Origin of the sequence: Methanocaldococcus villosus KIN24-T80, from assembly GCF_000371805.1 — an archaeon.
In the GTDB taxonomy this organism is placed as follows: domain Archaea; phylum AGJL01; class Methanococci; order Methanococcales; family Methanocaldococcaceae; genus Methanocaldococcus; species Methanocaldococcus villosus.
The window spans coordinates 56,844-172,186 of the sequence record NZ_AQUK01000001.1 but is presented as its reverse complement, the minus strand read 5'-3'; the positions used below and the strand labels follow the sequence as shown (position 1 = coordinate 172,186).

Genomic DNA, 115,343 nt, shown 5'->3' with positions numbered 1-115,343 from the left:
CATCATTACTTTTTTCATCTAATCACCTATAAACCTAATAGTTTGCATTTTTCATCAATATATTTTTGTAATCTCTCAATATCTTCATCAGTTAAATGCCTATATCTCTTTTGGGCTCTTATATATTCTTTAACTGGTTTTCTTTTAGCTGGTCTATATGTTAATCTAAACTCTCCATACTCTATTTCATACAATGGAAACACTCCAGTTTCTACAGCTAATCTACCTATTTCAATAGTTTTTTCTGGAGGAAAACCCCAACCAGTTGTACATGGTTGAAGTACATGAATAAACTTTGGACCTTCTATAGATAGTGCTTTTTTTACTTTTCTCATAAGATCATCTGGATAAGAAACACAAGCTGTGGCGACATAAGGAACTCCATGAGCTGCCATTATCATAGCCATATCTTTTTTAGGTCTATCTTCTCCTTTACTAATTTTTCCTGCAGGAGTTGTTGTTGTTGAAGCATATAGTGGAGTAGCAGAACTTCTCTGAATTCCTGTGTTCATATATGCTTCATTATCATACATAATATATAATATATTATGCCCTCTTTCCATAGCTCCACTCAAAGACTGAAAACCTATATCTGCTGTCCCTCCATCCCCACCTATTGCTATAACATTTATTTTTCTATCTTTAAATTTTCCTCTTTTTCTTTTCAGAACTTTTATAGCAGATTCTATCCCACTAGCTACAGCTCCTGCACATTCAAATGCAACATGTATCCAAGGCACTTTCCAAGAAGTTTCTGGGTATGGTGTGGAAAAAACTTCTAAACATCCAGTAGGAGTAGTTACTATTGTATCTTTTCCTGCCACTTTTAATATCTGTCTAACAATTATAGCTGCCCCACATCCTGCACAGCCTCTATGTCCAGGAGCAAATAATTCAATTCTAGGATATTGCATTATTTCACCTTTTTTCACTCTTTACAGTTAACCCAAACAGTTTCATCATCATCTGCCTTTCTTACATGGTCTATAATAAATTTAATATCTTCTATTCTAACATCTCTTCCCCCTAAACCTGCAATATAATTACAAATCTTTTTATTTTTTAATACTGAGGATATCTCAATACCCAAAGCTCCTTTATTAAATCCTAAAGAAATATTTTTATCAATAACAGCTATATTTTCAGCATTTTCTAAGAATTTTCTAATGTCTTCTTTAGGAAATGGTCTAAAGCATCTAACTCTCAATAATCCAACATTTTCCATTTTATCAATAACATCTTTTATTGTACCACAGACAGACCCCATAGCGACTAATACTGTATCAGCATTTTCTAAATTATAGGCTTCAACTAATCCATTTCCATATTTTCTGCCAAATATGTTGTAATATTCTTCATTCACATCTTTTATAACCTTTTTAGCATTTTCCATAGCCTTTTCAATCTGTTTTCTAGTTTCCATATAACACTCTGGTACACCTACAGGCCCTTGAGTTATTGGTCTATCAGGATCAAGATAGGCATGTTTTGGTTCATAAACACCTAGATATTCCCTAACTTTTTTCTCATCTGGAATTTCAACAGGTTCAACAGTGTGAGTTAAAATAAACCCATCAATACAAACCATAACTGGAAGTAGAACATTTTCATTCTCTGCTATTTTATAAGCTTGAATCACACTATCTAAAGTTTCTTGATTACTCTCAGCATATATCTGTATCCATCCTGTATCTCTTTGAGATATTGAATCTTGATGATCACACCAAATGTTTATTGGAGCTGAAAGAGCCCTATTTGCTACAAGCATTACAATTGGTAACCTCATACCTGCAGCAATAAAGAGTAGTTCATGCATCAAAGCCAAACCTTGTGATGCAGTGGCTGTAAATGTTCTAACCCCAGTAGCAGCAGCCCCAATACATGCTGCCATTGCTGAATGTTCACTTTCAACTTTTATATATTCAGCATCAAGTTCTCCATTAGCAATAAATTCAGCTAATTTTTCAACACATGTAGTTTGAGGGGTTATAGGATAAGCAGCTATAACATCAACATCAGCTAATCTAACAGCTTCAGCAGCAGCTGAAGTACCAGTTATAACTTTTTTCATTATTCCACCTTTTTTATTTCTCTTCTCTGACTCTTGTTATTGCCTTAACTGGACATTCATGCTCACAGATTAAACAGCCTTTACAATAATCATAATCTATTATAAAGTTTCCATCAATATCTTCTTGTATTGCTCCTTCTGGGCAGAAAATATAACATTTTTCGCATTTTATACATTTTTTTATATCTAATATTGGTCTAAAAGTTCTCCATCCTCCTGTTTTGTTTCTAACTGAATTACCTGGTTCATATATAATAGCAGCTATATTAACCATAGTTACTCACCATACTTCTTTATTATTTCATTATATGCTTTTTCAGCAGCTAATGCATTTTTTTCCCCTAACTTTCCACTAAATGTTTCTAAAATAGCTTTTTTTATAGATTCTAAGCTTACTAATTTTGTAGCTCCTGCAAAAGCCCCAACCATAGCTGTATTAACAATTGGTACCCCTAAAACTTCTAAAGCTATACCTGTTGCATCTATGCAATAAGTTTTATAATCAAATTCCATATCTTTAACAGTGTTTATAATAACAGCACCATCTTTCTTTAAACCTTCAAAAACATTAACAACATCTAATAATGTGGAATCTTGAACAACTATATAGTCAGGTTCATATATTTGGCATCTCAACCTTATAGGTTTATCATCAATCCTTGTAAAAGCCTTTACAGGAGCTCCTCTTCTCTCCACACCAAAAAAAGGAAAAGCTTGACAATATTTTCCATCATAAAAAGCAGCTTTAGCTAATATTCTTGCAGCAGTAACAGCTCCTTGTCCTCCTCTACCATGAAATCTAATTTCTATCATACAACCACCAAATCTATCATTATAAATCATTAACAATTATTAAAAAAAGCCATATATAAACTTTTGGAAAATTTAGCAATTGACGAAATTTGGTGAGAGTATGAGGGAAATCACTGATGAAAAATTAGAAAAATATTTTAAAATGACAGAAGAAGCTATAAAAATAATAAAAAATGGCATGCCTCCAAAAAGAAGTCTTTTATATGATGTGGCTAAAGACTTTCTTTTAATGATAGAAAGTTATTATAAAGATGCAAAATCTTTTAAAGAAAAAGGAGATTATGTTAATGCATTTGCTTCATTAAATTATGCTTATGGATGGATAGATGCAGGTGTTAGATTAGGATTGTTTAATGTTGGGGATGATGACAAAAGATTTACATTAGCTAAGTGATATTATGATAAGGGCTTTTAAATTAATGCTATCATTCTTTACGAGATTTCCAATAAATGTTGAAGATTTCAACTTTGATACAATAGCTGAACACTTTTATTTAGTTGTAATTATTGGATATATATATGGGGCCATCTCTTATTTTCTCTCTTTCTTACCTTTGCCTCCTTTACTTCTTTCATGTATAATCCTGTTTACTATTGAATTTATAAATGGTTTTCATCATTTTGATGGTTTATTAGACTTTGGAGAAGGGTTGATGGTTATAGCTGATAGAAAAACAAAATTAAAGATTATGAAAGATCCTTATGTTGGCACTTTTGGATTATCTTTTGGAGTATTTTACATAATAACCACTGTAGTTTCAATATATTATATATTAAAAATAAATCCTCTATATCTATTAGCAGTAGAGGTGCTTTCTAAACTTTCTCTTTTAAGCTGTGCATCTTTTGGCAATCCATTAAAGGAAGGAACTGGAAAATATTTTGTTAAAAGAGCTGATGAAAAGTTCTTAGCTCTAGCTCTTATTCTATCACTTCCCTTATTGTTAATATTTGATAGCACAGGTAGAAAAGCTGTTTCATTAGCTATAATCATATCTGTGTTATTGGGATTATTTATGGCAAAATTAGCTAAAGGACAGTTTGGAGGGGTTAATGGGGATGTATTAGGGGCAACAAATGAAGTTAGTAGGGTTATCAATTTAATAGCTATCCTCTTTTTCTTATTAACTCTAGAACATAATCTTTCTTCTTTATAGCTTCATCACATGCTGATCTTATCATTTCTTTCATTTTTTCAAAGTTTTTAGGTTTTTTCTCTCCAACAACCTTTTTTACAGGAGTGTATGCAGACTCTCTAAACATAGGTTTTAATGGTTTCTTTTTATTATCTTCAATAATATAACTTTCATTACCTTTCTCAACATAACCCACTTCTATAGCATTTATCAATTTTTTCACTTCATCAGCAATGTCTTCATTGCATATTACCATTAATGAATCAGTAGAAACTCCTAAGGGATCAATGTCTAATTCTAAAAGCATGTTTAATACCTTCTCATTTATTGTATTATATAATCTATCTTTATAAAATACTAATGAAACATTTGAGCTTTTAGATATCTCATAAGCATCTCCCCTAACTCCTCCATTAGTTACATCTGTCATAGCATCAATCTCTTTTATCAAGCCAGTTTCAATTAACTTCTCACAAGCTTTTATAAAATCAACATTAAGAGTTTCATAAATTACATCATAATATCCATAAAATATAGCGGTTGTTGTTATTGTTCCTCCTCCACTACCTTTTGTCATTAAAATAACATCCCCTTCTTTTGCCCTCTTTCTAACTGTAGGCTCATAATCATCAATCACCCCTATAGCTGTAACAGAAGAAACCATCCTATCTCCTATAACCATATCCCCTCCAACCCTAAGAGTAGAGCCTCCTATTAGGGGAATATTTAAAGCTTCAGAAACACAGCAAACCCCAGCTGTGAAATCAAATATCTTTCCAATATCTCCATCATCAGCTAAATGAATATCACTTAATAAGGCAATTCCTCTAGCCCCTTTTACATAAACATCTCTTAATGCTGCTCTTGCTACATGAAAGCCTGCTAAGAAAGGAAATTCACTAAGCCTTGAATGTGTTCCATCTACAGCTGCAACAATGTATTTAGCTTTATCAACTTTAACAATCCCTGCATCATCCTGATCTTTGGCTGAAGTGTAAGAAACTGTATTTGTACTTTCTATTATTCTTGCAATCTCTCTATGAACAAAGAAATCTCCTTCTCCTCTACTACCTACACCAAATTCACCCATTTTAACATTAGCTTTTGGATAGTTTAATATAATTTTTAAATTTTTATCCTCAACATTCAAAGCTTTTTCTGAAATTTTTACTTCTTCCAATACAGCTTTTATTAATTTTTTAGCAAATTCTTCATCTTCTTTTATTTCAACTATTCTCTTAAAACCATCTTCAATAATCTTCTCTTCTGGAATATTCTTTCTTAAACATCTTCTAACATATCCTTCAATATCCAAGTTACCACCTAAATGGTTTTATATCTATGATATCAATAAAATCTTTTAGGTTGAGATCATGCAGTTTGTACATATAGCAGATAATCATTTAGGTTATAGGCATTATAACTTAGATGAGAGAGAGATGGATATATATGAAAATTTTAATGAATGTATAGATAAAATTATTGAAATAAAACCTGACTTTGTTATTCACTCTGGTGATCTTTTTAATGATTTGAGACCACAAATAGAAGCTTTAAGGATTGCTATAGAAGGGTTTAGGAAGTTAAAAGATATGGGAATAAGGGTTTATATTGTTGCTGGAAATCATGAAATGCCAAGAAGGAGAAATAGGAAAAGTCCTATTATTTTATTAAAGGATTATGTTAAGATCTTAAATGGATATGTTTTAGAGGGGGATATATTTATAGCTGGCACCTATTACCATAATCTCAATAAAAAGGAAGAGTTGAGGAATAAGATAAAAGAATTTGAAATAAAAGGAGCAGGATATAAGAAAAAAATACTTGCACTACATCAGGGTATTAATAAATATTTACCTTATGATTATGAGTTAGAAATTAATGAGTTGCCCTCTTTTTCCTACTACGCATTAGGCCATGTTCATAATAGAGTTTTAGAAAGGTTTAATGATGGCATATTAGCTTATGCAGGATCTACAGAGATTATAAGGATAGATGAGTATGAAAGTTATAAAAAGGATGGTAAAGGATTCTATTTAGTAGATTTCAGTAAAGGAGATATAGACATTAGTGATGTAGATAAGATAAATTTAGAGTGTAGGGATATTATAAAAGCTGAGATAAAAACTGAAAAAGATTTATTAGAAGTTATTAAAGAGATTAATAATGCAAAGAAAAAGCCAATATTAATAGGAAAGATAAAAGAGGAGTTAAGGCATAGGTTAGATATAATAAAAGATAAAATATTAATAAATAAACTTATACCAGTAGAAGAGAAAATTTTTGATGAAATTGATACTGTAGAAACATTGGATATTAAAGAGCTTTTAATTAAATATGCAAATAATAACAAGTTAAATGGAGAATTTGTGTATCTCTTATATAGAAAATTAATTAATAATGAAGATTGGAGAGATATTGTAGATAATTTCTATAAAAATTTTATGTGAGATAGATGAAAGTTGTAATTGGTATAGGTAATGAGCTTAGAGGAGATGATGCTGTAGGGTGTTATATAGCTAAAAGGTTGATAGAGTACTTTAATGGGGAAGGAGATATATTTAAAAAAGATAATTTATGTATAATAAATGCAAGAACCTCATTAGAGGCTTATACTGATATTATTAAAGAGTTAAAGCCAAAACATATTATTATAGTAGATTGTGCATTAATAAATGAGGATTATAGAATTATAAAGTTAGATGAAATAGATAATCTCTTATTATCATCACATAACCTTCCAATATCTTTCATAATAAAATATTTAAAAAATTTTATAGATTTTGATCTGACCATTATTGGAATAAGGCCAAGAGTTATTGATTTTTGTGATATGAGTAATGAAACAAAAAAAATAGCAGAAAAGGTTTTAAAGGAGATAATAAAGATGGTGAAATAATGAATTTAAAGGAAATTGAAAGAAAATGGCAGAAAAAATGGGAGGAAGCTAAGATATTTAATGCTGATCCTGATAACAGAGAGAAGTTTTTTATAACTGCTGCTTTTCCATACTTAAATGGTGTTTTACATGCAGGACATTTAAGAACATTTACAATCCCTGAAGTTATAGCAAGATATCAGAGAATGAAAGGAAAAAATGTTCTTTGGACATTTGGTTATCATGTAACTGGAACACCAATATTAGGTTTAGCAGAATTGATAAAGAATAGGGATGAAAAAACATTAGAAGCTTATAACAAACTTCATGGCATACCTATGGAAACACTTCTAACTTTAACTACCCCAGAAAAGATAGTTGAATATTTTTCAAAAAAGGCTGAAGAAGCTTTTAAAAAGATGGGTTTTAGTTTAGACTGGAGAAGAAACTTTAAAACTGATGATGAAGCATTTAAAAGATTTATTGTTTGGCAATTTCATAAGTTAAAAGAAAAAGGGTATATTGTTAAAGGCTCACACCCTGTTAGATACTGTCCAAAATGTGACAACCCTGTTGAAGATCATGATCTATTACATGGGGAGAATGCCACATTGGTAGAATATGTATTAATTAAGTTCAAGTTGGGAGACATTATTTTACCAGCAGCCACTTTAAGGCCAGAAACAGTATTTGGAGTTTCTAATATATGGGTAAATCCTAATGAGACATATGTTAAAGCCAAAGTTTTAAATGAAGATAGTGGTAAAGAGGAGATTTGGATAGTATCAAAAGAGTGTGCTGAAAAATTAAAACATCAAAATAGGAAGGTTGAAATATTAGAAGAATTTAAAGGAGAAGAGTTGTTAGGAAAAGAGGTTTTAAATCCAATAACTAATAAGAAAGTTAAAATATATCCTGCTAAGTTTGTTAAAACAGGTGTAGGGACAGGAGTGGTTATGTCTGTTCCTGCCCACGCCCCTTATGACTATATAGCATTAAAAGACTTAAATTTATTAGATAAAGTTGAAATTATCCCATTGATTAAGGTTCCCAACTACAGTGAAATTCCAGCAAAGGATATTATTGATAAATTAAAAATAGAGAGTCAAGAGGATAGAGATAAATTAGATGAGGCTACAAAGAGGTTATATAAGGATGAATATCACAAGGGAATTTTGAATGAAAATTGTCTTGAATACAGTGGATTAGCTGTTAAAGATATAAAGGATAAGCTAACAAAAGATTTTATTGAAAAAGGATTGGCTGAAACATTTTATGAGTTTAGTGAAGAAAATGTTGTTTGTAGGTGTGGAACAAAATGTATAGTTAAAATGGTTAAAGGTCAATGGTTTATAAAATATTCTGATGAGCATTGGAAAGAACTAGCACACAAATGTGTAGATAAAATGGAGTTTATCCCAGATTATCTAAGAGAAGTATTCCATGAAATGATTGATTGGATGAAAGATAAGGCTTGTGTAAGAAGAAGGGGGTTAGGGACAGAGTTTCCATTTGAAGAGGGTTGGATAATTGAAAGTTTATCAGATTCTACAATATACCCCGCTTACTATACTATAGCAAAATATATAAATGAACTAAATATAAAACCAGAACAGCTAACTTTAGAGCTTTTTGATTATGTGTTTTTGGGTAAAGGAGATTTAAATAAGATATCTGAAGAAACAAAGATAGATAAAGAAACTATTAAAAAGATGAGGGAAGAGTTCCTCTATTATTATCCAGTAGATTGGAGATGTTCAGCTAAAGATTTAATACCAAATCATCTAACTTTCTACATATTCAATCATGTAGCTATATTCCCTGAGGATCTTTGGCCAAGAGGGATTGTTGTTAATGGTTATGTAACAATAGAAGGGAAAAAGTTATCAAAGTCCAAAGGACCATTACTACCAGTTTTAGAGGTTGCTGAAAAGTTTGGAGCAGATGTAGGAAGATTTTATATAGCAACATGTGCTGAGCTACCACAAGATGCTGATATTAAATATCATGAATTGGAAAAGACTAAAAGGATTTTAGAAAGGCTTTATATATTTGCTAAAGAAGTTTTAGAAAAAAAGGAAAGTAATGAAAGTTATATAGATAAATGGTTATTATCTAAGCTATACAGATCTGTTAGAGAATATTATAAATTAATGGATAAATTTGAATTAAGAAAGGCTGGATTGTTATTATACCAACTATTAGATGATGATATCAAATGGTATAAAAAGAGAGGAGGAGATAATAGGGAGGTTTTATTGGAATATTTAGATGTTGTTGTTAGATTAATGGCTCCATTCACTCCTCATATATGTGAGGAGATTTGGGAAATGATGGGTAGAGAAGGATTTGTTTCTCTAACTAAATTGCCAGAAGTTAAAGAGGAGTTGATAAATGATGAGATAGAATTGGGAGAGGAGTATATAAAGCAGTTGATTGAGGATATAAAAGAAATTATAAATGTGGCAAAAATAAAACCAAGGAGGATTTATATATATACTGCAGATGATTGGAAATATGAAGTTTTAAGAATAATTAAAGAAAATGAAGGAAAGACTGTAAAAGAAATCATGCCAATAATAATGAAAGATGAAAGGTTTAGAAAGCTTGGAAAAGAAGTTGCTAAGCTTGTAAATCAATTGATAAAAATGAAAGCTGAAGTTATAGATGAGGTTAAAGTATTAAATGAGGCAAAAGAGTTCTTAGAAAAAGAATTTAACACTGAAATAATAATAAATGGAGAGGATAAGGCTAATAAAAAGAGATTTGCAATCCCATTTAAACCTGCTATATATGTGGAAGAATGAAAATGAAACATTTAGAGATGATTTTAGATAGTTTAAAAACTCATACAAAAAAACCAGAGTTGGAACAATATACTATCCCAGGAAAGCTTGCTTCTGAAATTCTATTTTTTGCTAAAGATGATTTTTATAATAATATTGCTTTAGACTTTGGTTGTGGTAGTGGAAGATTGGCTATAGGTTGTAAGCTTTTAGGGGCTAAGAGGGTTATAGGTATTGATATTGACAAAGAGGCTATAGAGGTTGCTAAAAAAAATGCTGAATATCTTAATTTAGATATTGATTTTTACTGTATGGATATTAGAGAAGTTGATGAAGAGTTTTTAAATGCTATTCTTAAGGAAGATAAAGATTTAAAAAGAGTAGTAATTCAAAATCCACCATTTGGTGCCCAAAAGAGACATGCTGATAGAATTTTTATAGATAAGGCATTAGAGTTAGGGGATGTTATTTACACTATTCACAACTACCCTACAAAAGATTTTATTATAAATTATGTTAAAGGTAGGGGAAGAATAACACACATATATGAAACAAATTTTAAAATACCTGCTATATACAAATTTCATAAAAAGAGACTTGTTGAAATCCCAGTAGTTATTTTTAGAATTGAAAGGGTTTGAATATGAATATTGAAAAGGCTATTGAATTATATAATACTCTATCAACTATTGATCTTTTATACTTAGCTTATAAAAAGAAAACTAAAAAAGATATAGACCTTTGTGCTATAATAAATGCAAAAAGTGGAAAATGCAAAGAAAATTGTATATTCTGCTCTCAATCTATCTATCATAATACATCCATCCCTATTTACAAGCTTAAGAGTAAAGATGAGATCTTAGAATATGCCCTTAAATATGATGGGATTGTGAATAGATTTAGTATAGTGGTTAGTGGGAAGAAAGTTAATGATGAAGAATTTAATAAAATAGTTGAAACTATTGAACTGTTAAAAGATGAAACAAGCTTAAAAATTTGTTGTTCTTTAGGGTTAATAGATAAAGAAAAATTAAGAATATTAAAAGATTTAGATGTTAGAATACATAATAACTTAGAAACAAACAAAGATTATTTTAAAAATATATGCACAACCCACAGTTATATGGATAAGGTAAGAGTTATTAAGGATGCTAAATCTTTAAATTTAGAAGTTTGTAGTGGAGGAATTATTGGTTTAGGAGAGAGTTATTTAGATAGAATAAAATTAGCTTTTGAGCTAAAAGATTTAGGTGTTGATAGTGTTCCAATAAACATTCTACACCCAATTAAAGGAACTAAAGCTTATGATTTATTAAAGAGAGGGGTAATTAAACCTCTAAGTGTAAATGAAATATTAAAAACTATAGCCATTTTTAAGCTAATTTTAAAAGATTGTGAAATTAGATTGGCAGGAGGTAGGTTATTTTTAGGAGATTATCAAAGCTATGCCTTATTAGCTTTAGATGGATTAATGGTAGGGGATTATTTAACTACTAAAGGGAGAAACTTAAAAGATGATTTAAAAATGATTAAAGATTGGGAGTTATTATGATAAGGATTATTGTAAAAGGTATTGTTCAAGGAGTAGGTTTTAGACCTTTTGTCTACAGATTAGCTAAAAAGTATAATCTAAAAGGATATGTTAAAAACTGTGGAAATTATGTAGAAATTGTTGTCAAAGGGAACAATATAGAGAGATTTATTAATGATCTAATAACAAAAAAACCAGAAATTGCTAAAATAGATGAAATTGAAACTGAAGAAATTGAAGATTTGGATATTGATGATTTTTACATTTTAAAAAGTTCTAATGGTAAAGAAGATATAGGAATTATTCCTGCTGATTTAAGTATTTGTGAAGATTGTTTAAGAGAGATGTTTAATAAAAAAGATAGAAGGTTTAGATATCCATTTACTGCCTGCCTAAACTGTGGACCAAAATTTACAATTATAGAAAAGTTACCCTATGATAGGGAGAATACATCAATGAGAGAATTTCCATTATGTGAAGAATGTCTAAAAGAGTATGAAAATCCATTGGATAGAAGATTCCATGCACAAGCCACATGCTGTCCAAATTGTGGGCCTCATGTTTATCTCACTGATGGTCATGAAACTCTTTATGAAAGAGATGAAGCTATAAGAGAAACTGTGAAACTTTTAGAGGAGGGTTATATAGTAGCTGTAAAAGGAATTGGTGGATGTCACTTATGTTGTATAACTGAAGATGAACCTGTATTAACACTTAGAGAGAGACTAAATAGAAAATCTCAGCCATTTGCTATTATGAGTATGTTAGAAAATGTAGAAAAATTTGCATACATATCTAAATTAGAGAGAGAAGTTTTAATTTCAAATAGACGGCCAATAGTTGTTTTAAAGAAAAGAAAGGGGTATGATAAATATATATCAAAATATGTTTCAAATTTAGATACAATTGGAGTTATGCTTCCATATTCTGGATTACACTATCTACTTTTCAATAAAGCTATAGCCTATGTTTTCACTTCTGCCAACCTTCCAGGATTGCCTATGGTTAAGGATAATGAGGATATATTAAATAAAATGAATGGAATAGCTGACTATTTTTTACTACACAATAGAAGGATTGTAAATAGATGTGATGACAGTGTTGTTAAAAAAGTAGCTGATAGAATTGTGTTTTTAAGAAGATCTAGAGGTTATGCTCCAGAACCTGTTAAAGTTAAGTTAGATAATAATAAAACTATCCTTTGTCTTGGTGCAGAGTTGAATAGCTGTGTTTGTTTAGCTAAAAGAGATAATTTTTATCTTTCACAGTATATAGGAAACACAGCTAAATATGAAACATTTCTCTACTTAAAAGAGGCTATATTTAGGCTTTTAGAATTAACAAATACAAAAAAAGTTGATGTTATTGCCTGTGATTTACATCCAACATATAATTCAACAAAGCTTGCTCAAGAATTACAGGAAATTTTTGACTGTGATTTAATAAGAGTTCAGCATCATTTTGCTCATGCTTATTCCCTCTTAGGGGATAATAACTATTTTGAGGATGCAATAATTTTAGCTTTAGATGGGATGGGTTATGGGTTAGATGGAAATGTATGGGGAGGAGAAGTGTTACTATATAGAGATGGAGAGATAAAGAGAGTTTCTCATTTGGAAGAACAGTATCAGCTTGGCGGGGATTTAGCTGTAAAATATCCGGCAAGAATGCTATTCTCTATTCTATATAAAGCCATTAAAGAAGAGGCTTTAGAGTTCATGTCCAAATATTTCCCTGAAAATATGTTAAGAATATTAGAGTTTCAACTCAAGAAAAAGATAAATTGTCCAATAACCACTTCTACAGGAAGAGTGTTAGATGCTGTATCAGCACTTTTAGAAATATGTTTAGAGAAAACATATGATGGAGAACCAGCTATTAGGTTAGAGGCAGAAGTAAAAAAAGATGATGTAGAGGTTGAACCTAGGATTAAAAATAATATATTAATTACAACAGATATGATAAAGCAGTGTTATGAAATGTTAATAAATGGTGAGAGTAAAGGAAAGATAGCATATTATGCTCATCTTTATATAGCAGATGGTTTATTTGAAATATTTAAAAAGTTATCTGAAAAATATGGAATTAATACAATTGGGTTAACAGGAGGGGTGTCTTATAATAGAGTAATCACTGAAAGGATATATGAAAGGGCTAATGAAGAGGGGTATAATTTTATCTATCATAGAAATGTACCTAATGGTGATGGAGGAGTCAGTTTTGGACAGGCTATATATTACATAAAAGAGAGGGGAAAAAATGGATAGGGAGATATTGAGTTTAATAGATGAAGAATTAAAAAAATATGTAAATAAGAACAATAAACTTTACAGTGCTGCCAATCACTTACTTTTATCTGGAGGAAAGAGATTAAGACCTTATCTCTGTGTGTTAGTATATAAATTAAAGAAAGATAATTTGTCAGAGGTTTTACCAGCAGCTGTTTCAGTAGAGCTTATACATAACTATACTCTAATACATGATGATATAATGGATAATGATGATTTAAGAAGGGGAAAACCAACTGTTCATAAGGTTTATGGTAATGCTATGGCTATATTAGCTGGAGATTTACTTTATGCTAAAGCTTTTGAAGCAGTTGCCAATATAAAAGATAATAGGAAAGCTCATGAAGTTTTAAAAATATTAGCTGACGCATGTGTTTATGTTTGTGAAGGCCAAGCTATGGATATGGAATTTGAAGAGAAGGATAGTGTTAGTTTGGAGGAGTATTTAGATATGATCAGAAAAAAAACTGGAGCTTTAATAGAAGCAGCTGCTAAAATAGGAGCTGTAATGGGAGATTTTAATGATGAAGAGATGAAAGCTATAGAAAAATATGCTGAAAATATTGGTCTGACCTTTCAAATACAGGATGATGTTTTAGATTTGATAGCTGATGAAGAAAAGTTAGGAAAACCTGTAGGAAGTGACATAAGAGAAGGTAAGAAGACAATTATTATTATTCATGCCTTATCAACATTAGAGGAAGATAAAAAAAATAGGTTAAAATCATTGTTAGGAAAAAAAGATATAACAAAAGAGGAAATTGGTGAGGCTATTGAAATATTAAGACCATCTATAGAGTATGCTAAAAATTTAATGGAGAATAAAACAATAGAGGCAATAGATGCTTTAAAAATCTTTGATAAAGATAGAAGAAAACCTTTAGAAGATTTAGCAAAATTCATAATATCAAGGTGCTACTGATGAGATTTCCTAAATTATTTGTAGAGAATCCAAAAAAACCTGAAAAGGATAGAGTGGTAGTTGAGAGAGATGGGAAAGTTATAAAGTTTTTAGAGGAAGGAGAAGAATACAGTGGAGATGGAAAGGTGTTATATGAGGTTATATATGATGATTTTGATGAATATGTATTAATGGGAACTGTTGTTTGTGATATGTTAATGTATTATGAGGTTGGGGAAGTTAAGCAGATAACATATATTAAAAAGGGAACAAAACTTTTAGAAATTCCTGCTGAGGGTTATAAAGTTTATCCAATAGTAGATTTTGGTTGTAGGGTTTTAGAAGGGCATAGATTAGCAGCTTTGCAAAGCAGAAAAGGAGATATTAGATTTGTAAATACTCCAGAAACTGGAATTGTTCTATTTTTAAAAGAAGTTCCTTCAAAAAGAGAAAATTATATATTCTATATATTACCAGAAGGTAAAAAGTGGGATTAATATGTTTGTAGCTAAATTAATAGCTATATTATCAGTTAAAGAGGCCATAAATTCAGGATATGGAGATTTTGTTAAGGTTAGAGCAGCTATTGAGAATAGAGAGATGAAGGATGATGATATTGTAGCTATTTTTAATATAGATAATACTACATGCTATCATGTTGAATTCTTGGAAAGCTTAGAAAAAATAAAAGAAAATCTTTCAAAAATAAATGTTACTTTAAATTATGACAGTGAGCTTATAATTAAAAGATATTTAGAGGGCAGGAAATGAAAGATGCTAGAAATTTAGAAAAAATATGGGTAGTTTTATCAGAAATGTCAGCTGAACTAGTTAATAAAAATATCCCTGTACCTGAAGATGTATTTGATAAACTAAGGTTGGCTAATTCAATGATATCCTATTACCTACTTGATCCACATGTAGATGCTAAGCTATTGATTGAAATTGAAAAAGTTTTAAATAATATTCAATCTAAGCTATTCACACTTTGTGATGAAGAATTAATGAATATTTATTTAAATAAACTTAATAAAGCCATTAGAGGGGAGTTAGAAGTAAGTTTTCCAATATCAAAGTCAAATTATAATAAAGAGGTTCTAAGAAAAGGAAATGTTGAAAGAGTTAGGATAAAGTTGCAGAAAGATATAGCTATTGAGAGATTAGGAGAGTTAGGAGAGTGGTATGGAGTAATATTTGAATATAGTGAAGAGAAGGATAAAATATTAATAGAAGGAGAAATAAATAGGATTAAAACTCTTTTAAAAGATTTTTCAGTAATTTGGAAATCTGATTAAGTTTATAATATTACAGTTCTGTTAGCTACAAATAAACAGTATGGATCTCCAACAGCTAAACATTTTTTTTCAACAACATCAACAATATATTTTCTATTAACAATATTCTCTAAACAGCCAGCAATAAACCCTGCAGTAACATAACAAACTGGTTCTGGAGAAGTACAATTTTTACACTCTTTATTATCTCTAACAATTATTGTCAATGGTTCAGGTTTTTCTATTTCCATTTCTCCAAATTCAGTATCTATAAACTTTTTCATTTCATCATAATTATTAATATTTAATAAAATAGCATAATCTTTTCCAATCTGATAAAAAACCTTTTTTGTGTTTGCTCTTAAATAATATTTTCTCATATATTCTCTTATATATGCCAATAAGGAAACTTTCCCTACAAAACCATAATCTTCTAATTTTAATGGTTTTTCTTCTTCTGCACTAATTTTTATTCTTGCTTCTTCAGCTTTTATTTCTTTATCTAAATCTCTCAAATAGGGACACGCTTCTAAAATAAGATCATGTAATTTTGTCCCTTCAGTTTCTTTTAAAACTTCCTTCAGTAGTTCTTTATTATCTTTATATTTTTCTAGTAAATTTTTAATCATTGTTAATTTAATACCCATAAATTTTGCTCTGTTATCAATAATCCTCAACATTTCCACTATAGCTGTTGCATTAGCCATTTAAATCACACATTCTATTAAGTTTAAATAGTTAATGTTACTTCCAACTTTTTACGGTTAAATATGAAGATAATTTCCTAATATATATGAAGGTTATTTAATAAAATTTAAAATTACTTTTCAAGCTACTTTAAAACTTTTATACAAAAAATAATTATAAATAATTTATGGTTTATAGTTTCGGTGATCTCATGAATAAAGATGAGCTAATCCAATTACACCAACTTTTAGTATATTTAAAAAAATACATAGAAAAAAATTATGGTTACTTTGAGGAATTTAAAGAGTATGATGAGTTAAGCATATATCCACATCATATACATAGAACAAAAGCTGAGCATATATATGCTATATTTTTACTTTCAAGTATTATAGCTAAAATCTTAGCAGAAAATGGTAAAATTCCAAGAAGTGTTCATAATCTATTAAAGAACAGTGGAGAAAAGATTAAAAAAGATATTATAAGGAAAAGAAACAAAATTCAAAATGTGATAAAATGAAAATAATGTTTGCTTTGCCAAATAAAGGGAGGATATATGAACCTGTAATGAAGTTATTAGAAAGAGCTGGATTAAAAATAACAGCTAAAAGTAGGAGTTTATTTGCTAATACTGTTGATGAAAATATAAAAGTTATGTTTGCAAGGGCAAGAGATATTCCTGAGTTTGTTGCAGATGGAATCGCTGATATTGGAATAACAGGTTATGATCTCATATTAGAGAGAGGTGTTGAGGATAGGGTAGAGTTTTTATTAGATTTAAATTTTGGATATGCAAAACTTGTTATAGCTGCCCCAGAAGATTCAGGAATAGAGAAGGTAGATGATATAAAAGATGGGATGAAAATAGCTACAGAATTTCCAAATATAACTAGAAAGTTTTTTGAGAAATTAAATAAAAAAGTTGAAATTATAGAACTTACTGGAGCTACAGAAATTGCTCCTTTTATAGGAGTGGCAGATTTAATCTCAGATTTAACATCTACAGGAACTACATTAAGATTAAACAGATTAAAGGTTATAGAAGAAATATTAACATCTACAACAAGATTAATAGCTAATAAAAATAGTTTAAATAATAAATATAAAAAAGAAAAGATAAATAAAATTGTTTTAGCTATAAAAAGTGCTTTATATGCTGAGAAAAAGAGACTTATAATGATGAATGCCCCTAAAGACAAAATAGATGAGATAAAGAAAATTATTCCTGGTTTAGCTGGGCCTACAGTATCAGAAGTTTTATCAGATGATAATATTGTTGCTGTTCATGCTGTTGTTGATGAGGATGAAATATTCAACTTAGTCCCAAAACTACATGCATTAGGTGCAAGAGATATATTAATTGTGCCAATAGAAAGAATATTATAAATTTAGGGGGAATTTAAATGAGAATATTAACTATTTTTCTAATTCTTTTTTTAACATTATCAGGTTGTATAACTTATAATGAATATTCTTGTTATTATGGAAGGGTAGTTAAAGTTGTTGATGGAGATACAGTTTATGTTTTAGTAAATGGAGAACTTTGGAAAATCAGACTTTTAGGAGTAGATACTCCTGAAATAAGTAAGGAGAATAATCCTTATGAATATATTTTATACAATGGAACACCAATAACTAATCTAACATATTTAAAATTCTGGGGAGAGCGAGCTAAAGAATTTGCCTATAAAAAACTTTATGGAAAAGAAGTAAAGATTGTTTTTGATCCATTAGCTCCAAGAAAAGATAGGTATGGAAGATATTTAGCTTACATTTATTATAAAAAGGGAGATAAGTGGGTAAATTTTAATGAGGAATTAATAAAGTATGGTTATGCAAGAGTATATAGAACTAGGTTTAAAATGTTACATGAGTTTTTAATGCTTGAAGAAGAGGCTAAAAAAAATAGAGTGGGATTATGGAAGGGTCAGCTTATGCCTTAGCTTCTGGGACAATAATTAATGCTATATCTATAGGTAAAGGTTCAGCTTTTGGAGTAGATTTAAAGGTTTATGCTAAAGTAAGGTTAATAGATGATGGAAAAAATATAGTTAAGGGTAAAGTTTTAGATGCTAATATAAAACCAAATTTAATAGAGAGGTGTGTAAAGAATGTATTAGAATACTTTGGGTTGGACTATTCAGCATATGTAGAAACAAAAACAGAAATTCCTATAAAATCTGGTTTAAGTAGTAGTTCTGCAGTTTCTAATGCTACTGTATTAGCTACTTTTGATGCCTTAGGAGAGAAAATAGATGATGAACTTGTTTTAAATCTTGCTATAAAATCATGTTTTGATGAAAATTTAACTGTAACTGGAGCTTATGATGATGCTACAGCCTCTTATTATGGAGGAATAACAGTGACAGATAATTTAAAGAGGTTGATAATAAAAAGAGATAAGTTAAAAGAGGATTTGGACATTATTATTCTTCTACCAAACTATAAAAAAAATGTTGATGTTGACAGAATGAAGTTAATAAAAGATTATGTAAAAATAGCTTTTAACTATGCACTTAAAGGAGATTATTTCAAGGCCTTATTTTTAAATGGAATATTGTATGCCTCTGCATTAAATTTCCCTACAAATATTATTATTGATGCCCTATCAGCTGGAGCTATAACAGCTGGTTTATCAGGTACAGGGCCAAGTTATGTAGCAATAGCTGAAAATGGAGAAAAGGTCAAAGAAGTTTGGAAAAAATATGGTAAAGTTATTATAACAAAACCAAATAATGAAGGGGCTAAAATATGTTAGAAGAGATTTTAAAAAGAATTAGACCTACAGAAGAAGAAATAAAAGAAATTAGTAATCTTGCTGAAAATGTTATAAAAAATATCTATGATGTAGCAAATGAGAAGGGTTATAATATTTTAGAAGCTCTTTGGTTAGGATCATCTGCAAGAAATACTCATTTAAAAGGAGACCATGATATAGATATATTTATATTATTTGACAAATCAGTTTCTATAGATGAGTTGGAAGTTATAGCTTTAGATATAGGAAAAGAAGTTATAAAGAGGTTAAATGGAAAATGTCAAATAAACTATGCTTCACACCCATATATTCAAGGAATTGTTGGAAAATATAAGGTTGATATAGTTCCATGTTATAAAATAAATTTTGGAGAAAAAATAATTTCTGCTGTTGATAGGACTCCCTTGCATCATAAATTTTTAATTGAAAGATTGGATGAGAAGTTATGTGATGAAGTAAGATTATTAAAAGCATTTTTGAAATCTTTAAATTTGTATGGTTCAGATGTAAAAACAAAAGGTTTTTCTGGATACCTGTGTGAATTGTTAATTTTACATTATAAAAGTTTTTTAAATCTTTTAAATGATGCAAAGGATTGGGGTGAGAGAAAGAAGATTATTTTAAATGATATATTTGAGCTATATAAAAATCCAAAATTTAGGGAATTTGATGAGCCTTTGATAGTTTATGATCCTGTAGATTTAAATAGAAATGTTGCAGCTCCTTTAAGTAGAGAAAATTATTGTAAATTTATCTTTTTTGCAAGAGAGTTTTTAAAAAATATGAATGAAGAGTTTTTTAATGATTATTATAAAAAATTAGAAGAAAAGTTAGAAAATAGAGATAAAGGATTTATTTTAACTTTGAAATTTCCTAAGACAGAAGTTGATGATATCATATATCCTCAGTTAGAGAAATTTCAAAAGAGCTTAAATAAATTAATAGAACAAAATGAGTTCAAAATTTTAAACTGTAAATGTTATACTGACAGTGATTATGCATATATAGAGTGGGAGTTTTTAGTTTATCAATTACCTAAAATTAAGTTGAGAGATGGCCCTGAAGTGTTTGAAAAGGAGAGGGTGGAGAAGTTTATAAAGAAGTATGATAAAGTATTTATTAAAGGTTGTAAATTATATGCATTTACTGAAAGAAAATACTGCCACATATTAGAGCTGTTTAAGGATATCATTGAAGGAAAAATAAAAAATATTTCAAAACCAAAACATATTGATATTAAAAGTGGTGTTATTCTTTGGAAACAAGCAACTTAATAAAAGAGGCTAATGAATTTTTAGATAATATTAAAATAGATTTTGAAAAAAATAACTTAGATGATATTATAAAAAAGTTAAAGGATAATATAAAAATTTTGCAGGAATTAAAATCAAAAATGGAGTTTTTAGAGTTTGACAATCCATATAAAAATGTTGGAAAAGTAAAGTTAGTTGATAGTGAGAGTTTACAGGAACTGGCAACATATAGCTCTTATCTTAGAAGAATAGCTGGAGAAAAAAAAGGAGTATTAGAAAGAGTAAAACATGCTTTAACTGCCCATAAAATAGCTTTAGCTCATCTTGTAGATGAGATTGGTAATAAAAGACTACCACCAAATTTACCTTTAGATGGGGCTTATAAGGAACATCTTTTTGAATTACCTCCATATTTAATTTCAATATATAAAGAATTCTTAGATATGTTAGAACCTAAGGGTAAGGGGGTTTTAACATCATATACAGTATCACTTATAATTTTCAAAAATGGGAAAAGAGAGTTTAAGAGAGTTAGAGTAGAAGATAAGAATTATGAGAAATATATAAAAGAAAAGTATGGAAATGCTATAATTACATCAATAAAAAGAAATTACTCTAAAAATAAAATTATAGATGATCAATATGTTAGAAGAGTTTTAGCTATTGGATATATAAAAGCTTATAAAACTGAAGTTGAGAGAGAAATTGAGAAGAGATTAAAGAAACTATTATCTAAAGAGGAAAGAAATTATTTAGAGAAATATTATATGATATTGAATAAATTTAAAGATGAAAAGGAAGAAGTGTGTGGAGGAATTTTAGACATAAGACAGTTGGAAGAAAAGAAACTTAAAGAGCTTGAATTAAAAAGAATTTTAGAAAATGAGGGATTAATAGAAGATGAAGAGCTTATTATTCCATTAAAAAGAGCTATTGAAATAAGAAATAAAGTATCTAAAGAGGTAGCTAAAGAGATAATTTTTAGGGAATTTTCAGAAGATGTTTTTAAATTTTATCTATATAAAACTCCAGATGAAAGGGCAAGAAGTTTTCTTTTCCCATCAATTATGGTATCACCAAATAAAGGTTATCTCTTTTGGATGGATAAGAAAAAAGCTGATTTGTTAGATACAAAGTTTAAATTAGAAGAGTTATTACCTAAGTTTAATATTGGTTTAAAAAATATTGGAGGGGTTCTTCTATATCTCTTCTATGATTGGGACATGGTTGAGAAATATAAATTTAAAAAAGAAGAGATTGAAGATTTGCTAAAAAAGATAGCATTAATTGAGCCAATAAAAGAAATTTTAAAAGATAAAATAGATATTAAAAAGTTAGAAAAATTTGGAAAAGTTAAGAAGGAGAAAACTAAGAAATTTTTAAGCTTATTAAAGGAAATATAGGTGAGAACATAATAAAAAAATTATTAAATTATTTAAAACAAGCTACTGATGAAGATTTAAAGATATTAAGAATTATAGAGATCTCTATGAGACATCATGAGTGGGTGCCAATTGATGAAATTGTAAAAAAAGCAAAAATGCCAGAAAAAGATGTTTTATATAGGTTAAAAAGACTTAATAAATTTGAATTTGTAGTTAGATCTATCTATGGTTATGCTGTGTCATTTGGAGGTTATGATGCATTAGCTATAGATGCACTATATAAAAAAGGGATATTAAAAGCTATAGGAAATAAATTAGGTGTTGGAAAAGAGGGGGATGTTTATAATGTTCTATTATCAGATGATAGGGAAGCTGTTTTAAAGTTTCATAAACATGGCAGAACATGTTTTACAAGAGGTAAGAGGTATAGAGAATTTGTTTCAAATAAGCATCATATCAGCTGGCTTTATATGTCAAGACTTACTGCTGAAAGAGAGTTTGAGATATTAAATGAACTCTTTCCAACAGTAAAAGTTCCAGAACCAATAGCCCAGAATAGGCATGCTATAATTATGGGTAAAATTACTGGAGAGGAGTTAAAGGTTTTGGATTTAGAAAAGTTAATGAGTAAGGAAGAGATAGAAGAATTGTTTAACAAAATTATTGAAGAAATTAAAAAGGCTTATAAAATTGGCTATATTCATGGAGATCTTTCAGAGTTTAACATTTTATTAGATGAGAACTTAGATTTTGTTATTATTGACTGGCCACAGGCAATTACAAAAGGTCATCCAGATGCAGAATTTTATTTAAAAAGAGATATAAATAATATAGTGAGGTATTTTAAAAAGTATAAAATAAAAGCAGATCCTGATGAGATATATAAATATGTTGTAGGTGAATAGATTATGGATTTCCTTTTTGAAAATGATTGGAAAGCTCCATGTCCATATAATCCAAAGTTATGTCTTAAAGATATTATTATTTACGACACTACATTAAGAGATGGAGAGCAAACTCCAGGAGTTTGTTTTACTAAAGATCAAAAATTAGAAATAGCTATAAAATTAGATGAGCTTGGTGTAGATCAAATTGAAGCTGGATTTCCAAGAGTTTCAGAAAAAGAAAAAGAGGCTGTAAAGGCTATAGCCAATCAAGGATTAAAGGCAGATATTTTAGCACTTTGTAGGACAAGGAAAGAGGATATTGATGCAGCTATTGACTGTGATGTTGATGGAATTATAACATTTGTAGCAACATCTCCATTACATTTAAAATATAAATTTGGTGGAAAGAGTTTAGATGAGATTATTAAAATGGCTACAGAGGCTATAGAGTATGCAAAAGATCATGGGCTTTTTGTAGCTTTCTCTGCTGAAGATGGGACAAGAACAAGAATAGAGGATTTAATAAAAATACATAAAAAAGCTGAAGAGTATAAAGCTGATAGAGTTCATATAGCTGATACAACAGGATCATCCACACCACAGGCAATGTATTTTATGGTTAATATGTTAAAAAAATACTTAAATATTGATATTGGAGTTCATTGTCATAATGACTTTGGATTTGCTGTTATTAACTCTATTTATGGTCTTATGGCAGGAGCAAAAGCTGTTTCTACAACAGTAAATGGTATTGGAGAAAGAGCTGGAAATACAGCTTTAGAAGAGCTTATTATGAGCTTGATTGTTTTATATGATGTTAAATTAGATCTAAATTTAGAAGTTTTACCAGAACTCTGTAGACTTGTTGAGAAGTATTCAGGAATATCTTTACCAAAAAATAAGCCTATTATTGGAGAGCTGGTTTTCTCTCATGAAAGTGGAATACATGTTGATGCTGTTATAAACAACCCACTAACTTATGAACCATTTTTACCAGAAAAAATTGGTTTAAAGAGAAATATTATATTAGGTAAGCACTCTGGTAGGAGAGCTGTTGAATATAAATTAAAATTAATGGGTATTAATGCTACAGAAGAACAAATTTGTGAAATTGTTAAAAGGGTTAAGGAAACTAGAGAGAGAGGGATAGAAGTAAGTGATGAAGTATTTAAAAAAATAGTTGAAGAGGTTATAAGGTGAAGTTTTATTCAACACTATCTCCAGGATTGGAGGATATTGCTGCTAATGAATTAGAAAGTTTAGGAGCAAAGATATTAGAAAAAAGGGAGGGAAAGGGAAGAATATTTTTAGAAGGGAATTTGGAGCTTATAGCAAAGATAAACTATTTTTCAAGAACTATTGAGAGGTTAAATATTCTATTGCATAGAGAAGTGTTGGAAGATATTTCTTTAGATGAAATATATAAAAGAGTTTATGAAATAAATTGGGAAGATTGGATAAAAGAAGAACAGAGCTTTGCTGTCCGACCATTAAGGGTTGGAGAACATAATTTTACATCAATAGATATTGGTAGAGTAGCTGGAGAAGCAGTTATAAAGAGGTATCTATCAGAAAAAGGTGTTAGATTAAAGGTCAATTTAGATGAACCAGACATTATTGTGAGAGTTGAACTTATTTTCAATGAGTTATTGGTAGCTATAGATACTACAGGAGATGAAGGGTTGCATAAGAGAGGATACAGAGTTTATAACCATCCTGCACATCTAAATGCTACAATAGCAGCATCTTTAATATATTTAAGTGGTTGGAAAGATGAAGAATTTCTTTTAGATCCAATGTGTGGTAGTGGAACAATTCCAATAGAAGGAGCATTAATAAAGAGAAACATTCCCATTGGAAAATTTAGAGAGAGAAGATATGGTTTTTCATTTGTTAAGATATTTGGACATGAATTGTTAGATAAAATTAAAAACTGTTATAATGAAAATTATAGAAGTTATAAAATTGTAGGTATGGATATAAACAGTGAGTATTTGGAGGGTGCTAAGAAAAATGCTATAAATGCAAATGTTATTGATACAGTAAAATTTTTAAATGGAAGTGCAGAAGAGTTAGATAAGTTCTTTAACAGCTTAGATGTTATTGTTACAAATCCACCATATGGTATAAGAATGGGAAAGAAGAGATTAATAGGGAAGTTATATAACAACTTTTTATCTTCTGCTAAAAACTTAATGCACGGTGATTCAAGGATTGTTGTGATAACTGCTGAAAGTAAATTATTTAAAGATGCAGTAATAAAAAATAACTTTAATATTATAAAACATTTTGATGTAATGTTTGGTGGATTATTAACAAAAGTATATTATATTAAATTATAGTGATATTATGGAAAATCAAAAGATATTGCTACAGTATTATTATTTATGTAAAGCTTGGGAGTTGTTTTTGGAAAATAATTACTTAGAAGCTTTATATTATGTAAATAAATCTTTAGAGATAAATGAAGATCCATTAGCATTATTATTAAAAGGGATAATATTATTCTGTGAAGGGAAATTAAAAGAAGCTAAAGAAATTTTTGAAAGTTCTGAGAAGTTAAAAAATAATGCCCTAATCTTATCACTTATAGCAATGATATTTGGTGCTGAAGAAGGAAAATGCAGAATGTGTATTAAAATATTAGAAGAGAATGAAGATAAAGTAAGAAATTTAATTATATCCCTATTAATAAAATCAAGATGCTTAGAAGCTTTAGGAGATTATTATAAGCTTTTAGAAGTTTGTGATGAAATTTTAAAGAGATACCCTAATTTTAATGCTATTAAAATTAAAAAGGCTGATGTTTTAAGAAAGTTTGGAAAATACGATGAGGCATTAAGGTATGTAGATGAAGTTTTAGAGAATAACCCAAATAATGTTAATGCATTATATTTAAAAGGTGTTATATTAAAAAGGAAAGGGGATTATAAGTCATCATTAGAATGTTTTAGTAGGATTATAGATGATCTTAAAATGGAATTTTTAGATGCTGTAAGACATGCAGCTTCAGTAAGTTTAATTCTAGGAGATCTTGAAAAGGCTGAGAGATATATTAACATAGGTTTGAAGATAAGAAGTGATGATATTGCCTTATGGTACTTTAAAGGTCAGTTATTGGAAAGATTGGGAGATGAAGATGGGGCAATAAGATGTTATAGTAAGGTTATTGAGCTATATCCTAATCATGTTAAAGCATATATATGCTTAGCAAGAATTTATGAAAGGAAAGGTCAGTTAGATAAAGCTATAAACCATTATGAGAAAGCATTTGAAAGTAAGAAAAAAGACTTTGTGGAATAATGTTAGATAAGGTGTATGAATTTATATATAAATATTATATAGAACCTGCAGAGATTGGAAGTGGGTATAACATTATACAAGAGATAACTTATGGAGCTATTTTAGCAATTTCTCTCTATCTATTTTATAAAGCATTAATAAGATTAAATGTAAAAATAGATGAAAAATTTGCTATACCCTCAATAGTATTTTCTATATTAATAGCATTAATAAGAGCTTTAGTAGATCTTGGCTATATAGAAAGAAGCTTTCTAACTATTACCCCTGGAATTGTTTTTGTTATTGGAGGATTGTTTATTATAACAATTTTAACAACAGCATATGTCTTTAAGGAGAAGTATTATAAGGTTTCAGCTGTTATTGGTTTTGTTATTTTTTTATATTTTTTCAGTATATTTCTCACTCATATACATCACTTAGATGCATTAATCTATGTTGCTATGTTAGTGGCTGTTATTTACATATCTATATTCTATATAGATAGAATATTAAAATTGAATATTCTCCAAAATAAAATAGATAGTTATGCCATTATTGGCCAAGCTATTGATGCCTCTGCAACAGCTGTTGGATTAGCTTTTTATGGATATTGGGAACAACATCCAATACCTAGGTTTTTCATGGAACACTTTGGAGCTTTTTCTTTTATCCCAATAAAAATATTGGCTGTATTGTTAGCTTTGTATGTAGTGAATAGAGAAGTGGAAGATGAGAATATTAAAAATATAATAAAACTCTGTATTATGGCACTTGGCATGGCTCCAGGAATGAGAGATTTATTTAGAATGATTATGGGTGTATAGCTTTCATAAATCTATATTTTATAACAACAGGTGGGATGTTTATATCTTCACACGGTTCATTGTATGGAATAGTTTTTGCTATTATTACAAATGTTTCATCTCTTTTTAAAGCACATTTAAACACTTCTTCAAAGTTATCAATATTATCCACTTCAACAGCACAAAGACCACAAGCTTCTGCAACTCTCTTTAAATTTGTGTTTTTTGCTGTATGTGTTTTTTGATTTCCAGTAGATCCATATGAGGAATTGTCAATAATAACTAAAATTAAATTTTTTGGTTTGAGATAACCAATAGTGGAGAGTGAGCCCAGATTCATCAATATTGATCCATCTCCATCAATAACAACAACCTTTTCTTTAATATTTAAAGCTAACCCCAATCCAATAGACGATGCTAACCCCATAGAACCAAGCATATAAAAATTTCTCTCTCTATCTTTTACACTGTATAACTCCTTAGAAGGGATGCCTATATTACACACTATAAGCTCTTTATCAACATTATCAACTATCTTTTTTATAACATCAATCCTCTTCATAATCTTCACCTTTATATTATTTATTAATATAAATTATAATTTGGTGATATTTTGGCTGAATTTATTATGGTTGTTGGTACATCTTCAAATGCTGGAAAATCCGTATTAACAGCAGGCATTTGTAGATTATTAGCTAATAAGGGTTATAAAGTAGCTCCTTTTAAATCTCAAAATATGAGCTTAAATTCAAGGGTAGCTAAAGAAGACGGAGAAATAGCTGTAGCCCAATATACACAGAGTATAGCTGCAAGGGTAGAACCTTCAGTTCATTTTAACCCTATATTGCTAAAACCAAAGGGTAATTATACCTCACAAGTTATAGTCCATGGAAGGCCATATGGTGATATGAGTTATGATGAATATAGGAATAATAAAAATTTCTTCTTTAAAAAGATAAAGGAAAGTTTGGAGATATTAAATGAAAATTATGAATATGTTGTTATGGAAGGAGCAGGTAGTTGTTGTGAGATAAATCTACTTAAGGATGATATAGCTAATTTAAGAGTTGCTGAAGCTGTCAATGCTAAAGCTATTTTGGTTGCTGATATTGATAGAGGAGGAGTTTTTGCTTCTATTTATGGAACTATTAAGCTACTTCCAAAAAATTGGAGAAGATTAATAAAAGGGATTGTGATAAATAAATTTAGAGGTAATAAAGAGGTTTTAAAGGAGGGAATAGATAAAATAGAGGAACTAACAGGTGTGCCAGTTATTGGAATCTTACCATATGATGAACATTTTTATTTACCAGAAGAAGACAGTTTAGCTCTTCAAAGGCTTAAATCTTTTGGAAATAAAAAGAGTGGAGTGGAAGTTAATGTTATTAGATTTAAGAAGATATCTAACTTTACAGATATTGATCCTTTAAAATATGATAGTTTTATAAGACTAATAGATTTCTGTGAGGAAATAACAGGAGACATTCTCATTCTCCCAGGTAGTAGAGGAGTTACAACAGAAGTTAAAATATTAAAAGAATATAATTTTGATGAGAAGATAAGAGAATTTTTAAAAGATGGTGGAATAGTTATTGGGATATGTGGGGGATATCAGACATTAGGTAGGAAATTATTAGATAAGAATTTAAAAGAGGGAGATGTTAAAGATATAAATGGATTGAATTTATTAGATATAAAAACTATCTTTGGTAATGAAAAGATAACTAAAAACTCATCAGGTTATTATAAAGATTTTTTAATAAAAGGTTATGAGATACATGAGGGTTATACATATTCAAAAGAGAAACCATTTATTAAAATTGTTAGAGGGTTTGGTAACTGTGGAGATGGGTATGATGGTGCTATAAAAAAAGATAGAGGTTTAATTGTTGGAACATATTTTCATGGAATATTTGAAAATTCAGATTTTAGAAATTATATATTAAATATTATTAGAGAAAGAAAGGGATTAGAGAGAATTGAAGGAGATAAGTATAAAGATGAGATTGAGAGAAATTTAAACTACTTAGCTAAAACTATAGATAAACATGTAAATTTAAGGATAATATGGTGACTTTAGACCTTTCAAAGTATAGAATGATAACTAACATAAAGTCAAAAGGGAATAGGTTAATTTTGGAAATAAATAAGATTTATGAAGTTTCTATAGATATTCCTTATGAAGAAGTTGAAATAGAAGAGAGTGTAATAAAGATAAATACCCACCCAAAGAGAGCTGAGAATTTAAAAATGGGGATATTAAATTTAATCTCTTACCATATTGCAAATAATTTAAGGAGCAAAATAACAAAAAGAAGGGTTATTTATATAAATGAACCATTTCCATTAATTGGACATACAGCTTTTGGGTTGATAGAGAGAGGGAGAAATATTATTCAAGTAAGGGGACACTGTGGTTGTAATTTAAACTGTATATTCTGTTCAGTTGATGAGGGAGAATTTTCAAAAACTAGGAAAAATGACTATTATGTAGATATTGACTATTTAATAAAAGAGTATAAAAAATTAGCTGAATATAAAGGAATTAAAAAATTAGAAGCTCATTTAGATGGACAAGGAGAGCCCTCTCTTTATTATCCTTTAGTAGATCTAGTTCAAGCTTTATCTGATATAAATGTAGAGGGAATAGTTAGTATGCAGAGTAATGGGACTGTACTTGATTATAAACTAATAGATGAGTTAGAAGAAGCAGGATTACACAGAATTAATTTATCTATTAATGCTATAGATGAAAAGATGGCTAAGATGTTAGCTGGTAGGAAGGATTATAATATTAATAAAATATTGGATATAGCTGAATATATAAAAAACTCAAAAATTCATTTATTAATAGCTCCAATACTATTACCTAATATAAATGATACAGAGTTTAAAAGGGTTATAGATTTTGCAGTTGATCTTGATTTAAGGGTTAAGCAAAATATAATAAACCCATTAACTAATAAAAGAGATCCTATTTTAGGTTGTCAGCTATGTAGAGTTTATCAGTTTGGAAGAAAACCTAAAAAAATGAAAGTTTGGAATTTTGAGAAGTTTTATGAGTTATTGAAAAAATATGAAATAGAGTATAAAAAGAGAGGATTAGATGTTAAACTCATTCTAAGACCTGAAGATTTTGGAATCCATAGAAGAAAAAGATTACCATATCCTTTTAAAGTTGGGGAGGTTATAAGAACTAAAGCTATTTTAGATGGGAGAATAAAGGGAGAAGTTTTAGCTGCTGAGAGAGGAAGAGTAATTCAAATAATTAATACAAATGAGGATATTATTGGAAAGAGAGTTAAGGTTAGAATTTTAAGAAATAAGGATAATATAATTGTTGGAGAAGTTGTTAAGTGATGAATATGATAATAGAGAAGATTAAGATAAATAATTTTAAAAGTCATAAGAATACTGAAATAGAGTTTAAAGAGGGATTAACAGCTATTATAGGAGATAATGGTAGTGGAAAAACATCAATATTTGAAGCTATGGTTTATGCACTGTTTGGTCCTAATGTTGTTGGTGGGTATGATAGGATAGTAACAATAGGAAAGAGACATGTTAGAGTTGAGCTAACTTTTAGAGTTAGGGGAAATAGGGTTAAGGTTGTAAGAGAGTATGAGAATGGGAGAGGGGGAGCATATCTTTACATAAATAATTCATTATATGCTAGAGGAGTTAATGAAGTTAATAACAAAATTAAGGAAATTTTGGGTGTAGATCAAGATATATTTTTAAACTCTATTTATATAAAACAGGGTGAAATAGCTAAATTAATTAATAATCTAAGAAATTCTGAAAGATTAAAAATTATTGGGAAGCTTTTAGGCATAGAGGATTTTGAAACATGTTATGAAAAAATGAAAGAGGTTATTAATGAATATAATAACAGGTTAAGGGAGATAGAAGGTGAATTGAAGAGTAAAATTTTATTAGAAAATGATTTGGAAAAGAATAAAAAAATTTTAGAAGAAAAATATAGAGAAAAATTGAAATTAAAAGAAAAATTGGAAAAATTAGAAGAAGAGTTTAAGGTTATAGATGAGAAATATAGGGAATATTTAGATAGAAAAGAAAAATTCATGAATTTAACTAATAAATTAGAATTAAGAAAGAAAGAGTTAAAAATCTTAAATGAAAAGTTAGAGAGATTAGAGAGAGATTTTGAAGAATTTAATAAATATGAAAATTTGTTAAAAGAGAATGAGAGTAGTTATTATGAATATATAAATATAGAAAAAGAAATTAATGATTTAGAAAAAGAGAGGAATGAGTTAGAAGGGAAATATAAGGAATATAACAGTTTATTGGGTAAAAAGGAGATTTTAGAAAGAAATATTGAAAAATTAAAAAATGAGATTAAAGAAAATTTAGAAGATATTAAGGAAAGATTAAATTATTATGAAAATGAAATAAATAAATTAGAAAGGATCAGAAGTTATATTATGGAATTAGAGTCATTAGAGAAAGAGTTAAATGAAATTGAGAATCAAGAAATTATAAGAAATAAATATAAGATCTATTTTGATGAGTATATTAAATTATCAAATGAATTAGAAGAATTAAAAAATAAGCAGATTGAATACTACAAATTATTAGAAAAAAAGAATAGTTTAATTAGACAGAGGAATGAATTAATAGAGGAAATAGAAAAATTAGAAAGAAAAATTGGAAATATTGAAGAATTAAAAAGGAAATTAGAAAAAATAGAAGAAGTAAAAAAGATATTAGAGGAATTAAATGAGAAAAAGAATAAGTTAAATGAAAAATTAGGAGAATTAAATAATGAGATTAAGAGATTAAAAAAAATGTTAGATGAGCTTAAAAATGTTAAAGGTAAATGTCCATTATGTAAATCTGAGATTAGTGAAGAGAAAAAAGCTGAACTTATAAGAATAAATGAAATGGAAATTAAGAGTAAGAAAAATGAAAAAGAATGTATTGAGAAAGAGCTTATGGATATTGATAATAAAATTAAAAATTTAAGAAATATAATAAAAGAAGAACCAAGGGTTATTGAAGAACTAAAGAGACATGAGATTTTGGAAAAAGAAATTGTTAGAAAAAAAGAACTAATTAAAGAGTTGGAAAAGGAAATAAATAGTATAGATCTGGATAAATATATAATTAATAATAAACCTATTGATATAATAATTAATGAAAAAAAGAAAAGATTAGAGGAAATAGAGAGTTTTTATAATAGCTACAGATTAGCTGAAGAGTTTTTGAAGAATAAAAATAAAGAAGAATTAATAAAAAAGATTAATGAGTTAAGGAAAGAGGTTGGTAATAGGAGATTAGATGATGTTGAAATAGAGATAAAAAATTTAATGAAACAAAGAGACATTTTTAAAGAGAAATTGAGTAAGTATAATCAACTTTTATCTCTTAAAGAAGAATTAAAAAAGATTTGTAATAATTTAAAAATATTAAAATTAGATTTTGATAGATACAATGAAGTGATAAATAAATTAAAAATATATAGAGAGAAAGAGAGGGAGTTAAGAGAGGGTTATAATAAATATTCAATTGCTAAGGATAGGATTGATAAGTTTAAAAATGTTTATGGAGATAAGGATAAGATTATTGATGAAATAGAAGAAACTAAAAAAAGGATAAATGAAATAGTTGATAAAATTAATTACATAAAAAACAGGCTTGATGAAATCAATTATTCTGAAGAAGAGTTTAGAAAAATAGAAAATGAGAGGAATGATAAAGAGGAGAAGTTAAATAGTCTAAAAATAAGATTAGTAGAGATTGAAAGAGATATTGATAATTTAGAAAATAATATTAAACAAATAGAGGAGAGATTAAATAAATTAAAAGAGAAGGAGGCTGAAAGAGAAAAGTTATTAAGATTTATTGATTATCTTAAGAGAGTTAGAGATATTTATAGTAGAGGGGGATTTCAGAGATATTTAAGGAAGAAATTCATTCCAATAATTAGGAATAACTTAAATAAAGCTTTTTCAGAGTTTGAGTTACCTTACAGTTTTGTTGATATAACTGATAATTTTGATATTATAGTAAAATCTCCTAATGGGGATTTAACAATAGAAAATTTAAGTGGTGGGGAGCAGATAGCTTTAGCTCTGTCCTTAAGATTAGCTATAGCAAACTCTTTAGTTGGATCTTTAGAGTGTTTAATACTTGATGAACCCACAATACATTTAGATGAAAATAGAGTGGCAAAATTGATAGAGATATTTAGAAAAATTAGAAATATTCCTCAGATGATAGTTATTACACATCATAAAGAGATAGAGGAAGTGGCTGATAATATAATAAGAGTTTATAAAGAAGATTATTCTAAGGTTTCGGTTGAATAATTTCACAACCTCCTGGTGGTAAGGCCATTAGAATGTCTTCATCATCTATTCCATAATCTTCAAATATCTTCTTTAATTCCTTAACAACTTTACCTTTATCTTTATTACTCGGTTTTAATAGCACATATTTTATAAAACTCTTCTCTAATGTTTTTGGTGGAGCAGTTGTTATTTTTATTTCTCCATCATATTCAATAACACCTATTCCTAACTCTAAAGGAACAGATCTTATATAATTTCTTTTACCTCTAATTACAAATGCTCCTCTTTTTAAATATTCTCCACTCTCTGGGGTTTTTGATATCTGCTCTGGCTTAACCCAGTATGTATCAATGGCTCCATAACCTAACTTCCAAGCTTTTGAATGAGATACTGAGAATTTGGCAACCTCTAAAAGAGTGTCTTCATCAACCTCCCTACCTTCTGTCTTTATGACTGTAAATGGAGCTCCTTGAATGTCTGCATGAAAAACAATGTCATCTTTATCAGTGTATTTCTTTATTAATATCTCATTAGTTATAGCATCTTTTCCAGCTAAAACTAAGAAACCATTAATAACTGTCCATTTGAATTTTTCATACCATTTTCTCTCTTTTCTTTTCTTTTTTTTCATTTTCTTTTCTTCAATTTCTTTTATTTCTTCTTCACTTTTCTTTTTAAGGTCTTCAATTTTCTTTTTTGTTAGTTCAATAGCATTTTCTATTCCCTCTAATTTACTTTTTAATTTTTTAGCCTTTTCATAATAAACTTCTGCATTTTCAAAAGCATTTTTTCTTATGTCTAAAGCCACCCTCTCCTCCATATCTTCTGATTTTAATCTTACTACAATCTTTCCAGAATTCTCATCTATATTTTCTATAAGACCTAAAATAGGGTGATTTTTATTCTCTCTAATAATTTTTTTAATCTCTTCCCAAGATTTTCTCTCCCTTGCAAATCTTATTGCATTTAATAACTCTTCAACTAACTGATAGTTAGCATATATTAAATCCCCTTTTAAGCTGTTTTCTTCACTCTCTTCTTTATATTTTTTTAATGTTTCAAGCTGTCTTCTAAGTATTGCCTCATGCTTTTCAATTTCCTCTTCTAACTTAGATTTCTCTTTCTTAACTTCTTTTAAAGCTAAGAATTTTGCAAAATAGTCATCAATGGCTTCTAAAAAACTATTATAATATTTCTTTTCATAATCACTATATTTCTTTAACTCTATTGGTTGAACATCTATATATTCACCATCTTTTATAATTATCTGTGGTTTTCTATTATTATAAACTTCATTGAAGAGTTCTTTGGCCTTTTCAAAAAGCTGTTTTATCTCTTCTTTATTCAAATTTTTCTTTTTCTTATCTATATTTGCTCTCTCACATATCTCTTCAGCATATATTCCTGCAATTCCTAAGATCCTTGAGAGTAATCTTACACACTCCACATCACTATTTTTAATGAAATATTCCTCAAACAACTCATAAGCTAAAGAGTATTCTAAATTTTTTGGAGAGAGTGGTTTTTGTGGAGGGAATTTGTAATTTTCTTTTGGAGCTATTCTTCTATCTTTCCACTCTTCTATTCTCAGTGGGGCAATGATTGTGTTATTTTCATCTAAGAAGATGATATTTCCATCTTTAAAAAGTTCAGCAATAAGTTTATATTTATTTTGAAATTCTATAAGTAAGATTCTATCAAAATTTATTTGTTCTATTTTTGTTATTTTAGAATTTTTTAGATGTTTTCTTAGTAGCATAGCAAAGGATGGAGGAAGTTTGGGTTTTTCTCTTTCATAATTTGTTAATGTGACATATTTATACTTCCCAACACTTATAACTAACTCTCTACTCCCTTTTTCAGGAACATGTACTTTTAATATTAGCTCTTTATTTTGTTCATTGTTTATTAAAAAAGCTTTATCCACTCTACCATTTATTAGCATTTGTAATTCTTCAACTACTGCAGCTAAATCAATATTTGTTATTTCATTTTTCATAATATCACCACTTTACTTTTTTAAAATATTTTTATATAAAAATACAGTTAAATTTATATATCATAATTTAGAAGGTATTAAACAACATTTTCTAAACTTTTTATAGTATTAAATAACATTTATTTAGATATTGCATTTTCTAATAGGACACACATAATTACATACACAAATAGTTTAAATATGAGAGGATGTAATTATAATTAACCGTGATATTTATGAAGAAGGTAGAGGAAGTTATTCGGGATATTCATCTCATTAATAGAAGAGCTAGATTTGAAGGTATTAAAATATTCATGACCAAAAATATATTGAAAAAATGTAAAGAAAAAGGGATTTTAGATGAGGTTTTAATATCAACAAAAAATACTGAAATAGAAGATTTAGTTAGAAAATCTTATCTATTTATGGATGAAAATTCAGTTTGTAAAAAAACCTTTTAATGTCATTAGGGTTTATAATATGGAATTTATGCACTATTTTAATAATGGTAAATATGATAAAGTTGCTAAAGAAATTAAAAGAAATCCTGAACTTTTACAAGAATTAAAGAAGGAGTTGGATAAAGGAGATAAAGAGAGTTTAAGGAGAGGATTATTAGTTTTAAAGAGGCTTGATAATGAGATAGTGAAGAATTTTTTATATTATGTGTTTTTAGGTTTAGATAGTGGTAACAGATTTATCTCAAAGGAAGCTGAATTTATTATTAAAAAATTGGTAGGTAAAGAGGTAGTGGAAGAAGCTATAGTTGAAAGTTATAAATATATAGATGATAGAGTTTTATATTACCTTATTGAGCATATTGATAATCCACTCTATAAAAAAATTATATTAAAATACACTAATTGTGATAGCTTAGATAAAGCTATATTAAAGATTATTGATAGAAAAGTTTTAGAGATTTTATCAGAGAATATCTATAAAAATAAATGTATTGTAGATATTTTATTAAAAATTGTTGATAAATTAGGGGATGAAGAAAAAAAGATATTAAAAGAGCATTTATCACCAATTATTCTTGGTAAATGGGATAAAAATACATATAAAAAAACAAAAAAACTATTTTATAAACTTAATGTGAATTATAACCTTTCAGAAGATTGTATTATTAACCTTTTAAAAAATTATAAAAGAGAAGCTTTAAATTTGATAGTTAGGGAGAATATAAGACTGTCTGATGAGTGTTATAGCAAGATATTAAAAACTCTTTTGTATTCTGATGAAGAGCTTCAGTTTATAGGAGTCAAACTAATATCATTAATGGATGATTCTAAAAAGAAAGTAGATTTTTTATTTAAATTTTTAAGTCATGGAAATGGGAAAGCTAAAACAGCAGCTATAAATGAATTAAAAAAGATTATTAAGACAAATAAGGAATTGGCAGATTATATAGAAAATAAAGCAATTTGTAATATAAAGATAATGAACATGAGTGTAAAAATATCATCACTTAGACTCTTAAAAGAATATTCAAAAAAAGAATATTTAGATTTTTTAATAAATGAACATAAAAAGATTAAAAATAAAATTTATCAATTGGATAGGGAAAAATTTAAAGGAGGGTTTAGGCACCTATTATTTATTGAAGAAGAAATAAGGAAATGTAAGATAGCTTTAAATATTATTGAAAGTATAATAGCTGAAATCTGTTTAAAAAACAGAATACACTATAAAGATTTGAAAATAGCTGAAAAATTAGGTTATGAATTTTATAAAACTATAGAAATTATAGGATCAAAAGATTTAAGCTTAATAGATTTTGATGAATTCTTAGAAGATGTTAAAAAATACTGTCTAATTACTCATTTAACTGAAATAATTAAAAACAAATATAAAAATTTAGATGAAGAAAAAGCAAAAAAAGTAATAGAGATTGTTGAAAATTTAAATATACATGGAGATATTTATGATGCTAATAAAATTATTATCTATGCATTACTTGGAAAGAAAGATAAATTAGGGGAAATACTGAAGTTAGCCAATAACTATCAAACTTATCTTGCCTTTATTTTTGCTGTGAAACATTTTTTAAAAAACAAGCTGTTAAGTGATGAAGAGATAAAACTTTTGATTCCTAAAATAGCTGAAATGTTATATAATAAAAGGCTAAGAAAAGAAGCATTAAAATTTTTTGAAGAATTTCCAAGTAAAATAGCATTCCCAATATTAATTAGTGAGAATATTGATGATGCTGTAGATGTTATAACAAAGATAATATTAACTTATCCTGAACTTATATACTCCCTAAAAGAGAGGTTGTATAGTAATAGAAGGATGGTGTTAAAAGTTTTATATAACTTAAGTAAATATAAAAGAGAGATGTTAGAAGATTTTATATATATATTAATTATTTTATATAATTCTTCAACATATGAAGAGAGAAAATTAATAAAAGATATAATTAAAAATGTTAAACCAGAGTATATAAAATTTTTATAATGGATCTAATATGAGAAGGGATGAATATTTTGAAAGACTTTTGGATATTATAGAAGAGTTAAAGATAGAGGCTGAAGACAAGCCAATAATTGTTGAAGGAAAAAAAGATGTTGAAAGTTTAGAGAAATTAGGTGTAGAGGCAACATATATAATAATTGGGAAAACTCCTGTATATTTAATAGCTGATGAGCTTGTTAGAAGAAGAATAAAAGAAGTTATTTTATTAACAGATTATGATAGAAGAGGAAAATTGTTAGCAAAAGCAATTTTAGAGGAATTTAGGCATAGAGGAATAAAGGTTAATACATTTTATAGAAAGATGATCTTCATATATACAAATAGTGGGATAAGAGATATAGAAAGTTTATTCTCTTATATTAATAAAAGATTAATGTGATAAAATGAAAGCAGTATCTATTTTAAGTGGTGGTTTAGACTCAACTGTTGCTACTATGATAGCTAAAGAGGAATATGATGAGGTAACAGCTATAACTTTTAACTATGGTCAAAAAGCATTTAAGAGAGAGGTATCTGCTGCTAAAAAGATATGTGAAATTTTAGGAATAAAACATGTTATTATTAACTTAGAATTTGTAAAATTATTCAACAAAGGTTCATTAATAACAGATGAGGAATTACCTAAAATAAAAATAGAAGAGTTAAATACAGAAAAGGCTTTTGAAACTATGAAAGCTGTTTGGGTTCCTGCAAGGAATTTGATATTTTTGAGTATAGCTTCTGGTTTTGCTGAAGCTTATGAGATGGATAGGGTAATAATAGGAATAAATAAAGAAGAAGGTCAAACATTCCCAGATAATAGGATAGAATTTATTGAAGCTTTTAACAATGCTTTAAAATACGGAACACTTAAGGATATTAAAGTTGAGGCTCCTTTATATGATAAGAGTAAAGAGGAAATTGTAAAGATAGGCCATGAATTGGAGAAGAAATATGGAGAAGTATTAAGATATACATATTCATGTTATAAGGACAATGGTAAAGATTTTCTACATTGTGGAGAATGTGAAAGTTGTATGAGAAGAAAAAGAGCATTTATGTTAGCTAAGGTTGAAGATAAAACAGAATATTTAACCAATTAACTTATAATATGCTTTTTCAAACTTTTCATAAACTTTCTCTTCATCTAATGTTAATATTTTATTATCTCTCATAACTATTTTTCCATCTATTATAACATCATCTACAGTTCCATTAAATGCATAAACTAAGTGAGAATAGATATTTTCTTTAGGATATAAGAATGGTTTGTTAAGCTTAATTAATACTATGTCAGCTAAATATCCTTTCTCAATTCTTCCAGCTTTTATATTTAATGCCTTGGCTCCATTTTCAGTAGCAAATTTAAAAGCTTCTTCAGCTTTTACTAACCTAGGATTTAAATTAACTCCTTTATGTAAAATGGCTACTGTTTTTATTTCTTCAAAAAGATTTAAATTATTATTACTTCCACAGCCATCAGTCCCTAATGTGATATTAACACCTTTCTTTAGAAGCTTTTCTATTGGGGCTATACCTGATGCTAATTTCAGATTACTTATTGGGTTGTGGGATATAGAGATATTGTTCCTTTTTATTATCTCTATTTCTTCTTCAGTTAAATGGACACAGTGTGCAGCTACAACATTATTATTATCAAAAAATCCAAATGAATCTAAATACTTAAATGGTTCCATACCAGTTTTTTCTTTCACTATCTTTATCTCATCTAAAGTTTCATTCATATGTATATGTATCAATAAATTCTGCTCTTTAGCTAATTTACTAACCTCTTCCAAAAGCTCTTTTGAGCAAGTGTATGCAGAGTGTGGTCCAAGAGCAGGTATTATTCTGGAGTTATTTAAATCTTTAATATATTTAATATATTTTTTAGCATTTTTTATTTCTCTCTCTCTTCTTTCTTCATCAAAAAGATCTATCATGCCATAAGCCAAAACCGCCCTTATTCCAGACTCATTAACAGCTTTTGCTATACCTTCTAAATAAAAATACATATCATTAAATGTAGTAGTTCCAGTTTTTATCATTTCAATACATCCTAATAGAGTTCCATAATAAACAATCTCTTCATTTAACTTAGCTTCCATTGGCCAAATATAATTATTAAGCCATTCCATAAGAGGAAGATCATCAGCAACTCCTCTAAATAATGTCATTGGGATGTGTGTATGAGTATTTATAAGCCCAGGTATAGCTATTTTATCACTCCCATCTATAACCTCCATCTCTTCCTCTTTTTTCACTTCCCCAATCTCTTTAATTTTATTCCCCTCTATTAGTATATCTTGTCTCTTTCCATTAACATAAACATTTTTTATTAACAACATTATTTCACCTTAAGAATAAGTTTTATAAGTTTAAGAATTAATCATTAAATATAAAAATAATTTTGTGATGTTTATGGAAAGAACATTAGTAATTATAAAACCAGATGCTGTTAGAAGAAAATTAATAGGTAGGATAATACAGAGGATAGAAGATAAAGGTTTAGAAATAATAGCTATGAAAATGTTAAAACTCAGTAGAGAGGAAGCTGAAGAGTTTTACAAAGAGCATATAGGAAAAGAGTTTTATGAAAGTTTAGTAAATTTTATGAGTTCAGGAAGAATAGTGGCTATGGTTGTTGAAGGAGAAAATGCAATATCAGTTATAAGAAAATTAATAGGGAAAACAGATCCTTATGAAGCTGATCCAGGAACCATAAGAGGGGATTTTGCTTTAAAATTACCAGAAAATGTAATCCACGCATCAGACTCTAAAGCTTCTGCTGAAAGAGAGATAAAATTTTTCTTTAAAGAACTTTAAAAGTGATAAGAATGAATGAGAAAGATTTAAAATACATCATTTCAAAATTAGGAAGAGAGCCAAATATTATTGAGAAATCAATGTTTGAAAATCTATGGAGTGAGCACTGTGCTTATAGGAGTTCAAAAAAGTTATTGAAAATGTTCTCAAAGACATTAAATAAAGATTATGTCATTATAGGGCCTGGAGATGATGCAGCTGTTATTAGATTAAAAGGTAATATTTGCTTAGCACTGGCTATGGAAAGCCATAATCATCCATCTTATATAGATCCATATAACGGTGCTGCTACTGGTGTTGGTGGAATAGTTAGAGATGTTCTTTCAATGGGAGCAAAACCAATAGCCCTATTAGACCCATTAAGATTTGGAGATCCATTTGGTAAGGAGAAAGATAAAGTTAGATGGCTAATAGATGGAGTTGTTAGAGGTATAGGGGATTATGGAAACAGAATAGGAGTCCCGACAGTTGGAGGAGAATGTGAGTTTGACAGTTCTTTTGACTATAATAATCTTGTAAATGTGGTTTGTATAGGGTTAGTGAGAGAAGAAAATATCATAAGAGGAAAAGCAAAGGATGTAGGTCTGTCTTTAATTTTAGTAGGTTCTACTGGCAGAGATGGAATAGGAGGAGCTTCTTTTGCATCTAAAGATTTAAGTGAAGAGAGTGAAGAAGATAGGCCTAGTGTTCAAATAGGGGATGCGTTTGCTGAGAAGTGTTTAATAGATGCTGTATTAGAAGCAGTTGAGACAGGAAAAGTTAAAGCAATGAAAGATCTTGGAGCAGCAGGATTAGCAGGAGCAGCATCAGAGATGTGTCATCCTTATGTAGGGTGTTTATTATATTTAGATAAAGTTATTTTAAGAGAACCATTAACACCTTATGAAATAATGATATCTGAAAGTCAAGAGAGGATGTTGTTAGCAGTAGAAAAAGGCTCTGAAGAAGAGATTATAAATATATTTAAAAAGTATGATCTTCCAGCTTCAGTAATTGGAGAGACTATTGAAAATAAGAGAATAATAGCTAAATATAATGGAAAAGTTGTTGTCGATTTACCTTTAAATTTACTTTGTGAAGCTCCAATTTATGATAGAGAAGAGAAAGAAGACTTAAAAGAGAGATTAGATAAAAAACCTGAAATGCCTAATTTGGAAAAAACTATATTAAAATTACTTTCCTCACCAAATATATGCTCAAAAAAATGGATATATGAGCAGTATGACTATGATGTTCAGCTAAGGACTGTTGTTAAACCTGGTAGAGAAGCTGCTGTTTTAAAAATAGATGAGTTATACCCTATAGGGATAGCTTTAACCACTGACTGTAATTCAAGATACTGTAAGCTTAATCCATATGTTGGGGCAATGAATGCAGTTGCTGAAGCTTATAGAAATATTGCCTGTGTGGGCGGAAAACCTTTAGCACTTTTAGATAATCTAAACTTTGCTAATCCTGAAAAACCAGAGAGGTTTTGGCAACTAAAAGAGTGTGTTAGAGGGTTAAGTGATGCATGTTATCATTTTGGAATTCCTGTAGTTGGAGGTAATGTAAGTTTATACAATGAGACAGTTATTGGTAATGAAGAGTATCCAATAAATCCTACACCATCAATAGCCTTAATAGGGATAGTTAAGAATGTTGAAAACTCAATAAGTAAAATAGATGGAGATGAAATATTAATAATTACAAATGATACTAAAGATGAAATGGGAGGAAGTGAGTATTATAAAGTTATACATAATATGGAAGATGGATTAGTACCAAGGGTAGATATAGAAAAGGAGAAGGTTATATATGATGCAGTAGCTGAATTAAAGAATGAAGGAATTATAAGAGAGGCTATAGATTGCTCTAGAGGGGGGTTAGCTATAGCATTAGCTAAATTTTGTATATTGAATAATGTAGGTTTAGAAGTGGATTTGAATGGATATAATAAGTACAATTTAAGAGAAGATATCCTTCTATTTTCTGAAACTTCTGGTAGAATAATATTAGCTGTTAAAGAGAAAGATGTAGATACTGTGATGGAGAGAGTTGGAGGATACATTATTGGAAAAATTAGAGGAGAAGAATTGAAGATAAAGATTAGAGATAAAAAAATAATATTATCATTAGATGATATGAAAAAGGCTTATTATGAAGCATTTCCAAAAATTATGGGGGAGATTTAATAAATAATATAAGCCTCATTTTCTAATCTTCTAATTAATTCATAATCAAAATTTTTAACAAAGAAAACTCTTCCTCCTGGTTCATTTTTATTTTTTAAATTAGTTATCCTAAAGTAACCATTTTTTGTAGCTACATATCCTGTTGTATAACTTCTATTGTCTGATGTACATAACTCAGCTATTATCCCAAGATGAATAACTTTTGTAGCTATAGCTATAGCATCTGCTGTTCTTTCTGTATATTTCCTTATTATTTCTTCTCTAAGCTTATCAGTAACATCTATATTTTTAACCCTAACACCTCTCTCTTTGTCAGGATCTAATCTATTTCCTTCAAAATCCAATATTGCTGCTCCTCTCATGCCTCCTTTATCAATAATATTAAATGCTTTATCTATCACATGTTCAGGGATTTTTTCTTTTAATAATATCTCCTTAGCTCTACTTCTTGCCTCAATTTTATTTTTACATTCAATTGTTACAATGGGAAGATGTTTTATATATCTAACTTCTTTAAGCTTCTCAATTTTTATATTAATAAAATCTGGCTCTCCATTTTCATGATTCAATGCTCTATTAATCAATTCTAATGAAACTTCTTTTATTTTATTTTTTTTAACAATTCTTTCTGCCCCAGAAATGTGTTTATTATTTAAAGAAGCCCTCATCTTTATACTAAACATATTAAATCCCTAACACATCAAAAGTGTTATAAACTCCTTTATCTTTATTGGCTATAAATCTTATAGCTAATATAACTCCATTAACAAAAGCTCTCCTACTTGATGCCCTATGAACTATCTCTACCCTCTCCCCATCTCCTGCAAATATAACAATATGATCTCCTACAACATCTCCTCCCCTTAAAGCATGGACTCCAACTTCATTCTCTTTTCTTTCACACTTTCCATATCTTCCAAATACTAATTCAACATCTCTATTACTCTTAATAATTTCAGCAATCTTTAAAGCAGTGCCTGATGGGGCATCTTTTTTATATCTATGATGCATTTCAATTATTTCAATATCATAATCTTTTAAATATTTTGTTAAAAATTCAACAACTTTAAAAAATATATTTACTCCAATTGCAAAGTTTTCAGAAATAACTGCAGCAACATTGTTTTTTTCAATAGTTTCTAAAATTTCTTTTTTTTGCTCTTCTGTAAATCCTGTAGTTCCAATGACTAAATTAACCTTATTTTCAGCAGCTATTTTTACATTATTAACACATGCATCAGCTATAGTAAAATCAACAAATACATCAGGTTTTGTTTCTTTTAACACATTGTCCATTTCATCTGCTGTAGAGAGTTTTACACCTAATGTTCCTAAACCAATTAACTCACCAATATCTTTTCCTCTATCTTCATGTCCCTTTCTTTCAAATCCTGCAACCAATTTCATATCTTCTTGCTCACATATAGCTTTTATTATTTCCCTACCCATTCTTCCTAAAGCTCCTGCTACTGCTACCTTTATCATAACAATCTCCTTATAAACTTTTCAACACTTAATAAAAAATTATCTTCTTCTTCATTTAATTTAATTTCTATTTCTGGTATCTCAATATTTATATTTAACTTAGAGGCATTTAAACAGAAACTTTCATAGTCTATCTCAATTTCAGGAATATTCTTTTCATCAACTTTTTCAACAGCATACAACTTTACCCCATAATTTTCAGCTAAATTCTTTAGTTTCTCAAATAAATTAAAATCATAGACTCTATTTAAAATAATACCTTTAACATCTAAGATATCTTTTAATATAAAATAGTAAGATAGAGCCTCAACAAATGCCCCTTCTATTCCAGACAAATTGCAAGTAGCAACTATATAAACAGGAAAGTTCAATTTTCTAGCTATCTGATATGAACTTATCCCTTTCATAGCCCCAGTAAAAGCTCCCATAACCCCTTCAATAATTATATAGTCATAATTAGAGTTTTTTATAAAATCAACAAACTCTTCTACTGAAACCCAGCCACTTTTTCCTATCCTTATGCTATTATATTTTGTCATAGGTTCTCTTATAAGATAAAGAGAGGGAACAATATCTCTAACATCCCCTCCTATCTTAGCTACAAATACCTTACCACACAACTTTGAAACAATAGCTGTAGTTAAAAAAGTCTTTCCACTATTTGATGATGTAGATAAAATTAAAATGCCTCTTTTCTTTTTAACACCATTATTTTCATATTTTTTATTTATTTTATATATCAGTGCTCTCTTTTTTAGCTCCTCCTTAATTAATTTATTCTTTTCAAATATTTCTTCCCTCTCTTCATCAGTTATATTTAAATAGTTAAGAAAATTATCCCTAATAAATAAATTATCTAAAAAATTATGCACCATTGTTCCAAACACCTTTCCTTTAAAAGCTCCAGATATTATCTCTTTTTTATTAATTTTATAATTCAACTTTTCTACTTCTGATACTGTTAAAACCTCTGTTTTTTTATCTAATATCTTTATATTTCCATAAGTGTGACAGTGAAAACCTTCACCAATGCCTGAACCAAAGACTTTATTATTTATTTTAAACTTAACCCTATCAGTACAAACCAGTGGTGAGAATTCTACATCCAATAACCCTAAGCATTCTATTATTTTTGGATGGCTCTTCCTTCCAACATCAACCCTCTTCCCTAAAATTTGAAAACCACTACAAATTCCAATAATGTATCCATCAAAATCAATAATCTCTCTCTTTATTTCCTCAGGAAAACTTCTACTTTCTACTAAACTTCCACCAGGAATGATTAATGCTAATAAATCTCTGATCTCTTTATAGTTTTTTTCATCAATGATCTTTGTTGGTAAGTTTCCAAAATCTTCAAATAATGGTAAAGCCCCTTTAATATCTAAGATCCCTATGTCCATAATACCACAGTGAGAATATGATAATAACAGATAATCATATTCATGTAGATAATGAAAAAGGTTATGGTGCTGAAAAAGTAGCAAAAATTTTTTACAATGCTGGAGGAAAGGTTATGATTGTATTGAATAAACCTACATTTGATGGGGATTTAACGAGATCTATGGATCAGTTAGTTAGAGATGTTGAAAGAATAAATAAAAATACTGAAGTTAAAGCCTTTGGATTAGTGGGAGTTCATCCAGCTGAACTAACATATCTAATAAAGTTTATGTCATTAGAAGAAGCTAAAGAGAGAATTATTAAAGCTATGGATTATGCTAAGTCTTTAGTGGAAAATTATGACTTTATTGTAGGTTTAGGAGAAGTTGGGAGACCACATTATAAGGTTAGTAAAGAGGTTTGGGATGCTTCAAATGATATATTAAAGTATTGCATGACTTTAGCTAAAGATTTAAGTTGTCCAATACAGGTGCATGCAGAATCTTCTGAAAGAGTATTTGATGATTTATATAATATGGCAAAAGAGGTAGGTTTAGATACAGATAAAGTGATAAAACACTTTTGCACTGATATAAATGATAAAATCTTTCCATCAATATTAGCTAATAAGGTTAATGAAAATATAATAAAAAAATCCCTTAGATTTGTTATGGAAACTGATTATATTGATGACTTATCTCGACCTGGAGCAGTTTTGGGAATAAAAACTGTCCCAAGAATAACAAAAAAATTATTAGAAAAAGGAATATTAGATGAGGAGAAAGTCTATAAAATACATAAAGAGAATATAGAAAAGTTGTATGATATTAATTTATAATCTCTTCTTTATAGCTTCTATTAATGCTTCTTTTGTAGGAGCCCCAATAAATTCAATCTCTCCATTTATAACAATTGTAGGAACAGCCATTATTCCATATTTCATAGCTCTATCTGGATTTTCCATAACATTTATATATTCAACTTCAACTTCAGGAAACTCTTTAACCACTTCTTCAACAACCCTTTTAGCAGCAGGACAGTGAGGACACATTGGAGATGTAAATAGTTCTATCTTAACAGCCATAATACCACCAAAAATATTTTAAAAGTTAATTATATAAAAATTTATCCCCAAACTTCTTTAAAGTGTTCTAAAGCTTCAACTATCTTTTCCAATTCATCTACAGGGAAAGCAAATACCAATTCTTCATCTTTTATTCCTGCATACTTTCTTGATCCATTACAACCCAATGTCATATTTGAAACTCCTCTAACTTTTACAGCTGCAACAGCATCCGCACAAACTGACTGAATTCCTGAGAAATCTGCTGAAAATCTTCCACCATCCCTATATAGAGAAGCTTGAACTAATCTTAAAGCTTTCTTAGGTTTGACTATAGCTATTATAGAATCAGGTATAAAGTCAATATCATCTAATGGAGCATAAACTGTGGCATAAACCTCATCTTTAACTTTTGGTATAGCATCAACTGTCTTTCTAGCAGCATTTTCATCCTTAAAGTTTCCTAACTTGACATATAACTTTCCTGTTGCTAATGGTTCAGGAGGATTCTTTAATAAACCTATAGCATATGCTCCTCCTTTACATAGATGTTTATTTAATGTAGCATAGAACTTTTTTCTTTCTAATCTTGCTAACTGAACCATTTCACAGTGTCTCTTTTCAGATTCTATCTCACTGTATCCTTCTGGAATTTCTTCTTTTGATTTAGCAAGTTTTACTCCTACAAATGGCTTATCTTCTCCTAATAATTCATATATCTTTTTAGCATATTCTCTTATTTTTTCTATTTCCATATTATCACCTACATGTCTGTGTATAACTGTGGTTTCATTATACACTAATATAATTGATTGAAAAACTATATATAGTTTTCGGAATAATTTATATTAGATAATTATGGAACTTAAGGTTAGGAAAATAAAGGATGGTACTGTTATCGACCATATAGATGCAGGAAAAGCATTAATAGTTTATAAAATATTGAATATCCCTAACCATATACCCATAACTTTGGCTATAAATGTTCCATCTAAGAAAAAAGAGAAGAAAGATATATTAAAAATAGAAGGATTTGAATTAAAAGAAAAGGATATTAATAAGATCTCTTTAATTTCTCCAGATGTTACAATAAACATTATAAAAGATTGGCAAGTAGTTAAAAAATTAAAACCAAAAATACCAGACCTTATAGAAGGAATATTAAAATGCACAAATCCAAATTGTATAACTCATTTTGAGCCTGTTGAAGGAAAATTTATTGTTGAAAGTAAAAATCCATTAAAAATTAGATGTTATTATTGTGAAAGACTTTTAGAAAAAATAATATTTAAATAAATTTTAGGGCCCGTGGTCTAGAGGCCATGACGCCGCCCTCACAAGGCGGAGGTCGCGGGTTCGAATCCCGCCGGGCCCACTATATATTTTTATCACTATTTTTAATTGTGGTAATCATGAAGCTAAGAATGAAGCCTGAAGATTTTATTGTTGAAGAAATATTAGATTTTAATAAGATTAAAGGAGATAAGTGTTATTTATATAAATTAACAAAAAGAAATATAGAAAGCTTTAAAGCTTTTTCATATATAGCTAAGAAATTTAAAATCCCCCTCAAAGATATTGGATATTGTGGATTGAAGGACAGACATGCAGTAACTACACAGTATATATCAATACCAAAAGAATATGGTATATTAAGGTTGGATGAGCCAAATTTAAAATTAAAATTAGTAGGTGAATCTAAGTTTTTACTTTTAGGAGATCAAGAAGGAAATAAATTTACAATAACAGTTAGGGATTTAAAGGAAAAGGATATTGGAATAGTAAAAGAAAATTTAAAATATCTCCATTTTGGTGCCCCTAACTATTTTGATAGTCAGAGGTTTGGAAGTGTTTTTGATGGAAAGTTTATTGCTAAAGAGATAATTAAAGGAAATTATGAAGAGGCTGCTAAAATAATATTAACAAAATATAAAAAGTCTGAAAAAAAGATAATTAAGGATTTAAAGAGGTTTATAGGAAGACATTGGGGAGATTGGGATAAGATTATTAAATATATTGAAGAAAAAAATATAAAGGCTAAGTTATATGTAAATATGATTAATGAGCTTAATAAATCAAATGATTTTAAAAAGGCTCTTAATTATGTTGATGAGAGATTAAAGAAAATATTCTTTGCTGCTTATCAAAGTTTTTTGTGGAATGAGTGTATTAAAGAGTATCTTTCTAAATACATTCCTAAAGAGGATAGGGTTTATTATAATTATGAATGTGGCACAATACTATTTTATAAAAAGTTAGATGATGAAATATTTGAAATATTAAAAAATAAAACCTTCCCTACTATAGCTCCAGATGTTCATTATGAAGGAGAAGAAAAAAAGATAATAGATAAAATTTTAAAAAGAGAGGGGTTAAAATTAGATGAACTTTATAGTGATTTTGGTAAATTTATTTATCATGAAAGGGAAGTGTTAAATATTCCTAAGAATTTAAAGGTTAGTGAGTTTGAAAAGGATGAGTTGAATAAAGGAAAGTATAAAATAACTCTATCATATGAGTTAAATAAAGGAAGTTATGCAACAATTATTATAAAAAGGGCTTTCTTAGGAATAAAAACAAGAAAAAGGAGAAGATAAATGAAAAAAGTTAAAATTTTTAATGGAGAAAATGAATGTGAAATTTACTTAATTGGGACAGCTCATGTTTCTAAGGATAGTGTAGAAGAAGTTGAAAGAGTAGTAGAAGAAATTAAACCAGATGCAATAGCTGTTGAATTGGATTACAGAAGGTTCATATCATTAATGTCTGAGGAAAAGAAAATTGATATAAAAGAAGTATTGAAAAAAGGAGATTTTTTAAAATTCTTTGTTTATATGATATTGTATAATTTTCAACAACACATAGGTAAGAATTTTGGAATAAAACCGGGAGCAGAGATGAAGAGAGCTATTGAATTGGCTAATATTTATAATATTCCTATATTTTTAATAGATAGGGATGTAGAGATAACTTTTAGTAGATTGTTAAATAATATGCCACTGAAAGAAAAATTCAAATTACTTTATGAGTTAATTAAAAATGATGATTCATTAGAAGTTAGTGATAAAACATTAAATGACATGATAAATGATCCTAAAAAATATATAGAGCTATTAAAACAGTTATCTCCTACTATATATAATGTTTTAGTAGATGAGAGAGATAAATTTATGGCAAAAAATCTATTTGAGATCTCAAAAGGAAGAAGTAAAATTGTTGCTGTTGTTGGGGCAGGACATGTTGAGGGGATTATTAAATATTTAAAAGAATTAGAAAATGGAAAAGAGATTAATTTAGAAGAATTAACAAAGGTAAAAAATAAGAATTATAAAAAAATAATTGGTGTGATAATAACAGCATTAATTTTTGCTATGTTCTTTTATGCTATCTACTACTCTCTAAACAACCCTGAAATTTTAAAAGCTATTACACTAAGATGGATTTTATTTACTGGAGGGTTTTCAGCTTTAGGAGTTTTGTTAGCAAGAGGGAAATTAATTACAGCTATTGTAGCTTTTCTATCAGCCCCTATAACCACCCTTATACCATTACCATTTGTAGCTGTTGGGACAATAACAGGCCTATTGGAGTTAAAATTTAGGGATATTAGGGAAGAAGATTTTGTTAATATCTTAAGTTCTGATTTTAAAGATTTATTTAATAATAATTTATTTAGAGTTTTACTGGTTGCCACATTATCTAACTTGGGAGCTATGGTTGGTGTTTTATATTGTTTAGGAAAATTCTTATTCTAAAAGCTCTAAAGCTTTATTATATAACTTAACAGCTTCTTCTACTTTACCTAATTTTTCTAAAGCTAAAGCTTTTCCTTCTAAAGCTTCAACTAATGTAGGGTTAATAGATAAGGCTTTATCAAAGTATTTTATTGCCTCATCATATTTTTTCATCTTATTTAATATAATCCCATATTTAACATAAACTAATGGATCATCTGGTGTTAATTCTATTATTCTCTTTAATATTTCTAAAGCTTTTTTATATTTTCCAAATAATATGTAGATGTTTACTAACTTTTCGAGGGATCTAATATCATAGGGGCATGATTTTATACATTTATTTAAATATTTTAAAGCTTTATCAAACTCTCCCATTCTATAGTAGATATCTCCTAAATAATAAGTAACTTCACAATCTTCAGGATTTCTCTTTAAAGCTTTTTCAAAATTAATTATAGCCTCTTTATACCTTCCCAAGAGGTAATACATTTGTCCTTTGATAACATGTGCCATGTAAAAATCTTTACTAATCTCTAATACCAAATCACATAATTTTATAACCTTATCATACTCTCCAAGTTTATAATACACCCAACCCAAGTGTGAAAAGATTATCATAACATAAAAGAAGTGTTTTTTACAAACTTTTTTAAGACAATCTCTAGCTTCTTTTAATCTACCTAAATTATATAATATACTCCCTTTAAAAAGCATTATAATTGGTAATTCTCCATAATAGTTTATAATTCCATCTAAGCATTGTATAGCCTCTTCAAACCTTTTAAGTCCTAATAGAATCATAAATTTTTTAAATAATAAATCATAATTTTTAGGATTCTTTTTTAATTTCTCCTCAATATCTTCTAAAGCTTTTAATAATTTATTTCCATTAGTACACATTTCAATTAAGAACTCCATATTATGCACCTTAATAATAAAGTTAATAATATTATTATTATTGCTTTACCTAAATAAATTTAACTTATTGTTCATTTTTTTGTGATCATTGTTCCTATACCCTCTTCAGTAAATATTTCCACTAATAAAGCATGGGGTATTTTTCCATTAATAATATGGACACTTTTTACTCCACCACTTTCTAAAGCTTTTATAGCACATTCTACTTTTGGTATCATCCCTCCCTTAATTTTCCCCTCCTTTAACAATCTTTTAACATCTGATACTGTTAATTTTTTATAAACTGTTGAAGGATCATTAATATCTTCCATAATTCCATCAACATCAGTTATTAATATAAGCTTTTCAGCTTTTAATGCTGAAGCTATATCTCCAGCAACAGTGTCAGCATTTAAATTATATGCATCCCCTTTTTCATCAATACCTATTGGGGATATAACAGGGATATAGTTATTATTTATTAGTATATCTAAAAGTTCAGTGTTTATTTCAACAGTTTCTCCAACTCTTCCAAGATCTACTTCTACCTTTTTTCCATCTTTTTCAATGAATTTTCTCTTTTTCTTAGCTAATATTATCCTTCCAGATTTTCCTGATAAACCTACTGCTTTACCTCCAAACTTAAATATTCTTGAAACAATCTCTCCATTGATTTTCCCAGTTAAAACCATCTCAACTATATTTAATGTTTCCTCATCAGTCACTCTTAATCCATGTATAAACTCAGGTTTCTTTCCAAACTTCTCCATGGCTCTATTTATCTCTGGCCCTCCTCCATGGACAATAACAGGTTTTATGCCTACATATTTTAGCAACACTATATCTTGAGCTGTGTAGTTTTTAGCATTTTCATCAATCATTGCATGTCCACCATATTTTATAACAAAAATCTTATTGTGAAATTTCTGTATATATGGTAATGCCTCTAAAAGCACTTTTGCTTTATTCATACTCTCACAGCTTTTAATATTCTATTTACATCTTTCTCTTTAGCCCTAAATGTAATAATATGTTTATTATCTTCTAATACATCCTCTAAAATTTCAGTGTTCTCATATAAATATGATATCAATTTTGGATTGTCTGTTTCTACAGTGCCTATTGATAAGTTAAGATTTTCTAATATCATTTCTTTAAGTTTATCTAAGTTTATATTATACTTTGCTGAGACAAATATTGGGTTGACTATATATCTTTTTAAACTTTTTAAAATTTCTTCTCTTTTTTCATAAGTTATTTTATCTACTTTATTAAATACAGTTATTATTGGAGATTTACAGTTGATTTTATCTAATACCTCATAATTTACTTTTAATTTTCTTTCTATCTCTTCCAAACTGTCAGAAGCATCTACAACAAGTAGTATTAAATCAGAATTAGCACTCTCTTCAATAGTTGATAGGAAAGCTTCTATCATAAATGGTGGGAGATCATCCATAAATCCAACAGTGTCTGTTATTAAAATCCTTCTCTTAATTCCTCTTATTCTTCTTGTAGTTGTTGATAGTGTTGTAAAAACCTGATTTTTTACTTCTTTCCTATCTCCAGATAAGGCATTTAATAGAGAAGTTTTCCCTGCATTTGTATATCCAATTAATCCAACAGTGTCAAAATTTCCCCTTCTCTTCCTTAAATTTTCTCTATGTTTCTTTAATTTTTCTAATTTTGATTTTATAATATTTATTTCCCTTTTAACTTTCTGATAGTATTTTTCAACTTCATAATCCCCATATCCTCCAAAACCAGGCTGTTCTCCTTGTTTAGCCAATCTAACTTTTTCTTTAGCCCTTGGAAGTTCATATTTTAGCTCTGCCAATCTCACCTGTAGCAGAGCCTCTCTACTCTTAGCATGTTTATAGAAAATTCTTAAAACAAGTTCAATCTTATCAATAACCTCTACTTTAAAGTTTTTTGCTAAATTATATTTTTGAGAAGGTGATAACTGATTACCAAAAACTACTATATCTATCTCATTTTCTTTAATCTCTTTAGCTATCCTCTCAACCAAACCAGATCCTATCTGATACTTAGGATCAGGTTTTCTTATTTGCACAAAAGTTTTTACTGGTTCATATAACACTTTAGTTAACTCCTTTAGCTCTTCTATACTTTTATTATCCCATTTGTTATCTTTTCTTAAAACTAATATTGCTCTTATTTTATCCCCTCCATAAAATTTTTAATGAATTAATGCCTAAGAAGTTTACCTAAATTTAATGATAAGATCTTACTTAATCTCTCTAACTGTTCCTCAGATATCTCTAATTTCTTTTTTAAAATCTTTGATAAATCTACTTCTACATACTCTCCAACATCTCTTGGATGTATAGGGGATATTTCATTAAATATTGAAAATACTGGACAAAAATCATGACAATATAGACAATAAACACATTTTTTTGGATCTATTTTTGGGACTTTATCTTTTATAATATACTCAGATATTTTCACTGGCTCAATCTTTTCCATAGTTATAGCTTTTGTAGGACAAACATTGTAGCATCCTTCACAACCAATACATAACTCTTTAATAACTGTATTTGGTAGCTTTATCTTTCCCTCTAATATTGCTTTTCTTAACTCAAGATCAGTAACTCTATCACTGGCAAATAATATTCTCTCTAAGTTTTTATAAATTCCTAATAAAAATATTCTAGCTAAGCTTTTTATTTCCATATTCTCCCACTATTTTTTTATAAACTCTCTCTGATAACCATTTTTCACTTATATATTTATCATAAACTGGTAATCTCATTTTTAATTTTAATCCCAACTCTTCTGTCATTTCCCTAAGTTTTTTAATCTCCGGCCATTCAGCTTCTGGATTTACATAATCTTTTGTTATTGGAGAAACTCCTCCCCAATCATCCACTCCTGCCAATAAAAATAGTTGTCCCGTTTCCCTATTTAAATTTGGTGGAATTTGTATAGATGTATTATCCAATATCAACCTAGCAACAATTATAACTTTTAACATTTTAATTGGTGAAGGTTCTTTATAATTCTCCATTGGAGTTCCTTTCTTAGGCTTAAAGTTTTGAATAATTACTTCTTGTATATGTCCATATTTATCATGAAGCTCTTTAATCTTTAATAATGAATCTACAATTTCTTCTTCAGTTTCTCCAATTCCTATTAATAAACCTGTTGTAAAAGGTATCTTTAGCTTTCCAGCATTTTCTATCATTTCTATTCTCTTTTTTGGATCTTTTCCAGGGCTATTTTTATGTGCAACAGTTTTCATTAATCTTTCTGAAACATTCTCTAACATCAATCCCATTGAAGCATTAACCTCTCTTAGCATTTTCATTTCATCATAGCTTAACAAACCACAGTTTGTATGTGGTAGAAGAGATGTATTAGATAAGCACCACTGTTCTAGATCATAAAGATATTCTAAAACATTATTATACCCTAAACTGTTTAACACTTTCTTAATTTCCTTATTTTCATCTACTTTTTCTCCAAAAGTAAATAAAGCTTCTCTACAACCTAATTTATCTCCTTTTAGTAATATCTCTTTTACTTCACTTGGTTTCATTAAATGAGGGATATCTTCCCTAAAAATACAATATCCACATCTATTTCTACACCATTTTGATAGAGGGATAAAAACATTTTTTGAGTATGTTATATATTCCCTCTCAAACTTCTCATTAATTATGTTTATATAGTATACAATATCTTTATAATCACCATATTTCAAAAACTCTATAGCCTCATCCCTTTTCAAATTCTCACCATATATATGTATATAAAATAATTATTAAATATTTAGGGGATAAAAATGATAGATGCTCACACACACTTAGATGTTAGAAGTTTTGAAGATTTGGAAAAAATGGCATTAAGTGGAATTGAGGTAATTATAACTTGCTCTCACAATCCATATAAAATGAGTACTCCAGAAGTTTATTTAGATCATTGGGATAGATTAATTAATTTAGAAGTAAAAAGAGGAGAGATGGCTGGAGTAGAGGTTAAAGTAGCATTGGGAATTCATCCCATGGGATATCCAAAAAACTGGAAAATCTTAATAAAAGAGCTTCCTAAATTTTTAGACAATGAAAATGTTGTTGCTATTGGAGAGGCAGGATTACATTATCTAACAGAAGATGAGAAAAACCTTTTAAGGGAACAGTTAATTTTAGCTAAAGATTATGATATGCCAATAATACTCCATACACCAGAAAAGAATAAGAGAGAAGCATTATTAGAAATTCTAAAAATTTTAGATGAGATTAAGATAAAGGATAATTTAGTTATGATTGATCATATAAATAAAGAAACAGTAAATTTAATTGATAAAAATATTTATATTGGTCTAACTGTTCAACCATCAATGAAAATAACCCATAAAGAGGCTGCAGAGATTATAAAGGATTATAATAAAAATTTTATTTTAAGTAGTGATTTGGGAAGTTTAAAGTCAGATATTTATGCATTACCAAGGACTAAGTTATATATGAAGAAGATAGATGTTGAGGAGAAAAAGATAGTTGATGCAACATATAGAAATGCAAAGAAATTTTACAGATTATAATCTTTAATTAAGAGAAGGTTAATATATTATATTAACAACAATTAATAATATAAAGATTTAAATTTAAAACTTTGGAGGTGATTAATTTGGAAGAACAACAGATTAGAGTTAGAATTCCCAATAAAGAAGAAAATGAGATATTAGCTATAGTAGAACAAATGTTGGGAGCTAGTAGAATGAGAGTTAGATGTATGGATGGAAAGGTTAGATTAGCAAGAATTCCTGGTAGGTTAAAGAGAAAAATTTGGGTTAAAGAAGGAGATATTGTTATAATTAAACCTTGGGAAGTTCAAGGAGATGAGAAGTGTGATATTATCTGGAGATATACAAAGACTCAAGTTGAGTGGTTGAAGAGAAAAGGGTATTTAGATGAGCTGTTATAAAAAAGGTGAGAGTATAGATTATGAGAAATATCTATCAAATAAGGAAGAATTTGAGTTGGATAAAGAATATCAAAAGGAAATATTAGAAAGAGAAAGAAAATTCTTAGAAGAATTAAAAACGGCTAATGAGGTTTTTGATAAAAGAACACTTATGATATTATTTAGTATATTAGCTGGAAAACACTTAAGTGAATATATAGGGGTTATAAACTCTGGAAAAGAAGCTGTTGTTTTAAAGGCTAGAAAAGGACATTTGTATAGAGCTGTTAAAATCTATAGAGTAGCCACTTGTGATTTTAAAACTATGTTAAAATATCTTCAAGGAGATCCAAGATTACATATTAAGAGAAGTAGTAGAAGGGCTATAGTTAATGCATGGGTTGAAAAAGAGTTTAGAAATTTAAAGAGGGCCTCATCTATAATAAATGCTCCAAAAGCCAGATTAAGAAGAGAAAATGTTTTAGTTATGGATTTTATTGGTGTTAGGGGAGATCCTGCACCAAAGCTAAAAGAAGTAGAAATTGATTGGGAAAATGCTTTTAAAACAGTAAAAGATTTTATGATAAAGTTGTATGAAGAAGAGCTTGTCCATGGAGATCTGAGTGAATACAATATACTTGTTAAAGAAGATGAGATCTATTTTATAGATTTCTCACAGAGTGTTATTACACAACATCCCTTAGCTAATGCACTTTTAATAAGGGATTGTATAAATATATGCAACTTTTTTAAAAAGAAAGGAATAAATTGTAATTATAAAGATTTATATAAAGAGATAACTGGAAAAGAAATAAATCCTATTGATGAAGCAATGATAAAAACTCTATAATTTTTTAGCTACAACACCTAAAGCCTTTTCAACTTTCTTAACCTCTTTAAATCCTACCTTTCTTAATCTTTCCATGACTCCTTTTTGTAAATCCTTTCCTCTATATTTCTTTCCAGGATTTCCTACATAGTGAAATAATCTTCCACCAGGTTTTAATACCCTATACAACTCTCTATAAAATTCTTCACTGTATAGATGTCCTGCTAAGCTGAATCTTGGGGGATCATGAATAATAGCTGTAAAACTATTATCTACAAAACTCTTTAATACATCAAAAGCATCTCCTAAAATAACTTTAATATTTCCTTTAAATAATTCTTCACTGTATGGATTTAATTTAGCCAATTCTAAAACATTTTTATTTTTTTCAATTGTTATTACTTTAGCTCCTCTCCTATATGCCTCTATTGCAGTATACCCCAACCCCATACAAGTATCAAGAACCACATCTCCTTTCTTAATATTTATAGAATTTACTTTATTTAATGTATCTTCATAAGGGTTAATTCCCTTAGTTCTATGCATCCTAATACCATTAATTTCAATTGTTGGGGGTATGGTAGGAACTAGCTTATAATATCCACTCTCATCAGCTATAGCTAATTTATAAAGTCTATTATTATCCAATAAATAAACTGCATTATCTTTAGCTATTTTCTTTAAAATTTTAATTTCAATTTCCCCACTAGGAAATATTGCCTTATCTTCATTCACAATTACTTTAAATTTCTTATTTGTTTTGTTTAAATCTAAATTTAAATAGATCTCTCCTTTAGAATTTAAAATTTTCTTAGCTAATTCTGGTGTTATATAGTTCATAATCTATACCTCTTCTAAATCTAAAATCTTTTGCTCACCAGTTTTCATATCTTTTAATGTTATTTTACCTTCTTTCACCTCTCTTTCACCTATTATAACTACATATCTTATATTTCTATTGTTAGCGTATTCTAAAGCCTTTTTAAGCTTTCTACCCATAATTTCAAATTCAACAGTTTTTCCTTTATCTCTTAGCTTTTTTGCAACTATCAGAGCCTTTTTAATTAACTCTTTATCTCCCCTCACTGGAACAATTAGATATTTCTCTTCATCTAATTTAATATCTACATTTAACATAATCCTATCAAAACCATAAGCAAATCCTACAGCAGGGGTCTTTTCTCCGCCAAAAGTTTCTATTAAATTGTCATATCTCCCTCCACCACATATTTGTTTGCCATTACAGTATATTTCAAAAACCATACCAGTATAATAGTCCAAACCTCTAGCTATTCCTAAGTTAATGGTATAATTATCATAAATAACATAATCTAAAATTTCTTCTAAATTTATTATAGCATCAATAGATTTTGGAAAATCTTTCAGCATCTCTTTTAGTTCATCTAACACATCTCCTTTTAAGTTTAATATATCAAATATAAACTCTTTTTTTTCATCATCTAAGATACTTGTTAAAAGATTGTCTAAACCTTCAAAATCTTGTTTATCAATTAATCTCCTTATTTTTACCTCATCATCTTCTTTAATATTAAATTTCTCAAATATCCCTTTTAATATTCCTAAATGACTTATATGTGTCTCAAATCTTAAATTAATATTTTTTAACCCTTCAATAGCTAAATTTATAACTTCAGCATCTGCTAAAGCTTTATCTGAACCTATCAATTCACAACCCATCTGCCAAAATTCCCTATATCTTCCAAACTGTGGTCTCTCATATCTAAAACAGTTAGCAAAGTAATAAAGCCTTAAAGGTTTCTGTAAAATTTTAAGCTCATTTATATAAAATCTTGCTACAGAAGATGTCATTTCAGGTCTTAAAGCTAACTCTCTACCACTATAATCTTTAAAAACATATAGCTGTTTTCTAATTTCTTCACCAGTTTTTTTAGCTATTAATTCAAAGCTTTCAAATGTTGGAGTTAGTATTTCTTCATAACCATACCTTTCAAATACTTCTCTTAATTTTTTTTCTATATATCTTCTCTTTTTCATTTCTTCTGGTGTAAAATCTCTAGTCCCTCTTGGTTTTTGGAACATCTTTACACCTATTTATATTTATATATGCCATTATATAAATTTTTAATATATTCTCCTCTAATAAAAACAATCTGTCCAATTCTTGCAAATTTATAAATTTTTATGGGATTTAGAACATGTAATAAATACTCTGGCCTACCTTCATATCCAGGATCATGAACAGCTGAATATATAGTAGCTCCCATCCTTAATAAAGAACTTCTTGGCAAGGTAATTGCTGCTACATTTTCAGGGATTTTTATATAGTCATAAACCTTTAATAAATAAACCCCTCTATCTAACAAAATAAACTCATCATTTTCAGAGTTAAATATTTCTCTATAATTTGGTAGTTTTCTTTTTTCATTACTAAAATCTATCTCCCCTACTCCTTCCATTTCATATATTTTCCAAACCCTTAAGTCAATTCCACACTGTTGTATTTGCTCATCTTTTATATCTTTTAAAAATTTTTTACTTTCTTCCGGTCCAATAATCATAGTATATCCCCAATAACATTAATAAATTTCAAATAACTCCCCAAGAGTTACTTTTTTGTTAGTTTTTATTAACTCAGGTATCTTTCCTTTTACCCCTACTAAATCTTTTATAACTATAAATACCCCATCAATTCTTTCAATATCATCAGCCCTCTCCAATGCATTGTTTATCTGCTCCTCTTTATCTTTTCCAACAGTTGCATTACATATAGCTGTAGCTGCTGCATCGGCAATTGCTGAACTTTTAGCAAAAACAGTTACAGAATCAGCATTACCAAAGCTAATTGAATGTCCAACAGTAGCTGAAGATGTGGCTATCCCATAAATATTTTTTATCATTTCTTTTTTTAATTTAAATCCTATTTCACCAGATAACTTTGAGAGACCAGAATATAAACCAACATTAATATCTCTCCTTGCCCTTAAACAAATATCTCCTCCATTATCAGCTATAATGTCTCCAAATGTATTTTTAACTACCATCTCAGCTATAGCCCCCGCAACACTTGCCATAGGCCCAACATTAGCTATTTTTCCAGCTATGCTCATTAATTTTATAATCCCTTTTCCCTCAACATCTATAGGTTCTAATGAATAAAGAAATTCTGGATGAGTTTTAATATAATTTTCTAACTCAAATCTACACTTTCTTATAATAAATTCAGCTAACTTAATATTTAAATAGTTCTCTGTTTTTATTAACATATTTGTTTCTTTAAATATTATTCTTCTGCTTATCATAGAGCTCCTCTACAGTTATTAATGGTATGAGCTCAACCCCCTCTTTTTTCAAATTTTCTTTTGCTCCCTCATTTCTATCAACAACAACAAAAACTTTCTCAACAATAGCTCCTGCATTTCTTAACTCCTTAACAGCTTTTAAAACACTATTTCCTGTTGTTGTTACATCTTCAACAATAACAACCTTATCTCCCTTCTCTACATGACCCTCTATCTTACTCTTAGTTCCATAATCTTTAGGTTTTTTTCTAATGATAATAAGGGGTTTTTCTGCATACAATGAAACTGCTGTAGCTATTGGTACAGAACCAAGCTCAATACCAGCAACTTTTTCATCCTCTATTTTTTCAGCAATCATTTTCCCTATAATCTTTAATATTTTTGGATTAGAGATTGCTTTTTTTATGTCAACATAATAATTACTTCTCTTACCAGAGGATAAAATAAAATCACCAAATTTAATACATCCTTCACTTTTTAATAATCTAATAAGTTCTTCCTTCAAATTTTCACCTTTTTAAGTTTATAAATATATTTTCCATTCAATAGCTCTATCTTTAACCCTAATTCAGCAGGTATAACATCTATTCCAGTATTTTCAGATATATATTCAGCTTCTTTTTTTGGATTTTTCATATTCAAACCCATATGGTTCATTATTAATAATTCAGGTTTTTTGCTCATAGAGTTTATTAAATCTATTGCATTATTGGAATTTAAATGTCCTCTTACTTTTTTATTTTTTTCTCTAACTATATTTGCTATTAATATTCTAACCCCATCAAAATCCTCTATTAACTTAGGAAAAAATTCAGTATCTGATGTATATCCAATCTCTCCAAATACAGTTTCTAATCTAAATCCTATACCAAAAGGATCTCCATGTTTAGTGTGTGTAGCTTTTATTTTACAATCATAAATTTTTATCTCTTCTCCAGGATATAGTGGTTTAGCAAGCTCTAACTTTGATTTATGATAGTTAGAAATTACTCTCTCATACTCTCCAAAACCTTCAACAGCTGTTAGACTTCCAATAAATACACCCCTCTTCTTTGTCATCCCATATGTTATAGCTTCAACAATTATTTCCCCATCTGTATAATGATCAGGATGACAGTGAGAAATAAATAGGGTATTTGTATTCCAAGGATTTATTTTTATTTGACTCATCCTAACCACTGCTCCAGGCCCAGGATCTATGTGCATTTTTAATTTTTCAGTGTGTATTCTAAAACCACCCGTGGCTTTTTTCTGAGTTATTGTTGCCCATCTACCTCCTCCAGAAGATAGGAAAATAATTTCTACTCTCAAACTCTCCCCTCTTTTTTATTAAAATTTATATATCTTAAAATTAATAATAATTATTAGGTGGATTTATGGAGAACTGGAAATTAACATATAAGGTCAAGTGTTTTAATTGTGGTAAAGAGGTAGATCAGATTATTGAAATATTCCCTAACCAAGCATTTATAACTTGTTCAAATTGTGGAGCTAAAAGATATTACATTATAAGGAGAGTTGGAATAGAAGATGAAAAAATAATTAATGAAGAAAGAGAAAAAGAGCATAAATATGAACCTTGGTTCTTAGAAAAAAAGGCTGTATGTTTCAACTGTAAAAATGAAGCTATACAAGATATAGTGGTTACAGAAAGTAAACTAATAGTTAGATGTAGACATTGTGGATTTACAAGAGTTTATCTCTTCCACATATTAGAATTGTGAATATAATTATCACAAAACCATAAATTATATATAGAACTTCAAAGACATAAATTTTACAAAAAATAAATATATGGTGAATTACATGGAGTTAAAGGTTGCTGAAGCTTATCAAGGAGATGTCGGAAGAGGAATTGCTAGAATTGATCCATACACAATGGAAGAGCTTGGATTAAAACCAGGAGATGTTATAGAAATAGAAGGTCCAAAAGGAAAAGCTTATGCTATTGTATATAGAGGATTTTTAGAAGATGCTGGAAAAAAAGTAATTAGAATTGATGGTTACTTAAGACAGAATGCTGGAGTAGCTATTGGAGATAAGGTTAAGGTTAAGAAAGTTGAAATAAAAGAAGCTAAGAAAATTGTTTTAGCTCCGACACAACCAATTAGATTTGGTCCTGGATTTGAGGATTTTATCAAAAGAAAAATATTGGGTCAAGTATTAAACAAAGGTTCTAAAGTAACTATTGGGGTATTAGGAACAGCTTTATCATTTGTTGTTGTAAGCACCATCCCTAAAGGGCCTGTTAGAATAACAGAATTTACAGATGTTGAGCTAAAAGAAGAGCCAGTTAAAGAAATAGCTGAATCAAAAATACCTGATGTTACATATGAAGATATTGGAGGGTTGAAAGAAGAGATCAGAAAAGTTAGAGAAATGATAGAACTACCAATGAGACATCCAGAGTTATTTGAAAAATTGGGTATAGAGCCTCCAAAAGGAGTACTCCTTATTGGTCCACCAGGGACAGGGAAGACATTATTAGCTAAAGCAGTAGCTAATGAAGCTGGAGCTAACTTCTATGTTATCAATGGACCAGAAATTATGAGTAAATATGTTGGAGAGACTGAAGAGAATTTAAGAAAGATATTTGAAGAAGCTGAAGAAAATGCACCATCTATAATATTCATTGATGAGATAGATGCTATTGCTCCAAAAAGAGATGAAGTTACTGGAGAAGTTGAGAGAAGGTTGGTTGCTCAGTTATTAACCTTAATGGATGGATTAAAAGGAAGAGGACAAGTTATTGTTATTGGGGCTACAAATAGACCAGATGCTATAGATCCAGCTTTAAGAAGACCTGGAAGGTTTGATAGAGAGATATATATAGGAGTCCCTGATAGGGAAGGTAGAAAAGAGATATTACAAATACACACTAGAAACATGCCATTAGCTGAAGATGTAGATCTTGATTATTTAGCTGATGTTACACATGGATTTGTTGGAGCTGACCTTGCTGCACTATGTAAAGAAGCTGCAATGAGGGCTTTAAGAAGAGTTCTACCAGATATAGATTTAGAGGCTGAAGAAATTCCAAAAGAAATATTGGATAATTTAAAAGTTACAATGGATGATTTCAAAGAGGCTCTAAAAGATATAGAACCATCAGCAATGAGAGAAGTTTTAGTTGATATTCCAAATGTTAAGTGGGAAGACATTGGAGGACTTGAAGAAGTTAAACAGGAATTAAGAGAAGCTGTAGAGTGGCCAATTAAAGCTAAAGAAGTATTTGATAAAATTGGAGTAAGGCCTCCAAAAGGTGTTTTACTATTTGGTCCACCAGGGACAGGGAAGACATTATTAGCTAAAGCAGTAGCTAATGAAGCTGGAGCTAACTTTATATCTGTTAAAGGTCCAGAGATCTTCAGTAAATGGGTAGGAGAAAGTGAAAAGGCTATAAGAGAGATATTCAAAAAAGCAAGACAAAATGCTCCATGTATCATATTCTTTGATGAGATAGATGCTATTGCTCCAAAAAGAGGTAGAGATATAAGTACTGGGGTTACTGATAAAGTAGTTAATCAATTATTAACAGAGTTAGATGGAATGGAAGAGCCTAAGGATGTTGTAGTCATAGCAGCAACAAATAGGCCAGATATTATTGATCCTGCATTATTAAGACCTGGAAGATTGGATAGAGTGATTCTTGTTCCACCTCCAGATGAAAAAGCAAGATTTGAGATATTTAAAATACACACTAAGAACTTGAATTTAGCTGAAGATGTAGATTTAGAAGAATTGGCCAAAAAAACAGATGGGTATACAGGAGCTGATATAGAGGCTATTTGTAGAGAAGCAGCAATGCTTGCAGTAAGAGAGAAATTAGGAGAACCTTGGGAAATAGAGAAAGCTTTAAAAGATTTAATATTGTATATGCAATCTATTTCAGGAATATTTAGAATTACAGCAGTTGAGTTAAACAGTGTTATAAAATCTACAAAAGAGAAAGAAAAAGTAGATAAAGAAGAGTTTAGAGAATTAAAAGCATCAGTAACAAAAATTGTTAGTGTATTAAAACCATTAAAGGAGAAATTAGATAAGGTTGAGAATGAGATAGAAGGATTCATAAAAATAATTGAAAACTCTGAGCTAAAACCATCTGAAAAAGATGAAGCTAAAAAGTTATCCAACTACTTAAGAGATATGATAAATAAATTAAAAGAGACAATTGATAATATTTATAAGTTAGAAAATACTCTATTAGAATTAAACAAAGAAGTGTCATCTGAGAAAGTTGATGAAATTATTAAAGAAACACAGAATATCTTACAAAGATTTAGCACAACATTAGAAGAGTTTAAGAATATACTAAAAGATATTGAGAGTATAAGATTAAGACTAACTTCAAAAGATGTTAAAGTTAGAAAAGAACATTTCTTAAAGGCTATTGAAAAAATAAAACCATCTGTAAGTAAGGAGGATATGAAATTATATGAGAGATTAGCTGAAGAGTATGGAAGATCTACAACAAATAAAAAAGAAAAAAAGGAAGAAAGTAGAGAAGTTGTATAAAACTTTATAATCTTTTTTTATTTTTAGGTAAAATTATGATATATAGAAATTTAAAAAAGAAGGAATTAGAGTTAATTAAAGAGGAGTTGGAAAGATACTGTAGTAAAGAATTTGTAGAGAAATTTAATTTTAATAATTTAATAGCTTTAGAAGGAAAGTGGGTAACTGTTTGTTATACAAATACTGATGTTTTAAAGAACTTAAAACTTTTTAATGAAGTATTTTTTATTGGAAATAATTTTGGAGAAATTAAAAGGAAATTTAGACTTTCATTAGAAGGATTTACATTAATAGCTGATAATATTATAAATAATTATTGTATTGTCAATGAGAAAGGGGAAACTCTATTTTTATATGGAAGAGATATTTTTAAAAGCTCTATTTTAAAGATTAAAGGTTATGGGAGAATAGCTGTTTTTAATAAAAATAGAGAATTTTTAGGAATAGGTTATTATAGTGGAGAAATAGTTAAAAATATAAAGGATAAGGGATGGTATTTAAGAGAAGGTGGTTAATTATGAAAGCTAAGGAACTAGCTAAGAAATTATTATTTGATATATATAAAAATTTAGATGAATTTTCAAAGGACATAATTAGATGTGATCTAGCTGATATAGAATTTAAAGGATTTTATTTAAAAGGTAAAAATGGAGAAAAGGTTTATATAAGAACATTAGAAGATTTTGAGAATTTGGAAGACTTTGAAGTAGAAGAAAGAAAATACAAATTAAAAAATATTAATCTAAAACACTTTGAAGATGGATTAATGATAATAAACTTATCATCAAAAAAATCAAAAAATTATAAGTTTGAAGCTGACTATACAATAACATACCCTTCTTATGATGTAACTGCTGAATTTAGAGAAAGAATGATAAAATGGAAAGAAATGGATGAGGAAGAGATGGATAAAGCTATTGCAGAATTTGATAATAAAGTTAATGATATCCTATCAGATATATTAGATGAGGTTAAAATAGGTAAAAGGGTTTCAGCACATTTAGATGTATTTGTAGATTCACATAAATTAGAGAACTTTGTAGATGAGGGTGAAGATATTATTATCATATGGATTCATCCAGCATTTTTATATTCTGATGACAAGATATTAAAGGGATTATTAGCTTATGAACTTTCAAAGTTTAATAAAAAGTTTTTAGAAAAATATTATAAAGATATATTATTATATTGTAAAGAGATAAAAAATCTGACAAATAAAACTCCAAAAATTATAGAGAAAATTAGAAATATTGCATTAAAATATAATGACACATTAACACTAAATTTAATTAATGAGATGGAGAAGTAAATAAAAACTTAAATAATCCCTTTTGGACATGTAGTCTATTTTCAGCTTGATCATAAATAACTGATCTTTCACTATCTGCTACATCATCAGTCATTTCATACCCTCTATTTATAGGCATACAGTGCATAACAATAGCATTATCTTTAGCATAACTTAGCAGTTTTTTGTTTATTTGATATTTTGGAAAAATTTTTAACACATCTTCCATACTTTTATTATCACCCATACTTACCCAAACATCAGTATAGAGCACATCTGCATCTTTTACAGCTTCTATAGGATCATTAGTTAATGTTATTGATCCTTCTCCATACTCTTTTATAATCTCCAATGCTTTTAATACAGCATAAGCATTTGGTTCATAACCTCTTGGTGTGGCTACACAAATATCAATTCCCATTAAAGCAGAACCTATTATTAATGAGTTACAAACATTATTACCATCTCCTAAGTATGCTAATTTAATATTAAAATCCTTATATTCCCTAATTGTCATTAAATCTGCTAAAACTTGACATGGGTGTGCAAGATCACTTAAAGCATTTATTACAGGCACTGAAGAGTGTTTTGAAAACTCTACCAAATCACTGTGTTTATAAACTCTTGCTATTATGCAATCAACATATCTACTCATCACTTTAGCTGTATCCTTTATACTCTCTTTCTTTCTTAGATGAATTTCATTGCTATGCATAACTATAGCATTCCCACCCAATTCATTAATTGCTATTTCAAAGCTCATTCTTGTTCTTGTAGAAGGTTTTTCAAATATCATTGCTATATTTTTATCTTTTAATAATTTTTCATGACTCTTTCTGTGTTTTTTAAAGTAAAATCCATAATCTATTATTTTTATTATATCTTCCCTATTAAATACATCCAAATCTAAAATATGCATCATTTCACCTTTTTTATCTAATTAATATTTTTTTCCAAGGTTTTTCTTTTGGGTTTAGATAACAATTTATATCTTTTTTAATAACTTTTAAGAATTTGTGATAATCATCTAAATATTTCCCTAAACTTTCATTACCTTTAGCTAACACAGCTTGGCAAAGCATAGAATTAAAATTCTCATAACTAACTTTAACTCTTATTTTCTTTAGCATCTTTTCTAATAATTTTATTTTTTTCTTACTATCTATATCAAATATAAAATCTTCAAACTCTGTATGGGGTTTTGGAACAAATGGGTTTATGGAAACTTCAACTCTCTTAATCTCTCTTTTTATTTTTTCAGTTAAACTTGCTATAGCTTTTATATCTTCTTCTTTTTCACCTGGTAAGCCTATTAGATAGTAGAGTTTCACTTTCTCTATACCAAACTTTTTAGCCAATTCAACAGCATTAAATATATCTTCATTAGATATATCTTTGTTAATAAACTTTCTCAATTCTTCACTTCCTGCTTCTGGAGCTATAGTGAGGGTTTTTATATCTAAGAGCTTTAAGAGTTCTTCTGTAATAGTATCAGCTCTTAAAGAAGATGGGGAAATCTTTACACCTTTCTCATTTAAAAAATTACATAGTTCAACAATATATTTATAATCACCTACTGAAGGGGCTATTAAAGCTATTTTTTCCACTTTATTTACTTTAATACCTTCTTCAGCTAAATATATAAGATCATCCAATTTTCTAAATCTTGGTGGATAATATATAACCCTAGCTAGACAGAATTTACATCTTCTTGGGCATCCTCTCCCTATCTCTAATAAAAATGCCTTTCCATATGCTCCCTTTTCAGATGTAGGTTGATAGATAGGATAATCTTCTAAATCTAATTTCTTTGGATAAACTCTTCTAACTTTATCTTTACCCTTATAAAATACTCCATCTAAATCAAAGTTATGATAAATAATGTTATACATTATATCTGTTTTCTCAATTTCTCCAATAATAAATACATCAAAATAATTTAAGAGAGGGAAAGGGTTTTCCATAACACAAGGACCCCCTGCAGCAAATACAGCTTTTGGGTTGGTTTTCCTTAAGTCATTAATAATCCTTATAGCGTTAAAATAATCCATCTCATACTGTAAGGTTATAAAAATAGCATCATAATTTTTTATCATCTTATAATTTTCTAAGAAGAAAACTTTTACATCTAAATCATTATATTTTGAAAGATGTTTAGCTAATACATGAATTGCCAAACATGAAATACCAGCTTTAAACTTATTTGGATATATTATAGCTACACGCTTTTTCATGAGTAAAAGATAATAACTATTTAATAAATATTTTACTCATAAAATTTTATAAAAATTTATGAGAGAGAAAATCCTCTAATATATTATTATGATCAAAAGCTAATTTTGGTAGATTGTTTAATTCAAAAAACTTAACATCTTTAGCATCATCTCCAGCTTTTAACTTTCCACCTACTATCTCTAAGATGAATACTATTGATATTACATGTCCCCTTGGGTCTCTATTTGGAGAAGAATATACCCCAAATAATCTTTTTACTTCAACCTCCAATCCAGTTTCTTCCCTAACCTCTCTAATAATAGCATTTTCTACAGTTTCCCCACACTCAACAAATCCACCAGGTAAAGCATAGTAACCTTTAAATGGGTCATTTTTTCTTTTTATTAATAATATTTTATTATCTTTAACAACAATTCCATCAACAGCTATAGCAGGAGTTGTGTATAATTTATATCTTTTCAAATCTCTTTTTCTAATTATCTTTTTACAATATCTTTTTCCAAAAAGATTTAAAGCTATCAATTTCCCTGAAATGGATAGACATTTCATATTTAACACACACTTCTATTTGTTATTGGTAATAAAAGGGTTTTTTTACAATTTGGACATACTATCTTAGCTTTACCATTATTATAATAAGCTTTAAAAGGTTCTTTACAATAAGGACATAAATAAATCCTATTAAAAGTCTTTTTACATTCTCCTATTTCTCCAGCAGGAGGGTATTTTTTAACAAGTTCATTATCACTTTGAAATTTAAAGAACATCTCTACAGATTTTAAATAAAGATTAACCATATCCTTATCTATACAATCTCCACCACAGTATGGGCATTTCATAAAAATCACCAAATTTTTTATAATTAAAATTATAACATAAAAAAGTATAATTAATTTTCTATTCTTTTTTAGGTGGTGATATGTGGAAAAAGTTAGAGAGTTTAACAAATAAACTTTATGAAAAAGCTAGGAGAAAAAGGGGTCATCATAAAATAGCTTTGTTAATAGATGGACCAAATATGTTAAGAAAGGAGTTTAATATAGATTTAGATAAAATAAGAGAATTATTAAGTGAATTTGGAGATATTATTATTGGTAGGGTTTATTTAAATCAGTATGCATCTGATAAGTTGATAGAGGCAGTTATAAATCAAGGATTTGAGCCAAAAATATCTGCTGGGGATGTTGATGTAGAGATGGCCGTCGATGCTACAGAACTAGTTTTTAATCCAAATATTGACACTATTGCTTATGTTACAAGAGATGCTGATTTTTTACCAGCTATAAGAAAAGCTAAAGAGAGAGGAAAAAAAGTTATAGTTATAGGAGCTGAACCAGGATTCTCTACAGCTTTACAGAATATAGCTGATATAGTTATCAAAATAAATGAAGAATTCCAATTAGATAAGGAGAAAATAAAAAAGAAAAAAGAGGAAGAGAAATGATATATTTAATAGGTATTGGCCCAGGAGATAAAGAATTTATAACATTAAAGGCATTAAAGATTATTAAAAAAGCTGATGTGTTAATTGGAAGTAAGAGAGCTTTATCTATTTTTGAACATAATAATAAAGTAATATTAGGGAAAAATATAAAAGATGATTTAAAAAATGCTATAGAGAGATATAAAAATAAAGAAATAGCCATATTATCTACAGGGGATCCCTGTTTTAGTGGATTATTAAAAACTCTAAAATCTATTGGTATTAACAACATTACTATTATTCCAGGAATATCTTCCATCCAGATAGCTGCAGCTAAATTAAAAATATCTTGGGAAGATTATCATATTTTAACATTACATGGAAAACCAAAGAATAGAGATAAACTTTTAAAATATTTAAAAAATAATGAGAATGTTATCTTCTTACCAAACAATTTAAAAGATGATATAAAATATTTAATAAGCAATGGTGTTAATGAAGAGTTAGAGATATATATTTTAGAAAATTTGACATATGAGAATGAGAGGATAAGAAAAATGAAATTAAAAGATATACTAAATGATGAATTTTCTTATTTAACTGTTTGTGTATATAAGGGAGAAGATGATTAGGGAAATTTTGTTAATTGGGATTGGAGGATTTATTGGAGCTGTTTTAAGATATTTAATTTCTGGATTAATACCCTATGATTTCTTACCTTTAGGGACATTAATAGTAAATATGATAGGTAGTTTTATTATAGGATTTCTAATGTTTTCTTCTTTATTTTTAGATATACCAATGGAATATAAGTTGCTAATAGGCACAGGTTTTTGTGGAGCATTAACAACTTTTTCAACATTTTCATATGAAACATTTTATATGATTGATGAGGGATTATTTCTTAAAGCTTTTATAAATATTATCTTAAATGTATCTCTCTGTTTAATAATGGTGTTCTTAGGAAGAACCTTAGCTATTCTCTTAATAAGGTGAAGTTATGTTAAGAGCTAAGATATTGAGAATCTATTTAAAAGAAGGAGATAAATATAATGATGAACCTGCTTATAAATATATCTTAAAGCTATTAAAAAAAGAAGGAATTAGTGGAGCAACTGTTTTTAGAGGAGTGGCAGGGTATGGAGTTAGGGGGATAAGTCAGATGGATATATTTAGATTATCTATAAATCTTCCAATAGTTATAGAGTGTGTAGATTTGGAAGAAAATATAAATAGAGTGTTACCAAAGATACATAAGGTTATAAATAACAATGGATTGATTGTAGTAATGAAATGTAAAGTATATTTGGGTGAAAAAGAATGATTGAAAATATATCAAAATTTTTCAATGAGAAGTCTTGGATTAAAGTGTTATTTATTCTAATAGTGTTAATGCTCTTAAGCTTTCAACTTAGAGCACAGACAGCTGATATGAAATTTGCTGGAGATAATGAGTTTTTAAAAAAGTTATTTTCTGATGAACATGGAAGAATGTATCTTTTAGCATTAGATCCTTATTATTATTTAAGATTAACAGAAAATTTATATAACCATGGTCATTGTGGAGAAACACTAAAAGAGATTAATGGTAAATTATTACCTTATGACACTTGCCAATATGCCCCACCAGGACATCCAGTAAGTTGGGAGCCACCAATAATTTGTTTGACTAATTTAGCTCTTTATTATATTTGGCACTCTATTGATAACACTGTTTCTATAATGAATGCTGCCTTTTGGGTTCCAGCAGTTTTATCTATGTTATTACCTATCCCCATATTTTTCATAATCAGAAGAGTAACTAATAGCTATATAGGATCAGCTGTGGGAGCTATAGCATTAATAACAGCTCCATCTTTATTATATAAAACATGTGCAGGATTCGCCGACACTCCAATATTTGAAGTTCTACCAATATTATATATAGTATGGTTTATATTAGAAGCTCTTCATTATCAGGATAAAACAGAGATATTTAATAGAAACTTTAAAAATATATTTTCATTATTTGTAATAGTGTCATTAATTGTTGAAGCTATTTTAGGGGCTTATCTTAATATATCTGAAGGAGAAATTACTGTTTTTGCTACAGAGATTTTCTATATGTTGTCTTTTATGCTCTTACTATTTGGAATAGTTATAATAATTATTAAAAAAATAAGAAATGAGACAATTCCTTTTGAAATATTCTTAACTTTAGCTATAATAACAACAGCTTTAGCTCCGAAGATGTGGGGAGGTTGGTGGTATGGATTTGATGTTATTATGATATTTTTCATAATCTATTTAATAGCCATAAAAATATTTGAAAGATATGATTTCAGATTTATTTTAACTGGTAATTTTAAAAATGTTTTATATATGACAGCTTTCTATATTTTTGGGTCATTAATTTTGTTAGGAATAATATATGGAGCAAATATGATCCTCTCACCTTTCCTAAGTCCTGTAGGTTATCAACAAGTTTTATCAACTTATCAACTTTCTACAGGTTGGCCAAACGTCTATACAACGGTAGCAGAGTTAGAAAAACCAGAATCTTGGGAAGAGATATTTACTGCTTCAGTAGGTTCTCCATTATTAGCAATTTTTGGAATATTGGGAATTATCTTCTCATTTATATCATTAAGATATGGATCTTTGAAAATAGATATAAAATACTCTCTACTATTATCTCTTTGGCTAGTTGTTACTCTCTATGCATCAACTAAAGGGATAAGATTTGCATCTTTATCAACACCACCATTAGTCATTGGATTTGGGATATTTGTAGGGCAATTGATAAGAGTCTTGGAAAGGAAAGATATTCTTATCCTCTACACCCTAGGATCTCTTTCAATAATAATAGGAATTATAGGGATAATAAAGAATTACAATAAAATTTATGAAATAGTAGTCCCATCCTTATATGTTCCTATAGCAGAATACACCTTATTAATTGGATTATTGGTTTTATTTATTTATAAACTTTCAGACATTTACAATTCAATTAGGGAGAATAGAGAGCTTATATATAAGATAGCTTCAATCTTATTATGTCTTGGAATAGTTATCCCACAACTTTCTGCAGTTATTCCATTTTCAGAACCTCCAACATTTAACAATGGGTGGAAAGAAAGCTTAGATTGGATTAAAAACAACACTCCAGAGAATGCTGTTATAACTTGTTGGTGGGATAATGGGCATATTTACACTTGGGCTACAAGGAAGATGGTTACGTTTGATGGAGGTAGTCAAAATTCTCCAAGGGCTTATTGGGTTGGTAGGGCCTTTGCTACATCAAATGAAGAACTTGCAGTTGGGATATTAAGAATGCTCGCCACAAGTGGAGATGAGGCATTTAAAAAAGGATCAGTATTGATGAATAAAACACACAACAATGTTTCAAAGACAGTAGAAATATTAAATGAAATCCTTCCTTTAAATAGAAGTGCTGCATATAAGATTCTAACAGAAAAATATGGTTTAACTGATAAAGAGGCAAAAGAGGTTTTAAATGCAACACATCCAGAACATCCTAACCCAGATTATTTAATAACTTACAATAGAATGACTGATATTGCTTCAGTATGGAGTATGTTTGGCTTTTGGAATTTTTCTTTACCACCAAATACATCCAATGATGTAAGAGAAAAAGGATGGTTTTTAAAATTAAGAGCTAAAGGAATAAAAATAAATAATAGTTTAGATATTGTAGTAATTTTAAAGAAAACTGTAAAATACAGCATAGCTAATATAATTGAAATAAAAGGAGAGAATATATCAACTAATAATGTTTTGGTAGATTCTACAGGAAGAATATTAAAAATTGAAAAACCATTAATACACAGATTGATTATCTATGACAAAAATAATAAAAAATATTACAATAAGGTTATTAATGAGTCAGCAAACACTAGTTTAATAGTTAGAATAGATAATAATATGGTATATGCATGGTTATCAAGTAAAAATCTTGAAGATAGTATATATGCAAAATTACATTTCCTTGATGGATATGGCTTAAAGCATATAAAATTGGTCAAAGCTTCAATAGACCCTACAAGCTATGGAGTTCAACCAGGATTTAAGGTTTATAAGGTAGATTATGGAAACTATTTAAACTGAGAATATGTTGGGAATACATGATGGACATAATGCTGGGGCAGCTTTAATAGATAAAGAGATACATGCTAACAGTGAAGAAAGATTTGTAAGGGTAAAGAATTATAGAGGATTTCCTTATAAATCTATAGAATACATTTTAAGAAATAAAGATTTTGATTATGTAACTGTAGCTGGAGTATTTAGAAAACAAAAAAGGTTAAAAGAATTAAGAAATTTTCAAGAAAAAGTTAATAAAAGATTTATTTATATTTATCACCATTTTGCTCATTCTTATTTATATAAACTTTCCAATTTTAAAGAAGCATTAGTTATATCAATAGATGGGGCAGGAGATGGATTATCTTTTTTAGCATCCATAGCCAATAAAGATCTTGAGATAATAGCACAATCAACATACTTAGACTCTGTTGGAGATTTTTATGCCTCAATAACTGAACTTTTAGGATTTAAGCCAATGGAAGATGAAGGAAAAGTTATGTGTTTATCAGCTTTTGATGCTGAAGATAATATTGACTTAAAGATTATTGATTACTTAGAAAATATAAGAAGTTTTAAAAATTATCTTAACTGTGTTGGTTCAGAAGCTACAAAAGAGCTAAAAAAGATTCTAAAGTTTTATAATTTTAAAGATATGGTAAGAATTGCTAAATATGCACAGGGAGAATTAGAAAGAGTAGTTTTAAAAGCTATTGATCATTTGAGTAATGAGTATGGAGTAGAGAATATAGTGTTCACTGGAGGAGTAGCTCAGAATGTTAAATTAAACTCAAAAATAGCTGAAAAATATAATCTGTTTGTTCCTCCATTTATGGGTGATGAAGGGCTATGTTTAGGAGCTTGCTTATCTGATAAAAGAATAAATAGATTAGAAATAAATAATACTTATTTTGGCTATGAGATTAAAAATAATAATGTAGAACCTTTGTTAAAAAATATGAAATATGAATATATAGAAGATAAAGATATCCCTGAAGTTATTGGAGAGTTAATAATAGATAATAAAGTTGTATGTATTGCTAGAGGAAAAATGGAATTTGGTCCAAGAGCTTTAGGGAATAGAAGTATAATAGCCTTACCAACAAAAGAGAATAAAGAGAGAATTAATAAAAACTTAAAGAGAAACTGGTTTATGCCTTTTGCCCCAACTATTTTATATGAGTATGTTGAAGACTATCTTATAAATCCTACATACTCCCCTTTTATGACCCTACTTTTTAAAGTTAAAGATGATAAAATTAAAGAGATTGAAGGAGTAGTTCATGTAGATAAAACAACAAGACCACAGATGTTAAAAAGAGAGAGTAACAGGATTTATTATGATATAATAAAATACATATATGACTCTATTAACTTACCAGTAGTTTTAAACACATCATTTAATTTACATGGAGAACCAATTGTTTGTACAGAGAAAGATGCAATTAATAGCTTTTCAAGGACTGACTTTGATGCATTATTATTAGGGAATTATTTGATAAAGAGGTGAAATTTTGAAATATATATTCATAACTGGAGGAGTCATATCGTCATTAGGAAAAGGAATAACTGCTGCCTCTTTAGGAAGATTATTAAAAGCGAGAGGTTTTAAAGTTAATATGATCAAAGTTGATCCATATTTACAAATAGATGCTGGTACTATGTCACCATATGAACATGGTGAAGTGTTTGTAACTGAAGATGGTGGAGAAACTGATTTAGATTTAGGGCATTATGAAAGATTTATTGATGAAAATTTAACAAAAGATAATAATATAACTGCAGGAAAGATATATTGGAATGTATTGATAAAAGAGAGGAGAGGGGATTATTTAGGAAAAACTGTTCAAGTAATACCCCACATAACTGATGAGATAAAGAATTGGATTAAAAGATTATCTAAAGGTTATGATATCACTATTGTTGAAATAGGAGGAACTGTTGGAGATATTGAGAGTTTACCTTTTTTAGAGGCAATAAGACAGTTTAAAAAAGATGTTGGGAAAGACAATGTTTTATATATTCATGTTTCCCTTCTCCCTTATATAAAAACTGCTGGAGAGGTCAAAACTAAACCTACACAACATAGTGTTAAAGAGCTTAGAAGTATTGGAATACAACCTGATATATTAATATGTAGAACTGAAAAACCAATAAATGAAAAAATAAAAGAAAAATTATCATTATTTTGTGATGTTGATAAAGAAGCTGTTATTGAGGCAAGAGATGCTAAAAGTATATATGAAGTGCCATTAAATCTAGAAAAAGAAGGGTTAGGAAAGTTAGTTATCAAAAAACTAAAACTTCCAGATAGAAATCCAGATTTAAAAGATTGGAGAGCATTTGTTGATAGGGTAATAAATCCATTAAATGAAATTACTATTGCAATTGTGGGAAAATATGTTGAGCTAAAAGATGCTTATCTCAGTATTGTAGAAGCTCTTATCCATGCTGGAGCTAAAAATGATACAAAAGTAAATATCAACTGGTTACATGCTGAAAGGGTAGAAAATGATTTAGAAATATTGGATAAAGAAAGAGATGAAAATAGATTAGATGGCATACTTGTCCCTGGAGGTTTTGGTAAAAGAGGAGTAGAGGGTAAGATAAATGCTATAAAATATGCAAGAGAAAATAATATTCCATTTTTGGGTATATGTTTGGGAATGCAGTGTGCTGTTATTGAATTTGCAAGAAATGTTTGTGGATTAAATGCAGATTCTACAGAATTTAACCCAGAAACAGAGCATCCTGTGATTGATCTTCTACCTGAACAAAAAAATATAAAAGAAAAAGGAGGAACAATGAGATTAGGAAGTTATAAAGCTATTTTAAAAGAGGGAACATTAACATATAAACTTTATGGAAAAAAGGAAGTTTATGAGAGACATAGACATAGATATGAAGTTAATCCAAAATATCATGATATTTTGGAAAAACATGGTTTAATAATTTCAGGAAAATCTCCTGATGGTAAGTTAGCAGAATTTATAGAGTTAAAACATAAATTCTTTATAGCTACTCAAGCCCATCCTGAATTTAAATCTAGACCCAATACTCCACATCCACTATTTGATGGACTAGTGAAAGCAAGTTTAGGGCTCATTTAGCATTTCATTTATTTCTTTTTCCATAAAATGACCTTCTACTTTTACATCTACTTTTTTAACACCTTCTAACTCTTCTACAACTTTTTTAGCTTGCATAGCCATTCCTAAAACACTCATACATGCAGGATTTGTTGGAGTTATAATAAATTTGACATTTCCATTATCATCTATTTCTATATCTCTTACCAATCCCATATCCACTATACTTATCCCCATATGAGGATCTTGCACTTTTCTTAGAGCTTTTATAACATCTTCTTTACTTACCATAATACCTTTCACCTGCTTTTTTATAAATATAGAGAGAAGCTAAGTAACCAAATATAGTAGGTAGTATATAAGATATAAATCTATCTAACAAAGTTATTACTGTAGCCACTGATGGATTAGTATTGAGAAGAGAAAAAGCTCCAATCATAACTATATCAGAAGTACCAAAACCTGATGGAGTTGGGGAGAAAATACCAGAGAGTAGTGTTACCAAATAAACTGATGCTACATTGATTATAGATATATAATAAGGGATTGCTAAAAAAAGTATCCAAAGTTTTAATATATCTAAAATATACCATAAAAAGGAAAGAATAATAGCTATTATAACATTACCATCCTTTTTAGATTTTTTAAACATTTTTAAGCTACTATAAAATTCTTCTATAGAGTTTAATATCTTATCTTCATTATATTTGTTCTTTTTAAATTTCTCTATAAATTTATTAACCTTCAAAGCCATTTTAATTAGCAAGTTTTTGTTTAATATTATATAAAAGAGGAAGAATGAAGTAATGAAAATAAATATCCAAGAAAAAATAAGATAATTTGTATATTCAAACCCACAAGTTATAAAGTGAGCAATAACAGTTATTGTCATAAATAAAAATATGATTGTATCTAAGACCCTCTCAACGAGAACGGATGAAAAGGCTACACCTTTTGGAATATTCTCTAATTTGTATAAATAATAAGCTCTAAATGGTTCCCCACCTCCTCTCATTGAAGGGGTTATGTTATTAATAAACTGTCCCAATAGCACTAAAAGGAAAAGGTTCTTTATTGATGGAGAATAATCTAAAACCTTTAATACATATTTCCATCTGAGAGTCATAATTAGAATAACCACTAATTCCATTAAGATAGCAATAAAAACAAAAGTTAGATTAACCTTCAATAGTACATTAATAACTTTTTTTACACCTATAATATATAGTATAATAAGTAAGATTACAATACTTAAGATGAAACCTACAATTTTTTTCATTTAGATCATCTCTTTTATATATTTAATAACTTCATCTCCAACCTCTTTAGTTTTTAAATTTCCTCCCAAATCAGGAGTAGTTTTTCCATTTATTAAACAATACTTTATAGCTTCTCTAATTAAATTAGCTTTTTTATTTTCATTTATATAATCAAAAATCATTGAGACACATAAAATAGCTGCCATGGGGTTAGCTATTCCTTTTCCAGCAATATCTGGAGCTGAACCATGAACTGGCTCAAATAAAGCTTTATTTTCTCCAATATTTGCAGATGGAACTAACCCAAGACCACCAATTAGAGCTGAAGCTTCATCAGATAAAATATCTCCAAACATGTTTGTTGTTACTATAACATCAAATATGTTTGGATTTTTTATTAAATGCATTGCTGTAGCATCAACTAGATAATCATTAGCCTCTATATTATAATTTTTACTAATTTTATAAAAAGTTTCTAAAAATAGACCATCTGTTATCTTTAAAACATTTGCTTTATGTATGCAAGAAACTTTCTTTCTATTGTTATCTTTAGCATACTCAAATGCAAATCTTACTATTCTTTCAGCACCTTTCTTTGTTATTATTCTCTCTGCCACAGCTTTGTCAGCATTTTCTTTTTCCCTCCCAACATATAAATCTTCTGTATTTTCTCTTATAATAACTATATCAATACTTTTAATATCTAAAAATTTATATCCTGCTATTTTCCCAACAATTTCTCCTAAACCAAAATTGTTTATTGGCCTAACATTAGCATATAGATCAAAAAGTTTCCTTAATGTTATTATTGGACTTTTATAATTTTTATCTTTTGGATTTGATGTTACAGCTCCAAACAATATAATATCTGCCTCTTTAGCTTTTTCTATAGTCTCTTTTGGTAAATAGTATCCATATTTTTTATAACACTCTAAACCAGCCTCTGCTTTGATTATTTCAAAATTACCTAGCAAATTTAAAACTTTCAAAGCTTCAGGAATTACCTCTTTTCCTATTCCATCTCCTTCAATGACACATATCTTCATAGCACACACCAATAAGGTTTTTAAATGGTTAATTAAATATTGAGAATATAATAAAAGTTTTGGTGAGTTTATGGAGAAACCATGGGTTGAAAAATACCGACCAAAGAGATTAGATGAAATAGTAGGGCAGGAAGAGATTGTTAAGAGACTTAAAAAATATGTTGAGAAAAGATCCATGCCACATTTATTATTCAGTGGTCCTCCTGGAGTTGGGAAGACTACAGCAGCTCTTTGTTTAGCAAGAGAATTGTATGGTGAAAATTGGAGAGAGAACTTTTTAGAGTTGAATGCATCAGTGGCAAAAGATACACCAATATTAGTTAAAATTAATGGGGTTATAAAAAGAACAACATTTGAAGAGTTAGATAAATTATACTTCAACAGTGAAAATATTGAAAAACTGTTTGATGGGGAATATGTAGAAACCAAGAACTTAGAAGTTTTAACAGTGGAAAATAATAAAGTTGTTTGGAAACCAGTTAAATATTTAATAAGACACAAAGTGAATAAAATCTTAGAGGTTAGGTTTGAAGGAGGAAAAATAAAACTAACTGGAAACCATTCAGTGATGGTGTTTAATGAAAATGGAGAATTAACAACAAAGCATGCAAAAGATCTTAAGGTTGGGGATTGTATTATATCATTTGTAAGTTCATTGAAAGATAAAAGATATGAACTAACTTCTATGTTATATGCTGCTAAAGGATTTAAAAATAAAATTAGATATCCTAATATTATAAAACTAGTATACTTAAAAGGTTTAGCAGATGTAAATAGCTGTGAAAATTGGGATGGAGTTGTTAGACTCTCATCTAAAGATTTATCAGTGGATATAGTTTGGCTATCAAGGATATTAGGTATAGAAAGTTCAATATTTAAAGGTGAAGTTAGATTAATGTGGAAGAAACATAAAAACTCTGACTTATTGCCAGCCAAGATGTTTATTAAATTCTTTGAGAAAATAAGTGATAAAATAAAAATAAATTGGAGATGTATATTAAGGCATCAACTCTATGGAAATAAAAATATGGTATCAAAAAATAAAGTTATAGCTATTCTAAATAACATAAAAGTTGATGAACTAACAGAAGATGAAAGAAAAATTTATAAAAACTTAAGAAATATTGCATTATCAGATTTACATGTTGTTAAAATAAAAGAAATAAAATTGTTAGATTATAATGATTATGTCTATGACGTTTCAGTTCCAAACAATGAAATGTTCTTTGCTGGAGAAGTACCAATATTACTACACAACTCTGATGAAAGAGGAATTGATGTTATTAGAACAAAAGTTAAAGAGTTTGCAAGAACTAAACCAATAGCAGATGCTCCATTTAAAATAGTTTTCTTAGATGAAAGTGATGCATTAACAGCAGATGCTCAAAATGCCTTAAGGAGAACTATGGAAAAATATTCAGATGTTTGTAGGTTTATATTATCATGTAACTACCCTTCAAAAATAATTCCCCCTATACAATCAAGATGTGCTGTTTTTAGATTCTCCCCATTAAAAAAAGAAGAAATAGCTAAAAAATTAAAAGAAATTGCTGAAAAAGAAGGTTTAAAATTAGAACCATCTGGATTAGAGGCTATAATATATGTTTCAGAAGGAGATATGAGAAAAGCTATAAATATATTACAAACTGCTGCTGCTTTAGATAATGTGATAACTGATGAACTTGTTTATAAAGTCTCATCAAGGGCAAGACCTGAAGAAGTTAAGGAAATGATGAATTTAGCATTAGAAGGGAATTTTGAAAAAGCTAGGGATTTATTATATAAGCTTATGGTTGAGTGGGGTATGAGTGGAGAAGATATATTAAATCAAATGTTTAGAGAGATTAACAACTTAAACATACCTGAAAAAAAGAAAGTTGAATTAGCTGAAGCTATTGGTGAAACTGATTTCAGAATAGTTGAGGGGGCTAATGAGAGAATTCAATTATCTGCATTATTAGCCAAAATGGCACTTTTAGGAAAGAGACTATGAATATTATAGATTTATTTTCTGGCTGTGGTGGATTTTCTAAAGGTTTTTTAGATGAGGGTTTTAAAATAGTTGGAGCTATAGAGAATTTTAAACCTGTTGCAAAAACATATATATACAATATTTCAGATAAGGTTTGGGTAGATGATATTAAAAATATTCCCCCAAAGGCTTTTGAAAGTTTTATTAATAGTAATGTAGATATAATAATTGGTTCTCCACCATGTGAGCCATTTACAAAGGCAAACATTATGGTTAAAGATAATCCATTAGATAGGCTATATAAAGATAAAAGAGGAAGGTTAGTTTTATATTTTATTGATTATGTGAGATATTTTTCAGAAAAAAATGATAATATAATTTTTATAATGGAAAATGTTCCACAAATAAAAGAAATTAAAGATGAGCTAGAGAGATTGTTTGGAGAATTAGGGTTTGATATATATTTAAATATTTTAAGAGCAGAGGATTATGGAAATCCTTCTATAAGAGCAAGAGCATTTATCTCAAATATAAAATTAAAACCAAAAAAATTAAATAAATTTGTTGTAGTGGAAGAAGCTTTAAAAAATATCCCCAAAAATGCTAAAAATCATGAGATTAAAAAATTATCAAAAGATAAATTAGAAAAAATAAAAAATTTAAAATTTGGAGAAGCATTATATAAATATAGAGGAAAATCAAAACTCATGCATAATTGGATAAGATTAAATCCAAAAAAATTAGCTCCTACAGTAAAAGGAAAAACAAGATTTATTCATCCATATGAGGATAGATTATTAACTGTCAGAGAACAGGCAAGATTGATGAGTTATCCTGATGATTTTGTTTTCTTTGGAGGTAGGGAAGTGCAGTATAATCAGATTGGAGAGAGTGTCCCACCTGTTTTAAGTAGAGCTATTGCTAAATATATAAAGGAGAGATTATGAGAATTATTAAATTATATAACATGAATCCCAACAGAGCTAAAACAATATTAGAATTTTTAAAAAAAGAAATATTAAATGGGAAAATTATAATATGTGGAACAGACACACTTTATGGTATATCAGCAAATGCCTTAGATGAAAATGCTGTTAAAAAGATTTATAAAATTAAAAAAAGAGATTATAATAAACCAATTTCCATCTGTTTAAAGGATACTAATGAGATAGAAAAGTATGCATATGTTAATGACATTTCAAAAAAGATTATTAACAATTTTCTTCCTGGTCCATTAACAATTATTTTAAAGAAAAAAGCAATAATTCCAAATATTGTATCAAAAGAGTATATAGGAATTAGAATTCCCGATCATGAGATTATAAGAGAACTTTCAATAGTTCCTTTAACCACAACATCAGCAAATGTCTCTGGAAAAAAAAGTCCTACATGTGTAGAAGAGATAGATGATGAGATAATAAAAAGAGTAGATTATGTTGTAGATGTTGGAAAGTGTAAATACTCAAAACCTTCAACAGTTATAAAAATTATTAATAATAAAATAGAATTGATTAGGGAAGGAGTTATTCCATTTTCTGAGATTTGTAAGGTGGCAGGTTATGAAAGATGATTGGATTGAAAATTTGTTAAAAGATTTAAATAAATCAAAATCTAATGATATTTTAATAGATGAAATTATTAACAAATTAGATTCTTTAATTTCTGAAATAAATTCATATATAGCAGAGATACAGTATGGTTTAAGTATAACAAATGAAAAAATAAACTCCTCTATATTAGAATTAAATAAATTAGAAAATAATTTAAAAAATTATATGGCTGTAGCTGAAGACATTAGAGAATCTTTTGAGAACACCTATAATACATTGATAGATATTAAAGGAGAAATTGACAATATTAGAGCTTCTATAGAGAATTCATCAAATCAGATGACAAGAAAATATAAAAATATTGAAAATATTATTTCTGGTTATAATAAAAGGATTGAAATGCTGGACAAATATATTAAAGAGATCATAAAGACACAAAAAAATATTATTAATAATTTAAATACTACAAGATCCTTAGTTTATGCTACAATTCTATTAACAATTATAAACATGCTTATCTTACTTAAAATTACAATTTTTGGATAGAATATTTAATATGGTTTTTCTCAAATATTTCTTTTACTTTTTTTATAATTTCATCCCAACTATATTTTTTGCTAAAATCTAAATTATTTTCTATTATTTCTCCTGCTATATCATCTCTAACATTCTTTATATAAAATATAATAGAACCTTTAGTAAATTTTGGATCTTTTAAAATCCCATCAATATCTCCATCAACTACTCCTATAACCCTTATTCCAAATCTTGCTAAAATATCTCCACATATTGTTGTTGTGTCATCTCCAATAGTTATTATAGCCAATAGCTCATTATTTATATATTTTAAAACATCCTCTCCACAGTGGTTTATTATTTTTACATAACCTTCATTTATTTTATTATCTTTAACCTTAATTTTTTTGGGATTTCTTCTTAATATTCCAGTTTTTATAATAGCCTTTTCCAAATCTATTTCTTTTAATCTTTCTAATCCTTCTAATTTTAATTCTCCACCAATAATATCAACTATTCTTCCCCCCTCAGCAACTAATATTACATCCCTACTTTTAGCTTTTCCTATAACAATACCATTAACCATTATAGCTTCTCCTACATCAACACCATGAACTTTCCTATATACTCTACCTTTATCTATCCAACATGATAACCCATTTGATATACATTTCTCTATCATTAATTTTAATTTTTCAGCTAAATATTTAGCAATCTTTTCAGCATAATCTGAATTTCTCCAAATTATTATTGTTCCATCTTTTTCTCCAGGTCTTTCTATTTGAATTATGGGTTTTTCTACATTAGCTCTTTCAATTACAATCTTCCCAAATGTATGTCCTGTTATTTTTGATTTTCCATAGTTCATTAATATTAATATATCACAATCTTTAGCCAATTTTTTCAAAGCTTCAGAGGGCAACAGCTTTTCTGAAATATCTATAATATCAGTTAGATCATTATCAATAACAGCAACTCTACCCATAGTGCCTCCTAATTTTGCCTTAACTTCTCCAAAATTTTTTAATAAATTTATAATTTTCAATGCATATCCACTATCTACAATCTCTGGTCCATGAACTACTACTCCTATTTTCATACTTCCACAAAATTTAAATTTTTTATTTAAAATACTTTTAATTAGGTGAAATTTATGGAGATATTATTGCCAGAGATAAAGAATATTAAGCTAAATCAACTTCTTATAAAGAGAAGATCTATAAGAAGTTTTAGGGATGATCCTTTGACTTTAGAGGATTTATCCAATCTTTTATTTGCTGCTTATGGAATAACTAATAATTTTGGATTTAGAACAGTCCCATCTGCAGGAGCTACATTTCCACTAGAGATTTATGTAAATATCAAAAATGTTATTGATGTTGATGAAGGAGTTTATAAATATATTCCTGAGAGGCATTCTATAGTGCTACATCTGAGTAGGGATGTTAGCTATGACTTAGCTATAGCTTCATTAAATCAGATGTTTATAGCAGAGGCCCCTGTTGTTATAATAATTACAGCTGATTTCTATAGAACTGTGAAGGTTTATGGAAATAGAGGTTATAGGTATGTTTATATGGAGGCAGGAAGTTCTTATCAAAATGTTTATCTAATGGCAACAGCATTAAATCTTGGTACTGTTGCTGTTGGAGCATTTTATGATGATAAAGTTAAAGAAATTTTGATGATAGATGAAGATCCTCTCATTCTCCTTCCTGTTGGTAAGCCATTTAAAACTGTTTAATTTTTCATTGTTCACACAGACCCTTTGTAAATCTTAGCTAATCTTTTTATAAATTTAATATCATCTTCATTTAGATTTAATTTATTTCTAACAACTTTTCCTACTTTATTCTCTCCAAATAATAAAGCTATAGCTGATGTAAAATTTTTTGTAGTTTTTTTCTTTTTAGCTTTATCAAAGTCAATGATATAAACTTTTTCACCTACTAAAAAATGCCTTCCTCCTTTTATTTCTTTATGCTCTATATTCAAACTATCCAATCTTAAAGCTATTTTTAAAACTTCTTCAATAACTTCTATTAAATTCTTTTTATCTAACTTTTCTACTACTGATTTTAACTCTTCTCCTTCAATATACTCCATGATTAGGTAATCTTTAGAATAATCATAAACTTTTGGAGAGATATTATAAGGTTCTAACAATTTTAAAATATTAACTTCATTTAATATTGTATTCTTCCCATCAGTTCTTGGAATTTTTACAGCTACAGTTTTATTGTTATATATTCCTTTGAAAACTACTCCTCTATGTCCTTTACCAATAGCATCAACTAATTTTACTTTCTTTTTTAACTTTTCTAATACCTTTTCATCAACAATTTCATTAGGTATTTTTTTGAAAAGCATGATACTATCTATGTAATAACTAATCATATCTACTTTTTGGTTCTAATAAATCCCTTAACCCCTCTCCAATTAAGTTAAAACCAAGGACTATAATCATAATCATCAATCCAGAAAAACCTGTTATCCATGGAGCTACAGTTAAATAATTCTTCCCAGAATTTAATATTGTTCCCAATTCAGGAGTAGGAGGTTGAATCCCCAATCCTAAGAATCCCAATGTAGATATAGTTAATATAACATTTCCTATGTTCAATGTAGCCAATACAATTAGGGGATTTATCATATTAGGAATTATGTGTTTAAACAATATCCATACATCACTAGCTCCACATGCTTTAGATAATATAACAAACTCTTTCTCTTTTAATGATAAACATAAACCTCTTGCAATCCTTGCATAGCTTACCCAGTTAGTTATTGTAATGGCTAAAATAACAATCCAAATTGATGATGTAATATCTAATGTAACTAAAAATATTCCAACCATAGCTATATTTAGAACAATGTCAGGTATTGACATGAAAGTGTCAATTATTCTTCCAATAATATCATCTAATACCCCACCAACATATCCAGAAATAGCTCCAATTAAACAACCTATAGCTAATGAGAGTAAGGTTATAGCAAAAGCTACAAATAATGATACTCTAGCTCCATAAAGTACTTGTGCAAATAGATCTCTACCTAATTGATCTGTCCCAAAAGGATGTTCTAATGATGGAGGGGACAATCTATTTAGCATATCTGTCTTATAAGGATTTTCAGTTATATAAGGAGCTAATAAACTTAATAAAGCTACTGTTCCAATAATAAATAATCCTAACTTCAAAGTTTTCATATCATCCCTCATATCTTATCCTTGGGTCGATTATTGCATATAAAATATCAATAATCAAATTTACTGTAATCATTAATATCCCACTTAAAAACACTAAAGCCTGAACTACAGGAAAATCTCTTGATATTACTGATTCCACTAAGTATCTCCCTAAACCTGGCCATGAGAAAACAGATTCTACTATAACTGAACCAATAATCAAATGATGAAAGCTTAAACCTAAATATGTTATTATTGGAATTAATGCATTTCTTAATGCATGTTTTAATAATATAACCCTTTCTGGTAAACCTTTTGCTCTAGCAGTTAAAATATAATCTTCATTTAAAACTTCCAATATTGAGGACCTAATAAACCTTGTTTTTATAGCCATAAATGAAAAACTCCATGTTATGACTGGTAAGATTAGATGTTTAATACTTCCATAACCAAATGCAGGTAATATTCTTAATTTTACAGAAAATATCCATATTAAAATTAAACCTAACCAAAAACTAGGAATACTTATTCCCAAGAGTGTGAATAACCTTGATATATTATCTATAAATTTATCTTTATAAATAGCTGATAAAGTCCCTAAAATAAAAGCAAATTCTAATGATATTATAAAGGTTAATGAAAACAGCTCCAATGATGGTTTTAATCTTTTTATAATTTCATCCATAACAGGTTCTCCACTTTTCCAAGATTTTCCAAAATCTCCTCTTATAGCATGTGATAACCAATTTATATATTGGATATAAATTGGCTTGTCTAAACCAGATTCTTTTCTAAATTTTTCTATCATTTCTTTTGAAGGTTCAGTTCCAGAGGTTATAGAAACTATTAACTCTGCAGGATCTCCTGGAAAAACATAAAGAAGTGAAAAAGATATTAAAGATATACCAATCAAAACAGGAAAAGCATATGATATTCTTTTTAAAATATATTTTATCATAATTTCCCCTCAAAAAATAAAAATTATTCTAATTTAACCCCTATAGAATAAAACTGTGGTTCAGCATATTTAAAGAAGTCTGATTCATTAACTTCTACATTGGGTCTTAATACTACAGTCATAATATCATGGTATAACGGTACAACTCCCATTTCATCATATAATGCCTTATAAAATTCTATTAACTTCTGTTTTCTCTTTTCTTTGTCAAAGTTCTCTGGATTTTCTAAGATGTCTTTACATAATGAACAAACTTTTTCACTTTCATAAGCATCCCATTTTCCTCCAGGATAAAATCTCCAATATAATCTTAAATAAAATCTTCTGTCAGTACCTCCTATGTAATATATTCTCATATCATAATCTCCGGAATTCCTCTTCTGTCTATAGGCACCAGGTTCTAATATTTCTAAATTAACATTAAATCCAGCTTTATTTAACTGAGATTGTATTAATTGTCCAACTAATATTTGATCACTTTGACTTTTATCTACAATTAAATTTACTTTTGCACCCAATAGCCCTTTCTTCTTTAATATCTCTCTCGCCTTTTCTGGATTGTATTCATATGTTATATTAGCCTCTTTCATTCCTGGAGCTTCTGGAGGAAACATGCCATGCCATGCAGGTCTTACTTGATTACCAAAGATTTTTACTATATCATCTCTATTTATTGCTAAACTTACAGCTTTTCTTACTTCAGGATCATTAAATGGAGGTTTTTTATAGTTGAAAGCTATAACCCATGTTAATGGTATGTTTCTTTTATAGACTTTAAATCCTTCTTTTTCTAATATTGGTAACTGGTTTCTTGGTGTGTAAGCAGAACCTCCATGAACATAATCACAGATTCCATCAACATCTCCACTTCTTAAAGCCATTATTCTTGTATTTTCATCAGGAATAACTTTTAAAACAAATTCTTTGAATTTTGGTTTAATTTTTTTTCTTTCATACCAGTAAATGTTTGGAGTATAGGTGGAATATTGATCTTCAACATAATTTTTAACAGCCAATGGTCCGGTACCTATAGGTTTTATTAATGTTCCATTAGGATCCCCAATAGGCTTAACTGATGTAGGGGACATTATTGATAGGTGATATTCTGCCATCTTAGCTAGATTAAAGAATCCTGGTTTGTCAAAATATATTGCTACTGTGTATTTGTCGATAACCTTAACATCTTTTGGAGCTAAACTATGCCCTTTAACAATTAATCTCTTCATTGTAAAAGCTACAGCATTAGCATCTAATTCTGTACCATCAGAAAACTTTACACCTTTCTTTAAATGGAAAATTATTTCTTTACCACCATCTTTAATTTCCCAACTTTCTGCCAAGTTTGGAAGAATTTCATCATTTTTTAAATTATATTCAACTAATTTTTCTAAAACTTCAGATTTGGGGAAGAAACCAACTCCCCATTTTCCTCCTTTTAATCTAGGGTCCTTACCATATCCTATAATCACAGTATCCTTATATTTTACCTCTTTTATAGACTCTACACTCTTTCCTACATTTTCACTTTTTTCTGTACAGCCTAAAAATAAACAAGAAAATCCTATTAATAAAAAAAGTACCAATATCTTCCTCAACATCCCACCTCATAAGTTAATTGTTATTGTTGATACTAGATGTCTTTTATCAACATTATTTGAGAGAGTATCAACATACCTCGCTGATAAAACATTTATACCTTCAGCTAATTTAATCTCATTATTAGAATTAAATTTAAATTCCCCATTTTTGTTTCTTAATGTGATTTCAGCTGGAACTTGTTTTCCTCTAAAAATAACATCAACTTTAATTTTTTTATCAATCTTATCAGGTATAATTTCTAATTCAAAACCTAAAGGTTCTATTTTTTTATTTAAATAAACTTTTGAATATCCAATAATTTCCCTAGTCTCTTTTATTTTGTATTTATCTGGTATATTTTTTCCAAATATCCACTTATTATCTTCAGTTAAAGAATAAATTCCCTTATTATATTCAATACCTAAAGCATCAGCTTCATCAAATTCTAAAAATAGAGCTTCTTTAGAAGAAGAAATTTTATCCTTACCAACTACTAAAGGATAATATTTCCCATCTTTTACATAAAAAGCTCTTGTAATTGCTAATGGATCCAACTTTCCATCAGTTTTTGGATAATGTCCCCATTTAAGATATCCTCTATCTTCAATTTCTATCCAAACTTCATGATTTATTAATCGTATTAATTTTTCCATTATTACCACCTAATTATACATGACATAAATTATATTAACTATTATTAAAATTTTTCTATTTAAGATGATTAAATATTATAATTTTACACATAGGTGAGATATTGTTAGATATCAGGAATCTCTCAGTTGAATTTAAATTAGGAAAAAAATCTGTTAAAGCAGTTAATAATGTTTCTCTAAAGATTAATGAAAATGAGACAGTTTGTTTAATTGGAGAAAGTGGTTCTGGAAAATCTGTTTTAGGTTTATCCATATTAAAACTTCTTCCTGAAAATGTGAAGATCTCTGGGGAGGTTTATTATAAAAATAAAAACCTTCTCTCTTTACCAGAAAAAGAATTAAAAAATATAAGAGGAAAAATAATTGCTTGGATTCCACAGACTTCATCAGCTTTAAACCCTGTTATTACTGTTGGAGAGCAGATAGCCGAGCCATTAATTTATCACCTAAAGTTAGACAAGAAAAGGGCTTGGAGAAGAGTTATTGATCTATTAAATTTTTTTTCTATTATCCCTGCCGAAAAAAGGGCTAAACAATATCCACATCAATACAGTGGAGGTATGAAGCAGAGAGCTTTAGTAGCTATGGGTATATCAGCAGAACCAGAATTTATAATAGCTGATGAACCAACAAAGGGATTAGATATAGTAAAAAAGTTTAATGTCATTGAAGCTTTTAAAAAAATAAAAAAGAAGAAACTTTCACAGTTAATAATAACTCATGATCTTCATCTTGCTGAGGTTATTGGTGATAAAATAAGTGTTATGTACTGCGGGCAAGTCTTAGAAGTTTGTAATAAAAATAGATTTTTTAATGAACCTTTGCACCCATATTCAAAAGCTCTTTTAGAAGCCCTCCCAGATAGAGGATTAAAACCTATAAGAGGTTTTCCCCCTAGTATGGTTAATCCACCAAGTGGATGTAAATTTCATCCTAGATGTGATTACTGTTTAGACATTTGTAAAAGGAAAGAACCTCCATTTTTTAAAGTTGAGGATTCATTAGTGAGGTGTTGGAGATATGATAATTGGAAAGAATCTAACTAAAATATTTTATCATGGATACATTAGAAAAACAAAAATTGTAGCAGTTAATAATGTTTCTCTAAAGATTAATGAAAATGAGACAGTTTGTTTAATTGGAGAAAGTGGTTCTGGAAAATCTACATTAGGGCATTTGTTATTAAGATTAATAAAGCCTGATAAAGGAGATATTTACTTTTATAATTCCAATATAACAAAAATGAAAGAAAAAGAAATTAGAAAAATTAGAAAATATTTACAACTAATTCCTCAACATCCCGACCTTTCTTTAAATCCCAGATGGAAAATAAAAAAAAGTTTACTAGAGCCGTTAATATTAAATAAAATTGAAAATAAAGATGAAGTACTAAGAAGGGTATTATATGATGTTGGAATAAAAGAGGAATTATTAGATAGATATCCTCATGAAGTTAGTGGAGGGGAATTACAAAGGGTGATTATAGCTAGAGCAATTTCATTAAAACCTAAATTTATTGTATGTGATGAACCTACATCTATGTTAGACATATCAACTCAAGCATCCATATTAAATTTATTAAAAAAAATAAAAGAGGAATATAAACTTTCTTATCTTTTTATAACTCATGACTTAGATGTAGCTAAAATTATGGGAGATAAATTTTTAGTAATGTACAGAGGGGAGATAATAGAAGAAAATGATAATTTAGAAAAACCTTTACATCCATATACAGAAATGTTATTAAATAGGAAAAGGTTATTGGAAAATAATGGGAATGTTAATAATGGGTGTAAATTTTTTTATCACTGTCCATATGCTGAAGAGATCTGTTTTAAAGAAGAACCTCCAACAGTTGAAGTTAATGGTAAAAAAGTCAAATGTTTTAAATATTTAAAATAATAAACATTTGGGGATTTGATATGATATGTATAGGTTTAGAAGGGACTGCTGAAAAGACAGGAGTGGGAATAGTTGATGATAAAGGCAATATTTTATTTAATAAAACTATTCTTTATAAACCAGAAAGGACGGGTATTAATCCTAGAGAAGCTGCTGATCATCATGCTGAAACATTCCCAAAATTGATAGAGGAAGCTTTCAATGTTGTTGATAAGGAAGAAATTGATTTAGTAGCCTTTTCTCAAGGACCAGGATTACCTCCAAGTTTGAGAGTTACTGCTACAGTGGCAAGAACATTAGCTTTAACATTAAATAAGCCCATTATAGGGGTTAATCATTGTATAGCCCATATAGAAATAGGAAAACTTACAACAAAAGCCGAAGATCCTTTAACACTTTACGTAAGTGGAGGAAATACTCAGGTTATAGCTTATGTTTCTAATAGATATAGGGTTTTTGGGGAAACATTAGATATAGCTATAGGAAACTGTTTAGATCAGTTAGCAAGATATTTAAATCTCCCACATCCTGGAGGAGCTTATATAGAAAAGTTAGCTAAAGATGGAAAAAAATTGTTAGATTTTCCATATACTGTTAAAGGTATGGATATAGCTTTTTCTGGTTTATTAACAGCAGCTATAAGAGCTTATGATTCTGGAGAGAGGGCAGAGGATGTATGCTTTTCTATACAAGAGTATGCATTTGCCATGCTAACAGAGATTACTGAAAGGGCACTCGCACACACTAACAAAGGAGAAGTGTTATTAGTTGGAGGAGTAGCTGTTAATGAGAGATTAAGGGAGATGTTGGGGAATATGTGTAAAGATCAAAATGTTGATTTTTATGTCCCTCCAAAAGAGGTTTGTGGAGATAATGGAGCTATGATAGCATGGCTTGGTCTTCTAATGTATAAAAATGGAAAAAGAATGAAATTAGAAGAAACAAAGATCATTCCAAACTATAGAACTGATATGGTTGAAGTCAATTGGATTAAAGAAATAAAAGGGAAAAAAAGAACAATTCCTAAAAATCTGATTGGAAAAGGAGCAGAAGCAAATATATGGAGAGAGAAATATTTGGATTATGAAGTAATTATAAAAGAAAGAATAAAAAAAAGTTATAGGGATGAGAGGTTAGATGAAAAAATTAGAAAGAATAGAACTGTAAGAGAGGCTAGATATTTATCTATGATAAAAGATTTTGGAATAGCATCACCATACGTTTTTGATGTGGATTTAGAGAAAAAAAGAATAATGATGAGTTATCTTGCAGGCGAGCTATTAAAAGATGTAATAGAAAAGAATACTGAGTTAGCTTATAAAGTAGGAGAGATTGTAGGAAAGTTGCATGGTAATAATATAGTTCATAATGATTTAACAACATCAAACTTTATATTATTTAATAATAATATATATATTATAGATTTTGGATTAGCAAAAATTTCTAATTTGGATGAAGATAAAGCTGTAGATTTAATTGTTTTTAAAAAAGCTTTATTATCAACACATTATAAAAAATTTAATGAAATTTGGGAGAAGTTTTTAGAAGGTTATAAAGTTTATAAAAGATATAAAGAAATATTAAAGGTTATGAATGATGTGGAAAGGAGAGGTAGATATAAATGAAATTTCTTTTTATATCTTCTAACTTAGATCCTGCAAGTAAAAATATTGCTAGTTTTTTAAATGAATATTTTGAAGTATTTAAAGTTGAAAAAGAATTATTAAATGTTAAAAAAGAAGATCTCCCTAAAGCTAGTTACTATATATTTTTATCAAAGCACAGGAGTTCATCCAATCAACCCTCTCTCACTGTTCATGTTCCTGGATTGTTAGATAGGGATGTCTGTTCAGCTTCAGCAGTTTTAAACTCTCTTTTATTAAATAATATCTACAATTTTTATAGAAAATCTAACTTAAATGGCTTTAATGTCTGTTTTGAAGTGGTTCATCACACACCAACAGATATAGATAAACCCACATGCTTTGTAGAGATTGGTAGTACTGAGAAGGAGTGGAAGGATGAGAGATTAGGAAAGATAATGGCTGATGCAATAGTAAAAACTGTTGAGCAGATAGAAAGTGGAGATTACGATGAAAAAATTAAAGCTGTAGGATATGGAGGAAACCATTATGCTCCAAAATTCACAAAGCTATGTTTAGAAGGAAAATACTATTTTAGTTATTTAATTCCAAAATATGCTAATGTTAGTGAAAATGTTCTAAAAAAGATTGTAAAAAGTGATGTGGAAAGATTATTAATAGATTGGAAAGGTAGTAAATCTGAAGGAAGAAAAAAGATGATAGAGTTCTTTAAAAGTTATAATATTGATTATGAGAGGGTTTAAATGGATTTAAAAAAAATTTTATTAATGTTTAAAGAAGGAAAAATTAGTTTAGAAGAAGCTGAAAAATTTATTAAATTGAATTATTATGAAAATTTGGAAGGAATATTAAGATTAGATGTTAACAGAAAATTTAGGACAGGTATTCCTGAAGTTGTTTTTGGTAGAGGGAAGGAGTTAGAGGATATCATAAAAGCTACTTTAAAATTAGCAGAGAGAAATAATATAGCATTAGCAACAAAGATTGATAATATAAATGAATTAGAGAAGAAGATTAAGGAATATGACTTAAAAGGATACATAGTTAAAATTAATAAGAAGGCAAAAACATTAACAATAATAAAAGAAGGATATAAAGTAAAGAAAATTGGAAAAGTAGCTATATTAACTGGAGGTACTGCTGATATACCAATAGCTGAAGAGGCTAAAGAAACTCTAAATATTTTAGGTGTAGAAGCGATAACATTTTATGATGTAGGTGTTGCAGGAATTCATAGGTTATTTCCAGCATTAAAAATAATATTAGAAGAAAAAATACCTTGTGCTATTGTTATAGCAGGGATGGAAGGGGCTTTACCTTCAGTTGTAGCATCTCTTATAGATATTCCCATTATAGCTGTTCCTACATCAGTAAATTATGGAGTGAAAATAACTCCTCTACTAGCTATGCTTCACTCATGTTCTCCAGGTGTAGCAGTTGTTAACATTGATAATGGATTTGGAGCTGCAACATTTGCTTATTTAATAGTAAGTGTAATGAACAGGTGGAAGCATGATAAAAATCCTTGAAGGAGAATTTCTAAAATCATTGAAAGATATTAAATTGGAAGATGCTACTAGAGAAGTTAATACTGGGTATATTCAGATATACACTACTGAAGATGATAAAATAATATATGGATACATTTTTGTTGAAAATGGAGAAGTTGTTGGATATTATTACACAGATAATAAATCTGTAGAAGATATGGGAAATCCTGAAAAAGTTTTAGAGCTTTTTAAAAAAGAAAATAAAGAGATTGAGTTATATAAATATGAAAAAGATAAATTAAATCTTTTAGAATGGCTTTATCCAGAAATATTTAACATTAAGAAGAAGGCTAAGGCTAAAGAAGAAATTATAATAGAGGAAAAAGAGGAAGATTATATTAATATTAAATTAGGTATTCCACTACCCATTCCAGCATTTACAAATGTAAAGGATTTTAAGAAATATTTAAATATGTTTGAGTATAGTATAGTTAATGTTTATAGAAAATCAAAAGATGATTTAGAAAATGGTTATATTGTTTATAAAAAAGATATTCCTATAGCAGCAGCTTATGAGTGCAAAAAAGGAGTGTTATTTGGAAATAAAGCTTATAAAAAAATAAAAGAGATGTTGGATGATAAAAACTCTATAATTGATATATATCCATATGATAATAAAAAACTTAATATACTTTTAGAAGTTTACCCACAAATGGAAATGGGTTATGAAGAAAAAGTTGAAGAAGAGAAAAAAATATCTGAATTCTTAAAAAAAGATTTAGAAAATCTATCAAGAGATGAATTATTAAAGAAGTTAGGAATAAAAGAACCTGATGAAGATTGGGTAGATGGAATAATTAAAGATTTTTTAAAACCTAGTATGGAAGACCTTTTAGATTTAAAAACTCTAATAGAAAATGAAATTAAGAAAAGTTTAAAAGAGTTAGATATTGTTGAGGATGTTCTGGTTAGTATTAATATAAATTGGGAAAATGGCAATTATATTGTTGTTGGGCATGTAAATGTTATTAGAAAAAAATTATTTGGTTTAATAAAGAAAACTTTAAAAAAAGAAACTGTTGAAGAAATTATTGAAAAATGTGTCAGAAAGTATTTATCAAATTACATAATAAAAGTAGATATAAGCATAAATTAAAGGTGTAAAAGAAATGTTATCTACAATAGTATTTCTACTCTCATTTTGTATTGGAACTGTTTTAGGTATTTATGTAAAAATAAAGAGGGAAAAGAATATAGAAAAAAATCATAAAGAACTAGAAAATAAAGTTATTGAAAATCTAAAGGAATTAAAAAAATATGTTGCCCCATTAGATGATAGGGAATATTCTAAAGAGTATGATCTTGTTGAAATAGCTTTAGATTATGGTTTAGAAGATATTGTTGTTGTTAATGATGAGGGATTAGTAATAGCATCTACATTAAAAGATGGAGAAATGTTAGGAGCTAGTGGTTTAGATATTTATGAGAGAATTAAAAAATATCATGATGACACTAAGAAAGTTATTATCTATAAGGATAATCTTTATACATATATATATAGAGGGAAACTAAATAATGAGAGGATATATATAATTATAGATTCAAAGACACAGATAGATAAGTTTAATGAAATAGAAATATTGGGAAAAATAGCAAAGATTTTAAGGAAACAATATATGGCTCCATTAGAAAATATAGAAAGTATTTCTGGAGAGATTATAAAGGTATAACTGTTCCTTCAACAGGAACATAAGCAGGAATTTTTAATGTCTTCCATATGGTCATTGCAAATGACAGGGATTGGTATCTTTCACCATGCATAACTATAGCTTTTTCAGGTTTTGGAATTTTTTTAATATATCTAACTAAAGAATTATAATCACTATGAGCTGAAAATTCTAATTTTATAACTTTCCCTCTAATTTTTATAGTGTTTTTAAATGGCTTTATTTCTCTAATTCCTTCTTCTAAAGCTTTTCCTAATGTACCCTCTGCTTGATGACCAGTGAGAATTAGTTTATTTTTTTCATCTTTTAATAGTTTTAAATATTTTAAAACAGGCCCTCCTTGAAGCATACCTGAAGTAGATACTATTATACATGGTTCATTAGAAAACACTTTTTTTTCATCGGCTTTTTTAATATCTCCAAATGGATTTATTCCTGATTCTATCGTATTTTTTAATTTTGGATTTAACCAATCTTTATATGATAAATATATCCCAGTTGCATGAATTAATGAACCATCAGTGTAAATTTTAGCATCTAATTGTCCACTTCTTATATAGTTATTAAGAACCACTAATATCTCTTGTGCCCTTCCTACAGAAAAAACTGGGATTATAACTTTTCCACCACCTTCAATAGTTTCAGAAACCTCTTCTATCAACTGTTTTTCCAAAACCTTTCTTGAGGGTTTAATGTCTAATGGAGAACCATAAGTGGATTCAATTATTAAAACATCAATTTCATCAATATCTGTGTCAGCAGATCTTACTGTTCTTGAAGGCCCTTCATTAATATCTCCAGTATATAATATCTTTTTTCCATCAATTTCTAAATATATAGATGAGCTACCTAATATATGACCTGCATTATAAAGCTTAAACTTTAAACTACCCAAATCTTTTTCTTCATAATAATTTAAGGTTTCAACACTCTTTAAAGATCTATATATATCCTCTTCCTTATAGGCTTTACTTATATTTAAGGTTTCTTTCCATGTTATATACATCAAATCAGCTGTTGGATGTGTACAATAGATTTTTTTAAATTTATAAAATGGAATAGCCCCACAGTGATCATAATGAGCATGGCTGACAATAACTTCTAAATTATTTTCTATATTTGGGATTTCTCCACTATTTGGAGATGCTCCACAGTCTAATAATATCCTTTTCTCTTTTCCAATAACTTCTACACAACTTTTTCCTACTTCTTGACAACCTCCATGAAATTTTAATAAGACCATAAATATGACCTTAATTTTATTTTTATTTCATTACACAGTATACTAAAATTGGAAATATAATTGTAGCTTCTCCCCATATTTCCACATAATTGGCCTCAGCAGAAATTTTTCCCCAAGATATACCTTCTTCTGGTGGAGCTCCACTTAAAGAACCATCCCAAGGTAGAGCTGTTGTTATATAGATGGCATAATCAGTACCTTCCCTAAAGAGGTTTGCATTAATAATAGCATGTTTTGGTAATGATCCACCTAAGATAATACATGCAGTTTCCTTTGCATTTATGGCTATATCATTTAACTTTACAATATCATTTGCAATATCTATCTTTAATTCACTATCTTTCTTAAACTTTTTAAAGAAATAAAGCATATCCCCTATAGATCCATCAGTTATTGCTGGGCAAAATATGGGAATATTATTTTTATATGCCCAATATAAAATAGACTTCTCCTTCTCTTTTCCTAATTTTTTATCCATGAATTCTCCAAGTTTATAACAAAATTCACTAGCAGTAACTATTTTATTATCTCTATTTAATAGCTCTTCAAAAAATTCCATCATATATTTTTCAAACTCAATATATCTATCATTTGGAACAAAGATATTTCCAATCCTATTTATACCTTTTTCTCTTAACTCTTTTCCATTTACAAACCAATCTCCCAATATAAATGGTTTTAGACATTTGATAAAATCTTCTTCCACACCTCCAGCAGTGGTGACTATAACATCAACTTTTTTATGTTTTGCTAAATATGCAATAATTTCTCTTAAACCTGATGAAACAATGTTTGATGTATATCCAAAAAATACTTTTATATCTTCTCCTCTCTTTCTCTTCTCCTCTATCTTTTTCCATATCTCAATAGCTTTCCCTAGATGACTTGCTTGAAAACCTATTTTTTTATAATAGTTTTTTATAATATCCTCTAAGCTAATATCCTCATCTAACCAAGGACCTTCAATCTCTATCCCACTAATATCTTCACTCTGTTTTAAAACAATGTCTTTTGGATCCATGATCCCCCTCCCAAATTTTAATAAAATTTTAATAGAAAGTTTTATATATAATAAAATTTAATTTTTAATAGTGTATAGATGTAACACAAATATAAACAGGTGATTATTGTGATAAGAGAAATTTCAGTTAAAGGAATAAAGATACCTGAGCTGTTAGTTGAAAGAGTTTTAAATAAGATGAAAGAGGGGATGTTAATTATAGAAGCTGAAGATTGGCAAATAGATAAGATAAAAGATGTGGCTAAAAAATATAATTATAAAGTTAATGTTGAAGGTAATAAAATAATAATTCACATTGGTAAAATTGCAGCTAATAGAACAATAAATGTTGTTGGTGCAACTTGCCCAGGACCAATTATGATGGTTTCTGATGTTTTAGAGAAGATGAATGTTGGAGAAGTCTTAGAGATAATTGCTGGAAAAAATGCATTAACTGATTTAACAGAAGGATTAAAAGGAGCTGGACATGAGGTTTTATCTATAGAAGAATTAGAAGATGGAAATTATAGAATATTGATTAAAAAAGGGGAGAAGAAAGTTGAAGGTGTAACAACAATAACTATTGATGAATTATTTATTATAAATACAACTGGTACTGGAAATGCTGAAAAGGCTTATGCTACATTTTTAATGGCAGATGTGGCTAAAAAAATGAATTTGAAGCCAACAATATTCTTAATGATGGATGGAGCAAGTTTAGCATTGAAGGGAGAGTGTGATAAAGTTAAACATCCTGATTTCCCAAAATTAGGGGATTTAGTTAGAAAAGCTATAAAAGAAGGAGTAAAAGTTTATGTTTGTGAATTAAGTGCTAAGTTCAGAGGTATCAATGAAGAAAATCTTGAAGAAGGTTTTGAAATTGCTGGAGCTCCGACATTCTTAAACTATCTGTCAAAACCAAATGTTAGACCAGTATGGCTTTGAAGAATATTAAGGTGAGTGGTTATGAACACAGTTTTAATGATCATGTCCCTATCAGTTATTTTTGGAGCTATGTTATCAGGATTTGCTACATTTAGAATGACAGGAATGAGGTTTATGCCACACTTTGTATCTTTAATATTAGCTTTCATATTAACATTAGCCTCATTGTTCATAAACAATATATTATTATTCTACTTAGCAATTGCATTTCAAATAATTACCCCAATTACAATCTGTGGAACAATATGTAATATCTTAAAAACCCAATTCCAAAATACAGGTATTTATTCATCTCACTTAGCATTAATGGGTATGCTCTTTATTTTAGCAATTGGAAATCTATTATATATTTAACTCTTTCAATAATTTTAAAAGCAATAATTTATTGATTTTAATATCTTTCAATAAAAGCCCTCCTTTAGCTTTATAACCAATAACAATAACGTCTTCATTTTTATATCTTAAAATAAATGTTTTTTTCTCATTTATTAAAATATTAGATAGTTTTTTTAAGCTATCTAATAAATTTTTAAAATTTTCTATTTTCTTGAGAAATGAGTCTTCTTTTTTATCATTTTTAATAGTTTTTATAATTCTTTCAACAATAATAAATATTTCCTTAAAAGTTTTAGGATTCTCTAAATTTAAAATAATTTCATCTTTATTTATCTCTAATAAAAAAATATTAGTTAATAATATTTTTAAAGAACCTTTTTTTACAAAATTTTGAAAAAATATAATATATTTTAGCATAATTTATTCCTTTTTCTCTCTTTTTAATGGAATGATTTTTAATCCCACTTCACCATCAATAGAGAAAGTTAGATCTTCAAAAACTAATTTAACTTCACTACCACTTCCTTCTATAATATCTAATATTTTCTCAATATCTATTTTTATCTCTGGTAGTTTATTTTTAATTTCATCAATAATCTTTATCATTTCTTCAATTTTCTCTTTAGATAATTCTACTTTTTTTTCTTTTAAAGATGTTAAAAACTCTGATACTTTCTTTATTTTTTCTATTAACTCAGAAGGAACTTCTATTTTTATTTCTTTAACATCCTTTTCACTCATAATTATCACCTATTAAAATTTATTTTAAATTGTTATATAAAGTTTTACATTTTAACCATATAATTAAATTTATTAATGTTAGAAAAATTTATATAGAACTTCAAAGACAGATATTAAATAGAAAAAAAATAAGGTGATGATGTATGTTTGGAAGAGACCCATTTGACTCATTATTTGAAAGAATGTTTAGAGAATTTTTCTCAATGCCTATGGGTAGTTCTACAACAATAATGCAAACTTCTAGAGGAATACAAATAAGTGGTAGTGGATTTATGCCAATATCAATAATTGAAGGAGATGACCATTTAAAAGTTATTGCATGGTTACCAGGAGTTAATAAGGAGGACATAGTTTTAAATGCTGTTGGGGATTCATTAGAGATAAGAGCTAAAAGAAGCCCATTAATGATAACTGAAAGTGAAAGAATAATTTACTCAGAAATTCCAGAGGAAGAAGAGATATATAGAAATATTAAATTACCTGCTGTTGTTAAAGAAGATAAAGCATCTGCTAAATTTGAAAATGGAGTATTAACAGTAATTCTACCAAAAGCAGAATCTTCAAGAAGAAAAGGTATTAGAATAGACTAAATTTGAAATGGCTCATCATTTATTTCTATACTATTTTCTTTAAACCATTTTCCATATTTTTTATCTACATTAATTATATGCATTGAAATCCATCCTATAAGAAATGAAACAGCACTTCTAAAATCATTATCAGATCCATTTTCTATTTTAGGAATTAACTTTTCTATTAAAGTTTTTACAAATAGTTCATGAGTTTTCTTATGTTTTTCATATTCCGGATATTTATATCTCTCCATAATCTTCTCTTCATGCTTAAAGTGTTTAGTAGCATATTCAATAACTCTCTCTTTTAATAGGAGTTTAGCTTTTTCTTTTTCACCTTTTTTGATAAGTTCAAATATATCATTTAAAGTTTTAACTAGATATTTATGTTCTTCATCAAAAGTTTTTATACCAGTTTCTAAATCTTTAGACCATTTAATTATCTCCATAATTTCACCACTTAACTTAAATATATTTAAAAATATATATAACATTTATTCTAAGTGGGAAAATGGATCTATATATAGTAGCAAAAGAGATAATTTTGAATTATGGATATTTTGGAATTTTCTTCTTATCTATGATAGAAGCAATATTTTTCCCAATACCTCCAGATGTATTTTTATTAAGTTCAACATATTTTGGTTTAGATCCATTATTATCAACAGTTATGGCAACTTTAGGAACAGTAGTAGGTGGAACAATAGGATATTTTTTAGGTTATAAATTTGGGCATCCTATATTTTTAAAACTATTTAATGAAAAATATCTAATAAAAGGAGAAGAATTTTTTAATAAGTATGGGGTTTTTGGAATAGTAATAGCAGGCTTTACTCCAATACCCTATAAAGTTATAGCATGGCTTTCAGGAATATTTGAAATGAATCTGTGTTTATTTGTGATTGCTACATTTATTGGTAGATTCCCAAGATTTATTATGGTGGCATATTTTGGAGATCTTATAAAAAATTTAAAAATAGGAGCAATATTAGCATTTTTCATTTTTGCCTTATGTCTTATAATAATAAAAATAAAAAAGTAGTTTTATTCTTCTTCATATTTTTTAAATATTTCATCATAAACTCCTTGATCTATCTCTTTCTGTACTTCTTTTGGATCTTTTCCTTCTACAGTAACTCCCATAGACCCACAAGTACCTAAAACTTCTTTAACAGCATCTTTTAAAGTGTAAGATAACATAGATTTTCTTTTCATTTTTGCTATTTTAATTGCTTGTTCTAATGTTAAATTCCCTACAACTTCATGTCTTGGTTCATGAGCTCCTTTCTCTATACCCAACTCTTTCTTTATTAATGCTGATGTTGGTGGGATACCTACTTCAATTTCAAACTTCCTTGTTTCAGTATCAACTATAACTTTAACAGGAACTTGCATTCCTTCATATTCTTTTGTTTTTTCGTTAATCTCTTTAACAACTTGCATAACATTTACTCCCAATGGACCAATAGCTGGCCCTAATGGTGGACCAGCTGTAGCTCTCCCTCCAGTAACTAATACTTCTACAACCTCTTTACCCATACTTTCACCAAAAAGTATTATCCCTGATGTTTCATTAATCTTAAAATAAATTTGGAATATATAAAATTAACTCTTATTTTTGTTTTGATATAATTTTAACACTCTCAACTGGTAAAGTTATAGGAATAGGTACTGTAGCATTTTCTAACTCTAATGTAATTTCTTCTTTATTTTTATCAACTTTTATTACTTTTGCTCTCTCCCCTTTGAAAGGCCCAGCTATTATTTCTACAACATCACCTTTTTCAATATTTTCAATGATTTTTTTAGGAGTTAAAAGTTGCTCTATCTCTTCAATATTTATTGTTCCTTTAACTAATCCTTTAACTCTAGGCATTCCTTTTATTAACTCCTTAACAACTCCTTCAGATTCTGCCTCAACTAGAACATATCCTTTTAAAGCTTCTGAAGCTAATATTGAATAAACATCTAAATTTTCTTTTTCTACTCTCCCATACATAAGTTCAGCTATATTTTTTTCTTGACCTACCATTGTTCTCACGGCAAAAATCATAAAAAATCACCTTTTATTCATAAAAATTTTATTATTTTTTGAAAATAGTGGTTTTTATATAAACAGCTGGAACATGGATGATGTACCCAATTACTCCTAAAACTGTTATACCCAAAGCTGTAATCTTAGCAACATTGATATATTCTTCTTTTGTAGGTTTTTTTAAAACTAGCCAAACCCTCCTACACTCTTCTAAAAATTCTTTTAACTTTTCTATCTTTCTATCAAAATCCATGGCTATCCCTTTAAATATCTGGGATTCCTAACTCTTTTTTTAATTTGTCTTTTTTATGAGTTTTCCTTATTATACCTTTCTCAAAATCAATTGTTGGTTTAACTCCTGTAACTACTAGCAGGACTTTTAATGTGTTTTCTAAGTTTTCATCTATTGTAGCACCCCATATTATTGTAGCCTCAGGATCTAACTTTGAGGAGACTGTTGAAACCACTTGCTTAGCTTCCTCTAAAGTTAAATCTTCTGGACCCATGACATGTATTAATGCTCCTTTAGCCCCTTCAATATCAACTTCTAAAAGTGGAGAATTTAATGCCATTTGAACAGCTTCTTTAGCTCTATTTTCACTATCACTATCACCCAAACCAATCATTGCCATTCCTCCATTACTCATAACAGCCTTTACATCAGCAAAATCTACATTAATTAAACCATCTTTTGTTATTAACTCTACCAGACCTTTAACTGAATTGATCAATACTTCATCAGCTACTTTAAAAGCTAATTTTATTGGCATATTTGGGACAATGTCAAATAGTTTCTCATTTGGAATAATAACAAGGGTATCTGTGAATTGTTTTAACTTCTCTAGACCTTGAATAGCATTTCTCATCCTAACTTTACCTTCCATTAAAAATGGTAAAGTTACAACAGCCACTGTTAATGCTCCTAATTTCTTTGCTATCTCAGCAACAACTGGTGAAGAACCTGTTCCAGTTCCTCCTCCCAATCCACAGGTTATAAATACCATATCAGAATCTTGTAAAGCAGCTTTTATTTCTTCAGCACTCTCTTTAGCAGCTTCTTCACCAATTTTTGGATTTCCTCCTGCACCCAAACCTCTTGTTAATTTTTTTCCAATTAATATCTTTTTATCAGCTTTTGTTCTTAATAATTGTTGGGCATCAGTATTTATAGCCACTGTTTTAGCACCTTCAATTCCTTCTGTATATAATCTTGTTATTGTGTTATTTCCTGCCCCTCCACATCCAACAACAGTAATCCTTGCTTTAGTTTGCTCTAATATTTCTAAAAGCTCCTGATCTTCGGGTGACATTTCAAAATCTTCTTTTTCTTCTATTCCTTCTTCTTTTAACACTTTTTCTAGGAATTTCACGTTATGACCCCCATAATAGTTATATATTATAATATAATATTTATAATAGTAAAATTAAATATTATAGGTTTTATGGCTTTGGCCTATTTTAAACCATAAAATTTAAAGTTCATGTATAAAAATATTTTGTTCAATTTAATTAACTTAATGGTGATGTCATTATGGCTAACATCCCTAAAATTCCAAAAAAACCTAGAGAAATAGCTAAACAAAAAATTATGGAATTAGCTAAGAAGATGTATGAAGATTTAAAAAAAGGTATTAGACCTAAAATAAAAATGCCAATTAGAAGTTTGTCTAATGCACTTTTTGATAGAGATAAAGGTTCTTTCACATTAGCTGGAAAAGAAAAAACTAGAACTTTAACAGTTAGTCAAGCTAAAATATTTGCACAAACTGCAAAGATGTTGGAATTGGCAAAACAGCTTTTAGATACTGATGACTTTGCTACATTAAGGGAGGCTTATTATGTTTCAAAAAATTGGGGAGAAGCAAGATTTGATGATCAGCAAGTCTCAAACAATGTTATTGAAGATTTAGAAGCTGCTTTGGGAGTTTTAAGAGAACATCTTGGATTTATTCCAGAAGAGGATGGAAGTGCTGTTGTAGGGCCATTAAAAATAATAGAGGAAACCTCTGAAGGGGAGCTTGTTGTAGATTGTAGAAAATTAGGAACAGGTGCATATAATATTCCTAATGATGTGACAAAATTAAATTTAGAAACTAATGCTGATTTTGTATTGGCTATAGAAACATCAGGTATGTTTGCTAGATTGAATGCTGAGAGATTTTGGGATAAACACAACTGTATATTAGTCTCTTTAAAAGGAGTGCCTGCAAGAGCTACAAGAAGATTTATAAAGAGACTTAATGAAGAGTTTGATTTACCTGTTTTGGTTTTTACTGATGGAGATCCATATGGGTATTTAAATATTTATAGAACTTTAAAAGTAGGTAGTGGAAAGTCAGTACATTTAGCTGATAAGTTATCAATACCTGATGCAAGATTAATTGGTGTAACTCCACAGGATATTATTGATTATGACCTTCCAACACATCCATTGAAAGAGCAAGATATTAAAAGAATAAAGGATGGTTTAAATAATGATGATTTTGTTAGAAGCTTCCCAAAGTGGCAAGAAGCATTAAAACAAATGCTTAAAATGGGAGTTAGAGCAGAACAGCAATCTTTAGCAAAATATGGATTGAAATATGTTGTTAACACTTATTTACCTGAAAAGATAAAAGATGATAGTACATGGTTACCTTAATACCACATATTCTAAAACAATTCCTTCCCCTAATCTATAAAATTTTTTCAACTTTAATTTTACAGCTTCTTCAACAGTTTTAAAACCTTCTCCATCTACATAGCTTACAGCATCTTTTCCTCCAAAAATCATTGGGGCAATATACACTGAAACCTCATCAACTAATCCTTCTTTAAACATACCCCAATTTAGAGTTCCCCCTCCTTCTAACAAAATACTTCTAATTCCTTTATTATATAAAATTTTCATCAGTTCTTTTAAATCTACTTTATCTCTTCCACAAACTATTACTTCTACACCCCTCTCTTTCAACAATTTCATTTTTTCTTTATCTGCTTTCTCTGTTGTAGCTATTATAGTTTTTGCCTCATTATTTAGAACTCTAGCATTTAATGGAATTCTTAGTTTACTATCTACAACTATTCTTATAGGATTTTTATCAGCTTTTATTTTATGAACAGTTAATCTTGGATCATCCTTTAAAACAGTTCCTATGCCCACCATAATGGCATCTACTTTAGCTCTGATTTTATGGACTCTAATTAAATCTTCTTCACAGGATATCCTTGAATCTCCTGTTACTGTAGCCAATTTTCCATCTAAGCTCATCCCTACATTAGAAATTACATATGGCTTCATAATCATCACATATATTCAATAATAACATTTTTTATGTTTAACTCTTTTCCTCCTATTATTTCTAATCTAAAACCTCCACATTTAGGGCATGAGATAATGAAATCATCTACTATTTTAGGTTCTCCTTCATATCCACAATTAACACATCTACATTTAGATTTTAATATTTCAATATTTACTTTTGCTCCTTCACATGCAGTTCCTTCAGAGATAACTTCAAAGGCAAACTTTAACTGCTCAACATTAACAAAAACCAATTCTCCTATCTCCAAATAAATTTCTTTAACTTTTTTTACTTTTCTTCCTTTTTTCTCCTCACTCTCAATAGCTGATAAAATAGCATCTAATATAGAGTTTGCTAAGCTTAACTCATGCATATTCCCAGCTCTTTAGTTAAGAGCTCTTTTACAATATCTTCCTTATTTTTTGTATAGATCTTGAAGTTAATAACCACTCTTATTACATCATCTCCATCTACTACCCTTGCCTCTCCTAAAAATGCTTTTTGCTTATCAAATCTTATATAAAATTTGTTATCTTCTATTCTAAGATGTAAATCTCTTCTTAATTTATTAATATTCTTCTCATTAGATTTTATAAGTTCAATTATATGTTTATATATCTTCTCAGCTTCTTTTCCTTCTGCATTTAAATTAATAATTCTTATAGGATTTCTAAAATAACCTTCTGTTTCTACAACCTCTATATCTATCTTTTCATCATCAACATCTTCAGGAATTAAAAACTCAATGGCTTTTAATACTTTTTCTAAATCTTCAGTAGCATGAGCAATAGAGCTAATTTTTATTGAGTTTATCATAACTTCCCCTCATCCAATTAATAACTTTTCTTATCCCTTCTTTTAATCCAGTTTCAGGCTCCCATCCTAAAGATTTAGCTTTATCAATATTTAAATAAATTCTATAAACCTCCCCCTCTCTAGGTTTGTCATATATAGGTTTTTCTTTAAACTTTAGCTCTTCACTAATAATTTTATATAATTCATTAACACTAGTTTCTTTTCCTGATCCTATATTAACAATCTCATTTTTCCATTTCATAGCTAATAGGTTAGCTTTAGCAACATCTTTGACATATACAAAATCTCTTGTCTGTTTTCCATTTCCAAATATTACCGGCCTTTCTCCTCTTAACATTTTATCTATAAATATACTTATAACACCAGCCTCTCCCTTAGGATCTTGCCTTTCTCCATAAACATTCCCATATCTTAAAATTACAAACTCTATTCCATATAACCTATTGTATAATTTTATATACTCTTCCCCAACATACTTACTTAATCCATATGGTGATATTGGAGAAATTGGATGGTTTTCATCAACAGGTAAATATTTTGGTTCTCCATAAACTGCTCCACCAGATGATGCGTATATAATCTTTTCTATTTCATATTTTCTTATCGCTTCTAACAAATTGATAGTTCCTAATATATTAACATCTGCATCATACTTTGGATCTTCAACAGAGTATCTAACATTTATTTGTGCAGCTTGATGGATTACTACCTCTATGTCCCTTAAATTTATTTTATCCCTAATATCTCCTTTTATAAACTTTGCTTTTTCATTTACATTATTAAGATTCCCTGTTTTTAGATTATCTAAAATGATAACATCATAACCATTATTTACAAAGAGATCAACAACATGGCTTCCTATAAATCCTGCTCCACCAGTTATTAATATCATTATGCCCCTCTTAAGTCTTCTTTTCTTTTTAATAAAGCTGTTTCATAATATTTTATGGCTTTATCATAATCTCCTTTTTTCTCATAAATCTTAGCCATACTTAAATAAGCTTTTACATGGTTTGGATAGATATTAACTACCTTTTGAAAACATTTTAAAGCTTCATCAAGATTACCTCTATACTCGTGAATTAATGCTTTAAAATACCACAGACTTATATCCCTATTTTTAATCTTTAAACCCATATTAACATATCTCTCTGCATCATCTAACTTATCAAGAACTAAACATGTTGATGCAGCATGTCTTATAGCATCTAACCATCTTATATTCATCTCATCTATTAATTTTTTAAAACATTCTAATGCCTCTTCATATCTTCCCAATCTTTTTAATATAACCCCTTTCAAATAAATAGCTCCTATATTTTCAGGATTTAAAGATAAAGCTTTATCTAAAAATTCTAAAGCTTCATGATATCTTCCATACTTTCTTAAAATATCTGCAGATTTTATATCAATAATGGAAAATTTAGGACATTTTTTTGAAAATTTCTTGTATATCTTTAAAAGTTCATCATAATCATACAAATAATCTAAGTTTATTATCTTTAAAAGCCAACCCATAAGAAATTGGCTTTCTATGCTCAATGCTTCTTCATTGAGTTCTATAGACTTTTTAAAATCTCCTAATAAGCTATTTACTAAACTCAATAATGATAAGGCCATATAATTCTTTGGAGAAAGTTTAACTAGTTTTTCTAAAGTTTCTTTAGAACCTTCAACATCTCCCATACCTAACAAAATTATTCCTTTTAAAAATAATGCTATTGTATTGTCAGGATTTGTCTCTAAAGCTTTATTTATATAATATAAAGCCTCTAAACTATTTCCTTCTGATAAATTTCTCCATGCATATAAAATATTAAGTATGGAATCTAATTCTTTAATTTGAGGCATAAATTTCACCAAATTTATAAATTCTCTATCAATTTCTTAGCAGCTTCTTCCATAGATGTCTCATAGTATATATTATTCTCCTCTAATATTTTTCTACCAAGTTCTTCATTAGTTCCCATCATCCTTACAGAAAATTTAACATTTGGATGCTCCTTTAAAATTTCAACTATACCTTTAGCAACTTCATCACACTTTGTTATTCCTGCTAAAATATTAATAAAGACCCCTTTAACCTTTTTATTACTAAGAACTTTTTTTAGAGCTAATTTAACAGTTTCAGTGTCTGCACCTCCTCCAATATCTAAGAAGCATGCAGGTTCTCTACCAAGATTTTTTATTATATCCATACTAGCTAAAGTTAATCCTGCTCCATTACCTATAACAGTTATATCACCATCTAATTCAACATATGCAAAAGGCAATTTTTCTTTATTAGATTCTTCAAATGCTTCAAAATTCTGCCTATAATGTGCATCATCATCTAATATAACAACAGCATCAGCAGCATAGATCTTATTATCTTCTGTGATAACTAATGGATTTATTTCAACTAAAGTAGCATCTTTTTCTTTGAATAATTGATAGAGGTTATAAATTATGTTGGCAATAGCTAACTCTTCTGAAGGAATTTTTCCATCTAATATCCATCTAATTTTATATGGTAAAAAAGGTTTCAAAACATCAATATGATATTTTATTATTTTTTCAGGATTTTTCTTTGCCACTTCTTCAATATCTACTCCTCCTTCGGTGGAGAATATTAAAACAGGCTTTTTAGCATCCCTATCAATTGTTATTGATACATAATATTCCTTTTTTATTTTTAATTTTTCCTCAACTAATATCTTTTCTACTTTTTCACCTTTTATTTCCTTATTAAAAAGCTCTTTAGCTTTTTCTATGAATTCTTTTTTATTTTTTGCAAAAAGAATTCCTCCAGCTTTCCCTCTACCCCCAACAAGAACTTGAGCCTTTAATACAACCTCTTTATCAATATCTACAAGATCTAAATTATCATCTTTATAAATTAAAAAACTCTCTGGAACTGGAATATTGTAATATCTAAAGAGATTCTTTGCCTCATATTCATACAGTTTCATTACCCTCACCTATTTATATAACTTAGGCTAATAATATTATATATAAATTTCTTATGGCGGATGATGATCGGAGTAGCTGCTGATTGATGATGATTGATGGGCGAACTGACGCCAAATAATAATTTTAAAGGTGATAATCAATGGTAGATATGGGCTATTACTTAAATATATTGGTGAATTTAGCTATTGGATTAATAATATGTATTGTTATTATTGTTCTTGGCTTTATCTTAGCTTCTATTGTTAGCTCAATGTTTAAAAAATACTTAAGAAAATGGGCAGAAAAAACTGAAACAAAGATTGATGATATAATAATAGAAGCTATTGAATCTCCTATAAAAATAATTATTATTGTTTATGCTATCTATTTTGGTCTATCTTTTTTACCTCTTCCATATATAATAACATTAGCCATAGGAAATTTTGTTAAATTTGTTGTTATATTAGCTATAACATGGTTTGTTGCTAAGATAGGTGAAGGAAGTTTAGAGCATTATATCTTACCATATATAAAAAAGGAAATTTATGAAGGATTAGATGAAAATCAATCAAAACTGTTTAAAAACTTAACAACAATTACAATTTGTATAATTGGTTTATTAATAGCTCTAGATTCTGTAGGGTTTGATATTTCAATATTATTACTGTTAATTGCTATATTTGGGTTAGGATTTGCTTTGGCTTTAAAGGATATATTCTCACACTTCTTATCAGGAGTTTTGTTGTTTTGGAATAAGATAATGAAGGTTAATAATAATATAAAAGTAGGTAGTGTTATTGGAAGGGTAAAGGAGATGCACTTAACTTATACAAAATTGGAAACTCCTGAAGGAGAGGAAGTTATTATTCCTAATGCTAAGTTAATAAATGAGATAATTATTAAAAAGAAAGAATAATCTATTTTTTTAATAAATTTAAATATTTAATTTACAAAGTTTATAATTTTTATATATCAGAAGGACTAAAAGTCATATTTAAAACTCTCTAAATTAAAGTGATATTTATGGCAAAAGTTATAGTTAATGGAAAAGAAAAAGAAGGAGAATTTCTAAAAGATGTGATTAAAGATGAATTTTACAAAGATGGAGCAAATATTGTAATAATAAAAGGGATAAAGAAATCTGCTGAGACTACAAGAAAGTTTTTAATAAAAACTACAAAAGGGAATATAACAATAGCCATAACAGAGAATAATGAGGCTGCTGAATTTTTCTTAAACAATTATAAAAGTTTTGCAAAAAAACTTAAGTGGGTTAGTGGGGTTGATGTGGCATTTGGATCTGTGAGGATAGATCTTCCAATATCTACAGAGAGCCAAAAATTCAATAAGTGGGATGTTCTTTTAAGCTTGTCAGGTTTTGATGTTGAAGAAGGACACTTAGTTTTTATTAAGAAAAAGACTGAAGGTATATATGGATTGAAGAATCCAAAGATTGGTAGAGTTGTTGGAGGAAAATGGGTTATTGATAGATTAAAACTAAATGACAGAATTATTGATATTGAACCTATAACTGAAGAGAAAGAAAGTGTAGATTATGTAGTAACAAATGATTTAAATATAAAACTTGAAGATGGATGGAAGATATATAGCTACTTTATAGCAGAATTTGATGGAAAGCCTTCAGCTGTTGAACACTGTTTAGCTCTAATGGAAGATAATATATTTGAAATATCAGAATATACAAACACATATATAGCTGATTGTAGATTGCAAACATTAAAAATAGAGGAGAGTGAATTAAAAGATAGAGATAGAGGGGTTATAACAGTTAGAAACTTTGGTGTTGGTGAAGGGAAAGTGTATATATACAAAGAGAGTAGGACATCATCTCCATCACATACAGTAGTTGGAAGAGTTAAAGAGGGATTTGAATTAATAAACTTTTCAAATTCTGGATTTTTAACAGTTAAAACAATCCCTGAAAGACTTTGTGCTATAGGAATGGATGTAAATAAAGCTGAAGAAATGTTTAATAAATACGATATTGATATTGAAGTTGAAGGAAAGGGAATAGTGGTTGATCAGCAGCCAGAATATACCTTGGATGTATTAAAAGAAAAAAAAGTTAAGTTAAAGGCTATTGATGATAAAAAAATAATATCTATTGAACTCTATGAAGATAAAGCTCCTATATCAACATGGTATTTTAGAAAGGTTTCAGGATTAACTACAAAGAGAGTTGGTAAGCTAAAAGTGTATTTTAAGCATAAGGACGTTATAATGTTTAAAGGTTTACAGGAGTATGCAAAAGGTCTTTTACCAGAGAACACACCAAAAGATAAGGTAGAGGCTAATAGTATTGGAATATCTAACATGGTTAGTAGATATAAGGGGATGATAGGGATAAGGTTAGAGGAGAATGATAAATACGGCCCTACAGGAGAAGGGTTTGATAAAACAAATATTGTAGGGAAAGTTATAGAAAATGTTGAACATCTAAAAAAAGTTAAAATGAATGATGAAGTTTATTTTTTAAGAAAAATTTAATATAATATTTTTTCTATAACCTCTCCTCTAGGTTCAACTTCTTCAAATATCTGTGCTTGAAATTTGTATATTTTAACATTTTCATCTAACCACATATCTGGAGGTAATCCTGCTTTTAGACAGAGATTTGCTAAAAACTCTTCAACATCCCATCCATACTCTACAGGCACTTGTGGTAGTAATAAACCTGAATATGGGCCAAATCTTATTATCAAACCATCCCTACCAATTTTTATTTTTTGAAGATATTCCCTAGGATGGCTAACTTCTATCAATTCTGGTGGGGTTAATATAGATATCTCTATAACTATATTGTCCATTTCTTCTAAACTTACTGGTGGAAATCTTGGGTCTCTTGTAGCTGAGCTTATTGCTGCTTCTTTTAGAGCTTCTATTAATGGCATTATTGGTTCAGGAATTCCAATACAACCTCTCAGCTCTCTATCTGGATAAGTGTGTAATGTACAGAAACATCCTCTCTTTTCATTAAAAACTTCAGGATAATTTTCAATTTCTATATCATATCCTTTTAAAAAATTTTCTATAACAAATCTAGCAAATTTAACAGCAAATTTTCCTTCTTCTAATGTTAATAATCTCATTATCATCACCAAAGAAATGATAACGCTCAGCTGTCCCGAGCTTCATCATAATTCAGAGAAGTCAGCACTCATCATCGCGTTATTATATCTATTTTCTCCCCACAAACAGAACATCTATCCCCTTCTAAATTTACAAATCTAACAGAGAAAAGACTTCTCTCAATTAGTAGAGCTCCACAATTTGGACAGTAAGTGTTCTCTCCCAAACCTGGAACATTTCCAATATAAACATATTTTAACCCTTCCTCCAATGCCAACTCTCTTGCTTTTATTAATGTTTCTATTGGAGTTGGTGGAACATTAGTTAGCTTATAGTCAGGATGAAACCTTGAAAAATGTAATGGTGTCTCTCTTCCCAATTTATCTCTAACAAACTCTATTATAAATAATATATCATCTTCACTGTCATTGTATCCAGGAATAATTAAGTTAGTTATCTCAACCCAAATATTTAATTTTTTTGCTAACACACAGGTTTTCAATACAGGCTCTAATTCAGCTTTACAAACTTCTTTATAAAACCTCTCATTGCCTTTTATATCAATGTTCATAGCATCTATAGGTAGAGCTTTTAATGGCTCTTTTTCTATGTATCCATTAGTAACCATTGTATTAAAAAGTCCATATTTCTTAGCTAAAATTGAGCAATCATACATAAATTCATAAAAGACTGTTGGTTCTGTGTAAGTGTAAGATAATCCAGGCAAATTGTATTCTAATGCTATTTCTATTACATCTTCAGGAGACATCTCTCTATAAACTGTTTTATCTGGAGGTACTTGGGATATTGTCCAATTTTGACAGTGTAAGCATCTAAAATTACACCCACCAATAGCTAATGACAAAACTTTTGAACCTGGATAAAAGTGATATAATGGCTTTTTTTCAATAGGATCTATTGCTAGTGAGCATACTTTTCCATAGCCTACAGCATAAAGTTTTCCATTAATATTTTCCCTATTATAACAAAACCCTCTCTTTCCTTCTTTTATAACACAGTGTCTTGGGCATAGTAGGCAGATAACATCTCCATTAATATTTTTATAGAACATGGCCTCTTTCATAATTTTCCCCTAATAGCAAAGATTTCAGTTATTATCATTAATATTCTATTCTTGTAAATAATATGATAAGTCCTTTTTGGTAACTCATCATACTCAGTATTTAATAGAGTTTTTAACCTGTTATCTAATTTAGCTATATCTATGTTAATTATCTCCCTTCTGGTTTCTAAGTTATATTTCCTTAATATTTTCCCTATTGGGATATCTGCAGATAACAAATCTCTTTTAATCTCTTCTCTTAACCCATATTCAATATTTTTAAAAGGTGTTTTTGAAACTGCATATACTAAAGGTTCTTTAACACTTAAAATAACTTCTCTATAATTTACATTATTAATAACTTTTTGAGAGAGAGTTTTAACTACACATTCTCCTTCAAATAGTATTTCTAATATATTAGTAACACTTCCATCAGTTCCTAAAAGAATTTTTTCTTCATTTAGAAGTGGAAATTTCTTATTCAGCTCAGAAATTTTCTCATATATCTTCATAGTTAAAACTCCCTTTCTGTTGAGAATCTTATTTCCTCTTCACCAAATAGTTTTTTAACAAACCATTCAGGATCAAATTCAATAAGATCTTCATATCTTTGCCCAACACCTAAGAATAATATAGGCTTTCCTATAGCATAACCTATGGATAGTGCAGCCCCTCCTTTAGCATCAGCATCTACTTTAGTTAAAATTACTCCATCTATCCCAACAGCTTTATCAAACTCCTCAGCTTGATAGATAGCATCATTACCTGTAAGTGCATCACCAACAAATATAACCAAATCTGGTTTTGTTACCCTAACAATCTTTTTCATTTCATCCATTAAATTAATATTTGTAGCCTGTCTTCCAGCAGTATCAGCTAAAACTACATCTATTTTTTTAGCTTTTGCATGCTCAATAGCATCATAAATAACAGCTGCAGCATCAGCACCATGTTTGTGCTTAATAACTCTAACACCAATATTTTTACCATGTTTTTCTAGTTGCTCAATAGCACCAGCTCTAAAAGTATCTCCTGCAGCTAAAACTACAGAATATCCTTTATTTTTTAGTTTATATGCTAACTTAGCTATAGTAGTAGTTTTCCCAGTTCCATTTATACCTACAAAGAC

The 115,343-nt window shown here is 28.6% G+C and carries 127 protein-coding genes and 1 tRNA gene (2 of these 128 cut by a window edge); 70 read left to right on the top strand and 58 right to left on the bottom strand.

Annotated features, from left to right (window positions below):
• The 5 genes in view from METVI_RS0100975 to METVI_RS0100955 are tightly spaced (at most 14 nt apart) and all read right to left on the bottom strand, a layout consistent with a single transcriptional unit that may run on beyond the window.
• A protein-coding gene (locus METVI_RS0100975) for a 4Fe-4S dicluster domain-containing protein (protein WP_004590103.1) crosses the window boundary here: on the bottom strand, positions 1-18 show its beginning. The gene continues 468 nt to the left of window position 1, outside the view; only the first 18 of its 486 coding nucleotides appear in the window; the start codon lies at positions 16-18; its stop codon lies off the left edge, out of view.
• A gap of 8 nt (positions 19-26) precedes the next feature.
• Positions 27-914, bottom strand: coding sequence for a pyruvate synthase subunit PorB (gene porB / locus METVI_RS0100970; protein WP_004590102.1), 888 nt, complete (start codon positions 912-914; stop codon positions 27-29).
• A 14-nt stretch (positions 915-928) separates the two neighbouring features.
• Positions 929-2,071 (bottom strand): pyruvate synthase subunit PorA, encoded by a 1,143-nt coding sequence (gene porA / locus METVI_RS0100965; protein WP_004590101.1) that lies wholly within the window; start codon positions 2,069-2,071, stop codon positions 929-931.
• A 13-nt stretch (positions 2,072-2,084) separates the two neighbouring features.
• Positions 2,085-2,345: a pyruvate synthase subunit PorD gene (gene porD / locus METVI_RS0100960; RefSeq protein ID WP_004590100.1), complete on the bottom strand. Its 261-nt coding sequence runs from the start codon at positions 2,343-2,345 to the stop codon at positions 2,085-2,087.
• A gap of 2 nt (positions 2,346-2,347) precedes the next feature.
• Positions 2,348-2,884 carry a pyruvate ferredoxin oxidoreductase subunit gamma gene (locus METVI_RS0100955; protein ID WP_004590099.1) on the bottom strand — a complete coding sequence of 179 codons (537 nt, stop codon included), beginning with the start codon at positions 2,882-2,884 and terminating at the stop codon, positions 2,348-2,350.
• Between the two features lie 100 nt (positions 2,885-2,984).
• On the opposite strand from METVI_RS0100955, the gene METVI_RS0100950 reads away from it, so the two are divergent.
• On the top strand, positions 2,985-3,278 hold the full coding sequence (locus tag METVI_RS0100950) for a DUF357 domain-containing protein (RefSeq protein WP_004590098.1): 294 nt from the start codon (positions 2,985-2,987) through the stop codon (positions 3,276-3,278).
• Between the two features lie 4 nt (positions 3,279-3,282).
• A complete protein-coding gene (cobS, locus tag METVI_RS0100945; protein WP_004590097.1) occupies positions 3,283-4,041 on the top strand; it encodes an adenosylcobinamide-GDP ribazoletransferase in 759 nt (252 codons plus the stop codon).
• Here cobS and METVI_RS0100940 read toward each other — a convergent pair.
• Positions 3,992-5,335, bottom strand: a complete 1,344-nt coding sequence (locus METVI_RS0100940; RefSeq protein ID WP_004590096.1) for an AIR synthase related protein — start codon at positions 5,333-5,335, stop codon at positions 3,992-3,994. The two genes, cobS and METVI_RS0100940, sit on opposite strands and share 50 nt — an antisense overlap.
• 58 nt (positions 5,336-5,393) lie before the next feature.
• On the opposite strand from METVI_RS0100940, the gene METVI_RS0100935 reads away from it, so the two are divergent.
• From METVI_RS0100935 to METVI_RS0100890, 10 genes are read left to right on the top strand one after another with little or no spacing between them, the layout of a single operon-like run.
• Positions 5,394-6,470: a DNA repair exonuclease gene (locus tag METVI_RS0100935; protein ID WP_004590095.1), complete on the top strand. Its 1,077-nt coding sequence runs from the start codon at positions 5,394-5,396 to the stop codon at positions 6,468-6,470.
• A gap of 5 nt (positions 6,471-6,475) precedes the next feature.
• The gene (hycI, locus tag METVI_RS0100930; protein WP_004590094.1) at positions 6,476-6,919 is read left to right on the top strand and encodes a hydrogenase maturation peptidase HycI; all 444 of its coding nucleotides are present in this window, start codon (positions 6,476-6,478) and stop codon (positions 6,917-6,919) included.
• Positions 6,919-9,705: a leucine--tRNA ligase gene (gene leuS, locus METVI_RS0100925; RefSeq protein ID WP_017980935.1), complete on the top strand. Its 2,787-nt coding sequence runs from the start codon at positions 6,919-6,921 to the stop codon at positions 9,703-9,705. Before hycI ends, leuS begins: the two co-directional genes overlap by 1 nt.
• Positions 9,702-10,325 carry an METTL5 family protein gene (locus tag METVI_RS0100920; protein ID WP_004590093.1) on the top strand — a complete coding sequence of 208 codons (624 nt, stop codon included), beginning with the start codon at positions 9,702-9,704 and terminating at the stop codon, positions 10,323-10,325. The genes leuS and METVI_RS0100920 overlap by 4 nt, the downstream gene beginning before the upstream one ends.
• A 2-nt stretch (positions 10,326-10,327) precedes the next feature.
• Complete coding sequence (bioB, locus tag METVI_RS0100915) at positions 10,328-11,236, top strand: biotin synthase BioB (RefSeq protein ID WP_004590092.1); 909 nt, start codon at positions 10,328-10,330, stop codon at positions 11,234-11,236.
• Complete coding sequence (gene hypF, locus METVI_RS0100910) at positions 11,233-13,482, top strand: carbamoyltransferase HypF (RefSeq protein WP_017980934.1); 2,250 nt, start codon at positions 11,233-11,235, stop codon at positions 13,480-13,482. The genes bioB and hypF overlap by 4 nt, the downstream gene beginning before the upstream one ends.
• Positions 13,475-14,425: a polyprenyl synthetase family protein gene (locus tag METVI_RS0100905; RefSeq protein ID WP_004590799.1), complete on the top strand. Its 951-nt coding sequence runs from the start codon at positions 13,475-13,477 to the stop codon at positions 14,423-14,425. Before hypF ends, METVI_RS0100905 begins: the two co-directional genes overlap by 8 nt.
• Positions 14,425-14,901, top strand: a complete 477-nt coding sequence (locus METVI_RS0100900; RefSeq protein ID WP_004590797.1) for a DUF2118 family protein — start codon at positions 14,425-14,427, stop codon at positions 14,899-14,901. The genes METVI_RS0100905 and METVI_RS0100900 overlap by 1 nt, the downstream gene beginning before the upstream one ends.
• 1 nt (position 14,902) lies before the next feature.
• Positions 14,903-15,175 carry a DUF749 family protein gene (locus METVI_RS0100895; protein WP_004590796.1) on the top strand — a complete coding sequence of 91 codons (273 nt, stop codon included), beginning with the start codon at positions 14,903-14,905 and terminating at the stop codon, positions 15,173-15,175.
• Positions 15,172-15,699: a DUF2096 family protein gene (locus METVI_RS0100890; RefSeq protein ID WP_004590794.1), complete on the top strand. Its 528-nt coding sequence runs from the start codon at positions 15,172-15,174 to the stop codon at positions 15,697-15,699. The genes METVI_RS0100895 and METVI_RS0100890 overlap by 4 nt, the downstream gene beginning before the upstream one ends.
• Before the next feature lie 2 nt (positions 15,700-15,701).
• Here the strand turns inward: METVI_RS0100890 and METVI_RS0100885 are convergent, their stop codons facing one another.
• A complete protein-coding gene (locus tag METVI_RS0100885) occupies positions 15,702-16,385 on the bottom strand; it encodes a V4R domain-containing protein (protein WP_004590792.1) in 684 nt (227 codons plus the stop codon).
• 191 nt (positions 16,386-16,576) lie between these two features.
• On the opposite strand from METVI_RS0100885, the gene METVI_RS0100880 reads away from it, so the two are divergent.
• From METVI_RS0100880 to METVI_RS0100830, 11 genes are read left to right on the top strand one after another with little or no spacing between them, the layout of a single operon-like run.
• Complete coding sequence (locus tag METVI_RS0100880) at positions 16,577-16,885, top strand: UPF0058 family protein (RefSeq protein WP_004590790.1); 309 nt, start codon at positions 16,577-16,579, stop codon at positions 16,883-16,885.
• On the top strand, positions 16,882-17,751 hold the full coding sequence (hisG, locus tag METVI_RS0100875) for an ATP phosphoribosyltransferase (protein ID WP_004590788.1): 870 nt from the start codon (positions 16,882-16,884) through the stop codon (positions 17,749-17,751). The genes METVI_RS0100880 and hisG overlap by 4 nt, the downstream gene beginning before the upstream one ends.
• Positions 17,752-17,768: 17 nt before the next feature.
• Complete coding sequence (ecnA, locus tag METVI_RS0100870) at positions 17,769-18,308, top strand: calcium-activated nuclease EcnA (protein WP_004590786.1); 540 nt, start codon at positions 17,769-17,771, stop codon at positions 18,306-18,308.
• Positions 18,284-19,123, top strand: coding sequence for a shikimate kinase (locus METVI_RS0100865; RefSeq protein ID WP_004590784.1), 840 nt, complete (start codon positions 18,284-18,286; stop codon positions 19,121-19,123). The genes ecnA and METVI_RS0100865 overlap by 25 nt, the downstream gene beginning before the upstream one ends.
• A complete protein-coding gene (cca, locus tag METVI_RS0100860; RefSeq protein WP_004590782.1) occupies positions 19,117-20,397 on the top strand; it encodes a CCA tRNA nucleotidyltransferase in 1,281 nt (426 codons plus the stop codon). Before METVI_RS0100865 ends, cca begins: the two co-directional genes overlap by 7 nt.
• The gene (locus METVI_RS0100855; protein ID WP_004590780.1) at positions 20,379-21,779 is read left to right on the top strand and encodes a DUF530 family protein; all 1,401 of its coding nucleotides are present in this window, start codon (positions 20,379-20,381) and stop codon (positions 21,777-21,779) included. Before cca ends, METVI_RS0100855 begins: the two co-directional genes overlap by 19 nt.
• Before the next feature lie 8 nt (positions 21,780-21,787).
• The gene (locus tag METVI_RS0100850) at positions 21,788-22,666 is read left to right on the top strand and encodes a serine/threonine-protein kinase RIO2 (protein WP_081604660.1); all 879 of its coding nucleotides are present in this window, start codon (positions 21,788-21,790) and stop codon (positions 22,664-22,666) included.
• Between the two features lie 3 nt (positions 22,667-22,669).
• The gene (locus METVI_RS0100845) at positions 22,670-23,848 is read left to right on the top strand and encodes a homocitrate synthase family protein (protein ID WP_004590776.1); all 1,179 of its coding nucleotides are present in this window, start codon (positions 22,670-22,672) and stop codon (positions 23,846-23,848) included.
• Positions 23,845-24,990, top strand: coding sequence for a tRNA (guanine(6)-N2)-methyltransferase (trm14, locus tag METVI_RS0100840; RefSeq protein ID WP_004590774.1), 1,146 nt, complete (start codon positions 23,845-23,847; stop codon positions 24,988-24,990). Before METVI_RS0100845 ends, trm14 begins: the two co-directional genes overlap by 4 nt.
• A gap of 7 nt (positions 24,991-24,997) precedes the next feature.
• A complete protein-coding gene (locus METVI_RS0100835) occupies positions 24,998-25,951 on the top strand; it encodes a tetratricopeptide repeat protein (RefSeq protein ID WP_004590772.1) in 954 nt (317 codons plus the stop codon).
• Entirely contained in the window at positions 25,951-26,754 is an 804-nt protein-coding gene (locus tag METVI_RS0100830; protein ID WP_004590770.1) for a DUF63 family protein, read from the top strand. The genes METVI_RS0100835 and METVI_RS0100830 overlap by 1 nt, the downstream gene beginning before the upstream one ends.
• Here METVI_RS0100830 and comE read toward each other — a convergent pair.
• Positions 26,741-27,295: a sulfopyruvate decarboxylase subunit beta gene (gene comE, locus METVI_RS0100825; RefSeq protein ID WP_004590768.1), complete on the bottom strand. Its 555-nt coding sequence runs from the start codon at positions 27,293-27,295 to the stop codon at positions 26,741-26,743. The two genes, METVI_RS0100830 and comE, sit on opposite strands and share 14 nt — an antisense overlap.
• A 51-nt stretch (positions 27,296-27,346) precedes the next feature.
• Here comE and cobQ point away from each other — a divergent pair, with 51 nt between their 5' ends.
• From cobQ to METVI_RS0100810, 3 genes are read left to right on the top strand one after another with little or no spacing between them, the layout of a single operon-like run.
• A complete protein-coding gene (cobQ, locus tag METVI_RS0100820; RefSeq protein ID WP_004590766.1) occupies positions 27,347-28,807 on the top strand; it encodes a cobyric acid synthase CobQ in 1,461 nt (486 codons plus the stop codon).
• Positions 28,801-30,093 carry a radical SAM protein gene (locus METVI_RS0100815; RefSeq protein ID WP_026152839.1) on the top strand — a complete coding sequence of 431 codons (1,293 nt, stop codon included), beginning with the start codon at positions 28,801-28,803 and terminating at the stop codon, positions 30,091-30,093. Before cobQ ends, METVI_RS0100815 begins: the two co-directional genes overlap by 7 nt.
• 5 nt (positions 30,094-30,098) lie before the next feature.
• Positions 30,099-33,068 (top strand): AAA family ATPase, encoded by a 2,970-nt coding sequence (locus METVI_RS0100810; RefSeq protein WP_017980932.1) that lies wholly within the window; start codon positions 30,099-30,101, stop codon positions 33,066-33,068.
• Here METVI_RS0100810 and rqcH read toward each other — a convergent pair.
• On the bottom strand, positions 33,049-35,049 hold the full coding sequence (rqcH, locus tag METVI_RS0100805; protein WP_004590759.1) for a ribosome rescue protein RqcH: 2,001 nt from the start codon (positions 35,047-35,049) through the stop codon (positions 33,049-33,051). The genes METVI_RS0100810 and rqcH overlap by 20 nt on opposite strands.
• 215 nt (positions 35,050-35,264) lie before the next feature.
• On the opposite strand from rqcH, the gene METVI_RS0100800 reads away from it, so the two are divergent.
• Genes METVI_RS0100800 through queC form a run of 4 tightly spaced genes read left to right on the top strand, consistent with a single transcriptional unit; the run spans position 35,265 to position 38,585 of the window.
• Positions 35,265-35,489 carry a hypothetical protein gene (locus METVI_RS0100800; RefSeq protein WP_004590758.1) on the top strand — a complete coding sequence of 75 codons (225 nt, stop codon included), beginning with the start codon at positions 35,265-35,267 and terminating at the stop codon, positions 35,487-35,489.
• Positions 35,490-35,508: 19 nt separating this feature from the next.
• Complete coding sequence (locus tag METVI_RS0100795) at positions 35,509-37,485, top strand: hypothetical protein (RefSeq protein ID WP_236610561.1); 1,977 nt, start codon at positions 35,509-35,511, stop codon at positions 37,483-37,485.
• A 10-nt stretch (positions 37,486-37,495) separates the two neighbouring features.
• Positions 37,496-37,882 carry a toprim domain-containing protein gene (locus METVI_RS0100790; RefSeq protein WP_017980931.1) on the top strand — a complete coding sequence of 129 codons (387 nt, stop codon included), beginning with the start codon at positions 37,496-37,498 and terminating at the stop codon, positions 37,880-37,882.
• Positions 37,883-37,886: 4 nt separating this feature from the next.
• A complete protein-coding gene (gene queC / locus METVI_RS0100785) occupies positions 37,887-38,585 on the top strand; it encodes a 7-cyano-7-deazaguanine synthase QueC (RefSeq protein WP_004590755.1) in 699 nt (232 codons plus the stop codon).
• Here the strand turns inward: queC and dadD are convergent.
• Positions 38,574-39,830 carry a multifunctional 5'-deoxyadenosine/S-adenosyl-L-homocysteine/5'-methylthioadenosine deaminase gene (dadD, locus tag METVI_RS0100780; RefSeq protein ID WP_004590754.1) on the bottom strand — a complete coding sequence of 419 codons (1,257 nt, stop codon included), beginning with the start codon at positions 39,828-39,830 and terminating at the stop codon, positions 38,574-38,576. The two genes, queC and dadD, sit on opposite strands and share 12 nt — an antisense overlap.
• Positions 39,831-39,903: 73 nt before the next feature.
• On the opposite strand from dadD, the gene METVI_RS0100775 reads away from it, so the two are divergent.
• Together METVI_RS0100775 and purL are read left to right on the top strand one after the other, a co-directional pair.
• Entirely contained in the window at positions 39,904-40,308 is a 405-nt protein-coding gene (locus METVI_RS0100775; RefSeq protein WP_004590753.1) for a nucleoside-diphosphate kinase, read from the top strand.
• Positions 40,309-40,319: 11 nt separating this feature from the next.
• Positions 40,320-42,482, top strand: coding sequence for a phosphoribosylformylglycinamidine synthase subunit PurL (purL, locus tag METVI_RS0100770; RefSeq protein ID WP_004590752.1), 2,163 nt, complete (start codon positions 40,320-40,322; stop codon positions 42,480-42,482).
• Here purL and METVI_RS0100765 read toward each other — a convergent pair.
• The 3 genes from METVI_RS0100765 to METVI_RS0100755 are packed head-to-tail and all read right to left on the bottom strand — an operon-like array spanning position 42,479 to position 45,370.
• The gene (locus tag METVI_RS0100765) at positions 42,479-43,165 is read right to left on the bottom strand and encodes a 6-carboxyhexanoate--CoA ligase (protein ID WP_004590751.1); all 687 of its coding nucleotides are present in this window, start codon (positions 43,163-43,165) and stop codon (positions 42,479-42,481) included. The genes purL and METVI_RS0100765 overlap by 4 nt on opposite strands.
• A 1-nt stretch (position 43,166) precedes the next feature.
• Positions 43,167-43,967, bottom strand: coding sequence for a 4-hydroxy-tetrahydrodipicolinate reductase (gene dapB, locus METVI_RS0100760; protein WP_017980930.1), 801 nt, complete (start codon positions 43,965-43,967; stop codon positions 43,167-43,169).
• Positions 43,964-45,370 (bottom strand): AAA family ATPase, encoded by a 1,407-nt coding sequence (locus METVI_RS0100755; protein WP_004590749.1) that lies wholly within the window; start codon positions 45,368-45,370, stop codon positions 43,964-43,966. The genes dapB and METVI_RS0100755 overlap by 4 nt, the downstream gene beginning before the upstream one ends.
• Positions 45,371-45,387: 17 nt before the next feature.
• On the opposite strand from METVI_RS0100755, the gene METVI_RS0100750 reads away from it, so the two are divergent.
• Positions 45,388-46,188: a TatD family hydrolase gene (locus METVI_RS0100750; protein ID WP_004590748.1), complete on the top strand. Its 801-nt coding sequence runs from the start codon at positions 45,388-45,390 to the stop codon at positions 46,186-46,188.
• On the opposite strand, the gene METVI_RS0100745 is transcribed toward METVI_RS0100750, so the two are convergent.
• Positions 46,183-46,434, bottom strand: coding sequence for an MJ0307 family thioredoxin (locus METVI_RS0100745; RefSeq protein ID WP_004590747.1), 252 nt, complete (start codon positions 46,432-46,434; stop codon positions 46,183-46,185). The genes METVI_RS0100750 and METVI_RS0100745 overlap by 6 nt on opposite strands.
• Positions 46,435-46,475: 41 nt before the next feature.
• Complete coding sequence (locus tag METVI_RS0100740) at positions 46,476-47,168, bottom strand: DUF169 domain-containing protein (protein WP_004590746.1); 693 nt, start codon at positions 47,166-47,168, stop codon at positions 46,476-46,478.
• 97 nt (positions 47,169-47,265) lie between these two features.
• On the opposite strand from METVI_RS0100740, the gene pyrI reads away from it, so the two are divergent.
• From pyrI to METVI_RS0100720, 4 genes are all read left to right on the top strand, one after another.
• On the top strand, positions 47,266-47,709 hold the full coding sequence (gene pyrI / locus METVI_RS0100735) for an aspartate carbamoyltransferase regulatory subunit (protein WP_201763963.1): 444 nt from the start codon (positions 47,266-47,268) through the stop codon (positions 47,707-47,709).
• Between the two features lie 6 nt (positions 47,710-47,715).
• Positions 47,716-47,788: transfer RNA gene (locus tag METVI_RS0100730), tRNA-Val, on the top strand.
• 37 nt (positions 47,789-47,825) lie between these two features.
• Positions 47,826-49,010 carry a tRNA pseudouridine(13) synthase TruD gene (gene truD, locus METVI_RS0100725; protein WP_004590744.1) on the top strand — a complete coding sequence of 395 codons (1,185 nt, stop codon included), beginning with the start codon at positions 47,826-47,828 and terminating at the stop codon, positions 49,008-49,010.
• Entirely contained in the window at positions 49,011-50,168 is a 1,158-nt protein-coding gene (locus METVI_RS0100720) for a TraB family protein (protein WP_017980929.1), read from the top strand.
• Here METVI_RS0100720 and METVI_RS0100715 read toward each other — a convergent pair.
• From METVI_RS0100715 to cofG, 5 genes are all read right to left on the bottom strand, one after another.
• Positions 50,160-51,068 (bottom strand): tetratricopeptide repeat protein, encoded by a 909-nt coding sequence (locus METVI_RS0100715; protein WP_004590743.1) that lies wholly within the window; start codon positions 51,066-51,068, stop codon positions 50,160-50,162. The two genes, METVI_RS0100720 and METVI_RS0100715, sit on opposite strands and share 9 nt — an antisense overlap.
• 71 nt (positions 51,069-51,139) lie before the next feature.
• A complete protein-coding gene (gene argB, locus METVI_RS0100710) occupies positions 51,140-52,018 on the bottom strand; it encodes an acetylglutamate kinase (RefSeq protein WP_004590742.1) in 879 nt (292 codons plus the stop codon).
• Positions 52,015-53,217: a GTPase HflX gene (gene hflX / locus METVI_RS0100705; RefSeq protein ID WP_026152838.1), complete on the bottom strand. Its 1,203-nt coding sequence runs from the start codon at positions 53,215-53,217 to the stop codon at positions 52,015-52,017. Before hflX ends, argB begins: the two co-directional genes overlap by 4 nt.
• Before the next feature lie 38 nt (positions 53,218-53,255).
• On the bottom strand, positions 53,256-53,744 hold the full coding sequence (locus METVI_RS0100700) for a 4Fe-4S binding protein (protein ID WP_004590740.1): 489 nt from the start codon (positions 53,742-53,744) through the stop codon (positions 53,256-53,258).
• Positions 53,722-54,801 (bottom strand): 7,8-didemethyl-8-hydroxy-5-deazariboflavin synthase subunit CofG, encoded by a 1,080-nt coding sequence (gene cofG, locus METVI_RS0100695; RefSeq protein WP_004590739.1) that lies wholly within the window; start codon positions 54,799-54,801, stop codon positions 53,722-53,724. The genes METVI_RS0100700 and cofG overlap by 23 nt, the downstream gene beginning before the upstream one ends.
• Positions 54,802-54,855: 54 nt before the next feature.
• On the opposite strand from cofG, the gene METVI_RS0100690 reads away from it, so the two are divergent.
• The 3 genes from METVI_RS0100690 (at position 54,856) to METVI_RS0100680 (ending at position 56,823) form a co-directional block, all read left to right on the top strand.
• The gene (locus tag METVI_RS0100690; protein ID WP_004590738.1) at positions 54,856-55,611 is read left to right on the top strand and encodes a TatD family hydrolase; all 756 of its coding nucleotides are present in this window, start codon (positions 54,856-54,858) and stop codon (positions 55,609-55,611) included.
• 86 nt (positions 55,612-55,697) lie between these two features.
• Positions 55,698-55,994 (top strand): translation initiation factor eIF-1A, encoded by a 297-nt coding sequence (gene eif1A, locus METVI_RS0100685; RefSeq protein WP_004590737.1) that lies wholly within the window; start codon positions 55,698-55,700, stop codon positions 55,992-55,994.
• A complete protein-coding gene (locus tag METVI_RS0100680) occupies positions 55,981-56,823 on the top strand; it encodes a serine protein kinase RIO (protein ID WP_004590736.1) in 843 nt (280 codons plus the stop codon). The genes eif1A and METVI_RS0100680 overlap by 14 nt, the downstream gene beginning before the upstream one ends.
• On the opposite strand, the gene METVI_RS0100675 is transcribed toward METVI_RS0100680, so the two are convergent.
• From METVI_RS0100675 to METVI_RS0100650, 6 genes are read right to left on the bottom strand one after another with little or no spacing between them, the layout of a single operon-like run.
• Entirely contained in the window at positions 56,818-57,642 is an 825-nt protein-coding gene (locus tag METVI_RS0100675; protein WP_017980928.1) for a class I SAM-dependent methyltransferase, read from the bottom strand. The two genes, METVI_RS0100680 and METVI_RS0100675, sit on opposite strands and share 6 nt — an antisense overlap.
• A 3-nt stretch (positions 57,643-57,645) precedes the next feature.
• A complete protein-coding gene (gene hisS, locus METVI_RS0100670) occupies positions 57,646-58,863 on the bottom strand; it encodes a histidine--tRNA ligase (RefSeq protein ID WP_004590666.1) in 1,218 nt (405 codons plus the stop codon).
• Positions 58,864-58,871: 8 nt separating this feature from the next.
• On the bottom strand, positions 58,872-59,342 hold the full coding sequence (locus tag METVI_RS0100665; RefSeq protein WP_004590664.1) for a deoxyuridine 5'-triphosphate nucleotidohydrolase: 471 nt from the start codon (positions 59,340-59,342) through the stop codon (positions 58,872-58,874).
• Between the two features lie 18 nt (positions 59,343-59,360).
• Complete coding sequence (locus METVI_RS0100660; RefSeq protein ID WP_004590662.1) at positions 59,361-60,083, bottom strand: UPF0280 family protein; 723 nt, start codon at positions 60,081-60,083, stop codon at positions 59,361-59,363.
• Positions 60,058-60,588, bottom strand: a complete 531-nt coding sequence (pyrE, locus tag METVI_RS0100655; RefSeq protein WP_004590661.1) for an orotate phosphoribosyltransferase — start codon at positions 60,586-60,588, stop codon at positions 60,058-60,060. The genes METVI_RS0100660 and pyrE overlap by 26 nt, the downstream gene beginning before the upstream one ends.
• Complete coding sequence (locus tag METVI_RS0100650) at positions 60,585-61,394, bottom strand: MBL fold metallo-hydrolase (protein WP_004590659.1); 810 nt, start codon at positions 61,392-61,394, stop codon at positions 60,585-60,587. Before METVI_RS0100650 ends, pyrE begins: the two co-directional genes overlap by 4 nt.
• A gap of 65 nt (positions 61,395-61,459) precedes the next feature.
• On the opposite strand from METVI_RS0100650, the gene METVI_RS0100645 reads away from it, so the two are divergent.
• From METVI_RS0100645 to METVI_RS0100630, 4 genes are all read left to right on the top strand, one after another.
• Entirely contained in the window at positions 61,460-61,807 is a 348-nt protein-coding gene (locus METVI_RS0100645) for a hypothetical protein (RefSeq protein WP_004590657.1), read from the top strand.
• A gap of 82 nt (positions 61,808-61,889) precedes the next feature.
• A complete protein-coding gene (locus tag METVI_RS0100640; protein WP_004590655.1) occupies positions 61,890-64,598 on the top strand; it encodes a CDC48 family AAA ATPase in 2,709 nt (902 codons plus the stop codon).
• A gap of 35 nt (positions 64,599-64,633) precedes the next feature.
• Positions 64,634-65,113 (top strand): PUA domain-containing protein, encoded by a 480-nt coding sequence (locus METVI_RS0100635; protein ID WP_004590653.1) that lies wholly within the window; start codon positions 64,634-64,636, stop codon positions 65,111-65,113.
• A 2-nt stretch (positions 65,114-65,115) separates the two neighbouring features.
• Entirely contained in the window at positions 65,116-65,907 is a 792-nt protein-coding gene (locus METVI_RS0100630; RefSeq protein WP_004590651.1) for a hypothetical protein, read from the top strand.
• Here the strand turns inward: METVI_RS0100630 and argF are convergent.
• Genes argF through METVI_RS0100610 form a run of 4 tightly spaced genes read right to left on the bottom strand, consistent with a single transcriptional unit; the run spans position 65,888 to position 68,960 of the window.
• Entirely contained in the window at positions 65,888-66,805 is a 918-nt protein-coding gene (argF, locus tag METVI_RS0100625) for an ornithine carbamoyltransferase (protein WP_017980927.1), read from the bottom strand. The genes METVI_RS0100630 and argF overlap by 20 nt on opposite strands.
• Positions 66,806-66,818: 13 nt before the next feature.
• Positions 66,819-68,120 carry a B12-binding domain-containing radical SAM protein gene (locus METVI_RS0100620; protein WP_004590648.1) on the bottom strand — a complete coding sequence of 434 codons (1,302 nt, stop codon included), beginning with the start codon at positions 68,118-68,120 and terminating at the stop codon, positions 66,819-66,821.
• Between the two features lie 46 nt (positions 68,121-68,166).
• Positions 68,167-68,670, bottom strand: a complete 504-nt coding sequence (locus METVI_RS0100615; RefSeq protein WP_004590646.1) for an NUDIX domain-containing protein — start codon at positions 68,668-68,670, stop codon at positions 68,167-68,169.
• Between the two features lie 2 nt (positions 68,671-68,672).
• Positions 68,673-68,960 carry a hypothetical protein gene (locus METVI_RS0100610; protein WP_004590644.1) on the bottom strand — a complete coding sequence of 96 codons (288 nt, stop codon included), beginning with the start codon at positions 68,958-68,960 and terminating at the stop codon, positions 68,673-68,675.
• Between the two features lie 80 nt (positions 68,961-69,040).
• On the opposite strand from METVI_RS0100610, the gene METVI_RS0100605 reads away from it, so the two are divergent.
• The 7 genes from METVI_RS0100605 to pyrG are packed head-to-tail and all read left to right on the top strand — an operon-like array spanning position 69,041 to position 76,737.
• Positions 69,041-69,565 (top strand): TIGR00288 family NYN domain-containing protein, encoded by a 525-nt coding sequence (locus METVI_RS0100605; protein WP_004590642.1) that lies wholly within the window; start codon positions 69,041-69,043, stop codon positions 69,563-69,565.
• Positions 69,562-70,176, top strand: coding sequence for a cobalt-precorrin-7 (C(5))-methyltransferase (locus tag METVI_RS0100600; protein ID WP_004590640.1), 615 nt, complete (start codon positions 69,562-69,564; stop codon positions 70,174-70,176). The genes METVI_RS0100605 and METVI_RS0100600 overlap by 4 nt, the downstream gene beginning before the upstream one ends.
• Positions 70,169-70,540: a fluoride efflux transporter CrcB gene (gene crcB / locus METVI_RS0100595; RefSeq protein ID WP_004590638.1), complete on the top strand. Its 372-nt coding sequence runs from the start codon at positions 70,169-70,171 to the stop codon at positions 70,538-70,540. The genes METVI_RS0100600 and crcB overlap by 8 nt, the downstream gene beginning before the upstream one ends.
• A gap of 4 nt (positions 70,541-70,544) precedes the next feature.
• On the top strand, positions 70,545-70,868 hold the full coding sequence (locus METVI_RS0100590) for a DUF190 domain-containing protein (protein ID WP_004590636.1): 324 nt from the start codon (positions 70,545-70,547) through the stop codon (positions 70,866-70,868).
• Positions 70,865-73,651, top strand: a complete 2,787-nt coding sequence (locus METVI_RS0100585) for an STT3 domain-containing protein (protein ID WP_004590634.1) — start codon at positions 70,865-70,867, stop codon at positions 73,649-73,651. The genes METVI_RS0100590 and METVI_RS0100585 overlap by 4 nt, the downstream gene beginning before the upstream one ends.
• 4 nt (positions 73,652-73,655) lie before the next feature.
• Positions 73,656-75,137, top strand: coding sequence for a carbamoyltransferase C-terminal domain-containing protein (locus tag METVI_RS0100580; RefSeq protein ID WP_017980926.1), 1,482 nt, complete (start codon positions 73,656-73,658; stop codon positions 75,135-75,137).
• A 4-nt stretch (positions 75,138-75,141) separates the two neighbouring features.
• The gene (pyrG, locus tag METVI_RS0100575) at positions 75,142-76,737 is read left to right on the top strand and encodes a glutamine hydrolyzing CTP synthase (RefSeq protein ID WP_004590630.1); all 1,596 of its coding nucleotides are present in this window, start codon (positions 75,142-75,144) and stop codon (positions 76,735-76,737) included.
• On the opposite strand, the gene METVI_RS0100570 is transcribed toward pyrG, so the two are convergent.
• Genes METVI_RS0100570 through aksF form a run of 3 tightly spaced genes read right to left on the bottom strand, consistent with a single transcriptional unit; the run spans position 76,723 to position 79,021 of the window.
• A complete protein-coding gene (locus METVI_RS0100570) occupies positions 76,723-77,007 on the bottom strand; it encodes a metal-sulfur cluster assembly factor (RefSeq protein ID WP_004590628.1) in 285 nt (94 codons plus the stop codon). The genes pyrG and METVI_RS0100570 overlap by 15 nt on opposite strands.
• On the bottom strand, positions 76,997-77,995 hold the full coding sequence (locus METVI_RS0100565) for a UPF0104 family protein (protein WP_004590626.1): 999 nt from the start codon (positions 77,993-77,995) through the stop codon (positions 76,997-76,999). Before METVI_RS0100565 ends, METVI_RS0100570 begins: the two co-directional genes overlap by 11 nt.
• Positions 77,996-79,021 (bottom strand): homoisocitrate dehydrogenase, encoded by a 1,026-nt coding sequence (gene aksF, locus METVI_RS0100560; protein ID WP_004590624.1) that lies wholly within the window; start codon positions 79,019-79,021, stop codon positions 77,996-77,998.
• 70 nt (positions 79,022-79,091) lie between these two features.
• Here aksF and METVI_RS0100555 point away from each other — a divergent pair, with 70 nt between their 5' ends.
• From METVI_RS0100555 to METVI_RS0100540, 4 genes are read left to right on the top strand one after another with little or no spacing between them, the layout of a single operon-like run.
• Entirely contained in the window at positions 79,092-81,014 is a 1,923-nt protein-coding gene (locus METVI_RS0100555) for a replication factor C small subunit (RefSeq protein WP_004590622.1), read from the top strand.
• The gene (locus tag METVI_RS0100550) at positions 81,011-81,940 is read left to right on the top strand and encodes a DNA cytosine methyltransferase (protein ID WP_017980925.1); all 930 of its coding nucleotides are present in this window, start codon (positions 81,011-81,013) and stop codon (positions 81,938-81,940) included. Before METVI_RS0100555 ends, METVI_RS0100550 begins: the two co-directional genes overlap by 4 nt.
• Entirely contained in the window at positions 81,937-82,563 is a 627-nt protein-coding gene (locus METVI_RS0100545) for an L-threonylcarbamoyladenylate synthase (RefSeq protein ID WP_004590620.1), read from the top strand. The genes METVI_RS0100550 and METVI_RS0100545 overlap by 4 nt, the downstream gene beginning before the upstream one ends.
• Entirely contained in the window at positions 82,553-83,089 is a 537-nt protein-coding gene (locus METVI_RS0100540) for a coiled-coil domain-containing protein (protein WP_004590618.1), read from the top strand. Before METVI_RS0100545 ends, METVI_RS0100540 begins: the two co-directional genes overlap by 11 nt.
• On the opposite strand, the gene METVI_RS0100535 is transcribed toward METVI_RS0100540, so the two are convergent.
• Entirely contained in the window at positions 83,073-84,158 is a 1,086-nt protein-coding gene (locus METVI_RS0100535) for a DUF2117 domain-containing protein (protein WP_017980924.1), read from the bottom strand. The genes METVI_RS0100540 and METVI_RS0100535 overlap by 17 nt on opposite strands.
• A gap of 54 nt (positions 84,159-84,212) precedes the next feature.
• Here METVI_RS0100535 and METVI_RS0100530 point away from each other — a divergent pair, with 54 nt between their 5' ends.
• Entirely contained in the window at positions 84,213-84,803 is a 591-nt protein-coding gene (locus METVI_RS0100530) for a SagB/ThcOx family dehydrogenase (RefSeq protein WP_004590616.1), read from the top strand.
• A gap of 11 nt (positions 84,804-84,814) precedes the next feature.
• On the opposite strand, the gene METVI_RS0100525 is transcribed toward METVI_RS0100530, so the two are convergent.
• Genes METVI_RS0100525 through METVI_RS0100505 form a run of 5 tightly spaced genes read right to left on the bottom strand, consistent with a single transcriptional unit; the run spans position 84,815 to position 89,435 of the window.
• Positions 84,815-85,429, bottom strand: coding sequence for a protein kinase domain-containing protein (locus METVI_RS0100525; RefSeq protein ID WP_004590614.1), 615 nt, complete (start codon positions 85,427-85,429; stop codon positions 84,815-84,817).
• A gap of 19 nt (positions 85,430-85,448) precedes the next feature.
• Complete coding sequence (locus METVI_RS0100520) at positions 85,449-86,267, bottom strand: ABC transporter permease (RefSeq protein ID WP_017980922.1); 819 nt, start codon at positions 86,265-86,267, stop codon at positions 85,449-85,451.
• Between the two features lies 1 nt (position 86,268).
• Positions 86,269-87,204, bottom strand: a complete 936-nt coding sequence (gene nikB, locus METVI_RS0100515) for a nickel ABC transporter permease (protein WP_004590611.1) — start codon at positions 87,202-87,204, stop codon at positions 86,269-86,271.
• A 23-nt stretch (positions 87,205-87,227) separates the two neighbouring features.
• Positions 87,228-88,802: an ABC transporter substrate-binding protein gene (locus METVI_RS0100510; protein WP_236610559.1), complete on the bottom strand. Its 1,575-nt coding sequence runs from the start codon at positions 88,800-88,802 to the stop codon at positions 87,228-87,230.
• Between the two features lie 6 nt (positions 88,803-88,808).
• On the bottom strand, positions 88,809-89,435 hold the full coding sequence (locus METVI_RS0100505; protein WP_004590606.1) for a hypothetical protein: 627 nt from the start codon (positions 89,433-89,435) through the stop codon (positions 88,809-88,811).
• Between the two features lie 101 nt (positions 89,436-89,536).
• On the opposite strand from METVI_RS0100505, the gene METVI_RS0100500 reads away from it, so the two are divergent.
• From METVI_RS0100500 to METVI_RS0100470, 7 genes are read left to right on the top strand one after another with little or no spacing between them, the layout of a single operon-like run.
• Entirely contained in the window at positions 89,537-90,481 is a 945-nt protein-coding gene (locus METVI_RS0100500; RefSeq protein ID WP_004590604.1) for an ABC transporter ATP-binding protein, read from the top strand.
• Positions 90,456-91,337 carry an ABC transporter ATP-binding protein gene (locus tag METVI_RS0100495; protein ID WP_004590602.1) on the top strand — a complete coding sequence of 294 codons (882 nt, stop codon included), beginning with the start codon at positions 90,456-90,458 and terminating at the stop codon, positions 91,335-91,337. The genes METVI_RS0100500 and METVI_RS0100495 overlap by 26 nt, the downstream gene beginning before the upstream one ends.
• Before the next feature lie 20 nt (positions 91,338-91,357).
• On the top strand, positions 91,358-92,962 hold the full coding sequence (locus METVI_RS0100490; RefSeq protein WP_017980921.1) for a bifunctional N(6)-L-threonylcarbamoyladenine synthase/serine/threonine protein kinase: 1,605 nt from the start codon (positions 91,358-91,360) through the stop codon (positions 92,960-92,962).
• Complete coding sequence (locus METVI_RS0100485) at positions 92,959-93,684, top strand: D-aminoacyl-tRNA deacylase (protein WP_004590600.1); 726 nt, start codon at positions 92,959-92,961, stop codon at positions 93,682-93,684. The genes METVI_RS0100490 and METVI_RS0100485 overlap by 4 nt, the downstream gene beginning before the upstream one ends.
• Positions 93,685-94,470: a nickel pincer cofactor biosynthesis protein LarB gene (larB, locus tag METVI_RS0100480; RefSeq protein WP_004590598.1), complete on the top strand. Its 786-nt coding sequence runs from the start codon at positions 93,685-93,687 to the stop codon at positions 94,468-94,470.
• Complete coding sequence (locus METVI_RS0100475; RefSeq protein WP_004590596.1) at positions 94,454-95,587, top strand: DUF2226 domain-containing protein; 1,134 nt, start codon at positions 94,454-94,456, stop codon at positions 95,585-95,587. The genes larB and METVI_RS0100475 overlap by 17 nt, the downstream gene beginning before the upstream one ends.
• A 13-nt stretch (positions 95,588-95,600) precedes the next feature.
• Positions 95,601-96,161 (top strand): hypothetical protein, encoded by a 561-nt coding sequence (locus tag METVI_RS0100470; RefSeq protein ID WP_004590594.1) that lies wholly within the window; start codon positions 95,601-95,603, stop codon positions 96,159-96,161.
• Here METVI_RS0100470 and METVI_RS0100465 read toward each other — a convergent pair.
• Positions 96,148-97,401 carry an MBL fold metallo-hydrolase RNA specificity domain-containing protein gene (locus METVI_RS0100465; protein WP_004590592.1) on the bottom strand — a complete coding sequence of 418 codons (1,254 nt, stop codon included), beginning with the start codon at positions 97,399-97,401 and terminating at the stop codon, positions 96,148-96,150. The two genes, METVI_RS0100470 and METVI_RS0100465, sit on opposite strands and share 14 nt — an antisense overlap.
• 22 nt (positions 97,402-97,423) lie before the next feature.
• Positions 97,424-98,422, bottom strand: a complete 999-nt coding sequence (locus METVI_RS0100460; RefSeq protein WP_004590590.1) for a deoxyhypusine synthase — start codon at positions 98,420-98,422, stop codon at positions 97,424-97,426.
• A gap of 108 nt (positions 98,423-98,530) precedes the next feature.
• Here METVI_RS0100460 and METVI_RS0100455 point away from each other — a divergent pair, with 108 nt between their 5' ends.
• Positions 98,531-99,346: a sulfurtransferase TusA family protein gene (locus METVI_RS0100455; protein WP_004590588.1), complete on the top strand. Its 816-nt coding sequence runs from the start codon at positions 98,531-98,533 to the stop codon at positions 99,344-99,346.
• 21 nt (positions 99,347-99,367) lie between these two features.
• Positions 99,368-99,700 (top strand): DUF5400 domain-containing protein, encoded by a 333-nt coding sequence (locus METVI_RS0100450; RefSeq protein WP_004590586.1) that lies wholly within the window; start codon positions 99,368-99,370, stop codon positions 99,698-99,700.
• On the opposite strand, the gene METVI_RS0100445 is transcribed toward METVI_RS0100450, so the two are convergent.
• Both METVI_RS0100445 and METVI_RS0100440 read right to left on the bottom strand, forming a co-directional pair.
• Positions 99,689-100,099, bottom strand: a complete 411-nt coding sequence (locus METVI_RS0100445; protein ID WP_004590584.1) for a hypothetical protein — start codon at positions 100,097-100,099, stop codon at positions 99,689-99,691. The two genes, METVI_RS0100450 and METVI_RS0100445, sit on opposite strands and share 12 nt — an antisense overlap.
• Positions 100,100-100,102: 3 nt before the next feature.
• On the bottom strand, positions 100,103-100,423 hold the full coding sequence (locus tag METVI_RS0100440) for a hypothetical protein (protein ID WP_004590581.1): 321 nt from the start codon (positions 100,421-100,423) through the stop codon (positions 100,103-100,105).
• 143 nt (positions 100,424-100,566) lie between these two features.
• Between METVI_RS0100440 and METVI_RS0100435 the strand changes: the two genes are divergently transcribed.
• Positions 100,567-101,013 (top strand): Hsp20/alpha crystallin family protein, encoded by a 447-nt coding sequence (locus METVI_RS0100435; protein ID WP_004590579.1) that lies wholly within the window; start codon positions 100,567-100,569, stop codon positions 101,011-101,013.
• On the opposite strand, the gene METVI_RS0100430 is transcribed toward METVI_RS0100435, so the two are convergent.
• A complete protein-coding gene (locus METVI_RS0100430; protein ID WP_004590577.1) occupies positions 101,010-101,444 on the bottom strand; it encodes a bacteriohemerythrin in 435 nt (144 codons plus the stop codon). The two genes, METVI_RS0100435 and METVI_RS0100430, sit on opposite strands and share 4 nt — an antisense overlap.
• Before the next feature lie 62 nt (positions 101,445-101,506).
• Here METVI_RS0100430 and METVI_RS0100425 point away from each other — a divergent pair, with 62 nt between their 5' ends.
• The gene (locus tag METVI_RS0100425; protein ID WP_004590575.1) at positions 101,507-102,037 is read left to right on the top strand and encodes a YqaA family protein; all 531 of its coding nucleotides are present in this window, start codon (positions 101,507-101,509) and stop codon (positions 102,035-102,037) included.
• Between the two features lie 2 nt (positions 102,038-102,039).
• Here METVI_RS0100425 and METVI_RS0100420 read toward each other — a convergent pair whose 3' ends face one another.
• The 4 genes from METVI_RS0100420 to ftsZ all read right to left on the bottom strand — a co-directional run bounded on the left by METVI_RS0100420 (position 102,040) and on the right by ftsZ (position 104,400).
• Positions 102,040-102,534 (bottom strand): 50S ribosomal protein L11, encoded by a 495-nt coding sequence (locus tag METVI_RS0100420; RefSeq protein WP_004590573.1) that lies wholly within the window; start codon positions 102,532-102,534, stop codon positions 102,040-102,042.
• Positions 102,535-102,607: 73 nt separating this feature from the next.
• The gene (locus METVI_RS0100415) at positions 102,608-103,048 is read right to left on the bottom strand and encodes a transcription elongation factor Spt5 (protein WP_004590571.1); all 441 of its coding nucleotides are present in this window, start codon (positions 103,046-103,048) and stop codon (positions 102,608-102,610) included.
• A 31-nt stretch (positions 103,049-103,079) separates the two neighbouring features.
• The gene (locus METVI_RS0100410) at positions 103,080-103,283 is read right to left on the bottom strand and encodes a protein translocase SEC61 complex subunit gamma (protein WP_004590569.1); all 204 of its coding nucleotides are present in this window, start codon (positions 103,281-103,283) and stop codon (positions 103,080-103,082) included.
• A 10-nt stretch (positions 103,284-103,293) separates the two neighbouring features.
• Complete coding sequence (gene ftsZ / locus METVI_RS0100405; protein WP_004590567.1) at positions 103,294-104,400, bottom strand: cell division protein FtsZ; 1,107 nt, start codon at positions 104,398-104,400, stop codon at positions 103,294-103,296.
• A gap of 161 nt (positions 104,401-104,561) precedes the next feature.
• Between ftsZ and METVI_RS0100400 the strand changes: the two genes are divergently transcribed.
• On the top strand, positions 104,562-105,671 hold the full coding sequence (locus METVI_RS0100400; protein ID WP_004590565.1) for a DNA topoisomerase IV subunit A: 1,110 nt from the start codon (positions 104,562-104,564) through the stop codon (positions 105,669-105,671).
• Here METVI_RS0100400 and METVI_RS0100395 read toward each other — a convergent pair.
• The 6 genes from METVI_RS0100395 to sucC are packed head-to-tail and all read right to left on the bottom strand — an operon-like array spanning position 105,663 to position 110,081.
• On the bottom strand, positions 105,663-106,310 hold the full coding sequence (locus METVI_RS0100395) for a 2,5-diamino-6-(ribosylamino)-4(3H)-pyrimidinone 5'-phosphate reductase (protein ID WP_004590563.1): 648 nt from the start codon (positions 106,308-106,310) through the stop codon (positions 105,663-105,665). The two genes, METVI_RS0100400 and METVI_RS0100395, sit on opposite strands and share 9 nt — an antisense overlap.
• Positions 106,311-106,315: 5 nt before the next feature.
• Positions 106,316-106,687, bottom strand: a complete 372-nt coding sequence (gene hypA, locus METVI_RS0100390) for a hydrogenase maturation nickel metallochaperone HypA (RefSeq protein ID WP_004590561.1) — start codon at positions 106,685-106,687, stop codon at positions 106,316-106,318.
• Positions 106,675-107,130 carry an RNA-binding domain-containing protein gene (locus tag METVI_RS0100385; RefSeq protein ID WP_004590559.1) on the bottom strand — a complete coding sequence of 152 codons (456 nt, stop codon included), beginning with the start codon at positions 107,128-107,130 and terminating at the stop codon, positions 106,675-106,677. Before METVI_RS0100385 ends, hypA begins: the two co-directional genes overlap by 13 nt.
• Positions 107,108-108,022, bottom strand: a complete 915-nt coding sequence (locus METVI_RS0100380; RefSeq protein WP_004590557.1) for an SDR family oxidoreductase — start codon at positions 108,020-108,022, stop codon at positions 107,108-107,110. The genes METVI_RS0100385 and METVI_RS0100380 overlap by 23 nt, the downstream gene beginning before the upstream one ends.
• On the bottom strand, positions 108,022-108,981 hold the full coding sequence (locus METVI_RS0100375; protein WP_004590555.1) for a tetratricopeptide repeat protein: 960 nt from the start codon (positions 108,979-108,981) through the stop codon (positions 108,022-108,024). The genes METVI_RS0100380 and METVI_RS0100375 overlap by 1 nt, the downstream gene beginning before the upstream one ends.
• 14 nt (positions 108,982-108,995) lie before the next feature.
• Positions 108,996-110,081: an ADP-forming succinate--CoA ligase subunit beta gene (gene sucC, locus METVI_RS0100370; RefSeq protein ID WP_004590553.1), complete on the bottom strand. Its 1,086-nt coding sequence runs from the start codon at positions 110,079-110,081 to the stop codon at positions 108,996-108,998.
• Positions 110,082-110,221: 140 nt separating this feature from the next.
• Between sucC and METVI_RS0100365 the strand changes: the two genes are divergently transcribed.
• Entirely contained in the window at positions 110,222-110,977 is a 756-nt protein-coding gene (locus METVI_RS0100365; protein WP_004590551.1) for a mechanosensitive ion channel family protein, read from the top strand.
• A gap of 107 nt (positions 110,978-111,084) precedes the next feature.
• On the top strand, positions 111,085-112,569 hold the full coding sequence (gene mmp3 / locus METVI_RS0100360) for a methyl-coenzyme M reductase-associated protein Mmp3 (protein ID WP_004590549.1): 1,485 nt from the start codon (positions 111,085-111,087) through the stop codon (positions 112,567-112,569).
• Here the strand turns inward: mmp3 and METVI_RS0100355 are convergent.
• From METVI_RS0100355 to ftsY, 4 genes are all read right to left on the bottom strand, one after another.
• A complete protein-coding gene (locus tag METVI_RS0100355; protein WP_004590548.1) occupies positions 112,566-113,171 on the bottom strand; it encodes a TIGR00296 family protein in 606 nt (201 codons plus the stop codon). The genes mmp3 and METVI_RS0100355 overlap by 4 nt on opposite strands.
• 71 nt (positions 113,172-113,242) lie before the next feature.
• Positions 113,243-114,235: an AmmeMemoRadiSam system radical SAM enzyme gene (gene amrS / locus METVI_RS0100350; RefSeq protein WP_004590546.1), complete on the bottom strand. Its 993-nt coding sequence runs from the start codon at positions 114,233-114,235 to the stop codon at positions 113,243-113,245.
• Positions 114,232-114,726 carry a chorismate pyruvate-lyase family protein gene (locus tag METVI_RS0100345; protein WP_004590544.1) on the bottom strand — a complete coding sequence of 165 codons (495 nt, stop codon included), beginning with the start codon at positions 114,724-114,726 and terminating at the stop codon, positions 114,232-114,234. Before METVI_RS0100345 ends, amrS begins: the two co-directional genes overlap by 4 nt.
• Before the next feature lie 2 nt (positions 114,727-114,728).
• Positions 114,729-115,343, bottom strand: the 3' portion of a protein-coding gene (ftsY, locus tag METVI_RS0100340) for a signal recognition particle-docking protein FtsY (RefSeq protein ID WP_017980920.1). 447 nt of this gene lie beyond the right edge of the window; the window shows 615 of its 1,062 coding nt (coding positions 448-1,062); its start codon lies beyond the right edge, outside the window — the gene reads right to left on this strand; it ends in the stop codon at positions 114,729-114,731.

Bases quoted from the DNA above. Each gene is read 5' to 3' on its own strand.
- nikB (WP_004590611.1), bottom strand. From the start codon at position 87,204: ATGATAAAATATATTTTAAAAAGAATATCATATGCTTTTCCTGTTTTG.
- METVI_RS0100610 (WP_004590644.1), bottom strand. From the start codon at position 68,960: ATGAAATGCCCATACTGTGGTGGAGATTGTATAGATAAGGATATGGTT.
- crcB (WP_004590638.1), top strand. From the start codon at position 70,169: ATGATTAGGGAAATTTTGTTAATTGGGATTGGAGGATTTATTGGAGCT.
- leuS (WP_017980935.1), top strand. From the start codon at position 6,919: ATGAATTTAAAGGAAATTGAAAGAAAATGGCAGAAAAAATGGGAGGAA.
- METVI_RS0100540 (WP_004590618.1), top strand. From the start codon at position 82,553: ATGAAAGATGATTGGATTGAAAATTTGTTAAAAGATTTAAATAAATCA.
- METVI_RS0100345 (WP_004590544.1), bottom strand. From the start codon at position 114,726: ATGAAGATATATGAGAAAATTTCTGAGCTGAATAAGAAATTTCCACTT.
- METVI_RS0100420 (WP_004590573.1), bottom strand. From the start codon at position 102,534: ATGGGTAAAGAGGTTGTAGAAGTATTAGTTACTGGAGGGAGAGCTACA.
- METVI_RS0100830 (WP_004590770.1), top strand. From the start codon at position 25,951: ATGTTAGATAAGGTGTATGAATTTATATATAAATATTATATAGAACCT.
- METVI_RS0100395 (WP_004590563.1), bottom strand. From the start codon at position 106,310: ATGAAGCCATATGTAATTTCTAATGTAGGGATGAGCTTAGATGGAAAA.
- METVI_RS0100755 (WP_004590749.1), bottom strand. From the start codon at position 45,370: ATGGACATAGGGATCTTAGATATTAAAGGGGCTTTACCATTATTTGAA.
- METVI_RS0100510 (WP_236610559.1), bottom strand. From the start codon at position 88,802: ATGTTGAGGAAGATATTGGTACTTTTTTTATTAATAGGATTTTCTTGT.
- METVI_RS0100750 (WP_004590748.1), top strand. From the start codon at position 45,388: ATGATAATAACAGATAATCATATTCATGTAGATAATGAAAAAGGTTAT.
- METVI_RS0100485 (WP_004590600.1), top strand. From the start codon at position 92,959: ATGAAATTTCTTTTTATATCTTCTAACTTAGATCCTGCAAGTAAAAAT.
- sucC (WP_004590553.1), bottom strand. From the start codon at position 110,081: ATGAAACTGTATGAATATGAGGCAAAGAATCTCTTTAGATATTACAAT.
- METVI_RS0100660 (WP_004590662.1), bottom strand. From the start codon at position 60,083: ATGATAAGCAGAAGAATAATATTTAAAGAAACAAATATGTTAATAAAA.
- METVI_RS0100880 (WP_004590790.1), top strand. From the start codon at position 16,577: ATGAATAAAGATGAGCTAATCCAATTACACCAACTTTTAGTATATTTA.
- METVI_RS0100885 (WP_004590792.1), bottom strand. From the start codon at position 16,385: ATGGCTAATGCAACAGCTATAGTGGAAATGTTGAGGATTATTGATAAC.
- METVI_RS0100615 (WP_004590646.1), bottom strand. From the start codon at position 68,670: ATGAAATGTCTATCCATTTCAGGGAAATTGATAGCTTTAAATCTTTTT.
- mmp3 (WP_004590549.1), top strand. From the start codon at position 111,085: ATGGCAAAAGTTATAGTTAATGGAAAAGAAAAAGAAGGAGAATTTCTA.
- METVI_RS0100680 (WP_004590736.1), top strand. From the start codon at position 55,981: ATGAGCTGTTATAAAAAAGGTGAGAGTATAGATTATGAGAAATATCTA.
- METVI_RS0100645 (WP_004590657.1), top strand. From the start codon at position 61,460: ATGGAGAACTGGAAATTAACATATAAGGTCAAGTGTTTTAATTGTGGT.
- METVI_RS0100905 (WP_004590799.1), top strand. From the start codon at position 13,475: ATGGATAGGGAGATATTGAGTTTAATAGATGAAGAATTAAAAAAATAT.
- METVI_RS0100430 (WP_004590577.1), bottom strand. From the start codon at position 101,444: ATGGAGATAATTAAATGGTCTAAAGATTTAGAAACTGGTATAAAAACT.
- METVI_RS0100920 (WP_004590093.1), top strand. From the start codon at position 9,702: ATGAAAATGAAACATTTAGAGATGATTTTAGATAGTTTAAAAACTCAT.
- aksF (WP_004590624.1), bottom strand. From the start codon at position 79,021: ATGAAGATATGTGTCATTGAAGGAGATGGAATAGGAAAAGAGGTAATT.
- METVI_RS0100450 (WP_004590586.1), top strand. From the start codon at position 99,368: ATGAACACAGTTTTAATGATCATGTCCCTATCAGTTATTTTTGGAGCT.
- porA (WP_004590101.1), bottom strand. From the start codon at position 2,071: ATGAAAAAAGTTATAACTGGTACTTCAGCTGCTGCTGAAGCTGTTAGA.
- purL (WP_004590752.1), top strand. From the start codon at position 40,320: ATGAATGAGAAAGATTTAAAATACATCATTTCAAAATTAGGAAGAGAG.
- truD (WP_004590744.1), top strand. From the start codon at position 47,826: ATGAAGCTAAGAATGAAGCCTGAAGATTTTATTGTTGAAGAAATATTA.
- METVI_RS0100505 (WP_004590606.1), bottom strand. From the start codon at position 89,435: ATGGAAAAATTAATACGATTAATAAATCATGAAGTTTGGATAGAAATT.
- comE (WP_004590768.1), bottom strand. From the start codon at position 27,295: ATGAAGAGGATTGATGTTATAAAAAAGATAGTTGATAATGTTGATAAA.
- METVI_RS0100465 (WP_004590592.1), bottom strand. From the start codon at position 97,401: ATGGTCTTATTAAAATTTCATGGAGGTTGTCAAGAAGTAGGAAAAAGT.
- METVI_RS0100530 (WP_004590616.1), top strand. From the start codon at position 84,213: ATGGAGATATTATTGCCAGAGATAAAGAATATTAAGCTAAATCAACTT.
- METVI_RS0100585 (WP_004590634.1), top strand. From the start codon at position 70,865: ATGATTGAAAATATATCAAAATTTTTCAATGAGAAGTCTTGGATTAAA.
- METVI_RS0100555 (WP_004590622.1), top strand. From the start codon at position 79,092: ATGGAGAAACCATGGGTTGAAAAATACCGACCAAAGAGATTAGATGAA.
- METVI_RS0100495 (WP_004590602.1), top strand. From the start codon at position 90,456: ATGATAATTGGAAAGAATCTAACTAAAATATTTTATCATGGATACATT.
- METVI_RS0100745 (WP_004590747.1), bottom strand. From the start codon at position 46,434: ATGGCTGTTAAGATAGAACTATTTACATCTCCAATGTGTCCTCACTGT.
- METVI_RS0100635 (WP_004590653.1), top strand. From the start codon at position 64,634: ATGATATATAGAAATTTAAAAAAGAAGGAATTAGAGTTAATTAAAGAG.
- METVI_RS0100865 (WP_004590784.1), top strand. From the start codon at position 18,284: ATGGAAGGGTCAGCTTATGCCTTAGCTTCTGGGACAATAATTAATGCT.
- METVI_RS0100365 (WP_004590551.1), top strand. From the start codon at position 110,222: ATGGTAGATATGGGCTATTACTTAAATATATTGGTGAATTTAGCTATT.
- METVI_RS0100470 (WP_004590594.1), top strand. From the start codon at position 95,601: ATGTTATCTACAATAGTATTTCTACTCTCATTTTGTATTGGAACTGTT.
- METVI_RS0100475 (WP_004590596.1), top strand. From the start codon at position 94,454: ATGATAAAAATCCTTGAAGGAGAATTTCTAAAATCATTGAAAGATATT.
- rqcH (WP_004590759.1), bottom strand. From the start codon at position 35,049: ATGAAAAATGAAATAACAAATATTGATTTAGCTGCAGTAGTTGAAGAA.
- METVI_RS0100590 (WP_004590636.1), top strand. From the start codon at position 70,545: ATGTTAAGAGCTAAGATATTGAGAATCTATTTAAAAGAAGGAGATAAA.
- METVI_RS0100445 (WP_004590584.1), bottom strand. From the start codon at position 100,099: ATGCTAAAATATATTATATTTTTTCAAAATTTTGTAAAAAAAGGTTCT.
- METVI_RS0100890 (WP_004590794.1), top strand. From the start codon at position 15,172: ATGAAAGATGCTAGAAATTTAGAAAAAATATGGGTAGTTTTATCAGAA.
- hisG (WP_004590788.1), top strand. From the start codon at position 16,882: ATGAAAATAATGTTTGCTTTGCCAAATAAAGGGAGGATATATGAACCT.
- METVI_RS0100665 (WP_004590664.1), bottom strand. From the start codon at position 59,342: ATGATTATTGGACCGGAAGAAAGTAAAAAATTTTTAAAAGATATAAAA.
- METVI_RS0100400 (WP_004590565.1), top strand. From the start codon at position 104,562: ATGGCTAACATCCCTAAAATTCCAAAAAAACCTAGAGAAATAGCTAAA.
- hisS (WP_004590666.1), bottom strand. From the start codon at position 58,863: ATGTTCCAAAAACCAAGAGGGACTAGAGATTTTACACCAGAAGAAATG.
- argF (WP_017980927.1), bottom strand. From the start codon at position 66,805: ATGCATATTTTAGATTTGGATGTATTTAATAGGGAAGATATAATAAAA.
- METVI_RS0100605 (WP_004590642.1), top strand. From the start codon at position 69,041: ATGTGGAAAAAGTTAGAGAGTTTAACAAATAAACTTTATGAAAAAGCT.
- METVI_RS0100490 (WP_017980921.1), top strand. From the start codon at position 91,358: ATGATATGTATAGGTTTAGAAGGGACTGCTGAAAAGACAGGAGTGGGA.
- METVI_RS0100415 (WP_004590571.1), bottom strand. From the start codon at position 103,048: ATGATTTTTGCCGTGAGAACAATGGTAGGTCAAGAAAAAAATATAGCT.
- porD (WP_004590100.1), bottom strand. From the start codon at position 2,345: ATGGTTAATATAGCTGCTATTATATATGAACCAGGTAATTCAGTTAGA.
- porB (WP_004590102.1), bottom strand. From the start codon at position 914: ATGCAATATCCTAGAATTGAATTATTTGCTCCTGGACATAGAGGCTGT.
- METVI_RS0100580 (WP_017980926.1), top strand. From the start codon at position 73,656: ATGTTGGGAATACATGATGGACATAATGCTGGGGCAGCTTTAATAGAT.
- METVI_RS0100410 (WP_004590569.1), bottom strand. From the start codon at position 103,283: ATGGATTTTGATAGAAAGATAGAAAAGTTAAAAGAATTTTTAGAAGAG.
- METVI_RS0100535 (WP_017980924.1), bottom strand. From the start codon at position 84,158: ATGAAAATAGGAGTAGTAGTTCATGGACCAGAGATTGTAGATAGTGGA.
- METVI_RS0100675 (WP_017980928.1), bottom strand. From the start codon at position 57,642: ATGAACTATATAACACCAGAATTAGCTAAGAAAATTTTAAATTCTAAA.
- METVI_RS0100895 (WP_004590796.1), top strand. From the start codon at position 14,903: ATGTTTGTAGCTAAATTAATAGCTATATTATCAGTTAAAGAGGCCATA.
- METVI_RS0100435 (WP_004590579.1), top strand. From the start codon at position 100,567: ATGTTTGGAAGAGACCCATTTGACTCATTATTTGAAAGAATGTTTAGA.
- METVI_RS0100550 (WP_017980925.1), top strand. From the start codon at position 81,011: ATGAATATTATAGATTTATTTTCTGGCTGTGGTGGATTTTCTAAAGGT.
- METVI_RS0100765 (WP_004590751.1), bottom strand. From the start codon at position 43,165: ATGTTTAGTATAAAGATGAGGGCTTCTTTAAATAATAAACACATTTCT.
- METVI_RS0100355 (WP_004590548.1), bottom strand. From the start codon at position 113,171: ATGAGATTATTAACATTAGAAGAAGGAAAATTTGCTGTTAAATTTGCT.
- METVI_RS0100835 (WP_004590772.1), top strand. From the start codon at position 24,998: ATGGAAAATCAAAAGATATTGCTACAGTATTATTATTTATGTAAAGCT.
- bioB (WP_004590092.1), top strand. From the start codon at position 10,328: ATGAATATTGAAAAGGCTATTGAATTATATAATACTCTATCAACTATT.
- METVI_RS0100620 (WP_004590648.1), bottom strand. From the start codon at position 68,120: ATGAAAAAGCGTGTAGCTATAATATATCCAAATAAGTTTAAAGCTGGT.
- METVI_RS0100815 (WP_026152839.1), top strand. From the start codon at position 28,801: ATGGTGACTTTAGACCTTTCAAAGTATAGAATGATAACTAACATAAAG.
- METVI_RS0100715 (WP_004590743.1), bottom strand. From the start codon at position 51,068: ATGGAGTTCTTAATTGAAATGTGTACTAATGGAAATAAATTATTAAAA.
- METVI_RS0100565 (WP_004590626.1), bottom strand. From the start codon at position 77,995: ATGAAAAAAATTGTAGGTTTCATCTTAAGTATTGTAATCTTACTTATT.
- METVI_RS0100950 (WP_004590098.1), top strand. From the start codon at position 2,985: ATGAGGGAAATCACTGATGAAAAATTAGAAAAATATTTTAAAATGACA.
- dapB (WP_017980930.1), bottom strand. From the start codon at position 43,967: ATGATAAAGGTAGCAGTAGCAGGAGCTTTAGGAAGAATGGGTAGGGAA.
- hycI (WP_004590094.1), top strand. From the start codon at position 6,476: ATGAAAGTTGTAATTGGTATAGGTAATGAGCTTAGAGGAGATGATGCT.
- METVI_RS0100690 (WP_004590738.1), top strand. From the start codon at position 54,856: ATGATAGATGCTCACACACACTTAGATGTTAGAAGTTTTGAAGATTTG.
- METVI_RS0100800 (WP_004590758.1), top strand. From the start codon at position 35,265: ATGAAGAAGGTAGAGGAAGTTATTCGGGATATTCATCTCATTAATAGA.
- METVI_RS0100740 (WP_004590746.1), bottom strand. From the start codon at position 47,168: ATGGAAATAGAAAAAATAAGAGAATATGCTAAAAAGATATATGAATTA.
- METVI_RS0100935 (WP_004590095.1), top strand. From the start codon at position 5,394: ATGCAGTTTGTACATATAGCAGATAATCATTTAGGTTATAGGCATTAT.
- METVI_RS0100790 (WP_017980931.1), top strand. From the start codon at position 37,496: ATGAGAAGGGATGAATATTTTGAAAGACTTTTGGATATTATAGAAGAG.
- METVI_RS0100425 (WP_004590575.1), top strand. From the start codon at position 101,507: ATGGATCTATATATAGTAGCAAAAGAGATAATTTTGAATTATGGATAT.
- ecnA (WP_004590786.1), top strand. From the start codon at position 17,769: ATGAGAATATTAACTATTTTTCTAATTCTTTTTTTAACATTATCAGGT.
- METVI_RS0100795 (WP_236610561.1), top strand. From the start codon at position 35,509: ATGGAATTTATGCACTATTTTAATAATGGTAAATATGATAAAGTTGCT.
- amrS (WP_004590546.1), bottom strand. From the start codon at position 114,235: ATGAAAGAGGCCATGTTCTATAAAAATATTAATGGAGATGTTATCTGC.
- METVI_RS0100900 (WP_004590797.1), top strand. From the start codon at position 14,425: ATGAGATTTCCTAAATTATTTGTAGAGAATCCAAAAAAACCTGAAAAG.
- queC (WP_004590755.1), top strand. From the start codon at position 37,887: ATGAAAGCAGTATCTATTTTAAGTGGTGGTTTAGACTCAACTGTTGCT.
- METVI_RS0100520 (WP_017980922.1), bottom strand. From the start codon at position 86,267: ATGAAAACTTTGAAGTTAGGATTATTTATTATTGGAACAGTAGCTTTA.
- METVI_RS0100810 (WP_017980932.1), top strand. From the start codon at position 30,099: ATGATAATAGAGAAGATTAAGATAAATAATTTTAAAAGTCATAAGAAT.
- METVI_RS0100720 (WP_017980929.1), top strand. From the start codon at position 49,011: ATGAAAAAAGTTAAAATTTTTAATGGAGAAAATGAATGTGAAATTTAC.
- METVI_RS0100600 (WP_004590640.1), top strand. From the start codon at position 69,562: ATGATATATTTAATAGGTATTGGCCCAGGAGATAAAGAATTTATAACA.
- dadD (WP_004590754.1), bottom strand. From the start codon at position 39,830: ATGTTGTTAATAAAAAATGTTTATGTTAATGGAAAGAGACAAGATATA.
- hypA (WP_004590561.1), bottom strand. From the start codon at position 106,687: ATGCATGAGTTAAGCTTAGCAAACTCTATATTAGATGCTATTTTATCA.
- METVI_RS0100375 (WP_004590555.1), bottom strand. From the start codon at position 108,981: ATGCCTCAAATTAAAGAATTAGATTCCATACTTAATATTTTATATGCA.
- cobS (WP_004590097.1), top strand. From the start codon at position 3,283: ATGATAAGGGCTTTTAAATTAATGCTATCATTCTTTACGAGATTTCCA.
- METVI_RS0100700 (WP_004590740.1), bottom strand. From the start codon at position 53,744: ATGGAAATAAAAAGCTTAGCTAGAATATTTTTATTAGGAATTTATAAA.
- hypF (WP_017980934.1), top strand. From the start codon at position 11,233: ATGATAAGGATTATTGTAAAAGGTATTGTTCAAGGAGTAGGTTTTAGA.
- larB (WP_004590598.1), top strand. From the start codon at position 93,685: ATGGATTTAAAAAAAATTTTATTAATGTTTAAAGAAGGAAAAATTAGT.
- METVI_RS0100570 (WP_004590628.1), bottom strand. From the start codon at position 77,007: ATGGTAAGTAAAGAAGATGTTATAAAAGCTCTAAGAAAAGTGCAAGAT.
- argB (WP_004590742.1), bottom strand. From the start codon at position 52,018: ATGAATAAAGCAAAAGTGCTTTTAGAGGCATTACCATATATACAGAAA.
- METVI_RS0100775 (WP_004590753.1), top strand. From the start codon at position 39,904: ATGGAAAGAACATTAGTAATTATAAAACCAGATGCTGTTAGAAGAAAA.
- METVI_RS0100545 (WP_004590620.1), top strand. From the start codon at position 81,937: ATGAGAATTATTAAATTATATAACATGAATCCCAACAGAGCTAAAACA.
- METVI_RS0100525 (WP_004590614.1), bottom strand. From the start codon at position 85,429: ATGCTTTTCAAAAAAATACCTAATGAAATTGTTGATGAAAAGGTATTA.
- METVI_RS0100440 (WP_004590581.1), bottom strand. From the start codon at position 100,423: ATGAGTGAAAAGGATGTTAAAGAAATAAAAATAGAAGTTCCTTCTGAG.
- cca (WP_004590782.1), top strand. From the start codon at position 19,117: ATGTTAGAAGAGATTTTAAAAAGAATTAGACCTACAGAAGAAGAAATA.
- METVI_RS0100385 (WP_004590559.1), bottom strand. From the start codon at position 107,130: ATGATAAACTCAATAAAAATTAGCTCTATTGCTCATGCTACTGAAGAT.
- METVI_RS0100630 (WP_004590651.1), top strand. From the start codon at position 65,116: ATGAAAGCTAAGGAACTAGCTAAGAAATTATTATTTGATATATATAAA.
- METVI_RS0100955 (WP_004590099.1), bottom strand. From the start codon at position 2,884: ATGATAGAAATTAGATTTCATGGTAGAGGAGGACAAGGAGCTGTTACT.
- METVI_RS0100380 (WP_004590557.1), bottom strand. From the start codon at position 108,022: ATGATATTAATAACTGGTGGAGCAGGATTTATAGGAAGCCATGTTGTT.
- METVI_RS0100640 (WP_004590655.1), top strand. From the start codon at position 61,890: ATGGAGTTAAAGGTTGCTGAAGCTTATCAAGGAGATGTCGGAAGAGGA.
- METVI_RS0100460 (WP_004590590.1), bottom strand. From the start codon at position 98,422: ATGGATCCAAAAGACATTGTTTTAAAACAGAGTGAAGATATTAGTGGG.
- METVI_RS0100845 (WP_004590776.1), top strand. From the start codon at position 22,670: ATGGATTTCCTTTTTGAAAATGATTGGAAAGCTCCATGTCCATATAAT.